Origin of the sequence: Actinotalea alkalitolerans (assembly GCF_023369855.1) — a bacterium.
Classification (GTDB): Bacteria; Actinomycetota; Actinomycetes; order Actinomycetales; family Cellulomonadaceae; genus Actinotalea.
In genome coordinates, this window is the sequence record NZ_JAMBPP010000001.1 from 1 (window position 1) to 113,271 (window position 113,271).

The window sequence follows — 113,271 nt, forward strand, 5'->3', positions numbered from 1 at the left end:
CCGCGGAGCCAACCGGTCCCAGCGTCCCTCGTCGGAGGCCTTCCTGTCCTTCATCGCCGGCCAGTGGGCGCAGGCTGGCCCCCGGGGGGGGGGGGGGGGGGCCCCCCCCCGTCGTCGTGGGTGGGGCAGATCAGCGCCGCAGCGGGTCAGCCCAGGCCGCTGTGGATCGCGGTGATCAGCTCACCGCTGGTGGTGTCTCCCGAGAGCTCCCAGAAGAACGCACCGGCCAGGCCCTGGTCCTGGGCGTAGTCCATCTTGCCCGCGATCGTGGCGGGGGTGTCATAGCTCCACCACTCCCCGTTGCAGAAGGCGTACGCCGTCCCACCGACGGTCCCGGTCGACGGGCACCGGTCCTTGAGGACCTTGTAGTCCTCGATCCCGGGCTCGTAGGTCCCCGGTGCCGGGCCGGTGGCACCGCCACCCGGGGTCGCCTGGCTGACACCCGTCCAACCACGGCCGTAGAAGCCCAGGCCCAGGAGCAGCTTGTCGGACGGGATGCCCAGGCTCCGGAGCTTGGTGATCGCCGTGTCCGAGTCGAAGCCCGGCGTGGGGATCCCCGCGTAGGAGCGCAGCGGCGAGTGCGGCGCCGTCGGACCGGCGGGGGTGAAGGCGCCGAAGAAGTCGTACGTCATCGGCATGTAGAAGTCGACGTGCTGCGCGGCACCCGCGTAGTTCGCCGCGTCGATCTTCCCGCCCGGTGTGCCGTCGGCCGTGATGGCCGCCGTCACGAGGTCCGAGCCGAACTCGGTCCGCAGGGCACCCATCAGCGCCGGGAAGGACTCCCGGCCGCTGGTGTCGCAGCTCGCGCCGCAGGCGTTGGGGTACTCCCAGTCGATGTCGATGCCGTCGAAGACGTCCGCCCAGCGCGGGTCCTCGACCAGGTCGTGGCAGGACCTCGCGAAGGCCTGCGGGTTCTGCGCGGCCTGGCCGAAGCCACCCGACCAGGTCCACCCGCCGAAGGACCAGATGACCTTGAGGTCGGGGTGCATCTCCTTGAGCTTGCGCAGCTGGTTGAAGTTGCCTCGCAGCGGCTGGTCCCAGGTGTCGGCGACACCGTCGACGCTCTCCGCGGCCGTGTAGGCGCGATCGTGGTCGGCGTAGGCGTCACCGATCGTGCACCGGCCGTTCTGCACGTTGCCGAACGCGTAGAGGATGTGGGTCAGCTTGTCGGCCGAGCCCGAGGTCTGGATGTTCTTGACCTGGTAGCTGCGGCCGTAGGTGCCCCAGTTGGTGAAGTAGCCGACGACGTACTCCCCCGGGTCGGCGGGGTCCGTGGGGACCGTCGGGTCGGTCGGGTCCGTGGGGTCCGTGGGGTCGGTCGGATCCGTGGGGTCGGTCGGGTCCGTGGGGTCCGTGGGGTCGGTCGGGTCCGTGGGATCCGTCGTGCCCGAGCACGCCCCGAGGTCACGCCAGACTCCCCACTCACCGCCGGCCCCGGGCGCCTCGCCCTGGGTCCACCACTTGGCCTCCCAGTGACGCCCCGCGTAGGACACCTGGGTACCGCCGAGGTAGACGGTCGACGAGCTCCACGCTGATGCCGTGCAGGTCGCCGGGGTTGAGGGGTCGGTCGGGGTGGGTTCCGTGGGCACCGGCTCGGTCGGGTCCGGCTCTGCGGGATCTGGCTCTGCGGGATCTGGCTCCGTGGGGTCCGGGGTCGCGGGGTCCCCCGGCGCGGAGCATGCGCCCAGGTCACGCCACACGCCCCAGTCGCCACCGCCACCCGGACGGTCGCCCTGGGTCCACCACCGGGCCTCGTAGTGCCGCCCCGCGAAGCTGACCCGCTGGCCACCGGTGTAGACCGCGGTGGCCGACCACGCCGCCGAGGCGCACGTGGCGGGAGGTGCGGGATCGGTCGGAGCCGGGTCCGTGGGGGTCGAGGTCCCGCCGACGTTGACGTCGACACAGCTGTAGAACGCCATCTCCGTGTTCGAGACGTTCCAGCGGGCCAGGATGGTGTGCTGCCCGCTCGGCAGGCCGGTCAGGGTGTGCGAGACGTCCGACGGGGGCTGCTGCCCACGCTGGTCGTAGGTCTCGTGGAGCTGCCCGTCGACGAAGTACTCCCACAGCCCGGTGTTGTGCGCAGCGGTGAGCTTCCACCGCAGGGTCAGCGTGCTGTCCACCTCGGTGACCGGCCACGGCTTGCTGCTGTCGTCCAGCACCGCGAAGGCCTGGTTGCCGCCGCTGCACTGCAACGAGCCCTTGGGGGCCTCGACGCTCTGGGGCTCGTAGGTGATCTGACCGCAGTCGAACGGGGTCGCCCCCGTCGCACAGTGGTCCTGCCGGCTGGGTGGTGAGGTCACCCAGCCGTGTGCCTCTGCGCTCGGCGCACCGGCGACCGGGACGATCGTCATCGCGCCGAGGGCGACAGCCAGTGCTGCCGCGCGGAATCGCTTCATCGAGACGCTCACTCTCCTGAGGGTGGGACACGGATCCGGCACCCCGAGCGGCGCCCCGTGAGGGCGTCAGGGGTGTCGGCTGCCGCGGGCCCGGTCACACCGGCCCGCACCTGCGCACCTCTCCCGGCGGGACGTCCACCGGGGGTGCCCTGTCACCGTAGGCGCGCCGCCCCGTGGCGGTAAGTGTGGATTCCTCGTACATGGACGCCCGACCACGTACGGGAACGCGCCCGCGCGACTCCGGTCAGAGCACGCGCGGGCAGGTCGACGACCACCCGGTCAGCCCCCCGCGCGGTTGACCAGGACGGCCAGCTCGAGGCGCGAGCAGGTGCCGAGCTTGCGGAACACGCGCGTCAGGTGGACCTCGATCGTGCGCACCGAGACGGACAGCGCCGCGGCCGCCTCACGGTTGGAGGCACCCGCGGCGACCACCTGCGCGACCTCCCGCTCACGCGGCGTCAGGCAGGCCGACCACACCAGACCGGGCGCACCCGTGTCACCAGGGTCACGACCGTGCCCCGCCAGCCCGGCACGCCGGCGGTCCTCACCCCTGCGGACGGGCACCCGATCGTGGGCCGTCCGCTCACCGAGCCCTCGAGCGAGCTCGGCCAGCGCACCCGCCCCCGCCTCCTCGAAGAGCTGACCGGCGGCGCGGAGATGGTCCCCGGCCGCCCGGCCGTGGCCCGGACCGTCGGTCAGGAGGGCCCGGGCCACGGCCAGGCGGGTCCTGCCCTGCTCGAGCGGGCTCCGCAGGGAACGCCCCAGGGCCAGGACCTCGCCCGCCAGCGCGTGCCGGTCACCGGCCGCCGCGCTCGTGACCTCGGCACGCGCGCGAGTCGCCGCCGCCGCGGAGGTCCACCGCGCCTCAGGACGCGCACGCAGCCTGGCCAGGGCCGCCCGGGCGGCGTCGGGACGTCCCGCGAGCGTCCACACCTCGACCGCCTCGAACCCGGGCAGCGGGAGACCCGCGGCCCCCGCCGGCTGCTCGTCGGCGAGGTCCAGGAGGGTCGCGGCGAGCTCGTGCTCGCCTGCGAAGCAGGAGGCGATCGCGCGGTTGACGAGCAGGCCGGTCCGCACCGGGTGACAAGGGGTCAGGGGAAGGAGCCGTTCGAGGCTCGCGGCCAGCTCGCCGGGTGCGCCCTGGGTGAAGAGCTCCAGGCGTCCGGCGAGCACGACTGCCAGGCCCGACAGCGGCAGTGCGACAGGGAGCCGCCCCGCGGCGTCGAGCAGGTCCTGGTTCGCCGTGCCCACCGTCCCGGCCCAGGTCTCCACGAGCACCCCGGCGACCCTCAGGTAGGCCTCGACCAGCGGGGTCACGGCCTGCCGGGTGCAGGCCGGCGAGGCCCAGGCACGTTCGTGCCGTGTGTCCTCGCGCAGCGGGGCGAGCTCCGCCGCGGCCCGCGTCAGCACGCTGCGTGCGTCCTCGAAGCGGTCGGCCCCGGCCAGGCTCAGGGCCCGGCACGCCTGGGCCAGGGCGGCCGTCGTGCCGTGCTCGGCAGGGCGGGTGTCGAGCAGGTCGAGGCTCTCGTCCACGCTGCCCGCCAAGAGGTGCACGGCAGCCTGGACCAGGCTCTGCCACGGGTCCTCGCGCAGCACGCCCGAGGTCACGTCCAGGAGTCGTTGAGCCGCTCCCACGTCGGACCGCTCGGCGTGCAGCACCGCGGTGAGCAGCGCCTCCCGCGAGGAGCCGGCGGCAGCGGTGAGGTCGTCGGGCACCTGACCCGTGGCAAGGGTCACCGCGACCAGCAGCGGACCCAGCAGACCCTGGCGCGAACCCGCCGTGCGGACGGCCTCACCGAGCAGGTCGACCGCATCGACCACGTGCCCGGCGTGCAGGGCGGCGACCCCGGCGACTCCGAGCGCCTCGCCCCGCTGGGCCCCCCTGGCGTGGGCGGTGGCCTCGCGGGCCACGCGCTGGGCCCACACCGCTTCCCCTCGGGCCACCATCCGCCGGGCCACCCGCAGCAGGTCGGCCGCCAGACCGGGGTCACCCGCGAGGGTCGACAACGCGGTGTGCCAGGTCGCCGCATCACGGTTGCCGTCCTGCGTGTGCACCGCCGCCAGCCGGCGGTGGGCGGCCGTGCGCTCGGTCATCGACGCCCCGGCATGGATCACCGAGCGCACCCTCGGGTCGACGATCCGCACGTGACCGGCGACCATCTCGAGGTGGTCCGCGGACCGGCTCGCCACGAGGGAGTCGATGTCCGTCCCGACCGCACGCAGCAGCACGTCGGTGCGGTCGACCACCGAGACCGACGCGACCAGGAGGATCTCCCTGTCGGTCGGCGTGAGGATGTCCACCGACCCGGCCAGGTCGTCGTGCACGCCGGACGCCGCGGGCAGCGGGTCGGCGATCAGGGAGCCTCCGGCGAGCTCCGAGGGACTCAGCAGCCGGGCCGTCTCGACGACGTCCGCGGGACGCACGCCGACGGATCGCACCAGGTGGGCGGCGACGTGCGGTGCGACCGGGACCGGCAGGGCCTCCCGGAGCTCGCGGAGTGCGTCGAGCAGTCCGGCCGGCGGGATCGCTGGGCCCACGGCGGACACCCCCCTGCCGTGCATCTCCACCCCCGCGAGCCCCGCTGCCCATGCCCTGCGAGCCGGACGCTAGCAGCACCGGGCGGACGCTGCGAGGATGGCCGGATGACCACTGCAGCGGTGACCGGCGCGTACGGCAAGGCAGGACGAGGGGTCGTCGCCGACCTCTCGTACGGCAAGGCAGGACGAGGGGTCGTCGCCGACCTCCTCGAGCACGGGTACGAGGTGCTGGCCACCGACCTGGCAGGTCCACCCGGGGCCGACGCCGGTCTGGGCGCCGACCTGGTCGTCGCGGACCTGACCGACTACGGACAGGTCGTCGAGGTGCTGGCCGGGGCCGACGTCGTCGTGCACCTGGGCAACATCCCCGCACCGGGCCGGGCCACCGCGCCCGAGACGATCAACCGGAACACGGCGATGAACACCAACGTCTTCCTCGCCGCCGCGCGGCTGGGCCTGCGCAAGGTCGTGTGGGCCTCGAGCGAGACGACGCTCGGCCTGCCCTTCGACACCCCGCCGCGCTACGCACCGGTCGACGAGGCGCACTTCCCGCTGCCGACCACCACCTACGCGCTGTCCAAGGTGCTCGGTGAGGAGACCGCCCGCCACGTGTCCGCGTGGTCGGGGATGCCGTTCGTGGGGCTGAGGCTGTCCAACATCCACCGTCCGCAGGACTACGCAGCGGTCCCCGGGTACTGGTCCGACGCACGGTCACGGCTGTGGAACCTGTGGGGCTACGTCGACGTGCGTGACGTCGCGACAGCCTGCCGGCTCGCGCTCGAGACCGAGACGACGGGCTCGCACAACGTCATCATCGCCGCGGCCGACACGATCATGGACCGTCCCTCGCGCGACCTGCTCGCCGAGGTCTTCCCGGGCGTCGCGCTGACCCGCGAGATCGGCGAGTTCGAGACGCTCCTGGCGATCGACGTGGCACGCGAGCTGTTCGGGTACGAGCCCGCGCACTCGTGGCGCGACCACGTGGGCTGAGCCCGGTCCCGCCGCCCTGATCCCGAGCCGCCGCCCCCGTCGTGACGGCCCGGGGTGCGCGCGGTCAGTGGAACCAGGTGCCGCCGTTGACGTCCAGGACCGTCCCGGTGGTGAACGACGCGGCCGGTGAGGCCAGGAACAGCACCGCGGCAGCGACGTCTGCAGGCAGCCCGGCCCGGCCGAGCGGGGTCCCCGCCACCGCGGCGCGCTGGCCGGCCTCGGGGGTGAACGTCGCGTGGAACGGGGTCTCGCCGATGAAGCCCGGGGCGATCGAGTTGACCGTGATCCCCCGTGGCCCCAGCTCCTTGGCCAGGCCGCGGGTGAACCCGTCCAGCGCCGACTTGGCCGCGGCGTAGGCCACCGCACCGCCGCCGCCACCGTTCTGCCCGGCCTGAGAGCCGATCGAGACGATGCGACCGCCGTCGGGCATCGTCGCGAGCACTGCGCGGGTCACGAAGAAGGTGCTGGTGAGGTTGACGTCCAGGACCGCGCGCCAGTGCTCGTCGGTCATCTCGGCGAGCGGGTGCCGACCGACCAGGCCTCCGGCGTTGTTGACCAGCACGTCGAACCCGCCACCCAGCGCCTGGGCGGCCTGCGCGACGACGTCGTCCACCTGGTCGCTCCGGGTCGCGTCCAGGGGCAGCGCGAGCGAGGTGCGTCCGAGCGAGGTGATCTCCGCAGCGACCTCGGCCCCGTCGTGCGAGCGGTAGGTCAGGGCGACGTCGGCCCCCGCCCGCGCGAGCTCGAGGGCGACCGCGCGGCCGATGCCGGTGCCTCCGCCGGTGACGAGAGCACGCTTGCCGGTCAGGTCGAGCACGGGGTCTCCTCGGTCGAGCGGTCGGTCGTGGCGTGCAGGGAGCGGGTCAGCGGTCGACGCGGGCGCTGCCGCCGCCGGCCAGCTTGAGGACCTCGGCCTTGGTGACCATGGTCGTGTCGCCGGGGGTGGTCATCGCCAGGGCCCCGTGCGCGGCGCCGTACTCGACGGCCGTCTGCAGGTCCTGGCCGTCGAGCAGGCCGTAGATCAGGCCCGACGCGAACGAGTCGCCACCGCCGACGCGGTCCATGATCTCGAGCTTCTCGCGGTGCGTGGACTGCACGACCCCGGTCTGCGGGGACCAGGCCAGAGCGCCCCAGTCGTTGACGCTCGCCGAGTGCACGGTCCGCATGGTGGTGCCGATGACCTGGAAGTTCGGGTACGCGGCAGCGGCGGTCTCGATCATCGCGGCGAACTTGTCCACCTCGAGGGCCGAGAGGTTGTCGTCCACGCCCTCGACCTCGAAGCCGAGGCTCGCGGTGAAGTCCTCCTCGTTGCCGATCATCACGTCGATCGACTTGGCGATCTCCTGGTTGACCTCCTGGGCCTTGGCGTGGCCGCCGATCGCCTTCCACAGGCTCGGCCGGTAGTTGAGGTCGTAGGAGACGACGGTGCCGTGCTTCTTGGCCGCGGTCACGGCCTCGATCACGACCTCGGCGGAGGACTCGCTGAGCGCCGCGAAGATGCCACCGGTGTGCAGCCAGCGCACCCCCAGCTCACCGAAGAGGTGGTCCCAGTCGACGTCGCCGGGCTTCATCTGCGACGCAGCGGTCAGGCCGCGGTCGGAGACACCGACCGCGCCGCGCACGCCGAAACCGCGCTCGGTGAAGTTCAGACCGTTGCGCACCCCGCGGCCGATGCCGTCGTAGGGCACCCACTGGATGAACTGCGTGTCGAGCCCACCGGTGAGGATGAAGTCCTCGACCAGGCGCCCGATCTCGTTGTCGGCCAGGGCCGTCACGATCGCGCCGCGCAGCCCGAAGGCGCGACGCAGGCCGCGGGCGACGTTGTACTCCCCGCCACCCTCCCAGGCGCGGAAGGAGCGAGCGGTACGGATGCGCCCCTCGCCCGGGTCCAGGCGCAGCATGACCTCGCCCAGGGACACCGCGTCGTAGCGGCACTCGGAGGCGGGGCGGAGGGTGAGGTCGGCCATGGTCAGGCTCCTTCGTCTGGGTCCGGCGGTCGGCGGGAGGGGTCGGGCGGGTCGGCGGGTGAGGCGGGTGGCTCAGCCCTTGGTCAGGGCCACCGCGTCGGCGGTGAGCTGGGTGATCCCGGCGAAGTCGCCGGCGCGCACGCGGTCCCGGGGGACCATCCAGGAGCCGCCGACGGCAGCGACCGACGCGATGCTGAGGTAGTCCTGGAGGTTCTTGGGGCCGATCCCGCCGGTGGGCACGAAGCTCACGCCGCCGAAGGGCGCCGCGAGCGCGGCGATGGCCGGTGCGCCGCCCGAGGTGCCCGCCGGGAAGAACTTCACGGTGGTGAGCCCGAGCTCGAGGGCTGCCTGGATCTCGGTCGCGGTGACCGCGCCGGGCAGGGCCAGCACACCATGCTCCTGGCAGCGCTCGACGACCGCGCGGCTCAGACCGGGCGAGACGACGTAGCTCGCCCCGGCGGCCACGGCCTGGTCGACCTGGGCGGGGGTCAGGACGGTGCCGGCGCCGACGAGGATGTCGCCGCGGTCGGCCATGGCGCGGATCGAGTCCTGCGCGGCGGCCGTGCGGAAGGTGACCTCGGCGACGGGCAGGCCGCCGTCGACCAGGGCACCGGCCAGGGCGTGGGCGTCGGCGGCGTCGTCGAGGACGACCACCGGGACGAGGCGGGCCGCGCTGAGGGCTGCAAGGGTGTCCATCGTGGGTTCCGTTCCGCTAGGCGAAATGCATGTATCGCTCTCCGGAATCAAGGATGCCACAGGGACCCGGGGAACTCAACAGGTCTCGCCCGCCGGGTCGCCAGGGCGCGTGGCCGGGACGGTCGGCCACGCGCCCCTCACGGTCGGGGCAGCGTCAGACCGGGGGGCAGCAGCCCGGGGAGCGTGCGGCAGATCTCCTGGTGCAGGGCGGTCAGCCGTTCCGGGGTCATCCGCTCGGCCGGGGCCGTGACGCTGACTGCCGCGATCGCCGCCCCCGAGCGCAGCAGGGGCACCGCCAGGCAGCTGATCCCCGGCTCGTTCTCCTGCTCCTCGGTCGCGAAGCCGGTCGCCCGCGCGCTCTCCAGCACCGTCCAGACCCGATCGAGGTCCACCGCACCCCGCTCACCCGCGGCCTGCACGTACCCCGCGAGCATCGTCCGGTCGGTCCCGCGGTAGGCCAGCAGCGCGCGCCCCAGCGCCGTGGTGACCGCCGGGCTGCGCCGCCCGACAGCCGACCACACCCGCACCGAGCGCTGCGGTTCGACCTTGTCCAGGTAGACCACGTGCGTCCCGCTGAGCACCCCCAGGTGCACCAGCTCGTCAGCCACCCCGCACAGGGCGACCAGCGCCGGGTGCAGCAGCACCGGCAGGTTCTCGTCGCTGAAGAAGTCCTCGGCGAGCTGGGTCGCCGAGGGCCCCAGCAGGTACGCCCCCGACGTCGGGTCCTGGGTCACGAAGCCGCGGAAGCGCAGTGCCGCCAGGGCGCGGTGCACGGTGGTCTTGTTCAGCCCCAGGGCCGACGCGAGCTCGGCCAGGCTGCGTCCGTGCGCGCCGGCGCGCGCCAGCTCCTCGAGGGTGAGCAGAGCGCGGTCCACGCTCTCCACGGGTGAGGTCTCGGTCATGTCGCTCCTCGCATCAGACCCCAGTGTGCCGCCCGTCGCCCCCGTCGAGGTCCGCGAACCTCTAGCCTGGGTCCGTGCGCGCATCCGTGACGTTGAGCCAGGTCGCCCGCGAGGCGGGGGTGTCGCTGGCCACCGCGTCACGCGCGATCAACGGCAGCGCCAACCGCACCGTGCGCCCCGACCTGCGCGACCGCGTGCTCGAGGCCGCGGAGCGACTGCGCTACTCCCCCGACGCCAACGCCCAGGCCATGGCCCGCGGTCGCACCACCTCGCTCGGGCTCATCGTCCACGACATCGCCGACCCCTACTTCTCCTCGATCGCGGCCGGGGTCGGCCTCGCTGCCGAGCGGGCCGACCTCGCAGTGACCCTGGCCAGCACCCAGCACGACCCCTCGCGCGAGCCCCGGTTCGTCGAGCTGCTCACCCGCCAGCGAGCCCGCGCGATCATCGTCGCGGGCGGACGACGGGACGACGACGAGGCCAACGGTCGCATGCGCGAGGCCCTCGAGGACTTCCGTCACTCCGGAGGCACGGTCGCGCTCATCGGCCAGCCCCTGCTCGACGTCGACACCGTCGTGATCAGCAACCGGAGCAGCTCGGCCGACCTCGCCCGCGCCCTGCACGAGCACGGCTACCGGCGGTTCGGTGTCCTGGCCGGCCCGACCGACCACCTCACCGCCTGCGACCGGCTCGCCGGCTTCACCGAGGCCCTCGACGAGCTCGGTACCCCGCCGCCCGAGGGCGCCGTCGTGCACTCGGCCTTCACCCGCGACGGGGGGTACGAGGCGATGAGCACCCTGCTGCGCCAGGGCCCACCGGTCGAGCTGGTCTTCGCGGTCAACGACGTCATGGCCGTCGGCGCGATCGCCGCGGCCCGCGACCGCGGGACGGCCGTGCCGCAGGACGTCGCAGTGGCCGGGTTCGACGACATCGTGACGCTGCGCGACATCACCCCGGCGCTGACCACCGTGCGGGTGCCGCTCATCGAGGTGGGGATCGCCGCGACCGAGCTGGCGCTGGCCGCGCCCGGGGACGAACCACGCCTGGTCCACGTCGGTGGCACCGTGGTGCTCCGCGAGTCCACCCCGCCGCGCGGCTGACCTCAGCTCAGCGCGAGACGCAGATCGGCCGTCCGCACCGGCAGGCCCGTCTCGAGCGAGGTGTTCCCGGCGATCCCGACGACCACCGAGCGCACCCCGTCCAGCAGACCCGCGGCACGTCCCAGAGGGTCCTGCCCGGCACCGCGGAACAGGTCGGCGAGCATGCGGTCGTCCCCTCCGCCGTGCGCGCCGTCGCCCTGCGGGATCTCGACCTCACGGGCCAGTCCCCAGTGCGGCTGGACCAGGAGTCGCTGACCGTGCGGCCGGACCGCGGGCACCGTGCCCCGAGCCGTCTCGACCGCTGCGTCCACCACGCTCGGGTCGAGCTCGATACGCCCGTCGCGGCCCACCACGACGGCCCCGCGCTCGACGACCTCGAGCTCGGCGCGGCCCGCGGTGCCGTTGACCGCGACCCGGTAGCCCTCCCACGGGCTGTGCGCGTTGAGCGAGTACGTCAGGGTCGCCCCCCGGGCGTAGTCGACGATCACCGCCAGGTTGTCCTCGATGGTGATCCCCGCCGAGAAGACGTCACGGTCACGCAGGTAGCCGTCGTGGTGCTCGGCGTCGAGGTAGAGGCTCTTGAGCCGCGGGTCGTCGCGCAGGTCCAGCAGGAACGGGTCGTTGCGCGTGGTCCGCGTCGAGCCACGGGCGGGCCGGCGGATCACCCCGCGCCGCCGGGCGTTCGAGGCCCCGTAGAAGCGCAGCGCGCCGCTCGAGTAGACCCGGGACGGCAGGTCGGCCAGCCACCAGTTGACCAGGTCGAAGTGGTGCGAGGCCTTGTGCACCAGCAGTCCGCCCGAGTGCTCCTTGCGGCGGTGCCAGCGGCGGAAGTAGTCGGCGCCGTGCATGGTGTCCAGCACCCACTCGAAGTGCACCGAGGTCACCTCACCGATCTCCCCCGAGGCGATGACCTCCTTCAGGGCGCTGTTGCGCGGCGAGTAGCGGTAGTTGAACGTCAGGACCAACGAACGGCCCGTGGTCTCGACCGCCTCGATGATGCGGCGGCACCCGGCCAGGTCGGTGGTCATCGGCTTCTCGAGCACGACGTCCGCGCCGGCTCGCATCGCGCACGCGACGACCTCGGCGTGGGTGTGGTCCGGGCTGGTCACCACCACGGTGTCGACCCGTTCGACGTCGATCATCTTCTCGATCTGGTCCGGTGCGTAGCGGGCCGGGACGCTGGCGCCGGCCGTCCGGCGCACCAGCTCGTCGTAGTAGTCCATCCGGGTCGGGTTGGGCTCGCACCAGGCGACGATCTCCCCGACGTCGGCGTGCGGACCGAGCAGCGCCTCGACGTACATCTGCGAACGGTGTCCGGTCCCGACGACGGCGTACCGGCGGCGGTCCTGCGCACTGGCACCCACACGCACTCCTCGGTGCTCGGGACCGCTGGTCCGGGCCTGCACGTGGCAGGCCCGGACCAGCGAGCGGATCGGTGACGGCCTGGGTCAGTTCCCGGTGGCCGTCGAGACCTCGGCGATGAACTGCTCGGCCCCCTGCTGGGGGGTCAGCCGGTCGAAGAGCACCTCGGCGTTGATGCGGCGGGTGATCTCGGCGACCTCACCGGCGCCCACCGGGGGGACCGGCAGACCGTCGACGATGTGCGTCTCGAGGTCGGAGAGGAACTCGGCAGCGTACTGGTCGACCTCCGAGAACTGGTCACGAACCGCCTCGCGGACCTCGGTGTTGGCCGGCAGGCCGCGGTCCGACAGCAGGATCTCGGTCGCCTCGGGGTCGTTGAGCATGTAGTCGATCAGCGTGGCGGCCGCCTCGGGGTACTGCGAGCGGGCCGACATCGACAGGAACATGGCCGGCTTGAAGTACATGCCCGTGCGCTCGAACTGCGACTCACCGGGGTGGCGCAGCAGCACGAGGTCGCGGCCGGCGGCGTTGGTCACGGCGCCGAGCTGGTTGGTCCAGAAGAAGGCCATCGCGCCCGAGTTGGTGCCGACGAGCGACTGCTCGGGGCCACCGGCGTCGATCTCGACCGTGGTCGAGGCGGGCGGGGTACCGCCCTGGTCGCGCAGCTCGAGCGAGATCTCCCACCACTCGGCCAGCGTCTCGGCGGTGAAGCCGAGCGAGCCGTCCTCGTTGTAGAGGGCCTCGCCGCGCTGCCGGGCGAAGATCGCGAAGCCGGGCTCGTTGAAGCCGTAGTCCTGGGCACCGTAGACACCGTCAGGGGTGTTGGCCGTGATCTCCGCGGCGATCTCGACGTAGTCCTCCCACGTCCAGGTCGTGTCGTCCGGCATCTCGACGCCGGCCTCCTCGAAGATCTGCGGGTCGGCCAGGATCGAGTACGCGTTGACGCCGGTGGGGATGCCGTACTGGCCGTCCTCCATCTGCCCGGCGGCGATGATCGAGTCGTCGATGCTGTCCAGGCTGATGATGTCGCTGTACTCGTTGAGGTCGGCCAGGACACCGCGGGTCGCGTAGTCGCGCAGGTAGCGCTCCTCGTGGGTGATGACGTCCGGGGCATCGCCCGCCGCGACGGTGGTCGCCAGCTTGTCCCAGTAGCCGCCCCAGTCGGTGAAGTCGCTCACGACCGTGATGTTCGGGTGCTTGACCATGAAGTTGTCGATGACCTGCTGGGTCAGCTCGTGACGGGTGTCCGAGCCCCACCAGGAGAACTTGATCGTGGCCTCGGCGTCAGGGTCCGCAGTCGCGACACCGCCGTCACCGGCGTCGGCATCGGTGCCCGTCCCGTCGTCACCGCCGGCGCAGGCGGTCAGGGCGAGTCCGGCAGCCATCGCGACGGCCGCGAGGCGGAAGCCACGTCGGCTGGTCTTGGTGCGGGTGAGGTGAGACATCGTGCTCCTTGGTGGTGTGGGGTCGATGCTTCTTGTGTGGGTCGAGGTGCAGGCGTCGGTGCCTGCTCCTCACTTGATGCCCGTCGTGGCGATGCCCTTGACGAGGTACTTCTGGCCGAAGAGGAAGACGAGGAACACCGGGATCAGGGACACGATCGACATCGCGAACAGCGGTCCCCAGGAGCTCTCCCCGGTGGAGTCGACGAACGTCCGCAGGGCCACGGGAACCGTGTACATGTTCGGGTTCGTCAGGAAGATCAGCTGGCTGAAGAAGTCGTTCCAGGTCCAGATGAACGTGAAGATCGCCGTGGTGGCGAGGGCGGGGGTGGCCAGCGGCATCATGATCCGGAAGAAGATCCGGGCGTGGCCCGCGCCGTCGATGCGGGCGGCCTCGTCCAGCTCCTTGGGGATCCCTCGGAAGAACTGGACCATCAGGAAGATGAAGAAGGCATCCGTGGCCAGCAGCTTGGGCACGACCAGCGGCAGGTAGGTGTTGATCCACCCGAGCTGGGAGAACAGGATGTACTGCGGCACGATGATCACGTGGATCGGCAGCATGATCGACATGAGCATGATCGCGAACCACACCCGGCGGCCCTTGAAGTTGAGCCGCGCGAAGGCGTAGGCCGCGAGCGAGCACGAGACCAGGTTCCCGAGCACCGCGCCGGCCACGATGATGAACGAATTCATCAGGTAGTGGCTGAAGGGGTGCAGCAGCGCGTCCCAGCCCAAGGTGTAGTTCGTCAGGTCGATCTCGGTGGGGATCAGCGCGGGGTCGCGGAAGATCAGCGCTGTGGGCTTGAACGAGCTCGAGAGCATCCACAGCAGCGGGTAGAGCATCACGAACCCGGCGACCAGGAGCGCGCCGTGCTTGAGCACGCTGCGGGTGCGCGAGGGCCACGCCGACGGCGTCACCCGCCCGCCGGGGCGTGCCGTGCGGTCGTCCCGCGGCGGCCCGTCCCCGACGGGTGCCACGGTGAGCGCACCGGCCGGCTGGTTGGCTGCCGCCTGGGCCTGCGGCCCCGGGGGGAGAGCGGCGTTGACGGAGGTGCTGCGGTCACGGGAGGAGGCCGTCCCGGCGGCGTCGCGGTCAGTCATTGTAGAAGACCCAGTACTTGGAGAGGAGGAAGTTGACGGCTGTCAGCCCCGCGACGATCACCACGAGGAGCCAGGCCATGGCCGAGGCGTACCCCATGTCCAGGGCGGTGAAGCCCCGCTGGTAGAGGTAGAGCGTGTAGAACATCGTCGAGTCGGCCGGACCGCCGGTCCCGCCGCTGACCACGAAGGCCTGGGTGAAGGCCTGGAAGGCGCCGATCACCTGGAGCACGAGGTTGAAGAAGATGATCGGGGTCAGCAGGGGGATCGTGATGTTCATGAACTGCCGGATCCGCCCCGCGCCGTCGATCGAGGCCGCCTCGTAGTACATCTCGGGGATCTGCCGCAGCCCGGCCAGGAAGATGATCATCGGGGCCCCGAAGGTCCAGACGTTGAGGATCATCAGCGTCCCGAGCGCGTAGTCCGGGTGGGACACCCAGCCCTGGCCCTGGATGCCGAAGAAGGCGAGCACCTGGTTGATCAGGCCGTTGGTGCCGAAGATCTGGCGCCACAGGATGGCGATCGCGACGCTCCCGCCGAGCAGCGAGGGCAGGTAGAACACCGAGCGGTACAGCGCCAGGCCGCGCAGGCCCCGGTCCAGGAAGAGCGCCAGGGCCAGCGCCGCGGCGAGCTGCAGGGGCACCGAGACGAAGACGTAGGTGAAGGTGACCCGCAACGAGTTGTGCAGGCGCACGTCGCTGATCATCCGCTCGTAGTTCTCGAGCGCGATCCAGTTCGGCGGCTGGAGCAGGCTGTAGTCCGTGAAGGACAGGAAGAGCGAGGCGACCATCGGGCCGATGGTGATCAGCCCGAGGCCGACGAACCACGGAGCGAGGAAGAAGATGGCTGCCTTGTTGTCCCCGCGCTCGGACGGGGCCATGGTGACCTTGCCCTTGGGACCCTTGCGGCGCAGGGTCGCGAGCTCACCGAGCGCTGACATGTCTCACCCCCGTCACACTGGAGGTGGAGACCGGTGCGGCAGCTGCCGCACGGGTTCGGACGTCGGTCATGCGCACTCCTCGGTGATCGCCCTTGATGGACCGAGCTGAAGAAAAACCGGACGAAGGTGGAAAGCGCTATCCACTTTCTGATAGACAAGAGTTACCAGGGCCCGTCGGGTGATGTCAACCACATCGGGCCCGGCCGGCCCCCTCCCGGGCACCGGAACGACGAGTGGAGATGCGATGACGCAGAGCCCCCGAACGCCCCCCTCGGTCGCCCTCGTCGGCATCCACGGGCACGGGACCTCCCACCTGCGCACCCTGCTGGCCATGCAGGCCACCGGGGAGGCGCGGATCGCCGCCCTCGTCGACCCCGCACCACCCACCGCGCCGCCCCGTCTCGACGGGCACACGCAGAGGGTCGCGCCCGAGCACGACCTCTCCTCGCTCCCCTGGTACCCCGACCTCGCCGACCTGCTCGCCCGGGCGCCCGCCCCCGACGTCGTCATCGTCTGCACCCCCATCCACACCCACGCCGCAGTCACCGCCCAGGCCCTGCGGGCAGGCAGCGACGTGCTGCTCGAGAAGCCGCCGACCGGCTCCCTGACCGAGCTGACCGAGCTGCTGGCCGTGGTCCAGGAGACCGGACGCAGCGTCCAGGTCGGGTTCCAGACCTTCGGCTCCGCAGCCCTGCCCGCCCTGCACCGGATCGTCGCGAGCGGCGAGATCGGCGAGGTCACCGGCATCGGCGGGGTCGGCACCTGGGTGCGACCCCGCAGCTACTGGACCCGATCGGCCTGGACCGGGCGGCGCACCCTGGCCGGGCGCCCCGTCGTGGACGGCGTGGTCACCAACCCCCTCGCCCACGCCGTGGCCACCGCCCTGCACCTCGCCGGGGCCCGGACCGTCCACGACGTCACCCGCGTCGAGCTCGACCAGTACCGCGCCAACGACATCGAGGTCGACGACACCTCGGCCGTCCGCATCACCACCAGCACCGGGGTGGTCGTGAGCCTCGGCCTCACGCTGTGCGCCGCGACCCACTCGGTCCCCACGATCACGATCCAGGGCACCCTGGGACAGGCGAGCCTGGACTACTACACCGACACCGTCGAGGTCACCACGGCCGCCGGCTCACGCACCTTCACCAGCCCACGGACCCACCTGCTCACCGACCTGCTCAGCCACCGCGTCGACCGCACCTCCCCGCTGCTGTCCCCCCTGGAGGGGACCGGCGCGTTCCAGCGCGTCCTCGACGCCGTCCGCACCGCCCCTGACCCCACGCCCGTCCCCGCCGAGCACGTCCGCGAGGTCACCGACGACCTCGGCACCCACCTCGTGGTCGACGACGTCGAGGACTGGTGCACCCGCGTCGCCACCGAGCACGCCACCTTCGCCGAGCTGGGTGCGCCCTGGGCGCGCACCCGCACGGCCCGACCCACCGGAGCCAGCCGATGACCGCCACGACGCCGCCCCTCAAGACCCCGCCCTGGGACCCCGCGCCGCACCGCGGGCGGCACCAGGTGCTGCTCATCGTCCAGGCCGGGCGCACCGAGGTGCTGCGGTACGTCGACGGCACCGGCAGCCCCGCCTTCGACAGCCCCCGACCCCACCTGCACCCCGTACGGACCCGCGGCGGGGTGGTGGTCACCGACGCCGCCCCCGCCGACCACACCTGGCACCACGGCGTGAGCATCGGCGTGCAGGACGTCGAGGGCAACAACCTGTGGGGCGGGCGCACCTACCTGCCGCAGGAGGGGTACACCTGGCGCCACGACCACGGCACCGTCCAGCACGACGAGTGGCTGCGCCGGGTCCCGGGCACCGTCAGCCACCGGCTCGTGTGGTCCGACGCCCAGGGCACCGCGCTGCTGGAGGAGGTACGTGACCTCACCTGGACCATGCTCGACGACAGCACCTGGCAGCTCGACCTCTCCTTCGAGCTGACCCTGCCGGCCGACCGCACCGAACCGGTCACCCTGGGCAGCCCGGGCTCGCACGGCCGGGCCCTCGGCGGCTACGGCGGCATGTTCTGGAGGGTCGCCGCCTGCCACGACGTCGACCTGCGCACCCCGCTGGCCCGCGGCGAGGAGGCCGTGCACGGCAGCCGACCGGCCGACGGCGCGACCTGGCTCGCCTGGAGCGCGACGGCCGACGAGCAGGACGGCCCGGGTGGCGACTTCACCGTGGCCGTCGCCCCCGCCGACGAGGCGACCGCGGGCGACCCGTGGTTCACCCGCGTGGACTCCTACCCGGGGATCGGCTCGGCGCTCGCCTGGTCCAGCCCGGCCCGCGTCACCACGGACGCGCCCCTGCGCCGCAGCTTCACCTGGGTGGTGGCCGACGGGCGGCTCGACGACGACGCGGTCACCCGGCTCCTCACCCCCTCGTCCGCGGCACCTGCCGACCCGGCCCCGACCTCCGCCGACCGGAAGGACCCCTCATGACCACCACCTCGGCCGGGCCCGTGCCCGCGGGCGCCGCCCTCGCCGACTGCACCCTGCTGCTGCGCGCCGAGGACGACGTCGCGGTCGCCACCCGCGACCTGCAGTCCGGCACGGTGCTGTCCCGGTCCGACGGGACCCCGCTCACCGTGACCCAGAGCGTCCCGCGGGGTCACAAGCTCGCGGTGCGCGACGTCGCCCTCGGGCAGCCGGTCCACAAGTACGGGCAGCAGATCGGCCGGGCGACCGTGGACATCGCCGTCGGCGACCACGTGCACAGCCACAACCTGGGCATGGGCGAGGTCCACCAGGAGTACGAGTTCGGCACCGCCCGCACCGTCCCGACCGCCCCGGACGGCCCGCGTCCGACCTTCCGCGGCTACCGACGGGCCGACGGGCGTGTGGGCACCCGCAACTACGTGGCGATCCTGACCTCGGTGAACTGCTCGGCGAGCTCGGCCAAGCTCATCGCCGACCAGTTCCGCGGTCCGGTGCTCGAGGACTACCCGCACGTGGACGGCGTCGTCGCGCTGACCCACACCAGCGGTTGCGGCATGGTGCCGACCAGCGAGGGCGGGCAGATGCTGCTGCGCACCCTGCGCGGCTACGCGAACCACCCCAACGTCGTGGGGCTGCTCGTGCTCGGGCTGGGCTGCGAGATGCTCCAGGTCGACCACCTCCTGGACGGCCTCGACCTGCCGGCGGACAAGATCGTCCGGCAGCTGACCATCCAGGAGACCGGAGGGATCCGGCGCACGGTGCGGGCCGGGGTCGAGGAGATCACCGCGATGCTGCCGCAGATCGAGACGCTGCGCCGCGAGGACTGCGACGTCAGCGAGCTCGTGCTGGGGCTCAACTGCGGCGGCTCCGACGGCTACTCAGGGATCACCGCCAACCCGGCCCTGGGCCACGCCTCGGACCTGCTCGTGGCCTACGGCGCGAGATCGGTGCTGGCCGAGACCCCCGAGGTCTTCGGCGCCGAGCACCTGCTGACCCGGCGCGCGGTGAGCCGCGAGGTCGGCCAGCGTCTGCTCGACCGGATCGAGTGGTGGCGCGGATACGCCGAGCAGGGCGGCGGCACCCTGGACAACAACCCCTCGCCCGGCAACAAGGCCGGCGGCCTGACCACCATCCTGGAGAAGTCGCTGGGCGCGGTCGCCAAGGGTGGCAGCGCCGAGCTGGCCGCCGTCTACCAGTACGCAGAGCCCATCTCCGCACCCGGGTTCGGGTTCATGGACACCCCCGGCTACGACCCGGTCTCGGTGACCGGGCTGGTCGCGGGGGGCGCCAACGTCGTGGTCTTCACCACCGGTCGGGGGTCTGTGCTGGGGTGCAAGCCCAGCCCCTCGATCAAGGTCGCGACCAACACCCAGATGTACCTGCGGATGGCCGAGGACATGGACCTCAACGCGGGGCGGATCGTCGACGGCACGGCGACCCTCGAGGAGGTCGGCCAGGAGATCTTCGACAAGATCCTCGCGGTCGCCTCGGGCGAGACCACCGTGAGCGAGGAGCTCGACCTCGGCCAGGACGAGTTCATCCCCTGGCAGCTGGGGACGGTGACCTGACCCGGTCCTCGCGCGTGACCCCCGGGCACGACGCCGGACGGCCAGCAGATCCCCGAGCGGTCAGCCGCCCTCGGCGAGACGCTTGACGGCCACGAGCCGCTCGTCCCAGTCGCGCGCGAGGCTGTCCATCCACCGGGCGGTGGCCGTGAGCCGCGCGGGGCGCACCTGGTAGCGCACCTCCCGGCCGAGCCGGCTGCCGCTCACCAGGCCGGCGGCCTCGAGCACGACCAGGTGCTTGACGACGGCCTGGCGGCTGACCGGCAGCCCGGCGGCCAGCACGGTCGCGCTCGCCGGGCCGCTCACGGCGAGGGCATCGAGCACCGCTCGTCGGGTCGGGTCCGCGAGCGCGACCAGGACGCCGTCGACGTCGCCGTCGCGCGTCCCGGTCACGTCGGGCTCCGGTCTCACGCCGTGCCGGTCGCGCCGCCGATGCGCGCGAGGTGGTCGCGCAGCTCGCCCAGCTCGTGCGCCCAGCCCTCCACGTTCTCCTGGCGGGCAGCGAGCTGGTCGGCCTCGCTCCGGGCCAACGTGTCGAAGCCGCTCTCGACCACGGACAGGCGGGTGCCGTCGCCCTGCGGGGTGAGGGTGAGCTCGACACGGGTGTGGTTGCCCGGGGCGATCTCGGTGTCGGGTGAGGTGGTCCAGCGGAAGGCGAAGCACCGGTTCGGCTCGACCACGTCGATCCGCGCACGGTAGGTCCCGTGCTCACGCCAGCGGAGCGTGAGCGTGCCGCCGACCCGCAGGTCGATCTCGGCCCCGTCGTCGGCGAACCAGGTACCCAGGTGATCGGCCTGGGTCACCACCTGCCAGACCTTCTCGACGGGGGCGTCGATCAGGATCTCGGTCTCGATCTGCGGTGTGGTCATCGGATCCTCCTCGGGTGCGGACGTGCTACCGAAGAGTTGCACACTCCCGTCGCGAGGCGCAACCCTGTGGTTGCACTACGGGTCGGTGCCGCTGCCTCACCGCGTCACCGCAGCGGCGGATAGGCCTGCGTCGGCAGCGTGTACGCGAGGTCGACAGCCGTCTCGGACGCCTCGTCCAGGGACAGCCGGTGCTCGGCGACCAGACGGCCCAGGAACCCGGCGTCGATCCGTCGCGCGAGGTCGTGCCGCGCCGGGATCGAGAAGAACGCGCGCGTGTCGTCCACGAATCCGGTGGTGTTGTAGAAGCCGGCCGTGTCGGTGACCTGCTCGCGGAAGCGTCGCATCCCGTCGGGGGTGTCCAGGAACCACCACGGCGCGCCGAGCTTCATCGCCGGGTACACCCCGGCGAGCGGGGCGAGCTCACGGGCGAAGACCGTCTCGTCGACCGTGAACACGATCAGCCGCAGACCCGGTGCGTGCCCGAACACCTCGAGGAGCGGGCGCAGGCTCCGCGTGAACTCGGCGGCGACCGGGACGTCGTACCCGACATCAGCGCCGCGCGCGGTGAACACGTCGGCGCTGTGGTTGCGCAGCACCCCCGGGTGCAGCTGCATCGTCAGGCCGTCCTGGGTCGACATCCGCGCCATCTCGAAGAGCATGTGCCCGCTGAACGCCTCCGCCTCGCCCGCACCGACCTCGCCGCGCAGCGCCGCGCCGTAGATCCGGCTCGCCTCCGCCTCGCTCAGCGGGGTCGTGTCGGCACCCAGGTGACCGTGGTCGGTGGCCCGCGCGCCCGCCTCGACGAACACCCGCCGACGCTGCTCCAGGGCACGCAGGAAGCCGTCGTAGGAGTCGACCGCGACATCCGAGCGCTCGGCCAGCAGGGCGACGTCGTCCGCCCAGCCGGGCCGGTCCAGGTGCAGCAGCGAGTCGGGCCGGAAGGTCGGGACGATCCGCTCACCCCAACCTCGCTCGGCGAGGGCCGCGTGGTCGGCCAGCGTCGCGGTCGCCGCATCGGTCGTGGCCAGGATCTGCAGGTCGAACCGGTCGGTCAGCGCCAACGGACGGTACGCGTCGGTGGCCAGGTGTGCGGAGATCTCGTCGTAGAGCCGGTCGGCGGACTCGGCCGAGGGCGGCTCGCCCAGACCGAACACCTCGACGAAGACGTGCTCGAGCCAGTACCGGGTCGGCGTGCCGCGGTACAGGTGCCAGTGCTCGCAGAACGTGCGCCAGATCGCCCGCGGGTCGGTCTCGACCGGCTCGCCGTCGTGGCGCGGCACGCCCAGCGCGTCGTGCGGGACCCCCTGGGACACGATCATCCGGACCAGGTAGTGGTCCGGGATCACGAAGACCTCGGCCGGGTTGCCGAACGGCTGGTCCGCGTTGAGCATCGCGGCGTCGACGTGGCCGTGCATCGAGACGATCGGCAGATCCCGGGTCCCGGCGTAGATGGCCCGCGCGAGCTCGCGCGTGGTCGGGTCAGCCGGGAGCGCGCGGTCCGGGTGCAGGGACCAGCGGGTCGATGGAGCGGTCACAGCGTCCTCCAGTTGAGACGGTTTGAAACACCATGCACACGCCGTTTCTCACCGGGTACGGCTCAGCGACGACGACGACGCGGCCCACGTTACCCCCGAGGACCGGCACGGGCGATCCTCTTGTGAACAGAGATAAGACGTGATGAGATCACTGTTCATCAGATTCATCCCCCGACCGAGGACGGACCATGGTCACGCTCCGTGACGTCGCACGTGCCGCTGGCGTCTCCCCGGCGACCGCCTCCCGAGCCCTCGCCCAACCCGCGCGCGTCTCGCCCGACCGGCGCGACCGGGTCGCCCGCGCCGCAGCCGACCTCGGCTACCGGACCGCCCGCGAGGAGCCCGGCACCGAGCGCCGCCGCCTCGGCCTGATCGTCCCCGACATGCAGAGCCCCTTCTTCTCCGGCATCGCCAAGGGGGTGCACCACCGCGCCCGCGCCGCCGGGTACGTGGTCCAGGTCGGCGACGCCGACGAGGACCCGCGCCTCGAGGTCGAGCTGGTGCACCAGATGGCCTCCCAGGTGGACGGCATCGTGCTGTGCTCGCCGCGGATGTCCGACCAGGCGCTGGCCGCCCTGCCGCAGACCCCCGAGATCATCCTGGTCAACCGCGAGTCCGAGCACCTGCGGTCGGTGGTCATCGACAACGAGGACGGCATCCGCCAGGCCGTCCGGCACCTGCACGCCCTCGGCCACCGGCGGATCGCCTACGCGGGCGGCCAGTGGGGGTCGTGGTCGGACCGTGAACGTCGCCGCGGCCTCGAGCTCGCCGCCCACCAGCTCTCCGAGGTCGAGATCATCCAGCTCGGCCACTTCCCGACGGTGTTCTCGGGCGGGGTCGCCGCCGCCGACCTGGTCGCCGCGAGCGGCGCGACCGCCGTCATCGCCCACAACGACCTCATCGCGCTGGGCATCCTGGACCGGTTGCGCTCCCGCGGGACTGCCGTTCCCGGGCGCGTCTCGGTCGTGGGCTTCGACGACGTGCCCGCTGCGACCCAGGTCTCGCCGACCCTCACCACCGTGGCCGTCCCGCTCCAGCTGCTCGGACGCACCGCCGTCGACCTGCTGCTCGACCCCTCGCAGGACGACCTCCCGGCACCCCTCGACGCCGAGGGCGAGGTCGAGGGCCTCGACCCCCGCACCCGGCTGACCGCGGTCTCGCTCGTCGTCCGGACATCGAGCGGACCCGCACCGGACGAGGCCCCCGGCCAACGCCCCGGCACCGCGACCGCCCCGACCCCGACCCCGACCCCGACCCCAGGTGACCCCACGTGACTGCACCGCGCCTCTCCCTGACCACCCTCGACGAGCGCGTCGGCCGGTCGCCCGACGGCGCCGCTCGTGAGAGCACCGTGGGTGAGGACGCCGTGGGTGAGGACGCCGTGCGCGGTCCTGCCGTGGACCCCCGCGCGACCAGCGTCGGGATCGTCCACCTGGGCGTCGGCGCGTTCCACCGAGCCCACCAGGCGGTCTTCACCGAGGACGCCGCCGCGGCCGCGGGCGAGGACCACTGGGGCACCCTCGGCGTCACCCAGCGCAGCCCGCGCGTCGCCGAGCAGCTGCTCCCCCAGGACGGGCTGTACAGCGTGCTCACCAAGGGTCGCACCCACACCTCGCTGCGCGTCATCGGCTCGATGCGGGACGCGGCGTTCCTCGGCGACCGCTCCGAGCACGTGCTCGACACCATCGCCGCGCCCGGGACCCACGTGGTCTCCTCGACCGTCTCCGAGAAGGGCTACCGGCGCACGCCGTCGGGCGCTCCCGACCTGGCCGACGTCGACCTCGCCGCGGACGTCGCGGCGCTCACCGCCGAGCTCGGCGGGACGTCCGTCAGGGCGGGCGTGGTCGACGCACCCGCACGTACACCCGTCGGCGCCCTGGTGCGGGGGCTGGCCCGCCGGCACGCCCGTCATGGCGCACCGCTCACGGTCGTCTGCTGCGACAACATGGTCGACAACGGGCACGTGGTCGCCGCCCTCGTGCGCGGCGTCGTCGACGCCGTGCCCGGTCCCCGTGCGCAGTCGCTGCTGACCTGGATCGAGGGGTCGGTGCGCTTCCCCGTGACCATGGTCGACCGGATCACCCCGGCGACCACCGACGCGCACCGTCGTGAGGCGACCGACCTGCTCGGACTGCGCGACGAGGCGCTCGTGGTCGCCGAGCCGTTCATGCAGTGGGTGATCGAGGACTCCTTCGCCGGACCCCGTCCGTGGTGGGAGCTCGCCGGAGCGAGCCTGGTCGACGACGTCGCACCCTTCGAGCGGGCCAAGCTGCGGATGCTCAACGGCGCGCACTCGACCATCGCGTACCTCGGCGCCCTGCACGGGTACCGGATGATCGACGAGGCGATGGGCGACCCCGCGGTGGTCGAGGTCGCGCGGCGCCTGATGGCCGAGGAGGTCACCCCGACGCTGACCCCGCCGCAGGGCCTGGACCTGGCCCTGTACCGCGAGGAGATCCTCGAGCGGTTCGCCAACCCCGCGACCGGCTACACGACCCAGCAGGTCGCCGGGGACGGCTCGCAGAAGATGCCGATCCGGGTGCTCGGAACGATCTCGGACCGGCTCGCCGCCGGCGTCGTGCCGGGTGCGGCGACCCGCGCCACAGCGGCCTGGATCGTGTTCGTCGCCCGCGGGGTCGACCGGACCGGTCACCCGTTGCCGCTCGACGACCCGTGGGCCGACCGCCTGCGCGCGGCGGCCGCCGGGGACGAGCAGGGTCTCGCGGACCGGATGCTCGCGCTGGACGCCGTCTTCCCCGCCGAGGTGAGCCGCCACGACGGCTTCCGCGCCGCGCTGCGTGCCGAGGTCGCCGACCTGCTCCGCCTCGTCCCGGCCGGCTGAGGCCGCCCAGGGCAGACGCCGGGCACCGGGCGGAGGCGGGCGCCGGACGCCGGTGCGGGTTGCCGGGACCACTCGTCCCTTGACGGGAGCGAGGCCGGTGCCTACGCTTGGAAAGCGCTTCCCGCACGGCTTCGGCACTGCCCCGGGCCACCACCGACCTGAACTCGGAGACACACCATGGCGTCGTCAGTCCTTCGCATCGCGATGAACGGGATCACCGGGCGGATGGGCTACCGACAGCACCTGCTGCGGTCGATCCTCCCGATCCGCGAGGCCGGAGGGGTCGAGCTCGCCGACGGGAGCCGGGTGCAGGTCGAGCCGATCCTGGTCGGTCGCAACGAGACGAAGATCCGCGAGATCGCCGAGCGCCACGGCATCGAGCAGTGGAGCACCGACGTGGAGTCCGTGCTCGACGAGGTCGACATCTACTTCGACGCCCAGGTCACCTCACGCCGCGCCGCCGCCCTCACCGCAGCCATGAAGGCCGGCAAGCACATCTACACCGAGAAGCCGACCGCCGAGACCCTCGACGAGGCCGTCGAGCTCGCCCGCCTCGCGCGGGACTCGGGCATCACCGCGGGCGTCGTGCACGACAAGCTCTACCTGCCGGGTCTGGTCAAGCTGCGCCGGCTGGTCGACGAGGGCTTCTTCGGCCGCATCCTGTCCCTGCGTGGGGAGTTCGGCTACTGGGTGTTCGAGGGCGACGTGCAGCCCGCCCAGCGGCCCAGCTGGAACTACCGCAGCGAGGACGGCGGCGGCATGACCGTCGACATGTTCTGCCACTGGAACTACGTGCTCGAGGGCATCCTCGGCTCGGTCAAGACCGTGACCGCCAAGACCGCCACGCACATCCCGACCCGCTGGGACGAGCAGGGCAAGCCCTACACCGCGACCGCCGACGACGCGTCGTACGGCATCTTCGACGTCGAGACCCCTCAGGGTGACGCGGTCGTCGCGCAGATCAACTCCTCGTGGGCCGTGCGCGTCTACCGCGACGAGCTCGTCGAGTTCCAGGTGGACGGCACGCACGGCTCGGCCGTCGCCGGCCTGACCAAGTGCGTCGCCCAGCAGCGCGCCCACACCCCGATGCCGGTGTGGAACCCGGACCTGCCGGTCACCGAGTCCTTCCGCGACCAGTGGCTCGACGTCCCGGCCAACGCGGTGCTCGACAACGGCTTCAAGCTGCAGTGGGAGGAGTTCCTGCGCGACGTCGTCGCGGGGCGGGAGCACCGTTTCGGCCTGCTCTCGGCCGCGCGTGGCGTCCAGCTCGCCGAGCTCGGCCTGCGGTCCTCCGAGCAGGGACGGCGCCTCGACATCCCCGAGATCACCCTGTGAGCGCGGGCCTGGACCTCGCCCCGGCGTCGCAGGGGGACGCCGGGACCGACCTCGGCCGTCTCTCGCTCAACACGGCGACCACCAAGTCCTGGACCCTGCAGCAGGCCGTGGACGGCGCTGTCGCGGCAGGGCTGCCCGCCGTCGGCCTGTGGCGCGACCGCGTCGCCGAGGTCGGCCTGGAACGAGCCGCGCAGATCGTCACCGAGGCCGGTCTGCGCGTCTCCTCGCTGTGCCGCGGAGGCTTCCTCACCGCGTCCGACGACGCCGGGATCGCCGCCGCCCTTCAGGACAACCGAGCGGCCATCGTCGAGGCCGCCACCCTGGGCACCCGCGAGCTCGTGTTCGTGGTCGGCGGGCTGCCGTCGTCCCCGACGCCGGGTGCTGCGGCGCGGTCCTACCCTGCTGCCGGCGACGGCAGGCCGACCAGCGCCGACCCCGATCGAGACCTCGTCGCGACCCGGCAGCGGGTGGCCGACCGGATCGCCGACCTGGTGCCCTTCGCCGCCGAGCACGACGTGCGGATCGTCCTCGAGCCGTTGCACCCGATGTTCGTAGCCGACCGCGCCGTCGTCTCGACCCTGGGCCAGGCCCTCGACCTGGCCGAGCCGTTCCCGGCCGAGACGGTGGGCGTCGTGATCGACACCTACCACGTGTGGTGGGACCCCGACCTCGAGCAGCAGATCGCCCGAGCAGGCGCGCAGGGCCGCATCGCGGGCTACCAGGTGTGCGACTGGTTGCTGCCCCTGGCCGCCGACCCGCTGCTCTCGCGTGGTCACGTCGGCGACGGCTACGTCGACTTCGCGACCATCACCCGCTGGGTCACCGCCGCCGGCTACACGGGCGACATCGAGGTCGAGATCTTCAACCAGCAGATCTGGGACACCCCCGGCGACCAGACCCTCGCGACCATGGCCGCACGCCACCGCACCTTCGTCCTGCCCTACCTGGGCCCGCCCACCCCCTGACCCCCGCGCGCTCGGGTCACGCAGCTCGAGATCGGGCTTTCCGTCGCTTACCGCTGGTGGATAGCGACGGAAAGCCCGATCTCGGCCGGGGCTGACGTGCGGTCAGGGGCGCAGGGCGGTCTTGAGAAGGTCGATGTCCTGGGACTGGCCCTCCGACGGGGTCTCGACGATCGCGTCGCAGCCGGCCTCGCGGACCACGTGGGCGATGAGCTCGGCCGGGATGGTCCCGGAGGCGAACCCTGCATGCCGGTCGCGGCTCGAGCCTGCGGGGTCGCGCGAGCTGTTCGCGTGGACCAGGTCGATGCGACCGGTGATCGCCCGGACGCGCTCGACGATCGTCTCGAGGTCCTCGCCCGCCGCCCACGCGTGGCAGGTGTCGAGGCAGAAGCCGACGTCGTAGCCGCCGATCACGTCCCAGAGCATCGCGATGCGGTCCAGGGTCCGCGCGCAGGCGTTCTCCCCGCCCGCGGTGTTCTCCACCAGGACCGGGACGGGGAAGGTGGCGCGCTCGAACGTCTTGCGCCAGCTGTCGAAGCCGAGGGCGATGTCGTCACCGTCGCCCACGTGGCCACCGTGCACGATCAGCCCCCGCCCGCCCAGTGCAGCTGCGGCCTCGGCGTGCTGGGCGATCATCTTCCGGCTCGGGATGCGGATCTTGTTGTTCGTCGAGGCCACGTTGACCAGGTACGGCGCGTGGGCGTAGATCCCCAGGCCGGACGCGACGAGGGCTGCGGAGTCCTCCCGCGGCACCGGCTTCTTCCACCCCTGCGGATCGGCCAGGAAGATCTGGACCGCCTCGGCCCCGACCGCACGGGCTGCGGCCACCGGGTCGTCGTCGCGGACATGCGCTCCGATCAGTGCCATGACCCCACGCTACTCGGCGGAGCCCCGGTCGAGATCGGGCTTTCCGTCGCTTGCCGCTGCTGGACAACGACGGAAAGCCCGATCTCGGCAGGCCTCACGCGCAGCGCGTGCGAAGCGCGTGGCGGACGCGGGCGACGAACGGGTCGGGGTGGCGCAGGACATCGTCCGCGGTCACCGTCATCACGAGCCAACCGGTGCTCTGCAGGAGCTCGCGACGGCGGATGTCACGCATCCAGACCGCGCGGTCGCTGCGGTGGACGTCACCGTCGTACTCGATGACCACCCTTCCCTCCCGGTAGAGCATGTCGGGCATCGCCAGGAACTGGCCGCGCGAGTCCCGCACCGGCTCGTTCACCGCGGGGCACGGCAGGCCGGAACGCACCAGACGCAGCCGCGTCCGGGTCTCCATCAGCGAGTCCGTGCCCTCGCGAAGGTCCACGAACGACGTGCGCGCCCGCGCGAGCCCACGCGTCCCCGGCGGCGTCCGCCCGACGAGCGCCTCCAGGTCGCCCAGACCCAGGAGTGGTCGCCGCCGTCGGACCAACGCATCGCCGAGCACGACGAGCGAGTCGACCGTCGACCGCGCGGCACAGTCGATCCACGCCTCCTGCGGCAGCACCACGGGCACGCCCCCGACGACCGTCGTCACGACCCTCCGGGCCGAGGTCCGGACGACGAGGCCGTGACGTTGGGGGCGCGGGCTCGCGCGTGTCACCCGCACGTGCAGGTCGGGTCCGTCGAGCTCGCCAGGCACCTGCGCACCCAGGAGCCGCAGCGCCGTGACATCGGTGAAAGCGCTGCCCGGCGGGAGCACGCTGAGTGCGGCACGGCACCGGTCCTGGATGGTCAAGGGCCCAGAGCACACCATCCGGACCCCGCGCAGCGGGCTGACCAGGTCGCTGCGGCGGACGCGGCTCTCACCCACCGCGTACCGCCGAGCCTCAGCGACCGTGAACGCGCCGTGCACGAGCTCGGGAGGGAGGGGACGCGGTCGTCGAGCCATCCCGCCACCCCACCGCGCACCGCCCATCGCGACACGAGCGGACCGCCCGACCTGTGGACCAGCCACACCGGCACCGACCGCCCCTCAGCAGCCCCGCGCCCTCCGTCCCGCGTGCGACCAGCCGAGGTGGGGCTTTCCGTCGCTTTCCGCGTGCGGAAAGCGACGGAAAGCCCGATCTGGGGCGTCGGGCACTCGCGCGCAGGTCAGGACAGGAGCGTGGGGAGGAGCTGGGCGAACCGTTCGCCCATGTGGCGGTGGCCACGGGCCTCGGGGTGGAGGAGGTCGGGCATGGGCAGGCGCTCCCACTCGGGCCAGCCGTAGAGCTCGCGGCCGTCGAGATACCGCAGGCTCCCGTCGCCCGCTGCCCGACGGCGTCGGACCACGGCGTCGAGCACCTCTCGGATCACGCCCAGGCTCAGCTTGTCCGCGACGTGCTCCTCGGGGCGTCCGAGGGTGCGGAAGACGGGGGCGTCGACCGGGGACGACGGGTCGATCTCGGTGGGTCCGGGGCAGTCCTCGACCATGGGGCACAGGATCGGGGAGATGACCACGACCGGCGTCGTCGGGTGCCCCTCACGGATCGTGTCGAGAAATCCTTCTACCGCCGGCACGAAGGCCCGCCGTCGCAGGCAGTCGCGGTTCACCACGTTGATGCCCAGCTTGAGGGTGATGAGGTCTGCAGGCTGGTCGCGGATGCTCCGGGCGACGAACGGGTCGAGCACCGCGTTGCCCGAGAACCCGAGACTCACCAGGTCCAGCCCCGCGGTGCGGGCAGCGACCACGGGCCAGGTGCCGGTCGGGGAGTCCGCGTTCCCGCCGTGGCTGATCGAGCTTCCGTGGTGCACCCAACGTGATGCCCCCCGCTCCCCCGCCGACGGCGTCACGGGGGCGTCGGCTCGCAGCGCCACCAGGCAGGTGATCTCGCCGTAGGGCAGCCAGATCTCGACCTCGGCGTCACGGCCGGGCAGCTGGTCGAGGACCACGGTCGCGACCGGCCCCTCCTGGACGACAGCAGTGCCGCCCCGGAAGTCGAGACGGTAGGTGCCGTGCTCGTCAGCAGTGGACTGACCCATGAGCAGCCCGTCGACGAGCAGGTCGTAGCGCCCGGCGGGAGGGACGGGCCCGTCGAGGCCGTCGGGAGGGCGGTTGGCCGAGACCGTGCGCAGCGCCCGGACATCGAGCTCCATCCGACGTGCCGCAGTCCGGAGCACGAGCCGTACCCCCGCGGGTTGGCGCTCGCACATGGCCATGAAGTCGTCGGGCACCTGCGACCGCGCGGCCGCCGGCAGCCGGTGCAGCACGAGGCCCTGCGCCGTCGGCTCGACCTCGACCGCTCCCACGATCCTCACCGGCCCGCCCACCAGCGCGACATCCACAAGGCCCATCACGTACTCCTCGGTCTGTGGCTCACGTCGAGATCGGGCTTTCCGTCGCTATCCCACCAGGGAAAGCGGCGGAAAGCCCGAACTGGGCGCGGAAGGCTGAGCGGGCGGACGGGGCGGGCTGGGCGGAGGTGGCGGGGGGGGACTGGGCGGAGGGGGCGGGGCGGACTGGGCGGGGCTGGGGGGTCAGTAGATGTTGCCGTGCTCGCGGAACTCGCGCCAGACGTTCTCGAAGAAGTCGTCGTCCTGCGGGATGGGGCGGCGGGGACGCCAGGTGAAGGTGGCCCGTCCGGCCCGGTCGGCGTCGGCGTCGGGGCTGTCGGACGGCGGCTGCCACGCGGCCTCCTGGATCTCGCCGTCCAGGGCCCCGCGGTCGAGGCTGAAGCGGAAGATCTCGGGCAGGTCGAGCTCGCTCTCGGCATCGGGGCCGTAGCCGACGCGGGGCAGCGAGCCCTCGGGGTCGGTGTAGAGCACCGAGCCGCGGGACCGGCCGCCGTGGGCCACGTAGTCGGCCATCGCCGAGAGGTACACGTAGGCCGTGGTGAGGATGTCGCGGACCAGGAAGGTGCGGTTCACAGCCCGGCGGGAGCCGCCGTCGGCGGTGACGAGGTCGTCGTACCCGGCGAGCCAGGCCTGCACCTGGACGAGCGCCTCGTGGATCGACTGGGCCGAGCGCACCGGCCCGGCCTTGGCGCTCATCAGCTCACCGACGTCGCGCAGCAGTTCACCGGTGTTGTCCGGCTCGCCGGCTGCGGCCCGCGAGGTCGCCCGACCCACGAGGTCCAGGGCCCCGGCCAGCACGGGCTCGGCGGCCGCGGCGAACTCCTCCTCGGTCACCGGCGAGGCGCCCCGGCGTGCCGCGATGAACTGCGCGGCACGCGTCGCACCGACCTGCCCGCTGTTGAGGGCTGCGCCACCGGGCCGGTACACGCCGTGCGCCCCGCCGGCCTCGCCCACCGGGAAGAAGCCGGCGACGTTGGAGTGCCACCACGAGTCGACGAGCAGGCCACCGTTGTTGTGCTGGGCGCACACGTCGACCTCGAGCATCTCCTGCTCGAGGTCCACGTAGGGGTTCTTGTCGAGGTAGAACTGGTAGGCGGGCTCGTTCATGCGACGCAGCCGCTGGATCGGGGTGCCGAACAGCACGCCCGCGCGCTCGAGGTACTCGTGGGACTCGGGGGACAGCTGGCCGGCGTCGAGCTCGGGCCGCACCGGGTTGCTGCGGAAGTCCAGGAAGACCCGTCGTCCGCGCAGCACGGTCTCGCGGTAGACGAGCAGGTCGATCAGCGAGGACCCGTCGAGCGCCTTGCGGATGTCGAAGGGCCACTGGTAGCCCTTGAGGAAGACCAGCGACAGCATGCGCCCGTAGTCGGGGATCGACTCGGTGAGGAACTCCCGCTCGTCGCCGCCGTCGGCGTCGGTCGACACGAAGCGCGGCAGCACCTGCATGTAGGTGCCCGAGACGTTCCAGCGGGGCTTGATGGAGGCCAGGCCGAACTGCCACTCGGTGAGGTTCTTGCCGTGGACGCCCGCGCGGTACGCCGCACCCGAGGCCCCCCACTGCCCGTGGGGGAACACCCGGGTCGCGTAGATGCCTGCCGGGCCGCCGGTGGCGTAGACGAGGTTGGTGCAGCGCAGCAGCAGGAAGGGTGACTGCTCGCCGTCGTGCGGGATGTCGGTGCGCAGCACGAGCAGACCCGCGATCTCGGGGCCGTCGGCCCCCGGTCGCGTGATCAGGTCGACCACACGGCAGTTGTCGTGGACCGCTGTGCCGTTGCGGGCGACCTTCTTCTCGAGCTGCTCGACCATGCTGCGGCTGGTGTACGGGCCGACCGAGGTGGCCCGACGGCGGGGGTCGTGGTCGGTCTTGTAGCCGATGAACTCGCCGTAGCGGTTCTGCGGGAAGGGCACCCCCAGGTCGCACAGGTGCAGGAAGGTGCGGGCTGACAGCGCGGCCTCGGCGAGGGCGTTGTCCCCGTCCATCGCGCCGCCCGCGTAGAGGGTCTCGGCCATCTCGCGCACCGAGTCGCCGTCACCGCCCGAGAGGGTCAGCTTGTAGTACGTCTGCTTGTCCGAGCCCGCGTTGCGGCTGGCCCCCGCGCCGATCTTGTCGGCCACCATGACGACGTCGTCCTGGCCGAACTCCCAGAGCCGGTCGGCGGCGCAGAAGCCGGCCGAGCCGGTGCCGACCACCACGGTGTTGGCGGTGATCACCGGGACGGCGAGCCCCGCGATCTGCAGCGTCTGGGGCTCGTCGGTCATCGGGATCTCCTTGGTGTGCGTCGGGGGCGGGGCCGGCGGCGCGCCCTGGTGGGCTCCAGCAGCCGCGTCCCCGGCGGAGGGGGTCAGAGGGTCGGGATGTGCATGCCGCCGTCGACGTGGAAGACCTCGCCGGTGGAGTAGGGGGTCTGGCCCGAGGCCAGGACGGCGACCGCGCCGGCGACGTCGGAGGGTCGGCCCCAGCGAGCGATCGGGGCCAGTCCGTCGGCGAGCAGGGCGTCGTACTTGGCGGTGACGCCCGCGGTCATGTCGGTGGCGATCACGCCGGGGCGCACCTCGTAGACGACGATGCCCTCGGGGGCCAACCGGACCGCGAAGAGCTGGGTGGCCATCGCGACCCCCGCCTTGGACAAGCAGTAGTCGCCGCGGTTGGTCGAGACGGTCGTGGCCGAGATGGACGAGACGTTGACGATCGTCGCGACGGGGGCCTCGAGGGGCTCGGCGATCTCCCCGCGCAGTGCGATCACCCGGTTGGCGAAGGCCTGGGTCAGGAAGTACGGCCCGCGCAGGTTGATCCCCAGCACCCGGTCGAAGCTCTCGGTGCCGGCCTCGAGGAGGTCCGCGCGGACGCTGGGTGCCACGCCGGCGTTGTTGACCAGGAGGTCGAGACGGCCCCAGGCGTCGACGGCGTCCTGGACGTAGCGCTCGTGGTCGGCGGGCTCGGCGACCGACCCGCGGACGTAGCGCACGCGGTCGTCCGACCCGGCGATCTCGCGCAGATCGGCGAGGACCTCGGTGGGCTCCTCCCGGGTGGCCAGGATGGAGACGGCGTAACCGTCGGCGAGCAGGCGCCGGGTGATGCCCAGGCCGATCCCGCGGTTGCCTCCGGTGACCAGTGCCACTGCGGGCATCGTTGCCGTCCTCTGCGTCGAGCGGGTGGGGCGGGGCCCCTCGGGTGGTGGCGCCTGCTCGATCTTTCCACGGCGGAGGCGATTCGGGCAAGCGCTTTCCGGGCGCGTCCGACCGACGGCCGACCCCTCGCGGACGATCCTTGACCGTGACCCCGTCCCCGCACCGCACCCGCGCGGTCCCCCGACGCCGAGGGTCGGCCTCCCACCGCACCGGGATCCTCCGGCTCCTCGCGCTCGTCGGCCTCGCCGGCCTGCTGCTGCTCGGCGCCGCCACGGGCCTGACCACCACGAGCCCGACGACGGCCCCCGCTCCGACGGGCGCCCCGCAGTCCGCCCTGGCCACCGTGCCGCTGCTCGAGGTCAAGGGTCGTGCACCCAAGACCGGCTACTCGAGGGACCTGTTCGGCAACGGGTGGGTCGACGTCGACCGCAACGGATGCGACACCCGCAACGACGTCCTGGGTCGGGACCTCACCGACCGCACCTACAAGCCGGGCACGGGTGACTGCCTCGTCCTGTCCGGGACCCTCGTCGACCCGTACAGCGCGAGCACCATCTCCTTCGTCCGCGGCCAGGCGACGAGCGCGGCGGTGCAGGTCGACCACGTCGTCGCGCTCTCGGACGCCTGGCAGAAGGGCGCCCAGGCCTGGGACGAGCCCACACGGGTGGCCTTCGCGAACGACCCGATGAACCTGCTCGCGGTCGACGGGCCGCTCAACGCGCAGAAGGGCGACGCGGACACCGCGACGTGGCTGCCGCCGCACCGACCGTACCGATGCGCCTACGTGGCTCGCCAGGTAGCGGTCAAGCACACCTACGGGCTGTGGGTCACCGATGCCGAGCGCGCGGCGATGGTCCGGGTGCTCACGACCTGCCCCGACCAGGCGCTGCCCGACGGCTCAGACCTGCCGCCGCGCTGATCCACCGCTGATCGCCCCTCGCATCCCACCGGCTCGGCGAAGGGCGCGGTGCTCGTCACGAGCACCGCGGACGGGTCGGGGCTCAGGGTCGCGCGGCGTCCGACCCCGGGTGCATGTGGGCCCGCTCGCCGTCGTGGTTGAAGATCGACAGGATCTCCACCGGGCCGTCGTGAGCACTGATGACGTGCGGCACCATGGTCGAGAACTCGGCCGCGTCGCCGGCCTCGACCACGATCGACCGGTCGCCGAGCTGCAGGTGGGCCGTCCCGGACAGGACTGTGAACCAGTCCCGCCCCGGGTGCACCCGGGCGTCCCCGTCAGGAACCTGCTGGTCGGCGGTGATCCGCATCTTGACGACGGTCACCCCGTGCACCGCGCCCTCGCGCGACAGCAGCCACGTGGTCCGCCCCGGGGTGTGGTCCGGCTCGGGCCGGATCACGACGTCCTCGTCCTGGGCGGACTCGACGAGCTCGTCGATGGTCGTCCCCAGGGCGCGGGCGATCGGGACCAGCTGGTCGAGGGCGATGCGACGGTGGCCCGTCTCGATCCGGCTCAAGGTGGACGGGCTGAGGAAGCACCGGGCGGCCAGGGCGTCCAGCGACCACCCGCGAGCCAGGCGGAGACCACGGATCCGCTGACGGATCAGGGAGTCGAGCGCACGTTCTTGCGTCATAGGCAAGAGTGTATGCCTTGCACGCATCGACGTTCTACGGTGGTGCCATGGATCGCACAGCCCACCCCCGCACCGCGCAGCACCACGCCGAGCAGCACGCCGGCCACGACGAGGCCGGCCTGGCCGACCTGCTCGACCTGGATGCCCAGGCCCTCGGGACAGCCTTGGACGAGCTGGTCGACTGGGTCGCGACGCTCGCCCCCGACGCCCCGCGCACCGTCCTGGACCTGGGTGCGGGGACCGGCACCGGGACCCTCGCGCTCACCCGCCGGTTCGAGCACGCCTCGGTGGTGGCGATCGACTCGTCAGCCCTGATGCTCACGCGGGTCGAGGCAGCAGCGCGCCGGGACGGCGTCCGCGAGCGGGTCCGCACCGTCCTGGCCGACCTCGACGAGACCCTCCCGCCGACCGACGAGGTGCAGGTGGCCTGGGCCTCCTCCTCGCTGCACCACGTCGCCGACCCCGACCGCCTGCTGCGACGCGTGCACGACGCCCTGGTCCCGGGAGGCGTGCTGGCTGTCCTGGAGATCGAGTCGATGCCGCGCTTCCTGCCCCACGACATCGGGTTCGGCCGCCCCGGCCTGGAGGACCGGTGCCACGCCGCCGTGGAGGCGTCGGGGTGGAACGCGTACCCGGACTGGCGCCCGTACCTCGAGCGGGCCGGGCTCGAGGTCGTCGGCCGGTACCGCGTCGACACCGGGACCCGGCCCGTGCCGTCGAGCACCCCGCGCTACGCCCACTCCTGGCTCGGCCGTCTCCGTTCCGCCCTGGGCGACCTCCTGGACGCCGACGACCGCACCACGCTGGACCGCCTGCTCGCGCAGGACGACCCCGCAGCCCTGCTGCACCGCCCGGACCTGACCTCACGGGGCAGCCGGATCGCCTGGGCGGCCCGCCGCCCCCTGACCGAGGAGTCCTCATGAGCACCTCCCTCACGCACGACGTCGCCGTGATCGGCGGTGGCGCCGCAGGCCTCAGCGCGGCCGTGACCCTGGCCAGGTCGTTGCGGTCGGTGGTCGTCGTGGACGCCGGGGAGCCGCGCAACGCCCCGGCTGCGGGGGCGCACAACGTCCTGGGCCGGGAGGGGGTCGCCCCTCTCGAGCTCCTCGCGACCGGGCGGGCGGAGGCTCGGCACTACGGGGCCGAGATCCGGGCCGACGGGGCGGTCGCGGCACGCCACCTCGACACCGGGTTCGAGGTCGACCTCGCGGGCGGCGACACGCTCCGGGTGCGTCGGCTGATCCTGGCCACCGGACTTGTCGACGAGCTGCCCGCCATCCCGGGCGTGCGTGAGCTGTGGGGACGCAGCGTGCTGCACTGCCCGTACTGCCACGGCTGGGAGGTGCGTGGCACCCGCATCGGCGTGGTCGGCACCAGCCCGATGAGCGTGCACCAGACGCTGCTCTTCCGACAGCTCTCCGACCAGGTCACGCTCTTCCTGCACACGATGCCCGACCCCGACGACGAGGCGTGGGCCCAGCTGGCCGCGTTGGACGTGCAGGTGGTCACCGGGGAGGTCAGCGAGCTCCGTGCGCAGGACGGCGAGCTGCGCTCGGTCGCGCTCGCCGACGGGCAGGTCGTCGACGTCGACTCGGTCGTGGTGGCGCCCCGCTTCCACGCCCGGGGGGACCTCTACGCCCAGCTCGGCGGGACCCTCGTCGACCACCCGTTCGGCGAGATGGTCCCCGCGGACCCCTCGGGCCGTACCGAGGTGACCGGGGTGTGGGCCGCCGGCAACGCGCACGACCTCGCCGCGACGGTCGCCGGTGCCGCAGCCGCGGGGGTCGTGGCCGGCGGCGCGGTCAACGCCGACCTGGTGACCGCAGACGCCCAGGCCGCGGTCCGCAGCCGGAGGTCTGTGGGGCGCTGAGGGTGCGGTGGACGGCTGCGATCTCGACCGCCGGCCTCGTAGGGTGACCCGGTGACCTCTGCCAGGCCCGACGCCGTCCCGCCGCACGACGAACCACCCCTCGACGACGAGCCGCCCTACGACCCCGCGTACGACGAGGCCCCACCCGTCGACATCTCCTTCGACGACGCACCCGGGGCGACCCGCCCCGCACCTGTCGCCGTGGCCCGGCACCGGTCGGCGCCGTCCGCCACCCCGTCCGTCGCCCCGTCCGCCAGGCCGTCGCTCCCGGCCGGCCCGGCCCCGACCCCGCTCGAGGTGCTCGGACGCGTCTTCGGCTACGACTCCTTCCGGGGTGAGCAGGCGGAGATCATCGACACGGTGGTGGGCGGTGGCGACGCCCTCGTCCTGATGCCCACGGGCAGCGGCAAGTCGCTGTGCTACCAGGTCCCTGCGCTGGTCCGGTCGGGCACCGGGGTGGTGGTCTCCCCACTGATCGCCCTCATGCAGGACCAGGTCGACGCCCTCTCGGCGCTGGGCGTGCGGGCCGGCTTCCTCAACTCGACCCAGGACTGGTCGCAGCGGCGCGAGGTCGAGCAGGCCTTCGTCGACGGCGCCCTGGACCTGCTCTACCTCGCGCCCGAGCGGCTCCGGGTGCCCGAGACCCTCGACCTCCTCGATCGCGGCCAGGTCGCGCTGTTCGCGATCGACGAGGCGCACTGCGTGTCCCAGTGGGGGCACGACTTCCGCCCCGACTACCTCCAGCTGTCCGTGCTGCACGACCGCTGGCCGTCGGTGCCCCGCATCGCGCTGACGGCGACGGCCACCGAGGCGACCCACACCGAGATCGCCCAGCGGCTGCAGCTGACCGACGCACGACACTTCGTGGCGAGCTTCGACCGTCCCAACATCCAGTACCGCATCGTGGCGAAGGACAGCCCGCGCACCCAGCTCCTGGACCTGCTGCGGACCGAGCACGCCGGCGACGCGGGGATCGTGTACTGCCTGTCCCGCAAGTCGGTCGAGCAGACCGCGGACTTCCTCACCGCCCAGGGCATCACCGCGCTGCCGTACCACGCAGGCCTGGACCGTCGGGTGCGCAGCACCAACCAGTCGCGCTTCCTGCGCGAGGACGGGCTGGTGATGGTCGCCACGATCGCCTTCGGCATGGGCATCGACAAGCCCGACGTGCGGTTCGTGGCGCACCTGGACCTGCCCAAGTCCGTCGAGGGCTACTACCAGGAGACCGGTCGGGCCGGCCGCGACGGCCTGCCCTCGACCGCGTGGCTCGCCTACGGCCTGCAGGACGTCGTGCAGCAGCGCCGCATGATCGACACCTCCGAGGGCGACGCTGCGCACCGTCGCCGGCTCGGGGCGCACCTGGACGCGATGCTCGCGCTGTGCGAGACCGTCGGCTGCCGGCGCGTCCAGCTGCTCGGCTACTTCGGCCAGAGCAGCACGCCGTGCGGCAACTGCGACACCTGCCTGGTGCCACCCGAGTCGTGGGACGGGACGGTCCCCGCTCAGAAGCTGCTCTCGGCGGTGGTGCGCCTGGACCGCGAGCGCAACCAGCGCTACGGGGCGGGGCACCTGGTCGACATCCTGCTGGGGAAGGTGACCCCACGCATCGAGCAGCTGGGTCACACGTCGCTGAGCGTCTTCGGGATCGGCACCGAGCTGTCCGAGGCCGAGTGGCGCGGGGTCGTGCGGCAGATGCTCGCCCAGGGGCTGCTCGCGGTCGACGCCGACGGCTACGGGACGCTCCGGATCACCGAGGCCAGCGCCGACGTGCTGACCGGGTCCCGCAGCGTGCTGCTGCGCCGGGAGGCTCCTCGGGCGGCACGGACCCGCACCCCACGGGCGTCGCGGAAGGGCGCCGCCGTCGCGGTGGATCTCGACCAGGACGCGACCGCCGTGTTCGAGCGGCTCCGGTCGTGGCGGGCCGCGACGGCCAAGGAGCAGGGTGTGCCGGCCTACGTCGTCTTCCACGACGCGACGCTGCGGGAGATCGCGACCCGGGTGCCGACCACCCTCGAGGAGCTCGGGACGGTCACCGGCGTCGGCGTGGCCAAGCAGGAGAGGTACGGTCCGCACCTCCTCGAGGCACTGCACCCCTGAGCGCCGGGACGGCCGGCGCGGTAGGCCTGCGAGAATCCGGTCCCGCTCTGGGAGGATCGACCCATGTCCCCCCTCCGGCACGAACCCGACCTGCAGGCGGGGGCATGGGTCGCCGAGCGCCTGGGCACCTTCGGCGCAGTCGTCGGCTCCCTGGTCCCCCAAGGGTTCGAGGCCTACGCCCGGGTGCTGCACCCGCTCGAGGACGAGAACGGTGAGCCGGCCCGCTGGGCCGACGTCGCCGCGGTCACCGGGCAGACGCTGCACCCGTTGGCGCAGTTCTGGCGCCTGGCGAGACGGCCCGGACCGCTGGTCTACGAGCCCGGCTTCCCGCACGGCACCGTCTCGCCCGAGCACGCCTCGGCGCGTGAGGCGGGACGGCGCGAGTGGGCGGGCACCAACCCCGAGACCGGCAGCCTCGCCCCGGCCGACCTGGCCCGGCTGACCGATCTGCTGCGCGTGGCCACGACCACCCCGCAGGACTGCGTGATGGCGCTGTGGGAGGGGTGGGCCGGCGCCCATCACCGGCCGCGCTTCGTGCTCCCAGGACGCCAGTACCTGCTGTACCACGGCCGGCTCGAGCACGCCGGGACGCTGCGCGACGGCGGGCTGGCCGACGACGGTCCGCGCCGCTCGCCGAGCCTGTTCTGGCCGCACGACCGGGCCTGGTGCGTGGCCTCGGAGATCGACCTGGACTCCACGGTGGTCGGAGGCAGCCGCGAGCTGGTCGACGCGATCGTGACCGATCCTGGCCTCGAGGCCTTCGCGGTCGACGTGGGCGACTCGCTCATGGCTGACGCCGACCTGGTGAACGGCGGCGGCCCGACCGTTGCCTGAGGCGACCGGCTCCACCGGTCCTGGACTGCGGCACCCGCCCGAGACGCGCCTCTGGGAGAATCGTCGGATGACCCGGACCCTGCGCCCGACCCGCTGATGGGAGCCGTCACCGCCGCCCTGGGGACGATGGCGGCGATCGCCGTCGTCGGCTGGCTGCTCGGGCGGTACCGGCTGCTGGGCCCCGGGGCCGAGCAGGTGCTCGCCCGGGCGGTCTTCGCGATCGCCGCCCCCTCGCTGCTGCTGGTCACGATCGCCGAGGCGGACCTCCACCTGCTGGTCTCGCGCACGGCCCTGGTCATCGCGATCACCACCGCGGCGGTCGCCCTGGTCGCGGCCGTCGTGGTGCGTGTGCTGTGGCGGCGCCCGACCGGTGAGGCCACGGTCGTCACGCTGGCCGCGTCCTACGTCAACGCGGGCAACCTGGGCCTGCCGCTCGCGGTCTACCTGCTGGGCGACGCCGTCGCCGTCGTGCCGACGCTGCTGTTCCAGCTGCTGGTCCTGGCGCCCATCGCCTTCACGATCTTGGACTCGCGCGGTTCCCGCGAAGGGGGTCGCACGCCAGGGCTCTCGGTCGGACCCGACGCGTCCACCGACACGGACGCTCTGGCCGACGACGGCGCGCAACCCGCTGCGTCGGTCCCCGCCGGGCTGCGCGGTGTGCTCGGTCGCACCCTGCGCAACCCGATCATCATCGGCACGCTCACGGGCCTGCTGCTCGCAGCACTGCCGTGGACCGTGCCGACCGTGGTCCTGGAGCCCTTCCGGCTGATCGGCGCCGCAGCGGCACCGCTCGCGCTGATCACCTTCGGCATGTCGCTGGCCCTGCCACGCGGGAGCGGCGAGCGGCGGTTCACCCGCGAGCTCACGCTGGTGGTCGTGCTCCGCTCCGTGGTGCACCCGTTGCTGGCCGTCGGGGTGGGTCTGCTGCTCGGGCTCGAGGGGCCGGCCCTGCTCGCGGTGGTCACCATGGCGGCCCTCCCGACCGCGCAGAACGTGCTCGTCTACGCCCTGCAGTACGGCCGTGGGCAGGCCGTGGCGCGGGACGCCGGGCTGGTGACGACCCTGCTCGCGATGCCGGTCATGCTCGTGATCGCGGCGGTGCTCGGCTAGCCACGCTCCACTAATAATGCGCATCATCCCTTTGACCCCCGCACACCCGGCTCAGAAGACTGCCTGAGCCGGGCACGCCCGGTGTCCGGCGACGACGACGTCCCGGACCGCCACCGACGGAGGTCACCGTGATCCCTCGACGCCGAGGACGACGCACCGCCCGCCTCAGCACCGCCCTGACCATGCTGCTGGTCGCCCCGCTCGCCGCAGCGGCCACCGCTGCGGCGGCGACCGACCCGGCCCCGCCGTCGACCGCTGTGCCGTCGACCGCCGCGCAGCAGTCGTCCACGCTCCCGACGTTCGCCTTCGCGGGGCAGGTCATCGACAAGGAGTCGATGCTCTACAACCCGACCGACGAGTTCATCTTCCCGAGCATCTTCCACGCCGGTGAGCACCTGACCGACCCCCTGGGCGAGTGGTACCTGTACTACGCCCCGCACGACGCCCCGGGTGGCATCTCCCTGATGTACGCCGACTCCCTGGACGGCCCCTGGACCGAGTACGAGGCCAACCCGCTGATCAGCAACGAGTGGCCACCGCACTACACCCGGGTCTCGCACGTGTCCTCACCCGACGCGGTCTGGGACGAGGCGACCGGGCAGGTGCTGCTCTACTTCCACGGCGAGAACTCGACCACCCGCTGGGCGACGTCGTCCGACGGCCTCGCCTTCGACGACTCGGGGGTGGCCCTGACCAACGCGGACAGCGGGCCGGGCACCACCGAGACCTCCTACGCACGGGTCTTCACGCACCCGGACGTCGACTCCCCGTACCGGTGGGCCATGTTCTACATGCAGAACCGCACCGACGACATCCGGCGTATCAAGATGGCCGAGTCGGTCGACGGCAAGGACTGGGACGTGCGGGCCGAGCCCGTGGTCGTGCCGGACTCCGAGACCGGACGCAACGTCTCGGGGGGCAACCTGCTGACCTGGGAGGGTCAGAGCTACGTCATCTACCACGCCTCCTCAGGTGTCTCCTACGCCCGCACGGTCGACCCGACGGTCACCGAGATCGGCCCCCAGCAGGTGCTGCACCGCGCCTCAGGGATCGGGGACGACGTCGGCCGGGTGGCAGCCCCCGAGGTGGTCACCGACGGCGACCAGACCTACCTGTTCTACGAGTCGGGTGACCGGCTCGGCGCGACCATCGCCTACGCCACCCGGGTCGAGCCCACCCCACCCGACCCCGACCCGCTGCGTGAGCGGTGCAGCGGTGCGTCCTCCGACGAGCTGGTCGGCACCGGGCTCGACGCCGACCTGTGGCGCGTGGTCAACCCCACCACCGCACGGCACGAGGTCACCGACGGCGTCCTGACCATCCCCACCTACGGCACCGGCGTGGCCGGCGCCGCGTTCCCCGTGCAGGACGTGCCCGAGGGGCCGTGGGAGGTCACCACCCAGGTCGACGTCGAACCCACGGCGCGGTTCCAGCAGGCCGGGCTCATCCTGCACCGGACCGGGAGCACCTACGCCAAGCTCGACTACGGCTACGGCACCAACGGCCTGCGGTTCTCCTACATCTGGCGGCAGGCAGGGTCGGAGCGCAACGCCTCGATCGACACCCCACCTGTGCCGCAGGGCACCGGCACCACCGTGTGGCTGCGGCTGACGAGCGACGGCACCGACGTGCGCGCCGCGGCGTCGGTCGACGGGCGGGAGTTCGCGACCATCGGCCGACCGGTCCCGCTCGCCGAGCTCGCACCGACCGGGATCGGCGTCTCGGCGCTGCGGGGGGCGACCGCGGCACCCGAGATCACGGCGACCTTCGACTGGTTCCGGTGGACTCCTACGCCCGCCGAGGCGCAGGAGTGCGCCGCTCCGCAGGTCGCCGACTGGGGGGCCGGAGCGACCTACGACACCGGCGACCAGGTGCAGCACGACGGCAGCACCTGGACAGCGTTGTGGTGGACGCGAGGTCAGCAGCCCGGCTCGAGCGCCTACGGCCCCTGGGCCGAGGCCGGAGCGACGACCTCCTGCGGCAGCACCTGGACCGCGAGCGCCATCTACGAGGCCGAGGACGTCGTCGTGCACGACGGGCACCGTTGGCAGGCAGCCTGGTGGACCAGGAACCAGGAGCCGGGGGCATCACCCTGGGGTCCGTGGCAGGACCTCGGGGCCTGCGCCTGACGACCGACCCACGAGCGCGTGCAACTACGGTGACGGGCATGGGAACCACCTCCAGGGCCATCTCTGGCTGTGCGGCGGGCGTCGTCGTGGTGCTGGCTGCTGCTGGGTGCACCGCATCCGAGACGCCCAGCCTCGCGGCCCTCGAGCGTCCCGCGACCGCCCAGGACACGACCCCCGAAGGCGTGTCCATCGGGCGGGGCATGAGCGACACCCGGTACGTGGGCCAGGCGGGGGACGGGCTCGTCTACGCGGCGCGGGGCACGGCCGAGGAACCGTGGTGCGTCGTCGTCGTGCTGGCCCCCGTGGAAGGTCCGGGCTGGGTGGCGGGCTCCTCCTGCACCGAGGACGTGCGCTTCGCGCGTGACGGGGTCCTGATCTCAGTGACCGGTGGTGACGGACGGACCGCCACCGCCCTGCTGCTGCCCGACGACACCGGCGAGCTGGACGAGGGCGAGTGGCGGAGGGTGGAGCCCAACCTCGCTGTCCCCGCTGACGCATAGCTGTCCTCCCGGGTGACCGGTCGTCACACCGGCCGGATCAGCTGAGCACGGCCAGCCATCTGTAGGGTCTGGCCACATGGCCATCCTGCACTCTGCGACGATCCGGCCGACCAAGCTCGAGCTGCTCGAGACGGTGCTCGGCGGTCCGGTCGAGGTGCTCGGCAGCTACCGGTTCGACGACCCCGCGGGCGAGGTCGGCGTCGAGGCGTTCGTGGTGCGTCGTGGCGCGCAGCTGCACCACGTGGTGCTCACGTACCGCGACGCTCCGCTCGACGTCCACGGGGCGCGGCTGGTGGGCACGATGGAGCACTCCGTGCTGGGCCAGCGCTGGGTGTACGACGGCACCACCGACCCGGTCGCGGGCGACTGCTTCCGCCGGGCGCTCCGGGGCGAGCAGGGCCAGGCGGTCCTCGAGCTGTGGGAGGACGGCCGGGTGGTCGGGACCCGGGAGCCGACGGTGCGTCTGGTGGCGCACGCACAGGCGTCGTCGGACAGCAGGACCGTGCGGATCCTGCGCGACCTGGACGACGGGACTGCTCCTGGTCCAGCGCTCGTGGCGAGCTGGACGGGTGGGCAGGCGGACGTCGCCCGCCTCGACGACTGACGATCGAACCTTCGTAGCATTCCGTCGTGCCGAGCACGACCCCAGATCAGTCAGACCTGACCGGTGCTCCCGCTCGACGTCTCGTGGTTCATCCCCTGCGCACGACCCCGCCGGCTCGGCCGGATCATCCCGGCAGATGCAGGTACAGAGCGGTGCGATGGGTCGCGGGGTCGCCGCCGGGCGTGGGCTCGGTGAGATAGACCTCCCAGTACCCGGGTGCTGGACTCAGCCCTTGCTGCGCCACCCACTCCAGCAACCGCAGCCACGACTGACCCAGGCCCTCGTAGCCACCCTGATGGACTGCCGTGGCGACCCGGCCGCCCGGCAGCCGCGACGCCACGACGTCACCGCCCTGCTCGCCCCCTTCGACTCGCCCGTCGACCGGGAAGCCCACCTCAAGGTGAGTGACGGTCCCCGGCGCGCTCGAGTAGTAGGCGAACGCCGGACCGGTCGGCGTCACACCCAGGTGCGCCATCTGCGCACCGAGCGCGGCGAAGGACCGGTCGAAGAAGGACGGCAGATCGCTCGTCGGCACGACACCGCGCACCACCGCAGTGTCCACCGCCGTGATCGTCGTCAGCTCGGGCCGGGTCATCGCCCCAGCGTCGCTCATGGTCCCGCCTCCCGTCCTCGGCACGTCGCCCCATCATCACTCAGACCGCAGGAGCGGTCAGAACTCATCGCACGCCCGTCCACCGTCGTCTCGCGACGAGATGCCGCGGTCAGCGCGCGTTCGGGTCGTTCCCCTGAAGGCGCACGAGACCAAGGTCGTCGCCGGGAACACTCGCGTGGATCGAGGGCGGCTCCGTTCGCCCAGGGCCGGCCGGGCCCGTCTCCGTCAGCGGTGTGACGATGGAGCGATGGTCCTGCGACTCAACGACCCGTCCGCCTGACTCGCGCTCGGATAATGCGTACGAGACGAGCCTCTCCCCACAGATCACGCGGTGCAAGGCCCTCCTGAGGCCGCGATAATAATGCGCATAATGGTCTTGTTCTCGTGCTCAGCACCCGGGCAGACTCGCGGTCACGTCGACGACGACGGACCGAGGAGGATCACATGCCCAGGCGCCGCATCACCCAGGCTGACGTCGCCGCGATGGCCGGGGTCAGCCAGGCGACGGTCTCCTTCGTCCTGAACGACCGGCTGCCCGCAGGCGTGCACATCTCCGCCGACACCCGCCAGCGCGTGCTCGACGCCATCCGGATCACCGGGTACTCCGCCAACCCCGCCGCGCAGCGGCTCGCGGGCGGCCGCAACCAGATCATCGGGGTCTTTACCTACGAGGCGACCTTCCCCGGCGGGGGCCGCGACTTCTACGGCCCGTTCCTGGTGGGCATCGAGCACGCCGCCGAGCAGCTCGGCATCGACATCCTGCTGTTCACCAGCGCCCGGGTGGTCGACGGCCGCCGCCGGCTCACCCGCGACGGGTGGCAGCGTCTGGGCATCGCCGACGGGTGCCTGCTGCTGGGCCAGCACGAGGACCGCAGCGAGCTCCAGCACCTGCTCGACACCAACTACCCGTTCGCCTTCATCGGCAAGCGCACGAGCGAGGGCGGCCGCCTGCCCTACGTCGGTGCGGACTACGTGGCCGCGACCCGATGCGCGGTCGAACGGCTGATCGCCGTCGGGCACCGGCGCATCGGCTACGTCGGCGAGCTCGGCACCGACCAGCCCACCCTCGACCGCCTCGAGGGCTACCGCAGCACCATGCAGGGGACCACGCTCGCCGCACGCCTGGTCACCGAGGAGGACCCGGCCGCCACGGCCTCCGCCGTCGTCGACCAGGGGCTCACGGCTCTGGTCGTCGCCCCCGAGCGGGATGCCGAGGAGCTGTACGACGCGCTCCTCCTGCGCGGGCTCGCCGTCCCGACCGACGTCTCGCTGCTCCTGCTCGGCCAGCCGCAGCGTCGCCTGCGCCGACCGCACGAGTGGTCGGGTTTCGCGATCCCGCGCGAGGAGATGGGGGCACGCGCCCTGCAGCTGCTCTCACGCCTGATCGCGAACCAGGACCTGCCCGAGGCAGATCTGCACCAGCTCCTGGACTGCACCGAGGTCGAGGGCCGCACGGTCGCCCCACCGCGCGCGGTGGGGACGTCCGCGACGACGACCCAGGCCCCGGCCGGGCTCACCCAGATCACCCCCTGACCACCCACGACCGACAGGACGGACAGCAACCGTGCCCAGCACCCCCACCGACGTCACCACCGACGTCCTCGTCGTCGGCGCAGGCCTCGGCGGCATCGCCGCGGCGCTCGCCGCAGCCGACCGCGGCGCCCGCGTCGTCCTGACCGAGGAGTTCGCGTGGATCGGCGGCCAGCTCACCTCGCAGGCCGTGCCGCCCGACGAGCACCCGTGGGTCGAGGAGTTCGGCGTCACCGCCCGGTACCGCGCGCTGCGCGAGGGCATACGAGACGTGTACCGCCGCCGCTACCCGCTGACCGAGCAGGCGCGGGCCCGCACCGACCTCAACCCCGGGGCCGGCTGGGTGTCCAAGCTGTGCCACGAGCCCCGGGTCGCCGTCGGCGTGCTCGAGGAGATGCTCGCGCCGTGGCGGGCCGCGGGGCGCATCACCCTGCTCGAGCGGGTGCGTCCCGTCACGGCCAGCACCGAGGGCGATGTCGTCCGCTCGGTCACCCTCGAGTCGGTCCTGGACGGCAGCCGCACCACGGTCACAGCCGCCTACGTGCTGGACGCGACCGAGACCGGGGAGCTGCTGCCCCTGACCGGCACCGAGTACGTCACCGGCTTCGAGTCGGCGGCGACCACCGGGGAGCCCAGCGCCCCCGAGACCGCCCAGCCGGACAACGTCCAAGCGCTGAGCGTGTGCTTCGTCCTGGAGCACACCGACGGTGACCACACCATCGACCGGCCCGAGCGGTACGACTTCTGGCGGTCCTTCACCCCGGGCCCCTGGAACGGCAGCCCGATGCTCTCGTGGCACGCCCCCAACCCCCGCACCCTGGCGATGGACGTCCGCTCCTTCACCCCCAACCCCGGCGACGACGCGCTGGCGGTCGAGGCGGACCAGTCCCGCAGCCCCGGGGACGGCAACCTGTGGACCTTCCGTCGCATCCTCGCGCGGGACCTCTACGCCCCCGGCACGTTCCCGAGCGACCTGTGCCTGGTCAACTGGCCGAGCATCGACTACTTCCTCGAGCACGTGCTCGACGTCCCACGCGAGGTCGAGCTCGAGCGGATCGCCGACGCCAAGCAGCTCAGCCTCTCGATGCTCTACTGGATGCAGACCGAGGCCCCCCGGGCCGACGGCGGCACGGGGTTCCCCGGTCTGCGACTACGGCCCGACGTCATGGGGACCGACGACGGCCTCGCCCAGGCGCCCTACCACCGCGAGTCGCGCCGCATCCGTGCGCTGACCACGATCACCGAGAACGACGTCTCGTACGCGGTGCGCGGCGACCGTGGCGCGACCCGCTACGAGGACAGCGTCGGCATCGGCATGTACCGCATCGACCTGCACCCCTCGACCGGGGGTGACACGTACATCGACGTCGCGTCGACCCCCTTCGAGATCCCGCTCGGGGCGCTCATCCCCGAGCGCACCACCAACCTGCTCGCCGCGAACAAGAACATCGGCACCACGCACATCACCAACGGCTGCTACCGCCTGCACCCGGTCGAGTGGAACATCGGCGAGGCTGCCGGCCACCTCGCCGCCTTCTGCCTCGAGCGGGGCGCACAGCCCCGCGACGTCCGGGCCAAGCCCGAGCTGCTCACCGAGCTGCAGGAGGAGCTCACCACCGCCGGGGTCGAGCTGCACTGGCCCGCCGGGGCCCACCCGTACTGACTCGCACCGACCCGCACCGCCCTCCGACCACCCGGACCGGCCACCGGTCGATCCGCACGACCACATCACAGTCCGAAGGAGCACTGATGATCCCCCTCACCCGACGCCGCGGCCTTGCCGCTGGGCTCGTCGCCGCCACCGCGGTCGGCCTGACGGCCTGCGGGTCCGCCGACCAGCAGGTCGCGGGCGAGCCCGAGGCCCCGGCCGAGCCGGTCTCGCTCACCATGACGGTCTGGACCGCGAACGAGGACCAGCTGGCCATGTTCCAGCAGATCGCCGACGCGTACGTCACCGCCCACCCCGACCTCGTCGCGGACGTGTCCTTCGAGGCCATCCCCTTCGAGGACTACACGACCTCCCTGACCACCCGCCTGGCAGGAGGCAACCCACCCGACCTGGCCTGGATCCTGGAGAGCTACGCCCCCGAGTTCGTGCAGAGCGGCGCCCTCGTGGACGTCGCGCCCACCCTGCAGGCCGCCGAGGGGTACGACTACGACGACCTGGTCGAGAGCTCCCTGTCCCTGTGGGAGCAGGACGGCGGCCTGTTCGCCTACCCGTTCTCCAACAGCCCGTTCGCGATGTTCGTCAACACCGACCAGATCGAGGCGGCCGGGCAGCCCTCACCCGCCGAGCTGGTCGCCTCCGAGAGCTGGACCTACGACGCCGCACGCGAGATCGCCACGGCGGCGGCCGCGGAGTCCGGCAAGCAGGGGCTGGTCGTGCGTGACTTCGAGTACCAGGTGTGGGAGAACCTCTCGACCGTCTGGGAGGGCTGGGACGCCGCACCGTGGAGCGAGGACGGCACGCAGTGCACCTTCACCGACCCCGAGATGGTCGCGGCGATGAGCTGGATCCACGAGGCGACCTTCGTCGACGGCGCCCTGCCGGGTCCGGGCACGACGGCCGACTTCTTCGCCGGGGACGCCGCCATGACCATCACGCAGATCTCCCGGGCCTCCGCGCTGGACGACAGCTTCGCCTGGGACCTCCTCCCGCTGCCCGCCGGACCGGAGGGCCGCCAGAACGTCATCGGCCAGGCCGGGATCGGCGTCTTCGCTCAGGGAGCCAATCCCGAGGTGGCCGCGGACTTCCTGGCCTGGTTCACCAACCCCGAGAACGCCGAGCAGCTCGCGACGTACTTCCCGCCGCCGCGGGAGTCCCTGCTGACCGCCGAGGTCCTCGGTGCGGCGAACCCGTTGCTCAGCGAGGAGCAGCTGCAGGCCGTGGTGGTCGAGGGCATCCAGGACGCCGTGACCAAGCCGGCTCACCCGCGCTTCGCCCGGCTGCAGGAGACGGTCCGGATCGGCCTCGACGACCTGTGGTCGGCGGGCGCTGACGTCGAGTCCGTGCTGGCCGAGGTCTGCGCGTCGATCGACCCGATCCTCGCGGACTGATGTCGACCCCGCTCGCGACGGCCGCCCCGGGGCAGCGCACCACGCGCCGCCCGGGGGCGGCCACCCGCCGCGACTGGCTGGTCGGGTACACGATGATCGCGCCGCAGGTCCTGGGTGCGGTGGCGTTCGTGCTCGTCCCGCTGGTCACCGTCGCCTGGTACTCGTTGCACGAGTGGAACGTCCTGGCGAACACCTTCGTCTTCGCCGGGGTCGACAACTACGACCGCATGCTGGCCGACCCGGGACTTCGCGACTCGCTCATGGCGAGCCTGTACTTCTCGATCGGCCTGGTCCTGCTGAACGTGTCGCTCGCGCTGCTGCTCGCGGTGCTGCTCAACCAGAAGCTCCCCGGCACGACGACGTTCCGCACCTTCTTCTTCTCCCCGGTTGTCGCGTCACTGGTCGCCTGGACGATCGTGTGGAGCTTCCTGCTCCAGGACGACGGCGGGATCAACGGCTTCCTGGCGACCCTCGGGATCCAGGGCCCCAACTGGCTGCGCGGCGAGGGGACCGCGATGCTCGCGGTGATCGTCGTCCAGGTGTTCAAGAACGTTGGCCTGAACATGATCCTGTTCCTCGCGGCCCTGCAGAGCGTGCCCGAGGAGATCCAGGAGGCTGCGCGCATCGACGGCGCCGGGGCGTGGCGGCGGTTCCGTTCGATCACGCTGCCGCTGATCAGCCCGACCATCCTGCTGGTCTCGATCCTGACGATCGTGGGCTCCCTCGAGGTCTTCGCCCAGATCGCCGTCCTGACCGGCGGCGGGCCGGGCAACTCGACCACGGTGCTCGTCTACTACCTGTACCAGCAGGCGTTCCGGTTCAACGAGTTCGGGTACGCCAGCGCCGTGTCGGTGCTCCTGTTCGTCATCGTGCTGGTCCTGACGCTGATCCAGTGGCAGACGCGGAAGAGGTGGGTCTTCGATGAGGTCTGACGTGCATCCCGCCCCCGTCGTGGCGCCCACCGCGGGCGACGCACTCCCGGGTGACGGGGACGCCCCCACCCCCTCCGCCGGCTTGCCGGGCCCGGGCAGCGCCCGACGTCGCCGCCGCCTGACGCGTGGCCTGCTCGTGGCGCTGCTGATCGTGCTCTCGGTGCCGTTCGTCTTCCCGACGTGGTGGATGGTGAGCTCGAGCCTCAAGCCGATGAGCGAGATCCTGCGGATCCCGCCGACGGTCGTCCCGCAGGACGTCTCGTGGGCCGCCTACGCGGACGTCTTCCGTCTGCAGCCCTTTGCGCAGCAGTACTGGAACAGCCTGTACATCGCGGTGGCGGTGACCCTCGGGACGATCCTCGTGGCGTCGATGGCCGGCTACGCCTTCGCCCGGATCCGCTTCCCCGGGGCCAACGCCCTGTTCGTGCTCGTGCTCGTCGGGCTGCTCGTGCCCTCCGAGGTGACGATCGTCCCGCTGTTCCGGATGGTGAACTCGCTGGGACTGATCGACACGCACTGGCCGCTGGTCGTGATCCCGATCTTCGGGGCACCCAGCGTGCTGGCGACCTTCATCATGCGGCAGTTCTTCCTCGGCCTGCCCCGTGAGCTCGAGGAGGCCGGTCGGATGGACGGCCTGGGCCGGTGGGGCATCTTCTGGCGCATCGCCTTCCCCCTGGCGAGCCCCGCCGTCGCGGCCGTGGCGATCTTCACGTTCCTCAAGTCGTGGAACCTGTACCTCGAGCCGATCGTGTACCTGTCGAGCCGGGAGAACTTCACGCTCCCCCAGGCCCTGACCCAGTACGTCGACGCCTACGGCGGACCGATGTGGAACGTCCAGCTCGCGGCCACGACGCTCACCGTGCTGCCGGTGCTGGTGGTGTTCCTGCTGGCCCAGCGGCAGTTCGTCCAGGGTCTGGCCCACTCGGGGCTCAAGGGCTGAGCCCCTCACCAGGGGGGCGAGGGGCTCAGCGCAGGGTTCGGGTCGGCGCAGGTTCGGATCGGCGCGGCTCAGCGCAGCGGCAGCCCGAGGTCGGCCATGAGCACCCGCTCGCCGGTGACCATCGAGGTGTTCGCGGCGATCCCCACGACCACCGAGCGCAGCCCGTCGCGGTACCCGGCCTGCCGGCCGAGCGGGTCGGCGGCCGTCCCGCGGAAGACGTCGTCGAGCAGCAGCCGGTCCCCGCCGCCGTGCCCGCCCGCGGTGGTCACGATCGGGACGACCTTCGCGGTCTCCCAGTGCTTCTGCACGGTCAGCCGCTCACCGCGTCGGCGCACGTCGGCGTCGTCACCGAGGCCGTCCTCGACCGAGCTCGCGTCCAGGACGAGGCGACCGTCGGCCCCGCGCAGCACCGCGGCGCGCTCGACCACGTCGAGCTCGGCCCGGCCCAGGGTGCCGTTGACGCTCACCCGGTAGCCCTCCCAGGGGCTGTGCGCGTTGAGCGAGTAGGTCATCACCGGGCCACCCTCGTACCCGACCATCAGGGACAGGTTGTCCTCGATGGTGATGCCCGGGGCGAAGACGTCACGGTCGCGCAGGTAGCCGTCGTGGTGCTCGGCGTCCCAGTACAGGGCCTTGAGCTTGGGGTCCTGTCGGAGGTCCAGGGCGAACGGGTCGTCGCTCGGCGGGTCGACGGTGCCTCGCTCCGGACGCGGGCCCAGCCCCCGGGCGCGGGCGTTCTGGTCTCCGTAGAAGCGCAGCGCCCCGCTCGCGTAGACCCAGGAGGGGACGTCGTCGAGCCACCAGTTGACCAGGTCGAAGTGGTGCGAGGCCTTGTGCACCGCGAGCCCGGCCGACCGGTCCTTCTCCCGGTGCCAGCGGCGGAAGTAGTCGGCGCCGTGCATGGTGTCCAGCACCCACTCGAAGTGCACCGAGGTCACCTCACCGATCTCCCCCGAGGCGATGACCTCCTTCAGGGCGCTGTTGCGCGGCGAGTAGCGGTAGTTGAACGTCAGCACCAACGAGCGGCCGGTCTGCTCGATGGTCTCGACGATCGCCCGGCACCCGGCCAGGTCGGTGGTCAGCGGCTTCTCGACCACGACGTCCGCGCCAGCACGCATGGCCCGGGTGGTGAGGTCGGCGTGGGTCCAGTCGGGGCTGGTGACCAGCACCACGTCGAGGGACTGCTCGGCGATCATGCGCTCGAGGTCGTCAGGCCCGTAGCGCGTGGGCACGGGCCCCTCGGGGCGCCCGGCGGTCACCAGGGAGTCGGCGTAGTCGGCGCGGGTCGGGTTGGGCTCGCACCAGGCGACGAGCTCGCCGTCCGCCGCGTGGTCGCCGACCAAGGCCTCGATGTACATCTGCGAGCGAGCTCCGGTCCCGACCACGCCGTAGCGGCGCGCCATCAGCCGATCACCGCCCCGACCTCGGCGATGAACTGCTCGGCGGCCTGTGCCGGCGTCACCTGGTCGAAGAGCACCTGCTCGTTCATCCGCGCCATGATGCCGGCGACCTCACCCGCACCGATCGGGGGGGTGTTGAGGCTGTCGAGGATCTCGGGGGCGACGTCCTCGAGGAAGGCCGCCGATCGGCGGTCCGCGTCGGTGAAGTCACCCTCGAGCGCTGCGCGGACGTCGGTGTTGGCGGGCAGCCCCCGGTCGGAGAGGATCAGCCGACCGGCCTCGACGTCGTTGAGCAGGAAGTCGACGAGCAGCGCGGCCTCCTCGGGATGGGCGCTGGTCGAGGCGATCGAGTAGTACATCGACGGCTTGAAGTACATGCCGGTCCGCTCTCCTACGCTCTCGCCCGGGAGGCGCAGGAGCTCGAGCTCGTTGCCCGAGGCGTCCTCGGTAGGCCCGAGCTGGCTGGTCCACCACAGACCCATCCCACCTCGCCCGGTGGCCATGAGGGACTGCGTGGTGTCGGCGTTCATCTCGACGGTCTCCGCAGCGGGCGGGTTGCCGCCCGCCTCACGCATGTCGACCGCCATCTGCCACCAGGCCTCGAGGGTCTCGGGCCGGAAGCCGAGGCTGCCGTCCTCGGCGTACAGCTCCTCGCCCTGCTGCCGGGCGTAGATCGCGAAGCCGACCTCGGTGAAGCCGTAGTCCTGGGCCCCGAACACGCCGTCGTCGGTCCCGGCGGTGACCGCGTTGGCGATCTCGACGTAGTCCTCCCACGACCACGTCGTGTCGTCCGGCATCTCGACACCCGCGTCGGCGAAGACCTGCGGGTCCGCGACGATCGCGGCCGAGAGGATCCCGGTGGGGATCCCGTAGAGCGCCCCCTCGAACTCCCCGGCCTGAGCGACGCTCGGGTCGATCTGGTCGAGGTCGATGGTGCCGGCGTGCTCGTTCAGGTCGACCAGCGCACCGCGGACGCCGTACTCACGGAGGTAGCGCTCCTCCTGCGTGATGACGTCGGGGGCGTCACCCGCCGCGACGGTGGTGGCGAGCTTGTCCCAGTACCCGCCCCAGTCGGTGTAGTCGGGTACGACGTCGATGTGCGGGTACTCGGCCTCGAAGAGGTCGATCACCTGCTGGGTGGTCTCGTGCCGGTTGTCGTTGCCCCACCAGGAGAACCGGATCTGCACCTGCTCGCCGTCGGCCCCGCTGCCCTCGGCCGGACCCGCGGTCCCGGCCGCGTCCGTGCCGGCGTCCCCGCTGCCGCAGGCCACCAGGGCCGTGGCGCAGGCCAGCGCGGTGATCGTCAGTGGCAGCCGCCTGCGCGCGGTGGTGCGGTGGTGTCGAACGGTCATCGTGGCTCCTTCGCCTCATGCGTCGTGCTCGTGGTCGTGCCGGTCCTCGTGCTGGTCGTGGTCCCGTGGACGCGAGCGGGTGCCGGGACGAACCCCTCGTGCCGGACCCGCCACCCCTCGCCGAACCCCGGTGTGACGGGTCCGCCCTTCCAGCCACCTGCCATCAGCGCCACCGCGGCGAGCAGGCCGCCGTTGCCGGGCAGGTACACCGGCAGGTGGTCGGTCTGGCGGTTGTGGCCGTTGGGCAGGTACTGGTTCTTGGTCACCTCGAGGAGCAGGACGTCGACGGCGGTCGCGGGCTCGCCGAGGCGCGTCGCGGTCATCGCCAGCGCGGGGTAGTCCCAGCCCCAGGTGCTCTCCCAGTCCCAGTCCTCGAGGACCCCGTGCAGGGTCGCTCGGACCACCTCGGGGTCCATCACCTCGGTGGGCGGGATGACGCCGAGCCCGTAGACCATCGACGGGTGGTCGGTGCGGATCGTGAACGGCTCGACGCCGATGGCCTCGTAGCGGCCGTCACGGACCAGGGGCTTCACCATCGCGTGGCCGACGGCGTCCCACTGCGGCTCCCGCGCCGTCCCGGCACGCACGCGCCACTGCTGGGCGACCTCCAGGGCCCACGACCAGGCGGCGAGCTCGAACGGCGGGTCGGTCGCGCGGTCACGGATCGAGGCGTAGGACTCCTGCGCGGGCACGAGGGGCGGGCCCAGGCCGTAGCCGTCCTGCCGGGGCTGGGCGACGTCGGCCATGAACCGGGCCGTGGCGTCCACGACCTCGGCGTAGCGCTCGACGGCTCCGGGCGACCCCGCGCGGCGCAGCAGCTCGGCGAGGTGGATCACGTGGGGCTGCTGCCACAGCAGGAACGGCCCGATGTCGCTGGGGCTCTCGCGGGCGTCGGGGCCGACCTGCTTGGGCCACCGGGCGCCGTCGTACCCCTGGGTCCGCGCGGTCCGGCGGGCGGCGGGCAGCGCCTCGAGGTACCACGCCATGCTGCGCTCGAGCAGGTCGGGGCGCCCCCACAGGGCGAAGTGCGCCGCGTGCCACCAGTGCATCTCGAGGTGGAAGCGACCGCGCCAGCTGTTGCAGAGCAGGCCGGTCTCCTGGGGAGGCGTGGACCCGGCGCACTGGATCGCGGTGAGGTACTGGGAGAGCACCACGCGGCGTTCGAGCTCGGGGGCCCTCGGGTCGGTGCTGCCCGCGAGGTCGATGGCGGCACCTCGCCCCCAGAAGGTGGGCCAGTGCGCGCTCGAGGCCTGCACGACCACGTCGACGCCGGTCGCAGCGGGCGGCTGCGCGCCCGGGCCCAGGCCGACGGCCAGGTCCAGGACGGGTCCGGCGGGGACCATCAGCAGCTCGTGCGCACCAGAGCGCTCGAGGCGGGCGCCCGGGGAGGCCACCAGCCGGGCGGTCCAGGTCGGCTCGACGGCACCGTCGAAGTGCCGGTGCACCAGGGCGCCGTCCTGCGTCGGCGTCAGGTCGGTGCGGTGCCGGTCCGGGCGGGACCAGTCCGCGGCGTTGCTCCACGACTCCGAGCCGTAGGGGAACGTCAGCCGGACCGCGAGGTCGGAGGTCCGCTCGTCGTCGGGGGCGAGGTCGAGCCGTTCGACCCGGACCGCCAGGACGTCACGGTCGGGGTGGCACGCGGTGGTGACCCGCAGCCGCCTCCCGGCGAGCACCAGGTCGCTCACCACGACACCGGTCCACAGGTCCAGGACCTGGGTGGACTCGCCCAGCTCCGACGGCGAGGGCGGGCGGTACGCGCCCGGCCCACTTCCGGGCTGCGCACCGCCGCCCTCGTCGTCGGCGTCCCTCCTGCCCGGGGGCGCGTCGCGCACGACGAGCGCGATCCGCACGAGGTCCAGGCGGTGAGGGTTCGCACGCAGCCAGCGGTGGGACACGTCGAGCGCCGTGTCGTCCGAGCCGGACAACGGCGGTGCGTCGACGTAGAGCACCTCACCCCGGGCCGAGCGGTAGGGCCGTCGCGTCGCCGCGAGGTCCGCGCCGTCGGGCCGTGGGGTGCTGTGCCAGCCCCACTGCGACTGCGTTCCGAGCAACGTCCCCGGGGCACCACCCCCTGGGTCCGTCACCGGGTACTGGTCGGGGAAGGTCTGCAGACCCGTGGGGTCCACGGCCAGGCAGAGCTCCCCGTTGCCGACCTGGAGCGGTGAGGCGGGGTCGATACCGGTGACTCGCACGGCGTGCCGCCCGACGACGGCTCTGCGGTCCAGCACGGTCGTCCCCCTTCTGCTGCGCTCGGTCCGGCTCCTGGCCGGGGCGCTGCGCCGTCGTGGCCGCAGCGCCCCGGGGGTTCAGGAGATCGCGGCGTTCATCTCGCTGACCAGCTGCTCGGCGGCCTGCTCAGGGGTGAGCTGACCGAAGAGCACGCCGTCGTTGAGGCGGGTCAGGATGATCGGCGTCTCGGTCGAGCCTGTCGGGCCGATCACGAAGTCGCCGTCGATGTGCCCGCTGACCCGCTCGATGAAGGCGAACTCCGTCTCGCGGACCGGCTCGAGGCCCTGGTCGATCAGGTGCTCACGCACCGCGGAGTTCGCCGGGATGCCCCGGTCGGCGCCGATGAAGTCGGCCGCCTCGGTCGAGGAGACCAGGAAGTCGACCAGCCGGGCCGCCTGCTCGGGGTGGTCGCTGTTGGCGCTGATCGTGTAGAGCTGCGAGGCCTGGAGCCACATGCCCGGCCCCTCCTCGGTGGTCTCACCCGGCGGCAGCATCATCACCATGTCGGTACCGGCCGCGGTGCTGTAGGCCGCGAGCAGGTTGGACCAGCCCGGCATCATCGCGGCCAGGCCCTGCCCGATGAGCGACTGCTCGGGGGCCGGCTGGCCGGCGAGCTCGGCCGTGATGGTGGCCGACGGTGTCGCGCCGCTCTCCATCAGCCCGGAGGTCATCTCCCACCACTGCTGCACGATGGGCGGCTCGACGGCGATGCCTCCCTCGGGCGAGTACAGCCCCGTGCCGGTGTGCTGGTTGACGTAGAGGTCGAGCATGTCGGCGCCGGTGGTGAGGTCCGCCGAGCCGTAGGTGCCCTCGGGGGTGTTGGCCGAGATCTCGGTCGCGATCTGGACGAAGTCCTCCCAGCTCCACGACTCGTCGTCGGGCAGCTCGACGCCGGCCGCCTCGAAGATGGCCGGGTTGACGATGAGACCGAAGGTGTTGACGCCGGTCGGCACGCCGTACTGGGTGTCGCTGAAGTACCCGTTGGCCAGGGCACCCTCGTCGAGCGCGGTCAGGTCGAGGTGGTCCGAGACGGTCTCGAGGTCGAGCAGCACCCCACGGTCGCCGTACTCGCGCGGGTACGCCCCGCCCATGGTGATGACGTCGGGCTCGTCGCCTGCCGCGACCGAGGTCGCCAGCCGGTCGAAGTAGGAGTTGAAGTCCACCGCCTCGGTCTCGACCACGACGTCGGGGTTGGCGGCCATGAACGCGTCGACCGCCTGGTTGGTGATCTCGTCACGGACCTCGTTGCCCCACCAGCTGAAGCGGATGGTCACCTGGTCGCCGTCGGCGGCGTCGGCCCCGGGCTCGGGGGTGGCCCCGGAGTCGTCGGTGTCACCGCCGCAGGCTGCGGTGGCCAGCAGGGCGGCCCCGAGCAGCCCGGCGGTGGCGAGCCGGCCGGCCCTCCGTCCGCGTGACGGAGCGGTCATGTCTCGTGTGGATCGCATCGCAGTCCTTCCGCGCCGCGTCGTTGCGGCTGTCGAGAGCGGTATCGGTCGACACCTGGTCCGTGGGTATGAATCGATTCAGGAGCACTGCGTCCGTGCCCGCCGTCTCGATCCGGCACCCGGGTGGGCGCCTCTTTACACCGGTGTAAGTGGAACACACGCGGGGCACCGGGTCAATGTTTCGGGTGTCCTGGCTGGTCAGCGGGCCGGCGTCGGCAGCGCGGTCGACTCGCGGACCTCGAGCCGGAACTCCGCGACGACCTCCTGGCCCGGACCCTGCGCCGCAGACTCCCCCGCGGTGAGCCGCTCGACCAGCATCTCCACGGCGGTGCGGGCGATCTGCGGGCGACCGGGCTCGACGGTGGTCAGGCTCGGCCTGGAGAAGCGCGACTCCTCGATGTCGTCGAACCCCACCACGGCGACGTCCTGGGGGACCGACAGCCCGTGCTCGAAGAGCTCGCGCATGGCCCCGAGCGCGAGCACGTCGTTGAGGGCCAGGACGGCGTCGATCTCGACCCCCCGGGAGAGCACCTGGCGCATCGCCGCCGCACCGGTGGCGCGGTTCCACTCGACCCCGGAGCCCGTCCGCGCCGGGTCGTGCTCCAGGCCGGCCGCGGCCAGCGCGTCGAGGAAGCCCTGAGTGCGCAGCGAGCCGGCCCCCACCCCCTCGGCGTCGAAGGAGCCGATCAGCGCGATTCGTCGCCGACCGGTGGCCAGCAGGTGCTCGGTGGCCGCCCGCGCGCCTGCGACGTTGGCCATCGCGACGTGCGGCACCCGGCTGTGCAGCGAGCGCTCACCCAGCAGCACCATCGGGAACGACACCTCCAGGAGCGGGGCGTCGCCGGCACGCAGGGCCACCGGCGAGAAGATCAGCCCGTCGGTCATCCGGCGCCGCTCGCTGGCCAGCACCTCGAGCTCGCGCTCGCGCACGCCGCCGGTCTGCTCGATCAGCACCGTGTAGCCGCGGTCCTGCGCGGCGGCGATCACCTCGTCCGAGAGCTCGCTGAAGTACGGCAGCCGCAGCTCGGGGACCGCGAGCGCGAGCATGCCGGTGCGCCCCAGGCTCAGGCTCCGGGCCGCGTGGTTCATCTGGTAGCCGAGCTGGTCGATCGCGGTGAGCACCTTGGTGCGGGTGGTCGGGCTGACGTGCGGGAAGTGGTTGACCACGTTCGAGACGGTCTTGACCGACACACCCGCGAGCCGTGCGACGTCACGCATGGTCGACGACACCGCTGCACCTCCACCCGGGACCCGACAGTGCCGCCACTATCCCACTGACGCGCGAACCACGGTGGACACTCCTCGCCGACCCACCTAGGGTCGTCGGTAACCGGTTACCCGACGGTCGAGGCCCCGAGCGGCCCGCACGCCGTCCGGCTCGCACCGGCCGACCCTCACCGTGGAGGACGCTGATGACCACCACCCACAACCTGCTCCGTGTCTCGGGCACCAGCATCGTCGACCCGGAGGGCACCCCCGTGCTGCTGCGCGGCGTCGGGCTCGGCGGGTGGATGACGATGGAGAACTTCATCACCGGCTACCCCGGCACCGAGTCCCAGATGCGCCGCGCCGTCGGACGGGTCCTGGGGGCCGAGACGGCCGAGGTCTTCTTCGACCGCTTCCTCACCGACTTCTTCACCGGCGCCGACGCCGCCCACCTCGCCTCCCTGGGGATGAGCTGCGTGCGCGTCCCCTTCAGCTACCACCACTTCGAGGACGACTCGGCCCCCTTCGTGCTCAAGGAGGAGGGGTTCCGTCGGCTCGACCAGGTCGTCGACGCGTGCGCCGCCCACGGGATCCGCACGATCCTGGACCTGCACGCGGTCCCGGGTCACCAGAACCAGAACTGGCACTCCGACAACCCCTCGCACTGGGCGCACCTCTGGACCCACCCGCACTTCCAGGACCGGGTGGTCCACCTGTGGGAGGCACTGGCCGACAGGTACAAGGACAACCCCTGGGTGGCCGGGTACAACCCGCTCAACGAGCCCGCCGACCCGAGCGGCGAGGTCATCGGCCCGTTCTACACCCGCCTGGAAAGGGCGATCCGCGCGGTCGACCCGCACCACATCCTCTTCCTGGACGGCAACCGGTACTCGACCGACTTCTCGATGTTCGACGAGCCGGTCGACCAGGCCGTCTACACCGCGCACGACTACGCCCTGCCCGGGATCGCCACCCCCAGCCGGTACCCGGGCGAGACGCGCGGCAAGCACTTCGACCGCGACGTCGTCGAGCAGACGTTCCTGCGGCGCACCGAGTTCATGCGACGCACCGGGACACCGATCTGGGTCGGCGAGTTCGGCCCGCTGTACACCGGCGACCCCGAGCGCGACGCCGGCTGCCTGCGCCTGCTCCAGGACCAGCTCGAGATCTACCGCGAGCACGGTGCGAGCTGGAGCCTGTGGACCTACAAGGACATCGGCACCCAGGGGCTGGTGCACACCGCACCCGACAGCCCCTACCTTCGGCTGATCGAGCCGGCCCTGGCCAAGAAGCGGCGCCTGGGCACCGACTCCTGGGGTGGCAGCGAGGCCGGCACCCGGCACGTCCTGGAACCGATCGAAGAGCTGTTCCGCACCGAGTTCCCCGACTTCGACCCCTTCCCCTGGGGACCCAAGCCGTGGATCAACCTGCTGGTGCGGCACATCCTGCTCGCCGAGCCCATGGTCGACGAGTACGCCCGCTGCTTCGAGGGCGTGGGCGCGGACGACGTGGCCGAGCTCGCCGGGTCCTTCGCCCTGGACCGCTGCGTCGAGCGCACCGGCCTCACCGACCTGCTGCGGTCACACCTCGCCGACGGCGCGGGCGTCCACCCCGAGGTGCAGCCGGGCTGAGCGCACCAAGGCGTCCTCGACAGCGTCGAGGAACCGCAGCGGCGCCTCGTAGCGGATGCAGTGCCCGACGTGGGGAACCGGAACGTGCACCAGGTTCCCGTCCGGGAAGGCCCCGAGCAGCTCGACCACCCGGGAGACCTGAGCGGGACGGACGATCGCCCCCTGGGCCGGGTCACCGGTCAGCAGGGTCACCGGCATCGCCAGACCTGCCATCGCCTCGACCCAGTCGCGGCCGTCCCAGGCGTGAGGCACGTCGGCCAGCCCCTGGTCGACGACGACCTTGGCCTCCGCCCACGCCACGTGCACCTCGGGCGCCCAGGTCGGGTGCTCGACCCGCGACCGCTCCTCGAGCTCCTCCGCGGTGACGTCCCGGTAGGAGGCCAGCGTCTGCCTCATCCACAGCGGCACCCCCGAGGTGTCGACCTCACGGACGGTGACCCAGGCGGGGTCCTCGAGCACGAGGCCCGCCACCAGGTCGGGCTCGGTCAGCGCGAGCTCCTGCGCCGTGACACCACCCATCGAGTGCCCGACCACGAGGGCCGGTCGGCCGATCACCTCGCGCAGCACGCGGGCGGCGTCGGCGGCCAGGGCCGCGATGGTGAACGGCTCCTGCAGCAGGGGCGAGTCACCGTGCCCGCGGGCGTCCTGCGCGACCACATGGCTGCCCCGCGCGAGCTGCTCGGCCGGGCCCGCCCAGCACCCCGAGGAATCCGTCACCCCGTGCAGCAGCAGCACCGGCATGGCCGTGGCCTCCGGAGATCCCCACGACTGCCACGCCACCGTCCCGACCCGTCCCGACCCGCGCACGTCCGCTCCTTCGCCGCCGTCCGATCATGCCGTCCTCCGCCGAGCGTAGGCGTCCGCCGCGGGTGGCGTGACCGCCCTGCGGTGTCGATGTCAGTGAGCGAGAAGCCCCGCGCGACGACGGGACCCGTCGGGCGACCACCCGCGGCTAGGGTGGGTCGCCGTGCCCATCACCCTCACGCGTCTCGATCCGACCGGCATGGACCACGACGACCTCGTCGACTTCATGACCCGCAACGAGTTCGGCTTCCACGTGCGGCCGCGCCTCACGCGCGAGGAGGTCGAGGCCGCCATCGCCCGAGGTGCCTACCGGGACGAGGACAACGACTCGTGCTGGGTCGAGCACACCGAGCTCGGGCGCATCGGCTTCCTGCGGTTCGAGGACCTCAGCGAGGGCACCCCGCTGTTCGACCTCCGGCTCGACACCCCGCTGCGAGGACGCGGCCTGGCCGCCGACGTGCTGAGAGCGGCCACCGACCACGTCTTCACGACCATGGACACGCACCGGTTCGAGGGGCAGACCCGCGAGGACAACATCGCGATGCGCAAGACCTTCCTCCGCTGCGGCTGGCTCAAGGAGGCTCACTACCGGGAGGCCTGGCCGGTCGGGGGAGGAGCGCCGGTCGCCTCCGTGGCGTACGCGATCCTTCGACGCGACTGGGAGACCGGGCGGACCACGCCCTTGCTGTGGGAGGACCTGACTCTCTGAGCAGCCGGCGCTCGCACCGGTCGGCGGTCGGGATGCCGACCGTCCACGGACGTGGTGACACTGGGGCATGGGAGCACTCAGCAGATCCGCCGTCCTGGGCCTGGCCACCGGGGGCCGTGCCACGCTCGCCCTGGCGGTGCCCGTCCTGGCCGCGACCCGTGACCGGCGCGGCGTCGGCCCGTGGTTGGTGCGCGCCGCCGTCCGCGCCGCCGTGGTGGGTGAGCTCGTCGGCGACAAGCTGCCGACCACCCCCAGCCGCCTGGAGCGCCCGGTGCTCGTGGCCCGGGTGGGCGCCGGAGCGGCCGGTGCCCTCGGGCTGGCCCTGACCGAGGGACGTCCGGTGGGCCGCACGATCGCCGCGACCCTGACCGGGGCGGCGGGGGCGTTCGTCGGTTCGCACGCCGGCCACGCGTGGCGGGGCTGGGCTGCGCAGGACGGACCGGAGTGGCTCCGGCCCGACCTGCGTGCGGCCCTGGCCGAGGACGCCCTCGTGCTCTCGGCGGCTGCCCGGCTCACCCGGGGCTGACCCGCGCCTGCCGTGCCCGACCCGCGCGTCAGTAGGCGGTCCGGTACAGCGCGAGGATCTCCTCGACCGTTGCGGGCCGCGGGTTCCCGCCGGCGCAGACGTCGTCGTGGGCCGCCTGGGCGAGGGCTGGCAGGTCTACCTCGCGCACCCCGATCTCCCGCAGCTGCGCGGGCACGTCGAGCCTCGCGGCGAGCTCGGCCACGGCACGGACCGCCGCCTCGCGGGCCTCGTCCAGGGTCAGGCCGCCGACACCGGCCACGCCCATCGCCCGGGCCACGGCGCGCAGCTTCTCACCGGTGTGCGTGGCGTTGAAGGCCATCACGTGGGGCAGCAGCACCCCGTTGGCGATGCCGTGCGGGGTGTCGTAGAACGCGCCGAGCGGGTGGGCCATCGCGTGGACCAGTCCGAGCCCGACGTTGGAGAAGCCCATGCCCGCCATGTACTGCCCCAGCGCCATCCGCTCGACGCCGTCGGCCTCGCCGCGTGCCGCGGAGGGCAGCGCGGAGGCGATCATCTCGATCGCGGTCAGGTGCAGGGCGTCGGTCAGCTCCCAGGCGCCCAGGGTCGTGTACCCCTCGAGCGCGTGGGTCAGCGCGTCCATGCCGGTCGCGACGCACAGGCTGCGCGGCATACCGTCCATCAGGTCGGCGTCCACGACCGCGACCAAGGGGATGTCGTGCGGGTCGACGCACACGAACTTGCGCCGGTTCTGCACGTCGGTGATGACGTAGTTGATCGTCACCTCGGCCGCGGTGCCCGCGGTGGTCGGCACCGCGATGATCGGGACGCTGGGTCGCGTGGTGGCGGCGACACCCTCGAGGCTGCGGACGTCGGCGAACTCGGGGTTGGCGATGATGATGCCCACGGCCTTGCAGGTGTCCTGCGGCGAGCCGCCGCCGATCGCGACCAGGCAGTCCGCCTCGGCGGCCTGGAAGGCCTTGACCCCTTGCTGGACGGCCTCGATGGTCGGGTTGGGCATCACACCGTCGAACAGCTCGTAGTCGATCCCGGCCTCGTCGAGCCTGCTGGTGACCCGGGCAGCGACCCCGTTGGCCACGAGCACCGCGTCGGTCACCACGAGCGCCTTGCGATAGCCCTTGGTGGTGATCTCGAGCGGGACGTTCGCGACCGCGCCCCGGCCGAAGTACGCGGTCTGGTTGAGGATCATGCGGTGAACCATGGTGGTGCCTCCTGGGTGACGGGACCGCGGTGCGCCTCGTCACGCACAACGGCGGGTGGATTGATGCGGTGCTCAGGGAAGGCGGGCGCCCTCGGGGATGTCGATGTCGCCGTAGACCAGCACGGTCGGAGCCCCCGCACGCTCGGCGTGGAACAGCACCTCGGCGTTCTCCTCGACCGCGACGGCGACCTTGAAGGCGAGCTTGAGCGACACGCCGACGGCCAGCAGCCCGTGGTTGCCCCAGACGACGGCGTTGACGGCGTCACCCATGAGCTCGGCGCTGCGGCGACCGAAGTCGGCGTTGGTCGAGAACTCGAAGGGCATGATCTGCACCGGACCCTTGGCGTACAGGACCATGTTGAGCAGCACGGGGTCGATGGTGCGGCCCAGGGCGCCGAGCACGTTCACGAAGGTCGACTCGGTGTGCACGATCGCCTGCGCGTCGGGCCGACGGCGGTAGTGCGCCAGGTGCACGGGCAGCTCGGTCGAGGGCAGCAGGTCGCCCTCGAGGACGTTCCCGTCCATGTCGACCACGAGCATGTCTGCGGGCTCCATGGCGTCGTAGCGCACGTCGCTCGGGGTGATGACCACGGCGTCCTGGCCGTCGAGCACTCCGGGGAGGCGCACGCTGATGTTGCCCTGGGTGTTGAAGTTCAGGCCGCAGCGCACCGACTCGCGGCAGTAGTAGAGGATCTCCTCGCGGAGCGTCGGGCTGGCGAGGCTGGGACGGGTGGTCGTCTGCTGGCTCATGCTCTCTCCCGGAGTTCTGAATCGTTTCACCCAGGATGTCGCGAGAAGGCCAGAGGAACCAGGGACGTCGGTCCCACTGGTGGTGACCTTCGGAACGGGACGACAGGTGCTCGCCCTGGTCCAGGAGGGCGGTGTGGTTCGGTTCCGGCGGTCCGGTCGTGACCCAGGGCTGGCAGTCGAGACGGGTCAGAGGGAAGCGATCGTGGACAAGGACGCACCGGCCAGGGTGACGCCCGAAGGGCTGGCGTCGTGAGCCGATTCCCGCGGCGACCCGTAGGCACGGCAGGTGGCCTGGGCCTCGGCGACGATCTCGTCCCGCAGGCTGGTCGGCTCGACGACGAGGACATCGGGTCCGAAGCGGCGGAGCACCTCGACGGCGTGCGACCTGTCCGAGAACGAGAGCAGCACGCGGACGTACCCGGGCGGAAGGTCCGCGTCGGTGGGCAGGGCGTGCGCGGCCGGGAGCTGGAGGTTCTCGACGAGGCTGAGGAGCTCGCCGATCCGGCTCGAACGGGCGAAGGTGTCGACCGTCTCTGGGATGAACCGTGCACGGAACCTGCTGCGTGAGTCCTCCCACAGCTGACGCAGGTTCAGATCCCCGGGTCGGTCTGCCTGCTCGTCGAGGAGCTCGACCGATGAGATGCGGGCGAGGTGGTAGAACCGCGGCCGACCCTCGCACGCCGCTGCCAGGTACCAGGTGCCCGCCGAGCAGATGAGGCCGTACGTGTCCAGGCAGCGTTCCTGGTTGCCGACGGTACCCCTGCTGCGGTAGCCGATCCGGACGCGGCGGTCCGCCATGACGGCGTGCTGCAGGGTGTCGAGGTGGGCCGACCGTCGAGCGGGTAGCCAGTCGCCGGCATCGATGACGACGCGCGCCGTGACCACGTCGACGGTGTCGCGCACGCCGGCCGGAAGCGCTGCAGTGAGCTTGCGCCGCGCGGAGGCGAGAGCGTCGTGCAGGCCGAGGTCGTAGGCCCCGCTGGTCGCTGCAGCAGTGAACAGGGCCTGCGACTCGTGTGGCGTCAGACCCGTGACGTCAGTGCGGAACCCCGGGTCGAGGTGGATCCCGCCGCCCCTGCCAGGCAGGCAGTACACAGGCACGCCCGCTGTCGACAGGCTCTCGACGTCCCTGAGGATGGTACGGGTCGAGACGCCGAGCTCGAGCGCGGCGGCCGAGGCGGTGATGGATCCTCTGGCTCTGAGTATCCAGAGCAACGAGAGCAACCGGTCCGCTCGCATGGCAGCAAGCCTGCCAGGAACCATGACCAGAGATGTCATGTTTGGGTGCCAGGCTCACGCACGGGGCCGATGGTCGGTTCCCGGAAGGAGTTCACCGTGAAAGCCGACCTCAGCCCGTACATCGCGTTCGAAGGCGTCGCGGGCGAGGTGCTGCGCTTCTACGCACGTGTCCTCGGTGGCGAGCCCTTGCTCGAGACCTACGGTGCCTACAACGCCAGCGACGACCCGCGCGACCAGGACAGGGTCCTGTACGGCGTCCTGCGCAGCCCCGACGGGTTCGTGGTCCGTGTCACCGACACCAAGGCGGACGAGAGCCTCACCCCGGGCGACAACCACTACCTGTGCCTGAACGGCGACGGTGAAGACCTGCTCCAGCGGTGCTGGGACGGACTCCGCGAGGGCGCAACGATCGTCACACCGCTGGAGAAGTCTCCGTGGGGTGACACCTACGGACAGCTCGTCGACCGTTTCGGGGTCACGTGGCAGGTCAACATCGGCAGCTCGGAGTAGCTGCACTCGGCGTCCTTGCGGTGACAGCCGGCCGCGAAGGCAGGGCCCGACGGGCGACCGGACGCGCCGTCAGTCCCGGTCCGACGAGGGACGCCGTCGGGCGACGGCGGACCGGCGCGCCCGCACGACAGCGTCCAGCAGCGTGCCGATCACCAGACCCGCCACGACACCGACCCCGGCCCGCGCCATCGGGGGTACCTCGACGAGCTGGGCCACACCGAGCCCGAGCCCCACGACGTAGATGGACCACACCGCCGAGGTGCCCGCCGTGACCAGCATGAAGCGGCGTCGCGGGAAGGACGCCGCCCCGGCGACCACGTTGACCGCGACCCGCACCACCGGCAGGAAGCGGGCCGTCACCAGCGCGGTGACCCCCCGCTCGTGCAGCGCCGCGCCCGCCCGCTCGAGCACCATCGCCGCACGCGGTCCACGCATCCCCGGCACCGAGCGGCGCGCCCGGAGGCTCAGCACACCCAGGGAGTACGCCACCTGGTCGCCGACCCACGCCCCGGTCGCCGCCACGAACCAGAGCACGGCCGGCTGCGGGCCGTCCTCCACGTGGATCAGCGCTGCCAGTCCCGTGACCACGGCCTCGGAGGGCACCGCCGGGAAGACGCCGTCGAGCACCACCAGCACGAAGACCACCGGGTAGGCCCACAACGACCACTCGACCCACAGGTCAGGGGACACGCGGGGGCACCCCGACGTCGATGCCTCGGCAGGTCACCGGGACAGCATGGCGTACCGGGCTGTCGGCGGTCAGCCCCGGATCCGCCCCTCGGCGGCCGCCCAGCGGTCGGGCGGCCCCGACGGCTCGTGCACGCGCCGTACCTCGTCGGGCACCGTGGTGCGGCGCAGGTCGGCCAGGCTGCCCGCGAGCGCACCGGTCGCCCGGGCCTGCACCAGGACGTTGCCGAGCGCTGCGGCCTCGACGGGACCGGCGACCACGCGCAGCCCGGTCGCGTCGGCGGTCAGCTGGCACAGCAGCTCGTTGCGCACCCCACCACCGACCAGGTGGATCACGTCGACGTGGCTGCCCGAGAGCTCCTGGGCGGTCCGCACCGCGCGACGGTAGGCCAGCGCCAGCGAGTCCAGGATGCAGCGCACCGTCTCGGCCTGGGACTGGGGCGGCACCTGACCGGTGGCCGCGACCGCGGCGGCGATCCGGCCGGGCATGTCCCCCGGGGGCAGGAACTGCGGGTCGTCCACGTCGAAGACGGCGCTCAGCACCGGCACACGCGAGGCGTCGGCGAGCAGGGTCGGCAGATCGGTCGGCAGACCCTGGTCGGCCCAGGTGCGCATCGACTCCTGCAGCAGCCACAGCCCCATGACGTTGCGCAGGTAGCGCACGGTGCCGTCCACCCCGAGCTCGTTGGTGAAGTTCGCGGCGCTGCTGGCCGGGGTGAGCACCGGGGCGGGCAGCTCGAGTCCCACGAGCGACCAGGTACCGCACGAGATGTACGCGAAGTGCTCACCCTCGGCGGCCGGCACCCCGACCACCGCCGAGGCGGTGTCGTGCGAGCCGACCGCGAGCACAGGGACCGGACCGCCCAGCCCGAGGGCCGCGGCGACGTCGGGCGAGATCTCGCCGATGCGCGTTCCCGGCTCGACCAGCCGCGGCAGGGTCAGCGCGTCGAGCCCCAGCCGCTCGACCAGCTCGGTGGCCCACGCCCGCCGCCGGACGTCGAGCAGCTGCGTGGTCGAGGCGTTGGTGACCTCTCCGACCTCCTGGCCGGTGAGCCAGTAGGCCAGCAGGTCGGGGATCATCAGCATCCGCCGCTGCGGACCGCTCAGGACCGCCCGTTCGGCCTCGAGCTGGAAGATCGTGTTGAACGGCTGCGTCTGCGCGCCGGTGACCCCGTACAGCTCGGCGGGCGGCACCAGGGCGTGCACGCGCTCGACCATCCCGGCGGTGCGGGCGTCCCGGTAGTGCACCGGGTTGCCGACCAGCTCGCCCGCCTGGTCCAGCAGGCCGTAGTCGACCGCCCACGAGTCGATGCCGATGCCCGCGGGGACCCCGTGCGAGCGCGCCGCCGCGCGGATGCCCTCGAGGATCCCGGCGTACAGGCGCAGGACGTCCCAGTGCAGCTTCCCGCGGACCGTGACCGGACCGTTGGGGAAGCGGTTGACCTCGTGCAGGGTCACCGACGCAGCGGCCGACCCCGCGGCAGGGTGCACCGTGCCGGCGATGACCCGACCGCTCGACGCCCCGAGGTCGACCGCGACGTGCGTGACCCCTTCGCCGGGCTGTGTGCGCTCCATCAGACTCCCCTTCCTGCGGTCGTCAGCGCAGGAAAGCCGCCGCGACACCCGAGTCGACGGGGACGTGCAGACCCGTGGTCTGCACCAGGTCCGGGCCGGTGAGGGCGAACACCGCGGCCGCGACGTGCTCGGGGAGCACCTCGCGCTTGAGCAACGTCCGCTGCGCGTAGTAGGCGCCCAGCTCCTCCTCGGGCACGCCGTACACCGCGGCCCGCTTGGCACCCCAGCCCCCGGCGAAGATGCCCGACCCGCGCACCACCCCGTCGGGGTTGACGCCGTTGACCCGGATGCCGTGCTCGCCGAGCTCGGCCGCGAGCAGCCGCACCTGGTGGGCCTGGTCGGCCTTGGTCGCCGAGTAGGCGATGTTGTTGGGGCCGGCGAACAGCGAGTTCTTCGAGGCGATGTAGACGATGTCCCCACCCATCTGCTGGGCGATCATCGCCCGGGCGGCCTCGCGCGCCACCAGGAACGACCCCCGGGCCATCACGTCGTGCTGCAGGTCCCAGTCCCTCGTGGTGGTCTCGAGCAGCGGCTTGGAGATCGACAGCCCGGCGTTGTTGACCACCAGGTCGACCCCGCCGAAGGCCAGTGCGGTCGCGTCGACCAGGGCGCGGACGTCGTCCTCGGAGGTCACGTCGGCCCGCACGGCGATCGCGACGTCGTCCCCACCGAGCGAGGCAGCGACCTCCTGGGCGCCCTCGAGGTTGAGGTCGGCGATCACCACGCACGCGCCCTCGGCGGCGAGCCGCTCGGCGATGGCCCGGCCGATGCCCGAGCCGGCCCCGGTGACCAGCGCGACCCGGGTCGCGAGCGGCTTGGGTGCGGGCATCCGCGCGAGCTTGGCCTCCTCGAGCGCCCAGTACTCGATCCGGAACTTCTCGGCCTCGTCGATCGGCGTGTAGGTGCTGATCGCCTCGGCGCCGCGCATCACGTTGATCGCGTTGACGTAGAACTCCGACGCGACCCGCGCGGTCTGCTTGTCCTTGCCGAAGGAGAACATGCCGACCCCGGGCACCAGCACGATCGCCGGGTCCGCGCCCCGCATGGCCGGGCTCTCGGGGGTCGCGTTGCGGTCGTAGTAGCCCGCGTAGTCCTCGCGGTAGGCCGTGTGCAGCTCGCCGAGCCGCGTGACGACGTCGGCCACGTCCGCATCGGCCGGCAGGTCCACGACCAGGGGCTTGACCTTGGTCCGCAGGAAGTGGTCGGGGCACGAGGTGCCCAGCTCGGCCAGCGCGGTGAGCTTCTCGCGGGCCAGGAGGTCCAGCACGACGTCGGCGTCGGTGAAGTGGCCGACCTGCGGACGGTCCGCGCTGGCCAGACCACGGATCGTCGGGGCAAGCGCCGCGGCCTTGGCCCGGCGCTCCCCCGGGCTCAGGGCCTCGCGGCCCGGGACGACGGCGCCGAAGGGGTGCGTCCCCTGCGCGGCGAGGGCCTGGGTGCGCTCGGCGACGAAGGCCTCGGCGGCGGCGATGATCTCGAGCGAGCGGGCCTCGGCCTCCTCGCTCGTGTCCCCCCACGCGGTGATGCCGTGACCGCCGAGGATGCAGCCGATAGCCTGCGGGTTGGCCTTCTTGACCTCGGCGATGTCCAGCCCGAGCTGGAAGCCGGGCCGACGCCAGGGCACCCACACGACCCGCTCGCCGAAGCACTCGGCGGTCAGCGCCTCGCCGTCGGCCGCGGTCGCGATCGCGATGCCCGAGTCGGGGTGCAGGTGGTCCACGTGCGCGGCGTCGACCAGGGCGTGCATCGCGGTGTCGATCGACGGCGCGGCACCGCCCTTGCCGTGCAGGCAGTAGTCGAAGGCCGCGACCATCTCGTCCTCGCGGTCCACGCCGGGGTAGACGTCGACCAGGGCCTGGAGCCGGTCCAGGCGCAGCACCGCGAGGTTCTTCTCGGTCAGCGTGCCCAGGTCGCCGCCCGAGCCCTTGACCCAGAGCAGCTCGACCGGTCGGCCCGTCACCGGGTCGGTCTCGGTGCCCTTGGCCGAGGTGTTGCCCCCGGCGTAGTTGGTGTTGCGCGGGTCGGCTCCCAGCCGGTTGGACCGGCCGATCAGGTCCGCTGCGGTACTGCTCGGCGAGGTCGCGCTCGTCGGGTTAGGCATCTGATCAGGCTCCCCATCCGGCCTGCGCGCCACCGACGCGCTCGGCCACGATCGTGTCGGTGTACCCCGAGGCCGCGAACGCGCGCATCGGGTCAGGGTCCAGACCCTGGGACTCGCGCAGCTGGGCCAGCAGCGGGCGCACGTCGGTGTTGTAGGCGTCCATCAGCACGCCGTTGGACGCCAGCACGTCGCCGGCCTGCTGGGCGGCGACCAGGGCGTCACGGTCGACCAGGAGGGCCTTGGCAGTGGCCTCCTGGATGTTCATGACCGAGCGGATCTGCGCGGGGATCTTGGGCTCGATGTTGTGGCACTGGTCGAGCATGAAGTTGACCCCCGAGTCGGGGCGCAGGGCGTCGGCGCCGACGATCTCGTGCATGATCCGGAACAGCTGGAACGGGTCGGCCGCCCCAACCATGAGGTCGTCGTCGGCGTAGAAGCGCGAGTTGAAGTCGAAGGCCCCCAGGCGTCCGACCCGCAACAGCTGCGCGACGATGAACTCGATGTTGGTGCCCGGGGCGTGGTGGCCCGTGTCGAGCACGACCATGGCCTGCTCGCCGAGGGCGAGGCAGTGCAGCAGCGAGGTGCCCCAGTCGGGGACGTCCATCGAGTAGAAGGCCGGCTCGAAGAACTTGTACTCCAGGATGATCCGGTGGTCGGGGTCCAGGCCTGCGTAGACCTGGGCCAGGCCCTCGGCGAGGCGGTCCTGACGGGCACGCAGGTCGTCCTGACCGGGGTAGTTGAGGCCGTCGGGCAGCCAGATCTTGAGGTCCTTCGAGCCGGTGGCCCGCATGATGTCGAGGCACTCGAGGTGGTGGGCCACGGCCTTGGCCCGCACCCGGGCATCGGGGTGGGTCAGGGAGCCGAGCATGTAGTCGTCGTCCTGGAACAGGTTGGAGTTGATCGCGCCGATGGTCACGCCGTGGTCCTTGGCGTGGGCGGCCAGCGCCGCGTAGTCCTCGACCTTGTCCCAGGGGATGTGCAGCGAGACGCGGGGGGCCACGCCGGTGTGGCGGTGCACCTGCGCGGCGTCGGCGATCTTCTCGAAGGGGTCGCGCGGCACCCCGGCCTGCGCGAAGACCTTGAAGCGGGTCCCGGAGTTGCCGAACGCCCAGCTGGGCAGCTCGATGGTCTGTGCCGACAGGGCGGCCAGCGCTGCGTCGCGCCGGGCATCGCTGGTCGACGTCGTCGTCCCCGTGCTCACGTTGTGTCCCTCTGATCGCCGATGGTCTGCCGTCCCACCTCGTTGTGAAACGTTTCAGGGACACGCTACCCCCGCCTCGGGGGGCGGTCAACCGGCCCTGAGGGGGTCGCCGAGGCATCGACCGCGAGACGTCAGCCGGTGAGCCCGACCGCGGCCCGCTGCGCATCAAGGTCGAAGACGCACTCGAGCGTCACGAACCCCTCGTCCGGCGGGCCGTCGCTGCCGAAGAGCACGGCCATCTCGGCCTGCCACCGGGCGTTGACCTCCCGGGCGGCCATCGCCTCGCGGGCCGCGTCGAAGTCGTCGACGTCGACCACGCCGACCAGCAGGCCGTCCGGCGCGAGGTGCAGCGTGTAGTCCCGCCAGCCCGTCTCGTGCAGGGCCTGGAGCATCTCGGGCCAGACCTCGGCGTGGCGACGCCGGTAGGTCTCGGCCTGGTCGGGACGGATGCGGGAGATGAAGCAGACGCGGGCCACGGGTTCCTCCTGAGCGGTCCGCACGGGGCATCGGTGACCCTGCGTGAGCGCGCCTTCTCGTCAGTGAATCGCTTCACAGGCAGAATGACCGTACGAGGCGGCCCGATCAGCGTCAACTGTCCCGCCCCGCAGCCGAGAGGAACCCGTGACCACCACCTCGGGGCGCAAGCGTGCCCCCCGCACCAGCATCAGCGACGTCGCCCGGCACGCCGGCGTCTCCCTGGGCACGGTCTCCAACGTCCTGAACCGCCCCGAGCGCGTCTCCCCCGTCACCCGCGACAAGGTGCTGGCCGCGATCGAGGAGCTCGCCTTCGTCCCCAACGGCTCGGCGCGGCAGCTGCGCGCCGGGACGATCACCACGGTCGGTGCGGTGCTGCTCGACATCGCCAACCCGTTCTTCACCGAGGTGGCCCGCGGCATCGAGGACCGCCTCGCCGAGGACGACTACACCCTCATGCTCGCGAGCTCGGACGAGGACCCGACCCGCGAGGCCCGCTACCTGCGTCTCTTCGAGGAGCACGGGGTGCACGGCATGCTGGTCACCCCTGCCGGGCCCGACGTCGACCACCTCCTGGCGCTGCGCGAACGCGGGGTCGAGGTCGTGCTGCTCGACCGCACCTCACCCTCCCCCGACCTGTCCTCGGTCGCGGTCGACGACGTCGCGGGTGCCGCCATGGCCGTGCGGCACCTCATCGGGCTGGGTCACCGCCGGGTCGGGCTGATCAACGGCCCGACCACCATCAAGCAGTGCGTGGACCGTCGCGCAGGCACCGTGCGCGCCCTGACCGAGGCCGGGCTCGACCCCGACGAGGCGATGATCGAGGTCACCGTCTCCTCGCTGAACGCCGAGGGCGGCGAGGCCGGAGCGACCGAGCTGCTGGCCCTGGGGGAACCTCCCACTGCCCTGTTCTGCGTCAACGACCTCACCGCGCTGGGCGCGATGCAGGCGTTGCGCGCGCACGGCATGACCATCGGCCAGGACATGGCCGTGGTGGGCTACGACGACGTCAACTTCGCCTCGATGCTGATGACCCCGCTCACCTCGGTGCGCCAGCCGACCCGGCGCCTGGGCCACGTCGCGGCCGACCTGCTGCTCGGCCGCGCGGGCAAGGATGTCGGGGCCCAGCAGGTCGAGTTCCAGCCCGAGCTCGTGGTGCGGGCGTCCTCGGGCCCGCACCGTTGAGGCCCCCGAGGTGATCGACGCCCCGCTGTTCCGTGACCCGGTGCACGACGGCGCGACCGACCCGGTCCTGGTACCCCACCCCGACGGCTCGTGGTGGCTCTTCTACACCCAGCGTCGGGCCACCGCCCCCGGGCCAGGGGTCGCCTGGGTGCACGGCACCGACATCGGGGTCGCGGTCTCGCACGACGGCGGCGCGAGCTTCCTGTACCGCGGCACCCTGGACCTGGCGACCGGCTGGGGGCGGGACACGTTCTGGGCCCCCGAGATCCTGTGGGCAGCCGGCGAGGCACACATGTTCGTCTCGGTGATCACGGGGGTCCCGGTCCGGTGGGCCGGGCACGACCGGCGGATCGTGCACTACGTCAGCGACGACCTGGTGCACTGGCGCCACGTCGGTCCCGTGCCGCTCAGCAGCGACCGGGTGATCGACGCGTGCGTCGCCGCGCTGCCCTCGCACGCCGACGGCACGACCGGCGGGTGGCGCATGTGGTTCAAGGACGAGGCCCACGGCTCCCTGACCTGGGCCGCCGACTCGCCCGACCTGCACCGGTGGGACGTCGTGGGACCGGTGGTCACCGGGCGTCCGCACGAGGGCCCCAAGGTGTTCAGCCTGGGCGGGTGGCACTGGATGATCGTCGACGAGTGGCGCGGGCAGGGCGTCTACCGCTCGACCGACCTGACCACCTGGGAGCGGGACGGACTGATCCTCGACCGCGGGGGCACCCGGCCCGACGACGGCGCGATCGGGCTGCACGCCGACGTCGTCGTCGGCGACGGAGCCGACGGGTCGGGCCGCGGCGACAGCGCCCACGTCGTGTACTTCACGCACCCCGGCCGGACCGAGGAGTGGCAGGCGGGGCCGGACGGTCCCGAGATGACCCCGGGCCCGATGGAGACGCCGGCCGACCGTCGTTCGTCCATCCAGCTCGCGCTGCTCCGGGTGGTGGACGACCACCTGGTCTGCGACCGCGACGAGCCGGTGCCCCCGCTGCCCCCAGCTGTCGTTTGAAACGTTTTACGGATGGCTGTCCCACGCGCTACCGTGCGCTCCAGGAACGACGACGACGCCATCGGCCCGCTGCGGGTCGCCGGCCCCACCCCGAGCGAAGGAGCTCCCGTGACCCTCAGAGCAGCGATCGTCGGCACGGGCGCGGTCGCGCACCTGCACGCCCAGGCCCTCGTCGCCGACCCGCGCGTCGACCTGGTCGCGGTGAGCAACCGCAGCGCCGAGCGCCGCGAGGCCTTCGCCGACCGCTACGGCGTCCCGGGACGCCACGCGACGCACACCGAGCTCCTCGCCGCCGAGCAGCTCGACGTGGTCATCCTGTGCACCCCGCCCGACCTGCACCGCGAGCAGACCCTCGACGCCTTCGCCGCAGGCGTCCACGTCATCTGCGAGAAGCCACCGGCCCTGTCGCTGGCCGAGCTCGACGACATGCAGCACGCGGCCGACACCGCCGGGCTGGCCTTCGCGATCGTCTTCCAGCAGCGCACCGGGACCGCCGCGGCCCACGTCAAGGGCCTGCTCGACGACGGCGCCCTGGGCCGCCCCCTGCTCGCCCAGTGCCAGACGCTGTGGCTGCGTCAGGACGACTACTACGACGTCGACTGGCGCGGCACCTGGGACGGCGAGGGTGGCGGCACGACCCTGGGTCACGGCATCCATCAGATGGACCTGCTCGCCCACCTGATGGGCGACTGGGCCGAGGTCGACGCCAGGCTGTGGCGCCTGGCCCGCGACATCGAGATGGAGGACGTCTCGACCGCGACCATCCGCTTCGCCAACGGCGTGGTCGCGACCGCGGTGTCGAGCGTGCTCAGCCCTCGCGAGACCAGCTACGTGCGGATCGACACCGAACTCGCGACCGTGGAGGTCGAGCACCTGTACGGGCACAGCGGCGACTCGTGGCGCATCACCCCGGCCCGTGGGGTCAGCGACGAGCTCGCCGCGTCGTGGGCCTTCCCCGAGGTCGACGAGCCGAGCGGTCACGAGCCACTGGTCCGCGCCGTGATCGACGCCCTGGTCGCCGGCGAGCCCCTGCCGGACCTGGTGACCTTCGCCCGTCGTCCGCTCGAGCTGGTCACGGCGATCTACGCCTCGGCGACCCACGGCCGCCCGGTCACCCACGCCTCCCTCGACGCCGACGACCGCTTCCGCACCGCGCTGCGCGCCGAGGTGACCGACCTCAGGCCGAGGTGACGTGCTGAGGTTCGCGCTCTGCCGCACGGGTGCACGCCGAGGTCCGCGGCCCTGAACACTCGGTCCGGGCTCGCTTCACCGGCCCGGGCGCGGCAGGATCGCAGCCATGCCCGACGCCACGCGTGAGCTAGCGATGTTCCCGCTCGGCTCCGTGCTGTTCCCCGGCATGCCCTTGCCTCTGCGCGTCTTCGAGCCCCGCTACGTCGCGATGCTCTCGTCGGTGCTCGCAGACACCGAGCGCGAGTTCGGCGTGGTGCTGATCGAACGGGGCTGGGAGGTGGGCGGTGGTGACGTCCGGTTCGGGGTGGGAACGGTGGCCCACATCGCCTCGGTCGACATCAGCGAGGGGTTGATCGTGCTGCTCGCCACCGGCACCGAGCGGTTCGAGGTGGTGCGATGGCTCCAGGACGACCCCTTCCCCCGCGCCGAGGTGCGGGTGCTCGACGCGCTGGAGATCGACGCACCGACCCTCTCCGCCCTGGACACCGCAGAGGCCCTGGTGCGTGCGACCCTGAGGCGCGCGAGCGAGTTCGTCGAGCTGCCGTGGTCCCCTGACATCGAGCTGTCGCCCGAGCCCGCGAAGCGCCTCTGGCAGGTCGCCGGCATCGCGCCCCTCGGTGCTCTCGACCAGTTCACCCTGCTGCGCTCACAGACCGCCACCGAGCTGCTCGCCACGCTCGTGGAGGAGACGCAGGCGGCCGAGCTCCATCTCACCGCCGACTGGGGCGACGACCAGCCGGACTGACGACGGCGTCGCGCGGCGCCCCTGGCAGATCCGCGGACCGGTAGCCTCCCGGTTCAACGGTGAGCGCGAGGTGCTGAACGTGTTCCTACCCGTCTGGTACGACGTCCTCTGGAGCCTGGTGGTCCTGGCTCAGGTTGGTCTGCTCGCTGCGGCGCTGACCCTGTGGTTCCGGAGGCGGCACGATCACGCCGGTGGGCTGCTCGACCTCGTCGTCATCCTCGTCGTCCCCCTCATCGGGCCTGCCGCGTACCTGGCGGGCAGCGCACCCTTCCGCACCGCGGTCAGGTCGAGAGCAGAGTCCGGTTCGGTGTGAAGGACGACCAGGCAGCTTGCCGCGGCCGCGATCAGCCGGGGCAGCTGCGGTCGGTCGACGTCTGTAGCGTCACCGGGCTGGGGAGAAGCGGCAGCTCGAGGCGGCGCGTGATCCCCAACGTCGTCACGTCGACGAGGACATGGTCGGCCACCACGCCGCTGCCGGCGGTGAGGTCGACACACGGGAAGCCCAGGGTCTGCCACACGGCGACGGAGCCACCCCGCGGAACGGTCACTCGAGGTGCCGCATGCTCCGGCCGGAGGACGTCACGTTCGTCGACAACACTGACCCCCGAGTGCAGGACCATCGCCTGGTCGAGCACGGTGGACACGCTGACGGGAACCAGTCCGGTGCTGCGGTAGGACACCATGATCCGCGCCTCACCCGGCGCGGGATCGACAGCCGTCCACCCCAGGTCGACGTCGCTCTGGTCGATCACCTCGGACGCCCAGGCGACGCTGCCCTGCTCCAGCTGAGGGCTGAGCCCCACCGCGAGCCACGCTCCGCCCAGCGCCGCGAGCGCGCCCGTGATGGTCAAGGCGTACGTCCGGCGTCTGACCATCGCCTGCTCCCCTGGGTTCACCGCCGGCGTGACGGCGCGGGAGGCACGATACGCATGCGGATCTCGCCATGCGATCCTGGCGCGAAGGACAGCGATGGGCGACGGACATGAGCGAGCGGTGGCAGGGATGGGCGACACGGCTGGACGACCCGGCCCTGCCCCCGTTGATCGCAGCGGGCGTGGCCAGCCGAGGGACCCTCGAGGAACGTCATGCCCTCACGGCGAACCGTGCCCTGCCCCACGACGTCCTGCTCACCATCATCACCACGAACGAGCCTGAGGTCGCGGGCGGGCTCCTGCTCAACTACGACCTCCCCTCGGAGATGGTCGACCTCCTTGCCGAGCGCCTGTCGCTTCCCGACGCGCTCGCCTCGGGCCATCCGAACGCCTCGCTGGTGCGCAAGATGCGTCACCCGGTGGGTGAGCTGACCGGGTTGGCGTTGCACCGCTTCTTCCTGGCGGTCCGCGCGACCGACGACGAGCAGCAGCACCTCCACACGGTGATCGACGAGGAGCCTCGGGCGAGGCTCGCAGCAGCGTGGGAGAAGGTGCGTCCGACGTAGGGCGCGCCCACCGGCCCGGTCGAGCCGGCCCAGCCGCCTGAGGTGTCCCTCAGCCCTGGACCGTCGCGGGGGCGGGGTCGGTGTCGAGGAACGTCGTCACGGCGTCGGCGACCATCGTCGTGCGGCTCAGGCCGAAGAAGTGGGTCGTGCCGGGGAAGACGGCGAGCTGCGAGGACGGCACGCCCTCGAAGTCCCCGTTGACGTCCCCGCCGCGCAGCTGGAGGAAGCGGACCGCGTGCTCGAGCCGGACCATGTCGCAGTCGCCGACGGTGATCAGCGTGGGTGCGGCGATCCCGCGGATGTCGTCGTCCGACCACCCCGGGAAGCCCTCGTCGAAGTGGCTGAGCTTGGTCAGCAGGTCCTGCAGCCTGTCGGGGTGCGGGGACTTCGCTCGGTACGCCTCCTCCATCGGCGTCCCGGCGATCATGTCGACCGTCATCTCGGCGACGGCCTCGGCGTTCTCACCGCGGTCTCCGTCCGGGTGGAACGAGACCGAGGAGACCACGAGCCGCCGCACGAGCTCGGGGTGATCGATGGCCAGCCGGAGGGCGACCGCGCCACCCACGCTGAAGCCGAACACGTCGACCTGGGCGAGATCCAGGTGCTCGAGCAGACCGATCACGTCCGACGCCAGTCCTTCGGCGGTCAGGGGGCGGTCGACGTCGTTGGTCCGTCCGTGACCCTGGAGGTCCACCGCGAGAACCTTCCGGTCCCGCGACAGGTGCGGCAGCAGCGCGCCGAACTGCTGGTCGATGTCGAACAGACCACCGTGGAGCAGGAGCAGCGGGATGCCGCCCGCGCCGTGGATCTCGTAGTACATCTGCATGCCGTTCACGGGGGCGTACCCGGTGGTCGGCAACTGCTCGGCGATCGCGCTGGTCTGCTGGGTCACTGCGTCCTCCTCGCTCGGCTGGTGCATCAGGTCAGACCATCGCCCGCGCGTGAACTCATCGGCCTGGTCGCAACCTCCCGGGCTGCGGGCCACCGAACGTCTCGCCGCTCAACGGGGCGTAGGCCGTCCACTCCTGAGCACCGGGCAGGGGCCGGTCGGGTGCGGTCGGCGCGTCACCGTCTCCGCCGGGCGGGTAGACGACGTCGATGCCCAGCTCCCGACGCAACTCTTCGGCGAGCTCTGAACCTGTTGCGATGAAGGCGGACTCGGCGGTGCGGTTCGGCCACTCGTAGCTGTTGGCGCTCAACGTCACGTCAGCGAACTCGTTCCACGCGACGAGGCGTTCACGGAGGTGGCTCGAGATGGGCAGCGACGCCAGGTCCACCCAGCCGGAGTCACCGGGGGTGCGATACCACACGGGAGACTCGGTCCATCCGTGGAAGAGCGCCACACGGGCAGGCACTTCTGCTCTGGGTCCCATCAGGTCATCGTGCCGCCAGGCCCCGTCGTTGGCGACTCTTCGCAGCCTCCGACCAACAGGCAGGGCGCGCGACGCGTCAGGCGGTCCGCAGCACCAGCAGGAACTGGCCGCCGCCCGGCTCGACCTGCGTCGTGACGGCCAGGTCGGGAGCGAAACGGGACAACCGGTCGACCAGCCAGGTGGCGGCCTGGTCGGCGTCCGCACGGCTCGGGCAGCGCGCGACCACCTCGCGCCCTCCCTTGCGCCCGAGGCGCTCCACGGTTGCGGCGATCGGTGCCGGGTCGACGACGAAGAGCTCTGGGGACCACGCCACCACCGGCTTGACCGCGCCCTTGCGCGTGTTGCAGGCACGGTGGGCAAGCCTCTCGGTACCTGCCGCCGCCTTCTTGGACTTCGCGATGCCGAGGTCGACGCTGGGGCCGCGGTCGGAGTTGACCGAGCCCTCGGGGTCGACCGGCTCGTCGCAGAGCCAGCAGCGCCACGCGTCCCGGTCGCCCACTTCGTTGAGGTTGCTCATGCGCGCACCGTAGCCCGCAAAGGGGCCGGCCTCGTCGTCGGCCCAGACCAGGAGGCGACAAGGACGCTTGACACTCCCGATCGGGCGGCCTACCTTGCATGTCAAGGGTACTTGTCATGTCGTCACCATGCAGAGACCGGAGGCGCGGGTGCGCAACGACGTCAGACAGCGGCGGGTGGCCGCCGGGCTCTCGCAGCGAGAGCTGGGTGAGCAGCTGTCCGTGTCGCGCCAGACCGTCAACTCGATCGAGACCGGTCGCTACGACCCGTCCCTGCCGCTGGCCATCGCCATCGCGCGTCGCTTCCAGACCACCGTCGAGGAGATCTTCCATGTGGACCCGTGACCTGACCTCCCGCCAGAAGGCCGCCGCCCTGTTGGCGACCATGCTCCTGCTCGCCGCTGTCGTCGGCGTGGGCCTGCTGCTCCAGGAGCACGGGCCGGGCAACATGGGCACCGGCTTCCTCCAGGGTGCCGCCGTCGGTCTCGCGGCGGCCACGGTGATGCTCTGGCGGTCCGCACGCACACCGCAGCGAGCCACCACCTTCGAGCGCGCCTTCACCCTCACCGGGGACGAGCGAGACGACCGGGTGCTGACCCGAGCACTCGCGGTGCTCGGCCTGGCCGCCCTCCCGCTCACCGGCGCCGCGGCCATCGCGATCGGCCTGGGTGCCGACGTGCCGATGCTGCTGTTCTTCCTGCTCGTAGCTCAGCTGGCGGTGGGGGCGACCGCCTTCGCCGTGATCGCCCGACGCAGCTGACCAGTGGTGCCTGGCATGTCCGTGTGTCCGGGAGCCGTGCCGGACGTAGGTTCTTCCGTGTGCGCTGGATCGTGTCGGTGAAGGGTGTCATCCAGGACGAGGGCCGTGTTCTGCTCGCCCGCAACGACCGTGACGAGTGGGAGCTACCCGGCGGTCAGCTGGAAGCCGGCGAGTCCCCCGAAGCGTGCCTGGTCCGCGAGATCCTGGAGGAGTCGGGTCTGGCGGTGAGGGTCGGGCCCCTGATCGACTGCTACGTCTTCGATGTCGTCCCCGGTCGGTCGGTGCTCATCCTGGCTTATGGCTGCGACCTGATCTCCGCCGCCGCTGAGGCGCGGTTGTCCGAGGAGCACGTCGACCTGCGCTTCATCGCTCAAGCGGAGCTGGCGAGCCTGTCCTTGCCGATCGGCTACCGAGCCGCGATCGCCCAGTGGGCGCAGCGTCAGGTGCACACCGAGAACCCCTGACTGCCTCAGCGCAGGAGAGCGAGGTCCCGTCGGACGTAGCGCAGGTGCGCCCACTCTTCCTCGAGGATCACGCGCACGCAGTCACCGACGCTCGGATGCCAGTCGTCACCGCCACCCCACGGGTTGTCGCGTTCCTCCGCGAGGAGCTCCGCCGTGGCCGTGGCCAGGAAGTCGGTCACCATCCGCTGGCGCTCGGCACGCACCGCGAGGATCTCCTCGTAGGTCGGTGGGTCGACGCGGAAGATCGACATGTCGAAGCCCATCTCCTCCGCGCCGGTGAAGATCTGGCCGATCTCGTGGAGCGGCTGCTCCATCCGCAGGATCCCGCCCCGGAGCCAGGCGTCGGTCGCCAGGACGAGGTGCCGCAGGGTCTGGGCCAAGGACCACTCGTCCTCGACGTGGGCGTCCACCAGCTCGGGCGGCGTCCCAGCCACAGTCGTCTGCCACGCGGCCTGCACCGCGACCCAACCCTCGCGCAGGCCCTCTGGGGTCTCCGCCTTCTGCAGCTCGCGTCCAGGGAACTGCCGGTTGAGCTCGGCGTCCACGAGCGGCACCACGTCGACCCCGTTGACGAGAAGGCTGCCGAAGAACAGGTCATGGCTGTCGATGTCGAGCCCGTTCACATCGACGCCGCGCATGGTCACACCGCTGACATCGGAGAATCGCAGGGTCGCGCCCTTGAAGCTCGCCCTGACGAAGGTCGCGCCCTCGAACTCCTTCGTGCGGGAGTAGGTCGTCATCGCCCCATCATCACACCGCGGCCTGACACGGCCCCTGACCAGCGGGGTCGTCCGACCTTGCCAGTGCCTCCGTCACGCTGCACGCTGTAGCCCTCGTCCTGGCGGAGGCACTCATGGGCAAGCTCATCTACGCAGCCAACGCCTCGCTCGACGGCTACCTCGAGGACGAGACCGGCTCCTTCGACTGGTCCGTGCCTGACGACGAGGTGCACGCGTTCTGGAACGAGCACGAGCGCGCCATCGGCACGTCGCTCTACGGCCGCCGCATGTACGAGACGATGCGGGTCTGGGAGAGCGACGACTGGTTGACGGACGAGCCCCCCGTTGTCCGCGAGTACGCGGAGATCTGGCGCGACGCCGACAAGGTCGTCTACTCCTCGACGCTCGACGAGGTGTCGACGGCACGCACGAGGATCGAGCGTCAGTTCGAGCCCGAGGCGGTACGACAGCTCAAGGAGACGTCCAGCTCGGACCTGAGCATCGGCGGCGCGACCATCGGAGCTGAGGCGTTCCGGCACGGGCTGGTCGACGAGTGCGTGCTGCTCCTGTGTCCCGTGACGGTGGGCGGCGGCAAGCCCGCACTGCCGCGGGGCGTCCGACTCGACCTCGAGCTGCTGGACAGCCGACGGTTCGACAACGGTGTGATCTACGTGCGCCACGCGGTTCTAGGCGCCACCTGACTGGTGGCGCGACCATCGCGCTCGCCGCCGAGAGAGGGCAGCCAGGCTCGGGACCTGACGACCCCGTCCGGACTCGGTAGCGTGCAACGCATGCCCATCACGCTGGAGAACGTCGGCATCGCCGTCCGCGACCTCGAGGCGACGATCGCCTTCTTCACCGACCTGGGGATGACCGTCCTGGGCCGCGACACGGTCAGCGGGGAGTGGGCCGACACCGCGGTCGGCCTCGACGGCAACCACGTCAGGATCGCCATGCTCCAGACGCCCGACGGCAACGGACGCCTCGAGCTCTTCGAGTACATCCACCCCGACGCCATCGAGACCGAGCCCACCCGACCGAACGAGATCGGCATGCACCGCGTCGCCTTCTCGGTCGACGACATCGAGGAGTCCCTCAAGATCGCCGCAGCCCACGGCTGCCATCCGCTACGCGGCGTCGCGACCTACGGGGACGTCTACAAGCTGACCTACGTCCGCGGACCCAGCGGCATCATCGTGATGCTCGCGGAGGCGCTCAACCAGAGCTGATCGCGGAAGATCGGGCCACGGGAAGCACGACACGGCTGGCCGAGGTGTTCACATGCCCAGGAGGGAGACTGCGGATGCACACGGCGCTCGAGCAGCTTCCCTTCAAGGTCCGCATGGAGTGGGGTCTCGACGGCGCGGAGGCGATCGGTCGCACCGACGTCGCGATCGTGGTCGATGTCCTGTCATTCTCCACCTGCGTCTCGGTCGCGGCGGATGCGGGCATCAGCGTGCTGCCCTACCGGTGGGCCGCCGACGGCGCTGCCGCCTACGCCACGAAGCACGGGGCTGTCCTGGCGGTGGGACGGTCGCAGGCCGGGCCGGGGCAGATCAGCCTGTCACCCGGTTCGATCCGAGCCGCCGAGGGTGTCACCCGGCTGGTCCTCCCGTCCCCCAACGGGTCGACCATCGCCGCCCACCTGTTCGAGCGAGGCTCAAGAGTCCTGGCCGGGTCACTACGAAACGCAGGCGCTCTGGCCGAGTGGCTGACCGAAGCTCACGGGCCCGACGGCGCAACGGTCGCGGTCATCGCCGCCGGTGAGCGCTGGCCAGGCGGGGGGATGCGGCCCGCCGTCGAAGACCTCTGGGGAGCCGGGGCCGTGGTGTCGGCGCTGCACGCCGCAGGCTGGACGAGCGCATCCCCCGAAGCCACCACCGCCGCCGGCGCCTTCCACGACGTCCGGTCGGACCTGGTGGCACGGCTCGTGGCCTGCGCCAGCGGTGCAGAGCTCCTCGCCATGGGTTACCCCGACGACATCGCCGTCGCCGCCGAGCTCGGCACGAGCCGCTCCGTCCCGCTGCTCGACGAGACCGGGTTCCGGCCCTCGGCTCCGTAACCGCCCGCGCCGCACGGACCTCTCGCTAGGGTCCGACAGTGCCTGCCGAACCGTTCCGCCTTGCCGCTGCCGTGTACGGCATCCTCCACGACGGCGAGCGGATCCTCATGATCCGACGGGCGCGCACGGGCTACCGCGACGGGCAACTGAGTCTGCCCGCTGGGCACCTGGACGGTGACGAGGACGCCGTCACCGGGTTGGTTCGGGAACTGCGCGAGGAGGTAGGGGTCGAGGCCGACCCGGACAGCTGTCGGCTGGCGTTGCTGATGCACGCCGCGCCCGAGCACGCCGCCGACCGTGAGTATCTGCACTTGTTCTTCACGGTCGGCAGGTGGCATGGCAAGCCAACCGTTGCCGAGCCGGACAAGTGTGACGATCTCCTGTGGACGTCACGAACCACCATGCCGAACGACGTCGTCGACTACGTCGCAGAGGCCCTGGATGCCATCGCCCGTGGCGAGCAGCTGGCCCTGCGCGGCTGGTAAGCCCGCTTGCGGGCGGCGATCTCGTCGGACTTCTGCGGGATGACGACGGTGATCCCGCAGGCGCGCAGCGCGCGCCGATAGGTCCCGGCCGAATACGCCTTGTCCGCGATCACGGCGTCGGGATGGGTGCGCGGGGGTTCCGCTTCCGGGCCGTCTGCCAGGGCCGACCTCCTCGCGCGGCAGGTCACGCCGCGCGATCCCCGTGCAGTACTGGTAGGCGATCGCCTCGACCGACCGGCGGTTGTCGCCGAGAAGACGTCCTCCCGTCACACTGCCGCGAGCCTCACCCCAGCTATGGGTGACACGCCCTGGTCACGGACGAGGAGCGACATCCCGGTTCGTTGACGCGATGGCGGCTCCCACTGCTTGCGCGTCGCTGTCACGCAGTGACTTCTCGCGTTCGTGAGTCTCGACCTTGAAGGGTTCTCCCAAGCCATCTCCTGGGTAGCGAGGGATGACGTGCAGGTGAAAATGGAAGACCGTCTGCAAGGCGGCTTCACCGTCGCAGACGACGAAGTTGATCCCCCGGCAGTCCAGGCTCGAGCGCCGCAGGGCCCTTGCCATGTCCTGACCAACCGACCACACGTGAGCGCTCGTGACTGCATCAAGGTCTTCGAGACCGGCAGCATGCCTACGTGGCACAACGAGAAGGTGCCCGTGTGTGACGGGGTTCAGGTCCATCCAGACCACAACGGTCTCGTCCTCGAAGACCATGCTGGCTTCCGCACGGCGCGCCACGATGGCGCAGAAGACACACTCCTTGGCCACCACTTCCTCGGTCATGTGCGGTGATGCTTCCAGCGCGCCCAGACGGCGTGCCACCACGTTCCATCCCGAGGACCGATCATCCACGCTCACCGATTGATCAGGCCACGCACGCCGTCGACACACTGGTCCTGTGGACGCCACGTAGAGCAGCCCTTCCGCCCGTGGTGGTTGCGGCGATGTCCTGCTGCGCCAAGCCCAGCACCGAGCCGCCCGGCCCGACGCCTTGGACAGGCAAGACGGACGTGGGTCGGGGACGTGGTCGAGGTGTGGATCGAAGACGGATGCGGTGAGTCCTATCCCGTGCAGTGCGAGGTAGTCGCGATCCGCGTTGCGGTACGAGCCAGCTGAGACGTCCCCCGGCCGCTGCTGCCGCTGCTCCGGCCGACCGCACGCGACGCGAGCGTCGGGTCCGTTCCTATGCTGAGCACATGCCCACCCGGCCCGTCACCCGCTCGGTCGGTCTTGCAGTCCTCGCGTTCCTCTTCGCAGGGTGCAGCGCGACCCATGGCGACGGCAGGCCGCCGACGACGGTCGAGGTCGACGTGTTCTCGGGACGGGAGAACCCTCGCTGGACGATGACCGATCCGGAGATCGACGAGCTGGTCGAGGCGATCCAGCGGCTGGGCGAGCCATCGGCTGGCGCCCTGCCGGACGACGCCGGCCTGGGTTTCCGAGGATTCCTGGTGCACGACGTGGTGCTCACCGACGCAGCAGGCCCGGTGGAGCTGACAGTGGTCGACGGTGCGGTGATCCGAACGTCGGGAGAACCGGAGACCTGGTCCGACCCGGGCTCGAGCGTCCACTCCCTCCTCCTCGACGATGCGAGGGACCACCTCGACGCGGCCGGCCTGCGTGCCGTCGAGGAAGGCATCGCGCGCTGAGGGGCGCCGTGCTGGGCCTCGAGCCGCCGGGGAGGCGCCCGGCCCGCTCCCGGAGCACCATGGGCACCATGCGCTACCTCGACCTCCCCGACACCCCCCGCATCAGCCGTCTCGGGCTGGGCACCTGGCAGTTCGGCTCCCGTGAGTGGGGCTACGGCGGCGAGTACGCCGACTCGCGTGCGGCGCAGATCGTGCACCGGGCGCTCGACCTGGGCGTGACGACCATCGACACCGCCGAGGCCTACGGCATGGGCCGCTCCGAGCGGATCCTGGGGAAGGCACTCGTCGGCCGACGCGACGAGGCGTACGTGGCGACCAAGTACCTGCCGCTGCTGCCCGTCCAGGGTCTGGTGGAGCGTCAGGGCCGAGCGAGCCGGGACCGACTGGGCATCGACCGCATCGACCTGTACCAGGTGCACCAGGCCAACCCGGTGACACCGGACACCGTGCTGATGACGGGGATGGAGGCCCTGCAGGACGCCGGGGTGATCCGGGACGTGGGGGTGAGCAACTACGACCTGCGCCGCTGGCGGGTCGCCGAGGCCGCGCTGGGCCGACGGGTCCTGAGCAACCAGGTGCGCTACAGCCTCGTCGACCGCCAGCCGGAGACCGACCTGCTGCCCTACGCCCAGCAGAACGACCGCGTGATCATCGCGTACAGCCCGCTGGCGATGGGCTTCCTGTCGACCCGCTACGACGAGTCGAACCGTCCCTCGGGACCCGTGCGCAAGGCGAACCCGCTGTTCCTGCCGGACAACCTGCGCGCCGCCCGGCCGCTCTTCGCGACCCTGCGGGATGTCGCGTCACGGCACGACGCCCAGCCCGCGCAGGTGGCCCTGGCGTGGCTGCTGCACCAGCCGAACGTCGTCGTGATCCCTGGGGCGTCGAGCGTCGAGCAGCTCGAGCGCAACGTCGAGGCGGCCGAGCTGGACCTCACCCTCGACGAGGTCGTCGAGCTGCGGGCGGCCGCCGAGGCCTTCCACCCGGTCACCGGGGCGGCGGCGGTCCCCGAGGTGCTGCGGAACCTGCGCGGCTGACGGCTCCCCGATCCGCTGCGCCCGGCCGTCGACGTCGGAGACGTCGATGTCCCGTCGATGTCCGGAAACGGAGTGCCCCGCACCCCCGGGGCTCCGTAGCCTCATCCCCATGACCACCGACACGACCACGACACCTGGCCTCGACCGTGTGGTCCGCGCCTGCCGCGCCATGATCGAGGCCGGCGGTCCGGTGCCCGCGGCCGACCTGGCCACCCTGACGGGATGCGGCCAGCGTCAGCTCGCGCGCCTCTTCGCCACCCACGCGGGCACCACCCCGCGGGCGTTCGGTCACGCGGTCCGTGCCGGTGAGGTGCGTCGCCTGCTCCGCGAGCACGAGCAGGTCACCGACGCGGTCTTCGCAGCGGGCTTCGGCTCGGTCCGCTCCTTCTACGAGACCGCGAGCCCCACCCTGGGCATGAACCCCCACCAGTACGCCACCGGTGCCGCGGGCCAGACCCTGCGGTGGACGACCGTGACCACCGACCTCGGCCCGGTGCTGGCCGTCGCAGGGGACCTCGGCCTCGCGGCGGTCCGCATCGGGCCCGACGTCGACCTCCTCCTCGAGCAGGTGCGGCGGGAGTTCCCGGCCGCGCACCTCGAGCGCGACGACACCGGGCTCGCCGAGCTCGCCGACGGCCTGCGCGCGTTGGCGCGCGGTGATCGGCCGCGCACCGACCTGCCCGTCGACCTGCACGGCACGGCGTTCCAGGCCCGGGTGTGGGACGCCCTGCGTCGCATCCCCGCCGGCCAGACGCGCTCGTACACCGAGGTCGCCGAGGCCATCGGGGCACCGGCGGCGGTGCGGGCGGTCGCGAGCGCCTGCGGTGCGAACCCGGTGGCCCTGGTGATCCCCTGCCACCGGGTGGTGCGCAGCGACGGGAGCCTTGGCGGCTACCGCTGGGGCCTGGAGGTCAAGCGGCGGCTGCTCGAGACCGAGCAGGCCGAGCACGCCACCGAAGACGCCGTCGAGCAGTCGATGCACCTCGCCGAGCAGCCCGCGTGAGCCGCCGTCCGCCCACCTGGGTGCTGGCCTACCTCGTGCTCGCCGTGGTGTGGGGCTGCTCGTTCGCCTTCGTCCAGGTGGGTCTGCGGTCGCTGACCCCGGTGCAGGTCGCCTTCGGTCGGTTGTTCCTCGGCGCCCTGGCCCTGCTCGTGCTCTCGGCGGTGCTGCGCTCCCCGCTCCCCCGACGGCGGCGCACCTGGGGTCACCTCCTGGTGGTCGGGGCGATCCTCAACGCGGTGCCGTTCACGCTGTTCGCGGTGGGTCAGCAGCACGTGTCCTCGATCCTCGCGGGGATCATCAACGCCGCGACCCCGTTGACCACCCTCGCGGTGATCCTGGTGGCCTACCCCGAGGAGCAGCCCACGCGACGCCGGGTGATGGGGCTGCTGCTCGGCTTCCTGGGTGTGGCCGTCGTCCTCGGTGTCTGGGAGGGCTTCGCGGCGGGCCAGTGGACCGGTGTCCTGGCCTGCCTGGGGGCGGTGACCTGCTACGGCATCGGCCTGCCCTACTCGAGGCGTCACCTGACCGGGTCCGGTGAGGGGCCGGTGGCGCTCGCGACGGGTCAGGTCAGCCTGGGCTGCCTGCTCATGGTCCCCGTCCTGCTCGTCTCAGGGGTCACCCCGCATGCCCCGGTCACCGCCGTGGTGGTGTGGGCGATGGTCGCCCTCGGCGCGCTCGGATCGGGGTTCGCCTTCGTCCTGAACTACCACGTGATCAAGCACGCCGGCGCGAGCACCGCCAGCACCGTCACCTACCTCACACCGCTGGTCGCGACGGTCGTCGGCATCGCGGTGCTGGGTGAGGGCATCACCTGGCACGAGCCCGTGGGCGGGCTTGTGGTGCTGGCCGGTGTGGCCCTCGCCCAGGGCCGGGGTCGACGACGCGGCGTCGAACCCGAGGTCCCGGTCGCGGCGGACGGCGTACCGGTCACAGCTGCCATGTCTGAAGCCGACCGCACATCCCGTACCTGAGCGGGCCGGGCCGGGCCGACGTCGAGTCGACGCTCGCCCCGGCCAGGTGGGTCCCCTCACCGCGCGCGAGGCCCGCGAGCGCCCCGAGGGTCTCGGCGGTGGACCGCTCGACACCCTCGTGCACGATCCTCTGCCACTGGGGGACGCGGTCGGAGACGAGCCGGGCGGCAGCCGCGTGCAGGGCGGTCAGCCCCGCGCCACCGTCGCGCTCCACCCGATCTCGCAGCTCGGCGTACCCCGCCAGGGCCAGGTCGCGCCGGGTCCGGGCGGCCGCGGCGACCCGCTCGTCGTCGGGGGCGTCGTCGTCCTGGACGGGCAGGGTCACCGCCTCGCGGTAGCGCTCAGGGTCGGCCAGGACCTCCGCCGGGAAGGTCAGCACGGCGTCCCCGGCCTCGGGCAGCCCCGCGTTGGACATGATCACCACGAGGTCCAGCCCGCCGTCGTTGACCAGGCGGTGCACCACCCCGGGACTGAACCACACCACGACCCCGGGCGACAGGGGCGTCTCGGTGAAGCCCTCGGCGCTCAGCGTCTGCACCGACCCGCTGCCGCCGAGCACCACGTACCCCTCGGCCGAGGCCGTGTGCAGGTGCGGGGTGCCGCTGCCGACCAGCCCGGCGCCGTCGGGCGAGGGCCAGTCGTAGACCCGCAGCCGGCTCACCGAGGTGCCGCCGGGGAACGGCGTGCGGCTCACCGGGTCACCCGGTGCACCCACGCCGATCAGCCCTCACGTCCCGCGGACCAGGCCGCGAGCGCCTGCCGACCCCACGCCGCGAGCTCCTCGCCCCGGGCGGGGTCCGCGGCGCCGTCGGCGATCACCACGGCGTAGCGGAAGGTCAGCGACTCCCCTGGGCCGAAGGGCACCTCCTCGCTGAAGAACGGTGCCGGGTTGACCCCTGCGAACCACTCGTTGCGCATGAACCACTGCGGGGGGTGCTGCGGGTTCGTGGTGTCGTCGACCATCACCAGGGTCGAGTGACGCGCCGTCTGGTCGTGCTGGCCGGTGAAGCCCATCCACTCGGCCCGGGTGCCCCGGACCTCCTCGCCGCCGGCCGTCCCGGGCGCCAGGATCGTGCCCCCGGTGAAGGACCGCGGGCCGCGCCAGAACAGCCCGCCGTACCCGGCGTTCTCGCGGCCCTTCGTGGTGGGCGAGCCGATGTCGAGCTGCTCGTCGCTGACGTTGGTGATCGTCGAGGAGAAGGTCAGCACCCACACGTCGTCGGCGGGCACCGTGACCGCGAAGGCGCGCGCCTCGTGCACCACCTCCGTGCCGGTCTCCTGGCCCTCGGCGGGCTGGGTGCGCCACACCAGGTCGTGGGCGACGTGCACGCGGTCGTCGGTCACGTCCATCGCGGTGAACCGCTCGTGGTCCATCGAGCCGTCGTTGTCGAGCTGGACGTAGCCCTGCCCGTGGACGTAGTTGGGCCCGCCCCAGAAGTTGTGCGGCCCCACGTTGGGCAGCGACCACGCGATGCCCTTGTGCCACACGTGGTCGTGCGGACGGAACAGGCTCACCAGGTCACCACCCACGGTGTGCAGGGGGTGGAAGTAGGGCCGCGGCGACTCGAGCTGCACGTCGTCGGGTGCGTAGACGTAGGTGAGCAGGTCCTGCCCCTGGTGGGCGACCTGCACCGACCAGCCGACGTCGTGCCGCACGGTCAGGGCGGTGCGCTCGCGCCGCGGCGCGGGGGTGGTGCTCATGCGTGGTCCTCCTCGGTGGGTGCGGCCCAGGGTGCCCCGGTGCCGTCCATGCGCGGGTAGAAGGGGTGCCCGGGGCCGATGTCGCCGCGGCGCACCACCTGCCCGGTGAACGCCGAGGCGTAGATCGCCGCGACCAGCTCCAGGGTGTCGCGCGCCTCGGCCAGGGTGACCGGGAGCGGGGCGTCGTCGTCCATCGCGTCGAGCAGCGCACCGACCTGGCTCGAGTGGCTGCTGCGCGGGGCCGCAGGGTCGGTGATCCACAGCGCGGCGAGGTCCTCGTGGCCGGGGGCAGGGGTGAAGGTCCAGTCCTCGTCGCCGTAGCCGTACAGGTGCTCGACCTCGAGGGTCGCGCGCTCGGTGTCGATCCGCAGCGAGGAGGTCTGACGCGGTGAGACCACCGAGTTGACCACGGTGGCGAGCGCTCCCCCGGCGAACCGCACCACGGCCATCGACACGTCCTCGGTGGCGGTGTCACGGGCCTGGCGCCCGGCCATCGCGGTGACCTCCGCCCACGGACCGAGCAGCGCGAGCAGCAGGTCGAACTGGTGGATGCCGTGGCCCATCGTCGGACCGCCACCCTCGATCTCCCAGCGCCCGCGCCACGGCACCGCGAAGTAGTCGGCGTCGCGGTACCAGAGCGTGTGGCAGGTCGCGACGAGCGGTCGGCCGATCCCCGTGGGCACCCCGGGCTCCTCGCCCAGCCCACGGGTTCCGGCCGCCTCGAGCAGCGCACGGGCGCGCAGGGCCCCCGAGCCGAAGCGGTGCTGGAAGACCACGGCGACGTCCACCCCGGTGCGCTGCGAGACGGCGAGCAGCTCGTCGACCTCGGCGAGGCTGAGCGCGGGAGGCTTCTCGAGCAGCACAGGGACGCCCGCCTCGAGGCACTGGACGGCCAGCGGGACGTGCGAGCCGGGCGGGGTGCAGATGTGCGCGAGGTCCGGGCGGGGGTCGACGGGGGTCGACGGTGCGTCGTCGGTCCCGGTGGTGCTCGCGGTCCAGGTCCCCTGCAGTGCCGCGGCGAGGTCGGTGCTCCACCCCGCCAGGCCGTGCTGCACCGCGAAGGCCTCGGCGCGCGCGGGGTCCAGGTCGACCCCGCACACGACGTCGGCCCGCCCGGCGTGCGCGGCCACGGCCGCTGCGTGGGCACCGGCGATGCCGCCCGTGCCGACCACGAGGGTGCGGCGGCGCGGGAGGGTGGGTGTCCGGCTCACAGCTCGATCCCCAGGTCCAGGTCGGCGATGGCGACGGCCTGCCGGGTCGCCATCGATCGGTTCGCGGCGATCCCGACCGCGACCGCCCGCACCCCGTCGACGTAGCCCGCCGGGCGTCCCAGGGGGTCGGGGCCTGCGCCGCGGAAGACGTCCGCGAGCAGGATGGCGTCGCCACCACCGTGACCGCCGATGCCGTCGGGGATGGGGTGCTCGGTGGCCCGCTCCCAGTGCTTCTGCACCAGCAGCCGGTCCCCGATCGGGCGAAGGGTGTCGCCCGCGAAGGCCTCGGGGGTGGCGCTGGGGTCCAGGATCGCGCGGCCGTGCTCGTCGAGCTCGACCGAGCCCCGTTCGACGACCTCGAGCTCGGCTCGGCCCGCGGTGCCGTTGACGGTGACCCGGTAGCCCTCCCAGGGGGAGTGCGCGTTGAGGGAGTAGGTCAGGGTCGCGCCGCCGCGGTAGTCCACGAGCACGGCCATGGTGTCCTCGATGGTGATGCCGGGGCCGAAGACGTCCTGGTCGCGCAGGTAGCCGTCGTGGTGCTCGGTGTCCAGGTAGAGGGCCTTGAGCCGGGGGTCGGCGTTGAGGTCGAGGCACCACGGGTCCTCGGGGGCGTCGGTGCCGCGCGCGGGCCTGGGGCCCATGCCCCGCTCGGCAGCCGCCTCGGCGCCGTAGAACCGCAGCGCACCGCTCGCGTAGACCCGCTCGGGGGTGTCGCCGAGCCACCAGTTGACCAGGTCGAAGTGGTGCGAGGACTTGTGGATCAGCAGGCCGCCGGACCTGTCCTTGAGCCGGTGCCAGCGGCGGAAGTAGTCGGCCCCGTGCACGGTGTCCAGCGCCCACTCGAAGTGCACCGAGGTCACGGTGCCGATCTGGCCCGAGGCGATGACCTCCTTGAGCGAGCTGTTGCGCGGGGCGTAGCGGTAGTTGAACGTCATGACGACGTCACGGCCGGTGGACGAGACCGCACCGGTGATGGTGCGGCACCCCTCGGCGTCGATGGTCAGCGGCTTCTCGACCACGGCGTCGGCCCCGGCGGCGAGCGTGCGCGAGACCATCTCGGCGTGGGTGTCGTCGGGGCTCGTGACCACCACGACGTCGACCCGGTGGTCGCCGATCATCTGCTCGAGCCCGTCGGGGGCGTAGCGGGGCAGGGTCCGCTCCGCCCGCCCTGCTGCGGCGTCTGCGAGGGCCACCTGGGCGTCGTAGTGGTCGATGCGACCGGGGTTGGGCTCGCACCAGGCGACCAGCTCGGCGACGTCGGCGTGCTCGCCGAGGATCGCGTCGATGTACATCTGTGCCCGGTGGCCGGTGCCGGCCACCGCGTACCTGCGTCGTCGGTGAGTCACGCGCGTCCTTGGTCGTGAGGGGTGGGTGGGCTCGGCGGCTGGGAAAGCGCCTTCCCGCGGAGTCTCACCCTACAGGTGCCCACCGTTTGACATCGATGTAAACGAATCGATTGAATCGAGGTCCACCGACCGGTCGCACCGAACGAGGCCCCGATGACGAACGCCCGCGCCACCGTCCTGCTGCATCCCGGGTACACGGTGGGCGAGGTCGACCGACGGCTCTTCGGCTCGTTCGTCGAGCACCTCGGTCGGGCGGTGTACACCGGCATCTACGAACCGGGCCACCCCACCGCCGAGGAGCACGGCTTCCGGCGCGACGTGGCCGACCTGACCCGCGAGCTGGGCGTCACGATGGTCCGCTACCCGGGCGGCAACTTCGTCTCCAACTACGTCTGGGAGGACGGCGTCGGCCCGCGCGCGGAGCGCAAGCCGTTCATCGACCTCGCCTGGCGCACCATCGAGCCCAACGAGGTCGGCACCGACGAGTTCCTGCAGTGGGCCGAGCGCGAGGGCATCGAGCCGATGATGGCGGTCAACCTCGGCACCCGCGGGGTCGCCGCTGCCGCAGCCCTGGTCGAGTACTGCAACGGCGAGGCCGGGTCACGCTGGGCCGACCTGCGCATCGCCAACGGCCGCACCGAGCCCTACGGTGTGCGGCTCTGGTGCCTGGGCAACGAGATGGACGGCCCCTGGCAGATCGGCCACAAGGACGCCCACGAGTACGGCAAGCTCGCCGCCGAGGCCGGCAAGGCCATGAAGCTCGTCGACCCGAGCATCGAGCTCGTGGCCTGCGGCTCGTCCTCGATGGAGATGGACACCTTCGGCGACTGGGAGCGGGTCGTGCTGTCCCACACCTGGGACGTCGTGGACCACCTCTCGATGCACGCCTACTACGAGGAGCACGACGGCGACCGCGCGAGCTTCCTGGCCTCGGGCACGTCGATGGACCGGTTCATCCGACGCGTGGTGGCGTCGGCCGACGCCGTGGCCGCCCAACGCCGCTCCGACAAGCAGATCACCCTCTCGTTCGACGAGTGGAACGTCTGGTACCTCCAGTCGCGCTTCGTCGGCGAGAAGAACCTGCCCCTGCAGCGGGACGCCCCGCGCATCATCGAGGACGTCTACTCGGCCCTGGACGGCGTGGTCGTCGGCGACCTGCTGGTCACGCTGCTCAACCACGCCGACCGCGTCCCGGTGGCCTGCCTGGCCCAGCTGGTCAACGTCATCGCCCCGATCATGACCGAGCCCGGCGGCCCGGCCTGGCGCCAGCCGACCTTCCACCCCTTCGCGGTCACCGCCCGGCACGCGCGTGGCCGGGCCATGGACCTGCGGGTCCAGGCACCCACCGTGACCACCGCCCGGCACGGCGAGGTACCGCTCGTCACCGCCGCCGCGACCTGGGACGGGCCGCGCGAGGGTGCGGCTGGTCACCAGGACGCCGATCAGGAGGCGAGCGGAGCGTTCGCCCTCTTCCTGGTCAACCGCTCGGCCGAGCCCGTCGAGGTCACCGTCGAGCACCCCGGCCTGGTCGTCGAGCTCGAGGGCGGCACCGAGCTCCTCGCCGACCACGAGCCCGCGGTCGAGGGACCCGAGCACGCCGCCAAGGTCGCGGTCGCGTGCCTGGGCGAGCCGGCCGAGCCGTCGGCCCGGACCGACGGATCGACCACCCTGGTGCTGGCCGCCGAGTCCTGGACCGCCTGGCACGGGACCGCGACCCGCACCCCCTGACCCGCCCGGTCAGCGCCCGGCGAGGCGGGCGAGGGCCCCGACCAGGGTCTCCGCGAACCCAGGCCCGCCGTGCCCGGCGTCCTCGATCACGTGCAGCTCGCTGCCCGTCCACGCCCGGTGCAGGTGCCAGGCGACGTCGAGCGGGCCGGAGATGTCGTGGCGGCCATGGATGAGGACCCCGGGGATGCCGGCCAGACGGTGAGCCTCGCGCAGCAGCTGACCCTCACGCAGGAAGGCCCCGTGGCTCCAGTAGTGGGTCACGAGCCGCGCGAACAGCAGCCGGAACTCGGCGTCGTCGAACCGTGGGTCGGGTCCCGCACCGGGGGCCAACGAGACGTGCACGTCCTCCCAGTCGCACCAGGCCCGGGCCGCGCTCTCGCGGACGGCACGGTCCGGGTGGGCCAGCCGGCGGGAGTAGGCGCCCGCCAGGTCGCCGTCGCGGTCGCCCTCGGGCAGCTCGGTCACGAACCGCTCCCACGCCTCGGGGAAGATCCTGCCCATCGAGCGGGTGATCCACTCGACCTCGGCGCGCGTCGTGGTGGTCACCGCCGCGAGCACCAGCTCACTGACCCGGTCGGGGTGCTGCTGCGCGTACGCCAGGGCGAGCGTCGAGCCCCAGGAGACCCCGATCACGAGCCAGCGCTCGATGCCGAGGTGCACGCGGAGCGCCTCGAGGTCGGCGATCAGGTGGGCCGTGGTCTGCGTGGAGAGGTCGACGTCGTCCGCACCGGCCGACGGCCGGCTGCGCCCGCTCCCCCGCTGGTCCAGGACGACCATCCGGTAGACGGTCGGGTCGGTGTTGCGGTGCGCCCCGGCCGAGCTACCCGTGCCGGGTCCGCCGTGCAGGAAGACCGCGGGCTTGCCCGACGGGTTGCCCGAGACCTCCCAGTGGATCTCGTGCCCGTCCCCGACGGGGAGCATCCCGGTGTCGTAAGGCTCGATCGGAGGGAAGCGGGTGATCATCAGCCCATCCTCACCCCGTGCGCGGAGGGCTGCTAGCGCGCGACCCCCGGGGCCTGAGCTGCTTCTCGAAGCGCATCACCGGCAGCAGCCCGACCGCAGGAGCAGCCCGGTCAGCAGTGGTCCGGTCAGGGGGGGGTGAGTGCCCAGCGGTTCTCGACGGCCAGCACCGCCAGGACGAGCAGCCCGCCGACGACGAGCAGCAACGGCGTGAGCATCCAGACCAGGACCCCGCACATGCCCATCGCGACCACGAGCAGCAGCGATCCGACCGGGTCGCGCACCGTGCGACGCGCAGCGGCCCGCACCGTGGGGATCACCTTCTGCCCGGGCGCCCACGCCCCGGCGGTCCGCAGCGCGACGACGGTCACGGCGGTCGCCACCACCGCGTTCACCGTGGCGACGGCTGACCCGCCCGGCAGCACGCCCGTCCCGGCGAGCCACAGGTTGTAGCCCAGCAGCAGCAGGACACCGGGCAGCAGCACGCCCACCGGCCACAGGTCGCGCACGGCCTTGACCAGGTCGCCCGCGAGGTCACCCAGCGAGTCGGCGCCACCGAGCAGGTGCCGGCGCAGGTGCACGACCCCGGCAGCGACCGCCGGCACCGCCGTGACCAGCGGCAGCGATGCCAGGAGCACCACGACCCCCACGAGCAGCACCTCGCCGAAGAGCGCGAAGCGTGCTCCGCGCCCCACGAGTGCGCCCTGGGGCGCGGACGGCTCGGTCACCCCTTCAGGCCCTGGGTGGCGACGCCGCCGACGAGGTAGCGCTGGAAGACCAGGAAGAACAGCAGGACGGGGATCAGGGCGAGCACGGCCATGGCCATCTGCGCACCGTAGTCGGAGGTCGAGGTCTGGTCCACGAAAAGCCGCAGCGCGATGGGCAGCGGGTACAGGGCCGGGTCCTTGAGGTAGAGCAGGGGACCGAAGAAGTCGTTCCACGACCAGATGAACGCGAAGATCGAGGAGGTGACCAGGGCGGGCTTCATCAGGGGCAGCATGATCGCGGTGAAGATGCGGATGTGCCCCGCGCCGTCGATGCGTGCGGCCTCGTCGAGCTCGCGGGGCAGGTTGCGCATGAACTGGACCATGAGGAAGACGAAGAACGCCTCGGCGGCCAGGAACTTGCCGATCAGCAGCGGCACGAAGGTGTTCACCAGGCCGAGATTGTTGAAGATGATGTACTGCGGAATGATCACGACGTGGAAGGGCAGCAGGAGCGTGGCGATCATCAGTGAGAACCACACCTTGCGCCCGGGGAACTCGATGCGTGCGAAGGCGTAGGCGCTGACCGAGGCCGAGAGCGTGATCCCGATGACCGAGGCCACGGCCAGGATCATCGAGTTCTTGAAGAAGGTCCAGAACGAGACCCCCCCGATGCCTTCGAGGGCCTTGGCGAAGTTGGCCAGGGACGCGTTGTCGGGGATGAGGCTGACGTTGCCGACGATGTCCGACGTGGGCTTGAGCGAGGACATGAACATCCACAGCGCCGGGTAGAGCACCACCGCGGTGACCGCCAGGACGCCGATGTGGAACAGCACGGACTTGGTGCGCTCGGTCGAGCGGTTGCGACGGCGCAGTGCCGCGCTGCGCTCCTCGGACGTCGGCTCGACCGAACCGACCGGGACGTTGGCGATGGTCACTTCGTCTCCCCCGAGTAGTGGACCCACGACTTCGAGGTCTTGAAGAACACGAAGGTGATGATGCCGACCACCAGGACCAGCACCCAGGCCATGGCCGAGGCGTAGCCCATGCGGAAGTCCACGAAGCCGCGCTGGTAGAGGTACAGGGTGTAGAAGAGTGTCGAGCCCGCCGGGCCACCCGTCCCGCCCGAGATGATGAACGCCGAGGCGAAGATCTGGAACGAGTGGATGGTCTCCAGGAGCAGGTTGAAGAAGAGCACCGGGGACAGCATCGGCAGGGTGATCTTGAGGAACTTGCGCACCGGTCCGGCGCCGTCCACCGCGGCGGCCTCGTAGAGCTCTGCCGGGACCTGCTTCAGGCCCGCCAGGAAGATGACCATCGGGGCGCCGAACTGCCACACGGTCAGCAGCACGAACATCGGCATGGTCATGCTGGGGTTGCCCACCCAGCCGCCCCAGCTGATCCCGAGCTGCTGCCCGATGCGGTCCACGATGCCCTGGTCGATGAACATCGCCTTCCACACGATGGCGATCGAGACGCTCGCGCCGATCAGCGAGGGGGCGTAGAACACCGAGCGGTACAGGCCCTGACCCCTGCGGGTGTTGTTGAGCAGCATCGCGACCGCCAGCGCCGCGGCGAGCTTGACCGGGGTGCCGACCAGCACGTAGATGCCGGTGACCTTGGCCGACTGGATGAACCGGGGGTCGTCGAACATCAGCCGGAAGTTGTCCAGGCCGATCCACTCCGGTGAGGAGAACAGGTTGTAGTTGGTGAACGCCAGGTACAGCGAGGCGAGCATGGGGCCGGCCGTCAGGGCGAAGAAGCCCAGCAGCCACGGTGTCAGGAAGGCGTAACCGGCCCGGGTCTCCGCCGCCCGCCGCCGCCGTCGGGTGACGGCGGGCGGCGGGACGGTGGACAGACCTCCGGACCCGGTCACCTCACGTGTGAGGCTCACGGTGATGTCCGATCAGTGGTGGTGGCAGGTGCTCGGAGGTAGGTGCTACTGCGTCATCATGGCGGCCTCGGCGAACCACGAGTCGACGAACTGCTCGATCGTGACGGTGCCGTAGGCGAGCTCCTCGGCGAGGCGCTTGTACTCGGCCTCGATCGAGCCGAAGCCCTTGACCGGGACCGGGACGGGCTCGGTCACGTGCTCGGCGACAGCGTCCTCGTACTCCACGACGGTGGCGTCGATGCTGCCCTCCTCGAGGACCATCGCGTCGCGCTGGGCCTGGTCGGCCGGCACGCCCTTGGAGGTGCCGAAGATCGCACCGACCTCGGGGTCGGTCAGCAGGAAGTCGATCAGCGTCGCGGCCGCCTCGGGGTGCTCGGTGTTCGCGCCGCTGGACAGCAGCATCGAGGGCTTGAAGAACATCGCCTTGTCGCCGCCGCTGCCGGTGGGGACGGGCAGCATCTGGATGTCCTCGGTGCCCGAGTCGGCGGTGTAGCCGGCCAGGAAGTTGTCCCAGCTGAACTCCGACGCGGACTCGTTGACCGTGAAGCCGCCCAGGGGGAGCAGCTGGATGCCGCGGTCGACCGGGTAGACCTGGCCGGCCTCGCGCAGGTCGGTGGTCAGCGCGAGGAAGTCGCTCATGTGCGACTCGTCGAAGCCGAAGGTGCCGTCGTCGTTGAACGGGGTGACGCCCTCCTGGACGAGCCACTGCAGGAAGAACCAGAAGGTGTTGGTGTAGTCGGCACCGCCGTAGATGGCCTGCCCGTCGGGCGTGGTCTCACCGGCGTCGGACACCGCGGCGAGGAACTCGTTGTAGTCCTCCCAGGTGTAGTCCTCGGCGGGGGCCTCGACGCCGGTCTGCTCGAGCAGACCGGGGTTGTAGAAGAGCGCGAGGGTGTTGGTGCTGGTCGGGATGCCGACCTGCTGGCCCTCCAGGACGCCGGACTGGACCAGCGCGTCGTCGAAGCCGCTCAGGTCGATCTCGTTGCCGATGTGAGTGCTGAGGTCAGCGAGGTGCCCGTTCTCGCTGTACTCGCGCAGGTAGGACAGGTCGAACTGCATGACGTCGGGCAGGGACCTGCTGGCGGCCTCGGTGGCGCGGGCCGTCCAGTAGTTGGGGAAGTCCTGGAAGCTGGTCTGCACGGTGATGTGGGGGTACTCCTCGGTGAACAGCGCGAGGGACTCCTCGTAGCGCGACGCGCGGTCGTCGTTGCCCCACCAGGTGAAGGTGATGGTGACGGGCGTGGTGTCGTCGCCACCGGTGGTGGGATCGGGCTCGGCGGCGGGGTCGTCGCCACCACCGGCACACGCGGTCAGGGTCAGGGCCGCTGCGGCGGCCAGCCCTACGGCCTTGAGTGTGAATCGATTCATCGTGATGAGCCTCCTTGCTCAGTGGGTGAAAGCGCTTTCCGAAGGTAGGTGCCTGTCGCGGGTGCAGTCAACAGGGGATCTGAAACGTTACAATAACGTTGTGCAGGTCACCTGACCAGCCCCCTGCCCACTCGCCACGTGCCGACGGAGCCACAGATGACCGAGCGACAGATTCCCAAGTGGTCCGACCTCAAGCCGCTGCTGCGGGTCAAGCCCCTCGAGCTCGATCCCACCACCCGGCGCCTGCAGAACGCCCTGTCGATCGCCGACCTGCGCACAGCCGCCCGTCGACGCACCCCCCGGTCGGTCTTCGACTACACCGACGGTGCCGCCGACGCCGAGATCAGCCTGCGCCGCGCCCGCATGCTGTTCCGCAACCTCGAGCTGCGGCCCTCGATCCTGCACGACGTGTCGTCGGTCGACACCACCACGCAGATGCTCGGCAGCCCGGCCGCCGTGCCGTTCTCCTTCGCCCCCACGGGCTTCACCCGGATGATGCACCACGAGGGCGAGGGCGCCGTGGCCCGGGTCGCCGGGCGACGGGGCATCCCCTACGCGCTGTCCACCATGGGCACCACCTCGATCGAAGGGGTCGCCGAGGCCTCCCCCGAGGCCCGCAAGTGGTTCCAGCTCTACGTCTGGAAGGACCGCAGCGCCGGTGAGGACCTCATGGCCCGCGCCAAGGCCGCCGGCTACGAGGCACTCATGCTCACGGTGGACGTGCCGGTCGCCGGAGCCCGCTTGCGCGACGTGCGCAACGGCTTCTCGATCCCCCCGGCCCTGACCCTCAAGACGCTGCTCGACATCGGCACCAAGCCCGCCTGGTGGGTCAACATGCTCACCACCGAGCCGCTGACCTTCGCCTCACTCTCGAGCTGGGAGGGGACCGTCGCCGAGCTGCTCGACCAGCTCTTCGACCCCTCGATGACGCTGGCCGACCTCGAGTGGCTGCGTGCCAGCTGGGACGGACCGCTGATCATCAAGGGGATCCAGACCGTCGAGGACGCCCAGCGCGTGACCGACGCCGGCGCGGACGCGATCGTCCTGTCCAACCACGGCGGACGCCAGCTCGACCGCGCCCCCGTGCCGCTGCGCCTGCTCCCGGACGTCGCCGAGGCCGTCGGCGACCGCACCGAGGTGTGGGTCGACACCGGCATCATGAGCGGGGCCGACATCGTCGCGGCACTGGCCCTGGGCGCCGACGCGACCATGGTCGGGCGCGCCTACCTGTACGGCCTGATGGCCGGCGGCGAGCGCGGCGTGGACCGCGCCGCCGAGATCCTCACCCGTGAGGTGCAGCGGACCATGGCCCTGCTCGGTGTCAGCTCGGTCACCGAGCTCGGACCCCAGCACGTCCGACTCCCCTGACCGGCCGCACCGGCCCACCAGGACCGCACGACCCCCCGGGCCGCGACCTGCCGCTGCTGCGCAGGCGCGGGTTCCGGCTCTACATCTCCGCCCAGCTGCTCGGCAGCAGCGGCATGTGGATGCTGCGCATGGCCAAGGACTGGCTGGTACTGGAGATCACCGGCAGCCCGGCGGCCGTGGGGGTCGTGGTCGCGCTGCAGTTCCTGCCGCTGCTGCTGGTCGGCCCGCTCGGCGGGGTGATCGCCGACCGGCACGACAAGCGCCGGCTGGTCATCGGTGCACAGGCCGCCTCGGTGCTGGTCGCACTGACCCTCGCGGGACTGACCCTCAGCGGCGCCGTCGTCCTGTGGCACCTGTGGGTCATGGCGGTGGTGCTCGGCCTGATCGCGGCCGTCGAGATGCCCGCACGCCAGGTGCTGGTCAACGAGGTGGTCGGCGACTCGCGGCTGCGCTCGGCGATCAGCATGAACAACGCCGTGAACCAGGGCGGCGGGATGATCGGCCCGGCCCTGGCCGGCATCGTCATCGCCGAGGTCGGCCAGGGGTGGGCCTTCGGGGTCAACGCCGCGGTCTGCGTCGCGGTGATCCTGGTGATCTCCTCGATCCGGCCGTCCGAGCTGCACCGGGTACCGACCGTCGTACGGGCCCGCGGCCAGCTGCGCGAGGGCTTCGCGTTCGTCGCGGCCCGCCCGCACCTGCTGTGGGTCGTGGTCCTGGCGGGCCTGATGGGCGCTCTGGGCCTCAACGGACCGGTGGTGCTCGCCGCCTTCGCCGACGGCGTCTGGGAGACCGGCGCACGCGGCTTCGGCCTGTACAACTCGATCGCGGCGGTCGGCGCCCTGGGCGGTGCGCTGGTCGCGGCGCGGCTGCGTCGGTTGCGGATGCGCACCGTCGTGCTCGGCGCGGCGGTCTTCGGGCTCACCGAGATGGTCGCGGCCTGGATGCCGACCCATGCGAGCTTCCTGGTGATGCTCGCCGTCGTCGGCGGGGCGACGCTGTTCTTCCTGACCAGCGCTGCGACCTACGTCCAGCTCGCCGCGGCCCCGGAGGTGCGCGGCCGGGTGCTCGCGATCTACTCGCCCGTGCTGCTCGGCGGGCACGCCTGCGGTGGGCTCCTGCAGGGGTGGCTCGCCGAGGAGCTCGGGGTGCGCGCGGGACTGGCGGTCACCGGGGCGCTGGCCCTGGTCGCGACCGCCGTCGTGGGGGTCTGCCTCGTGGTGCAGGGGCGCCGCCCGCCGCGCGTCACGGCGGGCTGAGCCCGGCCCGACGGCGGGCACGGGGCTCGCCATCGTCCGGGCCGTCTGCTACGACAGGGTGATGAGCACGCACGACGACGTCATCGGCGTCGAGAGGGCCGGATGGAGGGCCTTGGCGACGAGCGGCGCCGCGGCGACCTCCTTCTACGACGAGGTGCTCGACGACGAGGTCGTCATGCTCCTCCCGGGTGGTCTGGTGCTCACCGAACGGTCACAGGTCGTGGCCTCGATGGGGGGTGAGCCATGGGGCTCCTACGAGATCGAGGACCTCGAGGCGCTGGAGGTCGGGCCGGACACCGTGCTGGTCCACTACCGGGTGCGGGCCACGCGCGGCGACGAGCCCGCGTACTCGGCGCTGGTCAGCAGCCTCTACGCGCGACGCGGTGCCGGCTGGCGGCTGGTCGCGCACCAGCAGACCCCGCGCTGAACCCTTTCAACGCCGTCGTCGGCGCCCGTAGGGTGGTGCCGACGTCACCCGCCACCGTCCGCCGGAAGGACCTCCCCACCTCATGACCTCCCCTCGCACCCGCCCGTGGCCCGTCGACCTCGAGGGGCTCGGGTACGGCGGCGACTACAACCCCGAGCAGTGGCCGGTCCAGACCCAGCTCGAGGACGTCGAGCTGATGCAGCAGGCGGGCGTGAACATCGTCAGCGTCGGGATCTTCTCGTGGGCGATGCTCGAGCCCCGCGAGGGCGAGTACGACTTCGACTGGCTCGACGCCGTCCTGGACCGGCTGCACGCCGCCGGGATCCGGGTCGCCCTGGCCACCGCGACCGCCTCGCCCCCGCCGTGGCTGACCCGCTACCACCCCGAGATCCTGCCCGAGCTCGCCGACGGCACCGTGCTGGGCCAGGGCGGCCGCCAGGCGTACTCGGTCTCCTCACCGGTGTTCCGCGACTACGCGCTGCGGATGACCCGCACCATGGCCGAGCGCTACGCCGACCACCCGGCCCTCGCGCTGTGGCACGTCGACAACGAGCTGGGCTGCCACGTGCCGCACGACTTCTCGCAGGACGCCGCGGTCGCGTTCCGTCGCTGGCTCGAGGCCCGCTACGGGACGGTCGAGGCGCTCAACGCGGCCTGGGGCACTGCCTTCTGGTCCCAGCGCTACGACACCTTCGACGAGGTGCTCCCCCCACGCACCGCCCCCACCTACGCCAACCCGACCCAGCAGCTCGACTTCGCGCGGTACTCCTCGGACGAGCTGCTCACCCACTACCGGGCCCTGCGCGACGTGCTGCGCGAGGTCACCCCGCAGGTGCCCACCACGACGAACCTGATGGCCTCCACGGGCACCAAGTGGATGGACTACTTCTCCTGGGCCGATGACCTCGACGTCGTCGCGAACGACCACTACACCCGCGCCCACGACCCGGCCGCCCACATCGAGCTGGCCTTCAGCGCCGACCTCACCCGGGGCATCGCCGGCGGTGACCCGTGGATCCTCATGGAGCACTCGACCTCGGCCGTGAACTGGCAGCCGCGCAACCGCACCAAGGCCCCCGGTGAGATGCTGCGGCACTCGCTGTCCCACGTGGCTCGTGGCGCCGACTCGGTGATGTTCTTCCAGTGGCGGCAGTCGGCCGCGGGGGCCGAGAAGTTCCACTCGGCGATGCTCCCCCACGCCGGCACCGACACCGACGTCTGGCGCAACACCCTCACCCTGGGGCAGGCGCTCAAGGCGCTCGCACCGGTGCGTGGCAGCCGGGTCCAGGCTGACGTCGCGATCCTGTTCGACTACCCGGCGTGGTGGGGCACCGAGCTCGACTCCCACCCGTCCCAGGACGTCACCTACGTCGACCAGGTGACGGCCTGGTACCGCCAGCTGTGGCACCGCGGGGTCACGGCGGACATCGTCTCGCCCCGCGAGGACCTGTCGTCCTACCGACTGGTCATCGTCCCCACCCTCTACCTGGTGACCGACGACGGCGCCGCCCGCGTGGCGGCCGCGGCAGCAGCCGGTGCCACGGTGCTGGTCACCTACTTCAGCGGGATCGTCGACGAGCACGACCGGGTCCGCCTGGGCGGGTACCCGGGGGCCTTCCGTGAGCTGCTCGGGGTGCGCACCGAGGAGTTCTACGCGCTCCAGGCCGGTGAGCGACTCACCCTGGACGACGGCGCGACCGCCGACCTGTGGAGCGAGAAGACCCACCTGGTGGGGGCCGAGGCGATGAGCACCTACACCGACGGGCTGCTCGCCGGATGGCCCGCGGTGACCCGTCACGCCGTCGGCACCGGTCACGCCTGGTACGTGGGAACCCGGCTCGACGAGGTCGGCGCCTCACGGCTGGCCGACACGCTGCTGCTGGAGTCCGGCGTGCAGCCCGTGGTCGACGCCGTCCCCGAGGGTGTCGAGGTGGTGCGGCGACGCGGCGGGGAGGTCGGTGGCGGTGCCGACGCGAGCTTCCTCTTCGTGCTCAACCACACCCCCGAGGAGGCGGTGGTCACCGCCCGCGGTGTCGACCTGCTCACCGGCACCGCGGCCGACGGCGAGGTGCGGGTCGCCCCCCACGGCGTCGCCGTCGTGCAGGAGAGCTGACCCGGCGCGGTGCCGACGTGCGTCGGGGGTGGGGCTGACCCCACCCCCGACGGACACCTCGTCCCGCTAGCGGTCCACGCGCACGTCGACGGACCTCGTCTCGGTGACGCCCGCGGCGTTCTCGAGCTCGGCCGTGTAGGTGTACGTGCCGGGTGACCTGCCCTCGAGCAGGGTCCTGGCCTGCTGCGCGCGCGGGGTCGCCGCGGTCAGCTGCTGGGTGTCGACCAGCCGGCCGTCCTCGAACAGCCGGTACACGGTCGCGTTGGTCCCCCACCACAGGTTCATGGTGACGGTGTAGCGACCGTCGCGGTCCCAGTTGTCGTGGGACAGCACCCCCTGGCCCGGGTTGGCGTCCCGGACCGTCACGGTGTGCGGCTGCGTGGCCGTCGTGCCGGCCGCGTTGACCAGCTCGCCGGTGTACACGTACGTGCCGTTGGTACGGCCGGTCACCGGGACCGCGACCCGCTGGGCCGCGGGCGTGGCGTCGGTGAGCAGCTGGGAGTGGATCAGCGTCCCGTTCTCGTAGAGGCGGTACGTGGTGCCGTTCTGCCCCCACCACAGGTTCGCGGTGACGGTGAAGTCGCCGTCGCGCAACCCGGTGCCGTGGCCGTTGTCGTCGCTCAGGACGGCTCGGCCGGGTGCCGCGGCGGGCACCTGCGGTCCGGCGTGCTCGCCCACGGTGCGGATGCTGGGCGCCGGTGGCGTCTGCATGCCCTCACCGAGGAAGAAGCTGGTGTGCGGCGGCTGGTTGTAGCTGACGTTCTGCCAGGCCACCCCCAGGCGGTAGAGCGGGTCGTGCATCAGCGTGCGGATGCGGTGCTCGGTGACGTCGGTGGTCGTGAAGATGCGCAGGGCCGTGGAGTCGGTCGTGCGGTACATCAGCTCCTCGCGCCAGTCGCCGAAGAGATCGGCCTGCAGGGACGGGTTCCCCTTGGTGGTGTTGTTGGTCAGCACGCCTTCGGGTCGAAGGATCTCGACCTGCTCGGCGTTCTCCCAGTCCCACTTCGAGACCGTCGGGACACCGGTGGCCGTCGTCGCGTCGTAGTCGTGGTCGGCGATCTCCCGCAGGAGGTCCCCGTCCCACCAGGCGAGGTGGTTGGCCGCCGGGATGCTCTCGCCGATCAGCGTGCCGTCCGCCGCCCGGAGCTGCCCGACGGTCGAGTTCCAGGCGTAGTCGCCGCCGATGGCCCACGACTCGGCGCCCTCGTGACGCGGGTCGATGTCCCCCGCGGCGCCGCGGCCGGTGTCACGGCCCCCGGCGATGTCCCAGATGATCTCGCCCGTGGCGAGGTCCCGCATGGCGCCGGCCCGGTTGCCCGAGCAGCTCATGCACTCGAAGACGCTGAAGACCTCCAGGCCCGGACGTGAGGGGATCAGGTCACCCACGTGCATGGCGTCCCCGTGCCCCAGACCCGAGCTGTAGAGGACGCTGCCGTCGTCGTCGATGGTCAGCGCACCGAAGATGATCTCGTCCTTGCCGTCGCCGTCGGCGTCGGCCACCGAGAGCTGGTGGTTGCCCTGGCCCGCGTACTGGCGGCCGGCCACGTCGGAGTCGAAGACCCACCGCTGGACGAGCTTGCTGTCCACGACGTCCCACGCCGCGATGACGGTCCGGGTGTAGTAGCCGCGCGAGAAGATCACGCTCGGGCTCTCGCCGTCGAGGTAGGCCACGCCCGCGAGGAAGCGGTCGACCCGGTTGCCGTAGGTGTCGCCCCACGCCCCCACGTTGCCGCGGCCCGGGACGTAGTCCACGGTGTCCAGGGCCTCACCCGTGAGGCCGTCGAACAGGGTCAGGTACTCGGGTCCGGACAGGATGTACCCGCCGGAGTTCCGGAAGTCCGCGTCGGGGTCGCCGATGACCGTGCCGACACCGTCGACCGTGCCGTCGGCGGTCTTGACGGTGACCTCGGCCCGACCGTCGCCGTCGAGGTCGAAGACCATGAGCTGGGTGTAGTGCGCCCCGGCCCGGATGTTGCGGCCCAGGTCGATGCGCCACAGCTTCTCGCCGGTGAGCGTGTAGGCGTCGATGTAGACGTTCCCGGTGGTTCCGGACTGGGAGTTGTCCCGGGCGTTGCTCGGGTTCCACAGCAGGACGACCTCGTACGTGCCGTCACCGTCGAGGTCACCGACGCTCGCGTCGCTCGCGATGTAGGTGTACTCCTGGCCGCCCGGGGTCACGCCGTCGGCCGGCTTGTCGAGCGGGATGTCGAGGTGCTGCTCGCCCCAGACGCCGAAGTCCTCGGTGGCGTCGACCTCGGTGGCCTCACCGACGACGGTGACCCGGTAGACCGAGTCGCCCGTGCCGGCGGGGTCGTGCAGGTTGGTCGAGCCGGTGAGCGGCTCGGGGGTGACCAGGGTGCCGTCGCGGTAGACGTTGAAGGCGATGGTGTCGGGGTCGGTGCCGAGCTGACGCCAGCCCACGTAGACACCGTCGTCGACGGACACGGCCACCGGGGCGCGGTCGAGGTGCTCGGCCTCGCGGACCAGCGTGGTCACGGCCGGCGTGGTCAGCACCTCGGAGAAGCCGCTCGAGCCGCCTGCGTTGATCGCCGCGACCCGGTAGTGGTACTCGACCGTGGTGAGCACGTCGGTGTCGGTGTAGGTCGGTGCGTCGACCCGGGCCAGCGGGGTGAACGGCCCGTCGGCGCTGCGGGACCGCTCGACGTCGTAGGCCAGAGCGGTCGGGTCACCCTGCCAGGTGAAGGTGAGCTGGTCCTTGGAGATGTCCTCCAGGGTGAGCTCGGTGGGGATCGCCGGGGCGGCGACGCCCTCCTCGACGACCGCGACGGCGACGGCGGCTGACACCGCGCCCTCACGGCCGGTCGCGTCCAGGCCGGTCACGGTGTACTCGTAGCTGCCGGCGAGCAGGACGTCGGTGTCGGTGGCGGTGGTGCCGGTCTGCTCGACGACCAGCACCGGCTCACCACCCGGTGTCGCGCGGTAGAGCCGGTAGGCGGCGAACTGGTCCGAGGCGTCCCACGCGAGAGCGACCGACGGCGCCGCGGTGTCCACACCCGTGACGACCAGGCCGGTCGGGGCGGGCAGAGCCGAGAGGATCTGGATGCCGTTGAGCCGCGGCGAGCTCCCGGCGACGTGGATGGTCATCTGGCCGTCCTCGACCAGGACCGGGTCGAAGACCCGCTCGTTGATGACCCCGCTGCCCGCACCCTGGTCGCCGTAGGCGACCCCCTCGATCGTGTAGGTGGTGCGGCTCGAGGCGATCTGGTCCCCCGACCAGGTGGTGACCTGGTACTCGCCGTCGGGCACGTCGACGACGAACTCGGTCCCGGTCCCGACGGGCGGCAGGACGAAGTCCCGGCGCAGCGCGTCGGTGGCAGATCCGCGGTCGCGGTCGTTGAGCGAGGCGAGGTCGGTGAACCCGAACCCCGCCTCGGGCGAGTAGGCCATGGTGCGGGTGACCTCGGTGAAGCCCTCGGCCACCGGCGCGCCGGCGGGTTGGAAGTCGAAGCGCAGGGCCACGGGTTCGGCGGCGGGCTCGGCCGAGGCGGTCGGAGCGACCAGCGCGGACAGGACCAGCGCCCCGGCCGCGGAGAGTGCGACGGGCAGGGCGCGTGCCCTGCGTCGCGGGATGGAAGGTGACATCAGTAGGGCTCCCAGGGGTTGACCGCTGGGGACGGGCACTGCCGGTGGGGCGGCGCCGTCCCTCCTCGGTGATCGACGGTGATGGACCGAGTGAATCGTTTCAAGAGCATCGGGAAGCGCATTCCCGATGGGTGATGTCTAGCAAGGCCCAGTCACGGCGTCAATGACCGGCGTGGGTCAGTAGCTGTCGACGAGGTGGGTGCGGGCTTCGAGGACGTCGAGGGGCTCGGTGGTGGCGGTGGTGGTGGCGTGGCCGTCGATGGTGAGCCAGGGGCCGGTGGGGGTGGTCTGGTAGGTGCCGGTCCAGGTGGTGGTCAGGGTGATGGGGTACTGGCCGGTGGTGGGGTAGGTGTGGGCCAGGGTGTGGTGGGGCCAGGGCAGGCCGGGGTCGGTGGTGACCAGGGGTGGGGTGCCGTCGCCGAAGTCCCAGGTGTAGGTGGTGGGGGTGGCCACCACGGTGATGGGGGTCTCCAGCACGGTGGTGGTCAGGGTCTGGGGGGTGGGCTGGGTGGAGACGATGGTCTCGATGTTGACCAGGGTCCAGCCGTGGGGTGGTTGGACGGTGATCGGGGAGGGTTCCAGGGGCAGGCGTTGGAAGTCCTCGGCGCTGAGGATGATCGGGGTCTGGGTCTGGTCGCAGTTCTCTCCGCCGTCGCTGAGGCGTTGCCACCCCGACCAGGAGCCGTCGGGTTGCTGGGTGCGTCGGTAGAGCGGGAAGTCGGCCTGCGTCCCGTCGGGGCAGAACCGGATCACCGGGCCGGAGTCCACCCCCTCCACACACCACGTCGTGGTCGGAGCGGTGTCATTCGTCCCGCAGAAGGTATCGGCGGCCCGCCGATACTCAGCCGGTGTGGCCGACGTGGAGGCCGATCGAGCTGAGATCTCCCTGGAGCTGCCCCTGACCAGGACCGCGTCGCCGTCTGCTCCTGCACCCCAACCACCGTCGCCCGGAGGAGAAGGCGCCAGAGCGTTGCCGGCGATCAACGGGCATGCTGTGAGGCTGAGCGCGAGGACGCTGGCGGTCGCTAGGCGACCCACGTCAGTCCTCGCTCGAGTCGGCCAGCGCCACGGCGAGCACATGCCAGCCTGTGCCGTCGTAGTGAAGCATGTCCACCTGCGCGAGGGACGTGGAGTCCTCCGACGTCGCGACGAGGTTCCCCGAGCCGTCGGTCTCGGACGAAGGGAACTGTCGCACCACCAGGTCGACCGGATATCCACCCACGAGATCGTCGAGCGGATGCACGATCGGCTCAGAGAGCTCGAACGCCCCACCCGTGTACGAGCCGCCTGACTGCTGGATCCTCGCGGCGCGGTCCCGCGTGCTGGTGCAGAACCCGCAGGTGGCGGCGGTCATCGCGTCCCACTCGGTGAGGTCGCCGGTCTGCAGCACGTAGGGGTAGAGGGACATGAAGTACTCGGCTGCCGCGGCCGCACCGACCTCGTCGGTGCGGTCCATCTCGGCGGGTCGCTCGGGCTTGGTCACCGGTTCGACGGTGGGTGTCGGCGAGGGGGTGGGGAGGGGGTCGAGGGTGGCGAAGGTCGGTTGTGGTCGCGGCTCCTGGGCGCATCCGGCCAGCAGCACCGCCACCGCCACCGCGGCACCCGTCGCCCGGCAAGCACCACGAATCACCACAAAGCCCCCCGCTCGCATGCGGGGACCCTAGCAACGCGCCACCTCGCGGGTCAGCCGTTCGCGCACCTCTGTGGACAGCGGCTCGTCCGTCTGACCGGACTACGACGCAGGGCGCGCCGTGCGCCGCCACCGCGCGAACACGTCCGGGTTGAGCGGGTGCGCCGGGCGCCGGCCGTGCGCGCCGTCGATGATCGCCTCGATGACGCTGGTCGCGACCTCCCGGGTGAAGTCCGCGGTCCAGCACAGCGCGTGCGGGGTGAGGATGACGCTGTCCAGGGTGAGCAGCGGCTCGTCGGCCGACGGTGGCTCGGGGTCCAGCACGTCGAGCCCCGCCCCCGCGATCCGACCCTCGACCAGCGCTGCTGTGAGGGCCGCCTGGTCGACGAGCCCACCACGCGCGACGTTGATGACGTAGGCGGTGGGCTTCATGGCGGCCAGGAACGCCGCGTCGACCAGGTGGTACGAGGAGTCGGTGAGCGCGGCGGTGAGGATGACGTAGTCGGACTCCGCGGCGAGCTGCTCGAGGCCGAGCACCTCGACGCCGAGAGCGGCAGCGCGCTCGTGCACGCCGGCCCGTTCGTTGGTCACCACCCGGACCCCGAGCGGCGCGACCAGACCGGCGAGGTCTCCCCCGACGCTGCCGAGCCCGACGATCCCTACGGTCCGGCCGGCGAGCCCCAGACCCCGGTGCTGCCCGCGGTCGGACCACCGGCCCGAGGTCGCGGCGCGGTGGTTGTCCATCAGCCGGTGGCTGAGCGCCAGCAGGAGCGTCAGGGCCGAGAGCGCCAGGGGTCGACGGACCGCGACCGGCGTGTTCGTCACGAGCACGCCTGCCCGGGCGAGGCCGTCGAGGTCGATGCCGTCGTGGCCCGCACCGAAGCGGGCCACGTGCGTCAGGCGGGGCGTGGCCTCGACCAGGTCCCGGCTGAAGTGCAGGTGACCGAAGGACAGCACGGCGTCGTACCCGTCGAGGTCCGCGGGCGAGGGGGCGTGCCCGACGGCGGGCGCCATGACCTCCCACTCGAGCCCGGCCGCGGTGAGCCGGTCGATCCCGACGTCACCGAAGATGGTCGAGCCGTCGGGTCGGGCACAGTCGGCGGTCAGGCCAACGCGGTAGGTCATCAGGCGCTCCCATCGGTGAGACATCGGATCTATCCGCAGCCTACCGCCCTCTGGATCGCCGAAGGGCCCATCGGGATCCAGGATTCATCTGATGACTGATACGGTGAGACTCTCATCGTCACGACGGAGGAAACCCATGAAGATCACCAGCGTCGAGATCGAGGACGTCCGCTTCCCCACGTCCCTCACCGCCGACGGCTCGGACGCCATGAACAAGGACGGCGACTACTCCGCGGCCTACGTCGTGCTGCGCACCGACGGCACCGACGCCGCCGGTGCACCCCTCGCGGGCTTCGGCCTGACCTTCACCACAGGTCGTGGCAACGACATCGTCGCCGTCGCGGCCCGCCAGCAGGCCGACCACCTCGTCGGCATGGACGTGCACGAGATGACCGCCGACATGGGCGCCGTCTACCGCTACCTCACCTCGGACGCGCAGATCCGGTGGCTCGGCCCCGAGAAGGGCGTGGTCCACCTGTCGCTGTCCGCGGTGATGAACGCCGCCTGGGACCTGGCCGGCAGGCTCGCGGGCAAGCCCGTGTGGCGCCTGCTCGCCGACATGACCCCCGAGCAGCTGGTCGACGTCGCCGACCTGCGCTACCTGTCCGACGCGTTGACCCGCGACGAGGCGATCGAGCTGCTGCGCGCCAAGGAGCCGGGCAAGGCCGAGCGGATCGCCGAGCTCGAGGCCACCGGCTACCCCTGCTACACCACCTCCGCCGGGTGGCTCGGGTACAGCGACGAGAAGCTGCGTCGGCTGTGCCAGGAGGCCGTCGACGAGGGCTACAACCACATCAAGCTCAAGGTCGGGGCGAACCTCGCCGACGACATCCGCCGCTGCTCGATCGCCCGTGAGGTGATCGGCCCGGACCGCACCCTGATGATCGACGCGAACCAGGTGTGGGACGTGGACCAGGCCATCGAGTGGACCAACGCCCTGGCCCAGTTCGACCTGCTGTGGATCGAGGAGCCCACCAGCCCCGACGACGTGCTCGGGCACGCCGCCATCAAGCGCGGCGTGGCACCCATCGGCGTCGCGACCGGCGAGCACTGCCACAACCGCGTCATGTTCAAGCAGTTCATGCAGGCCGGGGCCCTGGACTTCTGCCAGCTCGACGCCGGCCGCCTGGGCAGCCTCAACGAGATCGTCGCGGTGCTCCTGCTGGCCGCCAAGTTCGACGTCCCGGTGTGCCCGCACGCGGGCGGGGTGGGCCTGTGCGAGATGGTCCAGCACGTCTCGATGCTCGACTTCGTCGCGGTCTCCGGCTCGCGCGAGGGGCGGGTCACCGAGTTCGTCGACCACCTGCACGAGCACTTCACCGACCCGTGCCTGGTCACCGACGCGGCGTACGCGCTGCCCTCCCGCCCGGGGTACTCGACCGAGATGCACGCCGCCTCGATCGAGGAGTTCCGCTTCCCCGACGGCACCTACTGGGCAGGGCGTCTGGCCGCCGACGCCGTCCGGTGACCCTGGCCGACGTCCTCGAGCCGGTCCGGGATACTCCTCGCATGTCACGCACGGACCACGTGGTCGACGGGATCACCCGGATGATCCTCGACGGGGAGCTCTCGCCGGGCGACCGGCTGCCCGTCGAGAAGGACCTCGCGACCCGGCTCGAGGTGTCCCGCGGCTCGTTGCGCGAGGGGGTGCGGGCTCTGTCGGTGCTCGGTGTCGTGGAGTCCCGGCAGGGCGACGGCACCTACGTGACGAGCCTCGACCCGAGCCTGCTCGCGGGTCCGCTCGGCCTGGTCGTCGAGCTCCAGGGTGCGGGCCACGCGCTGCACGTCCATGCCGTGCGACGCATGCTCGAGACCGAGGCCGCAGGTCTGGCCGCCTCCCGCACGCAGGCGGCGGGCCCCAGCCTCGTCCGGGCGCGGGCGGCCCTCGACGACGCCGCCCGCGTCCTGGCCGAGGCCCCCGGCCCCGACGCCGACGCCGGGGTCGACCACCACGAACGGCTGCTCGACGCCGACGTCGCCTTCCACCGCGCGGTCGCCGACGCCGCGGGCAACCCGGTGCTGGCTGCCCTGATCGA

Annotated in this window: 104 protein-coding genes and 1 pseudogene (1 of these 105 only partly in view); 51 read left to right on the forward strand and 54 right to left on the reverse strand. The window is 71.9% G+C overall.

Annotated elements, in window-relative coordinates; translation table 11 throughout:
* Positions 1–146: 146 nt before the first annotated feature.
* Together M1R94_RS20190 and M1R94_RS00025 are read right to left on the reverse strand one after the other, a co-directional pair.
* The gene (locus M1R94_RS20190) at positions 147–2,396 is read right to left on the reverse strand and encodes a glycosyl hydrolase family 18 protein (protein WP_283252711.1); all 2,250 of its coding nucleotides are present in this window, start codon (positions 2,394–2,396) and stop codon (positions 147–149) included.
* A gap of 279 nt (positions 2,397–2,675) precedes the next feature.
* Positions 2,676–4,934: a LuxR C-terminal-related transcriptional regulator gene (locus M1R94_RS00025; protein WP_249379614.1), complete on the reverse strand. Its 2,259-nt coding sequence runs from the start codon at positions 4,932–4,934 to the stop codon at positions 2,676–2,678.
* A gap of 105 nt (positions 4,935–5,039) precedes the next feature.
* Here M1R94_RS00025 and M1R94_RS00030 point away from each other — a divergent pair, with 105 nt between their 5' ends.
* Positions 5,040–5,924 carry an NAD-dependent epimerase/dehydratase family protein gene (locus tag M1R94_RS00030; protein WP_249379615.1) on the forward strand — a complete coding sequence of 295 codons (885 nt, stop codon included), beginning with the start codon at positions 5,040–5,042 and terminating at the stop codon, positions 5,922–5,924.
* Positions 5,925–5,988: 64 nt separating this feature from the next.
* On the opposite strand, the gene M1R94_RS00035 is transcribed toward M1R94_RS00030, so the two are convergent.
* From M1R94_RS00035 to M1R94_RS00050, 4 genes are all read right to left on the reverse strand, one after another.
* Entirely contained in the window at positions 5,989–6,741 is a 753-nt protein-coding gene (locus tag M1R94_RS00035; protein WP_249379616.1) for an SDR family NAD(P)-dependent oxidoreductase, read from the reverse strand.
* Between the two features lie 46 nt (positions 6,742–6,787).
* A complete protein-coding gene (locus M1R94_RS00040) occupies positions 6,788–7,891 on the reverse strand; it encodes a sugar kinase (protein ID WP_249379617.1) in 1,104 nt (367 codons plus the stop codon).
* Between the two features lie 72 nt (positions 7,892–7,963).
* A complete protein-coding gene (eda, locus tag M1R94_RS00045; protein WP_249379618.1) occupies positions 7,964–8,587 on the reverse strand; it encodes a bifunctional 4-hydroxy-2-oxoglutarate aldolase/2-dehydro-3-deoxy-phosphogluconate aldolase in 624 nt (207 codons plus the stop codon).
* A gap of 137 nt (positions 8,588–8,724) precedes the next feature.
* Positions 8,725–9,489, reverse strand: coding sequence for an IclR family transcriptional regulator (locus M1R94_RS00050; RefSeq protein WP_249379619.1), 765 nt, complete (start codon positions 9,487–9,489; stop codon positions 8,725–8,727).
* A gap of 74 nt (positions 9,490–9,563) precedes the next feature.
* Here M1R94_RS00050 and M1R94_RS00055 point away from each other — a divergent pair, with 74 nt between their 5' ends.
* A complete protein-coding gene (locus M1R94_RS00055) occupies positions 9,564–10,589 on the forward strand; it encodes a LacI family DNA-binding transcriptional regulator (RefSeq protein WP_249379620.1) in 1,026 nt (341 codons plus the stop codon).
* A 2-nt stretch (positions 10,590–10,591) separates the two neighbouring features.
* Here M1R94_RS00055 and M1R94_RS00060 read toward each other — a convergent pair whose 3' ends face one another.
* The 4 genes from M1R94_RS00060 to M1R94_RS00075 all read right to left on the reverse strand — a co-directional run bounded on the left by M1R94_RS00060 (position 10,592) and on the right by M1R94_RS00075 (position 15,431).
* Positions 10,592–11,953: a Gfo/Idh/MocA family protein gene (locus tag M1R94_RS00060; protein ID WP_308199853.1), complete on the reverse strand. Its 1,362-nt coding sequence runs from the start codon at positions 11,951–11,953 to the stop codon at positions 10,592–10,594.
* Positions 11,954–12,037: 84 nt separating this feature from the next.
* Entirely contained in the window at positions 12,038–13,396 is a 1,359-nt protein-coding gene (locus tag M1R94_RS00065) for an ABC transporter substrate-binding protein (RefSeq protein ID WP_249379621.1), read from the reverse strand.
* Positions 13,397–13,465: 69 nt separating this feature from the next.
* Positions 13,466–14,494, reverse strand: a complete 1,029-nt coding sequence (locus M1R94_RS00070) for a carbohydrate ABC transporter permease (protein WP_249379622.1) — start codon at positions 14,492–14,494, stop codon at positions 13,466–13,468.
* Positions 14,487–15,431: a carbohydrate ABC transporter permease gene (locus M1R94_RS00075; protein WP_249379623.1), complete on the reverse strand. Its 945-nt coding sequence runs from the start codon at positions 15,429–15,431 to the stop codon at positions 14,487–14,489. The genes M1R94_RS00070 and M1R94_RS00075 overlap by 8 nt, the downstream gene beginning before the upstream one ends.
* 244 nt (positions 15,432–15,675) lie before the next feature.
* Between M1R94_RS00075 and M1R94_RS00080 the strand changes: the two genes are divergently transcribed.
* From M1R94_RS00080 to M1R94_RS00090, 3 genes are read left to right on the forward strand one after another with little or no spacing between them, the layout of a single operon-like run.
* Complete coding sequence (locus M1R94_RS00080; protein ID WP_249379624.1) at positions 15,676–16,890, forward strand: Gfo/Idh/MocA family protein; 1,215 nt, start codon at positions 15,676–15,678, stop codon at positions 16,888–16,890.
* A complete protein-coding gene (locus M1R94_RS00085) occupies positions 16,887–17,879 on the forward strand; it encodes a DUF6807 domain-containing protein (RefSeq protein WP_249379625.1) in 993 nt (330 codons plus the stop codon). Before M1R94_RS00080 ends, M1R94_RS00085 begins: the two co-directional genes overlap by 4 nt.
* The gene (locus M1R94_RS00090) at positions 17,876–19,444 is read left to right on the forward strand and encodes a UxaA family hydrolase (protein WP_249379626.1); all 1,569 of its coding nucleotides are present in this window, start codon (positions 17,876–17,878) and stop codon (positions 19,442–19,444) included. Before M1R94_RS00085 ends, M1R94_RS00090 begins: the two co-directional genes overlap by 4 nt.
* Before the next feature lie 60 nt (positions 19,445–19,504).
* Here M1R94_RS00090 and M1R94_RS00095 read toward each other — a convergent pair whose 3' ends face one another.
* The 3 genes from M1R94_RS00095 to uxaC form a co-directional block, all read right to left on the reverse strand.
* Entirely contained in the window at positions 19,505–19,834 is a 330-nt protein-coding gene (locus tag M1R94_RS00095) for an ArsR/SmtB family transcription factor (protein WP_249379627.1), read from the reverse strand.
* Between the two features lie 14 nt (positions 19,835–19,848).
* Positions 19,849–20,310 (reverse strand): SRPBCC domain-containing protein, encoded by a 462-nt coding sequence (locus M1R94_RS00100; protein WP_249379628.1) that lies wholly within the window; start codon positions 20,308–20,310, stop codon positions 19,849–19,851.
* A 104-nt stretch (positions 20,311–20,414) separates the two neighbouring features.
* On the reverse strand, positions 20,415–21,845 hold the full coding sequence (uxaC, locus tag M1R94_RS00105; RefSeq protein WP_249379629.1) for a glucuronate isomerase: 1,431 nt from the start codon (positions 21,843–21,845) through the stop codon (positions 20,415–20,417).
* Positions 21,846–22,033: 188 nt separating this feature from the next.
* Here uxaC and M1R94_RS00110 point away from each other — a divergent pair, with 188 nt between their 5' ends.
* From M1R94_RS00110 to M1R94_RS00125, 4 genes are all read left to right on the forward strand, one after another.
* Positions 22,034–23,119: a LacI family DNA-binding transcriptional regulator gene (locus M1R94_RS00110; protein WP_249379630.1), complete on the forward strand. Its 1,086-nt coding sequence runs from the start codon at positions 22,034–22,036 to the stop codon at positions 23,117–23,119.
* Positions 23,116–24,687, forward strand: coding sequence for a mannitol dehydrogenase family protein (locus M1R94_RS00115; RefSeq protein ID WP_249379631.1), 1,572 nt, complete (start codon positions 23,116–23,118; stop codon positions 24,685–24,687). The genes M1R94_RS00110 and M1R94_RS00115 overlap by 4 nt, the downstream gene beginning before the upstream one ends.
* A gap of 177 nt (positions 24,688–24,864) precedes the next feature.
* A complete protein-coding gene (locus M1R94_RS00120) occupies positions 24,865–26,022 on the forward strand; it encodes a Gfo/Idh/MocA family protein (protein ID WP_249379632.1) in 1,158 nt (385 codons plus the stop codon).
* On the forward strand, positions 26,019–26,987 hold the full coding sequence (locus M1R94_RS00125; RefSeq protein WP_249379633.1) for a sugar phosphate isomerase/epimerase family protein: 969 nt from the start codon (positions 26,019–26,021) through the stop codon (positions 26,985–26,987). Before M1R94_RS00120 ends, M1R94_RS00125 begins: the two co-directional genes overlap by 4 nt.
* Before the next feature lie 102 nt (positions 26,988–27,089).
* Here the strand turns inward: M1R94_RS00125 and M1R94_RS00130 are convergent, their stop codons facing one another.
* The 5 genes from M1R94_RS00130 to M1R94_RS00150 form a co-directional block, all read right to left on the reverse strand.
* On the reverse strand, positions 27,090–27,851 hold the full coding sequence (locus M1R94_RS00130; RefSeq protein ID WP_249379634.1) for a deoxyribonuclease IV: 762 nt from the start codon (positions 27,849–27,851) through the stop codon (positions 27,090–27,092).
* Positions 27,852–27,945: 94 nt separating this feature from the next.
* Positions 27,946–28,854: an endonuclease domain-containing protein gene (locus tag M1R94_RS00135; RefSeq protein WP_249379635.1), complete on the reverse strand. Its 909-nt coding sequence runs from the start codon at positions 28,852–28,854 to the stop codon at positions 27,946–27,948.
* Positions 28,855–29,057: 203 nt separating this feature from the next.
* Entirely contained in the window at positions 29,058–30,239 is a 1,182-nt protein-coding gene (locus M1R94_RS00140) for a GDSL-type esterase/lipase family protein (RefSeq protein WP_249379636.1), read from the reverse strand.
* Between the two features lie 183 nt (positions 30,240–30,422).
* On the reverse strand, positions 30,423–32,498 hold the full coding sequence (locus M1R94_RS00145; protein WP_249379637.1) for an FAD-dependent oxidoreductase: 2,076 nt from the start codon (positions 32,496–32,498) through the stop codon (positions 30,423–30,425).
* A gap of 83 nt (positions 32,499–32,581) precedes the next feature.
* On the reverse strand, positions 32,582–33,367 hold the full coding sequence (locus M1R94_RS00150) for a 3-ketoacyl-ACP reductase (protein WP_249379638.1): 786 nt from the start codon (positions 33,365–33,367) through the stop codon (positions 32,582–32,584).
* 146 nt (positions 33,368–33,513) lie between these two features.
* Here M1R94_RS00150 and M1R94_RS00155 point away from each other — a divergent pair, with 146 nt between their 5' ends.
* A complete protein-coding gene (locus M1R94_RS00155; RefSeq protein WP_249379639.1) occupies positions 33,514–34,287 on the forward strand; it encodes an HNH endonuclease family protein in 774 nt (257 codons plus the stop codon).
* Positions 34,288–34,369: 82 nt separating this feature from the next.
* On the opposite strand, the gene M1R94_RS00160 is transcribed toward M1R94_RS00155, so the two are convergent.
* Positions 34,370–34,960, reverse strand: coding sequence for a helix-turn-helix domain-containing protein (locus M1R94_RS00160; protein WP_249379640.1), 591 nt, complete (start codon positions 34,958–34,960; stop codon positions 34,370–34,372).
* A gap of 47 nt (positions 34,961–35,007) precedes the next feature.
* Between M1R94_RS00160 and M1R94_RS00165 the strand changes: the two genes are divergently transcribed.
* From M1R94_RS00165 to M1R94_RS00200, 8 genes are all read left to right on the forward strand, one after another.
* Entirely contained in the window at positions 35,008–35,883 is an 876-nt protein-coding gene (locus M1R94_RS00165; protein WP_249379641.1) for a class I SAM-dependent methyltransferase, read from the forward strand.
* Positions 35,880–36,830 carry an NAD(P)/FAD-dependent oxidoreductase gene (locus M1R94_RS00170; protein WP_249379642.1) on the forward strand — a complete coding sequence of 317 codons (951 nt, stop codon included), beginning with the start codon at positions 35,880–35,882 and terminating at the stop codon, positions 36,828–36,830. The genes M1R94_RS00165 and M1R94_RS00170 overlap by 4 nt, the downstream gene beginning before the upstream one ends.
* Before the next feature lie 51 nt (positions 36,831–36,881).
* The gene (gene recQ, locus M1R94_RS00175) at positions 36,882–38,927 is read left to right on the forward strand and encodes a DNA helicase RecQ (protein WP_374109416.1); all 2,046 of its coding nucleotides are present in this window, start codon (positions 36,882–36,884) and stop codon (positions 38,925–38,927) included.
* Positions 38,928–38,990: 63 nt separating this feature from the next.
* Positions 38,991–39,761, forward strand: a complete 771-nt coding sequence (locus tag M1R94_RS00180) for a hypothetical protein (RefSeq protein ID WP_249379643.1) — start codon at positions 38,991–38,993, stop codon at positions 39,759–39,761.
* A gap of 96 nt (positions 39,762–39,857) precedes the next feature.
* The gene (locus tag M1R94_RS00185; RefSeq protein ID WP_249379644.1) at positions 39,858–40,871 is read left to right on the forward strand and encodes an AEC family transporter; all 1,014 of its coding nucleotides are present in this window, start codon (positions 39,858–39,860) and stop codon (positions 40,869–40,871) included.
* A 128-nt stretch (positions 40,872–40,999) separates the two neighbouring features.
* The gene (locus M1R94_RS00190; RefSeq protein ID WP_249379645.1) at positions 41,000–43,000 is read left to right on the forward strand and encodes a carbohydrate-binding protein; all 2,001 of its coding nucleotides are present in this window, start codon (positions 41,000–41,002) and stop codon (positions 42,998–43,000) included.
* 38 nt (positions 43,001–43,038) lie between these two features.
* Complete coding sequence (locus M1R94_RS00195; protein ID WP_249379646.1) at positions 43,039–43,500, forward strand: hypothetical protein; 462 nt, start codon at positions 43,039–43,041, stop codon at positions 43,498–43,500.
* A 76-nt stretch (positions 43,501–43,576) separates the two neighbouring features.
* Positions 43,577–44,104 carry a maltokinase N-terminal cap-like domain-containing protein gene (locus M1R94_RS00200; RefSeq protein WP_249379647.1) on the forward strand — a complete coding sequence of 176 codons (528 nt, stop codon included), beginning with the start codon at positions 43,577–43,579 and terminating at the stop codon, positions 44,102–44,104.
* A gap of 124 nt (positions 44,105–44,228) precedes the next feature.
* Here M1R94_RS00200 and M1R94_RS00205 read toward each other — a convergent pair whose 3' ends face one another.
* Positions 44,229–44,717, reverse strand: coding sequence for a GyrI-like domain-containing protein (locus tag M1R94_RS00205; protein WP_249379648.1), 489 nt, complete (start codon positions 44,715–44,717; stop codon positions 44,229–44,231).
* Positions 44,718–45,161: 444 nt separating this feature from the next.
* On the opposite strand from M1R94_RS00205, the gene M1R94_RS00210 reads away from it, so the two are divergent.
* The 5 genes from M1R94_RS00210 (at position 45,162) to M1R94_RS00230 (ending at position 51,176) form a co-directional block, all read left to right on the forward strand.
* Positions 45,162–46,250, forward strand: a complete 1,089-nt coding sequence (locus M1R94_RS00210; protein WP_249379649.1) for a LacI family DNA-binding transcriptional regulator — start codon at positions 45,162–45,164, stop codon at positions 46,248–46,250.
* Positions 46,251–46,281: 31 nt separating this feature from the next.
* Positions 46,282–47,910 carry an FAD-dependent oxidoreductase gene (locus M1R94_RS00215; protein ID WP_249379650.1) on the forward strand — a complete coding sequence of 543 codons (1,629 nt, stop codon included), beginning with the start codon at positions 46,282–46,284 and terminating at the stop codon, positions 47,908–47,910.
* 86 nt (positions 47,911–47,996) lie between these two features.
* Positions 47,997–49,304 carry an ABC transporter substrate-binding protein gene (locus M1R94_RS00220; RefSeq protein ID WP_249379651.1) on the forward strand — a complete coding sequence of 436 codons (1,308 nt, stop codon included), beginning with the start codon at positions 47,997–47,999 and terminating at the stop codon, positions 49,302–49,304.
* The gene (locus tag M1R94_RS00225) at positions 49,304–50,236 is read left to right on the forward strand and encodes a carbohydrate ABC transporter permease (RefSeq protein WP_249379652.1); all 933 of its coding nucleotides are present in this window, start codon (positions 49,304–49,306) and stop codon (positions 50,234–50,236) included. Before M1R94_RS00220 ends, M1R94_RS00225 begins: the two co-directional genes overlap by 1 nt.
* Positions 50,226–51,176, forward strand: a complete 951-nt coding sequence (locus M1R94_RS00230) for a carbohydrate ABC transporter permease (RefSeq protein ID WP_249379653.1) — start codon at positions 50,226–50,228, stop codon at positions 51,174–51,176. The genes M1R94_RS00225 and M1R94_RS00230 overlap by 11 nt, the downstream gene beginning before the upstream one ends.
* A gap of 68 nt (positions 51,177–51,244) precedes the next feature.
* Here the strand turns inward: M1R94_RS00230 and M1R94_RS00235 are convergent, their stop codons facing one another.
* The 5 genes from M1R94_RS00235 to M1R94_RS00255 all read right to left on the reverse strand — a co-directional run bounded on the left by M1R94_RS00235 (position 51,245) and on the right by M1R94_RS00255 (position 58,832).
* A complete protein-coding gene (locus M1R94_RS00235) occupies positions 51,245–52,579 on the reverse strand; it encodes a Gfo/Idh/MocA family oxidoreductase (protein WP_249379654.1) in 1,335 nt (444 codons plus the stop codon).
* A complete protein-coding gene (locus tag M1R94_RS00240) occupies positions 52,579–53,928 on the reverse strand; it encodes an ABC transporter substrate-binding protein (protein ID WP_249379655.1) in 1,350 nt (449 codons plus the stop codon). Before M1R94_RS00240 ends, M1R94_RS00235 begins: the two co-directional genes overlap by 1 nt.
* Entirely contained in the window at positions 53,925–56,156 is a 2,232-nt protein-coding gene (locus tag M1R94_RS00245; RefSeq protein WP_249379656.1) for a hypothetical protein, read from the reverse strand. Before M1R94_RS00245 ends, M1R94_RS00240 begins: the two co-directional genes overlap by 4 nt.
* A 78-nt stretch (positions 56,157–56,234) precedes the next feature.
* Positions 56,235–57,584 (reverse strand): ABC transporter substrate-binding protein, encoded by a 1,350-nt coding sequence (locus M1R94_RS00250; protein ID WP_249379657.1) that lies wholly within the window; start codon positions 57,582–57,584, stop codon positions 56,235–56,237.
* Positions 57,585–57,800: 216 nt separating this feature from the next.
* A complete protein-coding gene (locus tag M1R94_RS00255; RefSeq protein ID WP_249379658.1) occupies positions 57,801–58,832 on the reverse strand; it encodes a LacI family DNA-binding transcriptional regulator in 1,032 nt (343 codons plus the stop codon).
* 182 nt (positions 58,833–59,014) lie between these two features.
* Between M1R94_RS00255 and M1R94_RS00260 the strand changes: the two genes are divergently transcribed.
* Positions 59,015–60,439: a glycoside hydrolase family 5 protein gene (locus M1R94_RS00260; RefSeq protein WP_249379659.1), complete on the forward strand. Its 1,425-nt coding sequence runs from the start codon at positions 59,015–59,017 to the stop codon at positions 60,437–60,439.
* On the opposite strand, the gene M1R94_RS00265 is transcribed toward M1R94_RS00260, so the two are convergent.
* Positions 60,389–61,246, reverse strand: a complete 858-nt coding sequence (locus tag M1R94_RS00265) for an alpha/beta fold hydrolase (protein ID WP_249379660.1) — start codon at positions 61,244–61,246, stop codon at positions 60,389–60,391. The genes M1R94_RS00260 and M1R94_RS00265 overlap by 51 nt on opposite strands.
* 160 nt (positions 61,247–61,406) lie before the next feature.
* On the opposite strand from M1R94_RS00265, the gene M1R94_RS00270 reads away from it, so the two are divergent.
* Positions 61,407–61,952 carry a GNAT family N-acetyltransferase gene (locus tag M1R94_RS00270; RefSeq protein WP_249379661.1) on the forward strand — a complete coding sequence of 182 codons (546 nt, stop codon included), beginning with the start codon at positions 61,407–61,409 and terminating at the stop codon, positions 61,950–61,952.
* A gap of 67 nt (positions 61,953–62,019) precedes the next feature.
* Positions 62,020–62,478 (forward strand): hypothetical protein, encoded by a 459-nt coding sequence (locus tag M1R94_RS00275; RefSeq protein WP_249379662.1) that lies wholly within the window; start codon positions 62,020–62,022, stop codon positions 62,476–62,478.
* A 28-nt stretch (positions 62,479–62,506) separates the two neighbouring features.
* On the opposite strand, the gene fucO is transcribed toward M1R94_RS00275, so the two are convergent.
* The 3 genes from fucO to M1R94_RS00290 all read right to left on the reverse strand — a co-directional run bounded on the left by fucO (position 62,507) and on the right by M1R94_RS00290 (position 65,647).
* On the reverse strand, positions 62,507–63,658 hold the full coding sequence (gene fucO, locus M1R94_RS00280) for a lactaldehyde reductase (RefSeq protein WP_249379663.1): 1,152 nt from the start codon (positions 63,656–63,658) through the stop codon (positions 62,507–62,509).
* A gap of 72 nt (positions 63,659–63,730) precedes the next feature.
* On the reverse strand, positions 63,731–64,408 hold the full coding sequence (locus tag M1R94_RS00285) for a class II aldolase/adducin family protein (RefSeq protein ID WP_249379664.1): 678 nt from the start codon (positions 64,406–64,408) through the stop codon (positions 63,731–63,733).
* Between the two features lie 186 nt (positions 64,409–64,594).
* Positions 64,595–65,647 (reverse strand): helix-turn-helix transcriptional regulator, encoded by a 1,053-nt coding sequence (locus tag M1R94_RS00290; protein WP_249379665.1) that lies wholly within the window; start codon positions 65,645–65,647, stop codon positions 64,595–64,597.
* Positions 65,648–65,743: 96 nt separating this feature from the next.
* On the opposite strand from M1R94_RS00290, the gene M1R94_RS00295 reads away from it, so the two are divergent.
* Positions 65,744–66,157: a VOC family protein gene (locus tag M1R94_RS00295; protein WP_249379666.1), complete on the forward strand. Its 414-nt coding sequence runs from the start codon at positions 65,744–65,746 to the stop codon at positions 66,155–66,157.
* Between the two features lie 69 nt (positions 66,158–66,226).
* On the opposite strand, the gene M1R94_RS00300 is transcribed toward M1R94_RS00295, so the two are convergent.
* The 5 genes from M1R94_RS00300 to M1R94_RS00320 all read right to left on the reverse strand — a co-directional run bounded on the left by M1R94_RS00300 (position 66,227) and on the right by M1R94_RS00320 (position 72,197).
* Positions 66,227–66,847: a DedA family protein gene (locus M1R94_RS00300; RefSeq protein WP_249379667.1), complete on the reverse strand. Its 621-nt coding sequence runs from the start codon at positions 66,845–66,847 to the stop codon at positions 66,227–66,229.
* Positions 66,848–66,916: 69 nt separating this feature from the next.
* A complete protein-coding gene (locus M1R94_RS00305) occupies positions 66,917–68,419 on the reverse strand; it encodes a rhamnulokinase (protein WP_249379668.1) in 1,503 nt (500 codons plus the stop codon).
* A gap of 22 nt (positions 68,420–68,441) precedes the next feature.
* Positions 68,442–70,520 carry a bifunctional aldolase/short-chain dehydrogenase gene (locus M1R94_RS00310; RefSeq protein ID WP_249379669.1) on the reverse strand — a complete coding sequence of 693 codons (2,079 nt, stop codon included), beginning with the start codon at positions 70,518–70,520 and terminating at the stop codon, positions 68,442–68,444.
* 4 nt (positions 70,521–70,524) lie between these two features.
* Positions 70,525–71,670: an L-rhamnose isomerase gene (rhaI, locus tag M1R94_RS00315; protein ID WP_249379951.1), complete on the reverse strand. Its 1,146-nt coding sequence runs from the start codon at positions 71,668–71,670 to the stop codon at positions 70,525–70,527.
* A 182-nt stretch (positions 71,671–71,852) separates the two neighbouring features.
* On the reverse strand, positions 71,853–72,197 hold the full coding sequence (locus M1R94_RS00320) for an L-rhamnose mutarotase (RefSeq protein WP_249379670.1): 345 nt from the start codon (positions 72,195–72,197) through the stop codon (positions 71,853–71,855).
* Between the two features lie 145 nt (positions 72,198–72,342).
* Here M1R94_RS00320 and M1R94_RS00325 point away from each other — a divergent pair, with 145 nt between their 5' ends.
* From M1R94_RS00325 to M1R94_RS00345, 5 genes are all read left to right on the forward strand, one after another.
* Positions 72,343–73,380: a LacI family DNA-binding transcriptional regulator gene (locus tag M1R94_RS00325; protein WP_249379671.1), complete on the forward strand. Its 1,038-nt coding sequence runs from the start codon at positions 72,343–72,345 to the stop codon at positions 73,378–73,380.
* A gap of 10 nt (positions 73,381–73,390) precedes the next feature.
* Positions 73,391–74,389 (forward strand): glycoside hydrolase family protein, encoded by a 999-nt coding sequence (locus M1R94_RS00330; protein WP_249379672.1) that lies wholly within the window; start codon positions 73,391–73,393, stop codon positions 74,387–74,389.
* A gap of 108 nt (positions 74,390–74,497) precedes the next feature.
* The gene (locus tag M1R94_RS00335) at positions 74,498–75,580 is read left to right on the forward strand and encodes a Gfo/Idh/MocA family protein (RefSeq protein ID WP_249379673.1); all 1,083 of its coding nucleotides are present in this window, start codon (positions 74,498–74,500) and stop codon (positions 75,578–75,580) included.
* Between the two features lie 106 nt (positions 75,581–75,686).
* Positions 75,687–76,325, forward strand: a complete 639-nt coding sequence (locus M1R94_RS00340) for an LON peptidase substrate-binding domain-containing protein (RefSeq protein WP_249379674.1) — start codon at positions 75,687–75,689, stop codon at positions 76,323–76,325.
* Between the two features lie 79 nt (positions 76,326–76,404).
* Positions 76,405–76,638 carry a hypothetical protein gene (locus M1R94_RS00345; protein ID WP_249379675.1) on the forward strand — a complete coding sequence of 78 codons (234 nt, stop codon included), beginning with the start codon at positions 76,405–76,407 and terminating at the stop codon, positions 76,636–76,638.
* Positions 76,639–76,669: 31 nt separating this feature from the next.
* Here the strand turns inward: M1R94_RS00345 and M1R94_RS00350 are convergent, their stop codons facing one another.
* The gene (locus M1R94_RS00350; RefSeq protein WP_249379676.1) at positions 76,670–77,200 is read right to left on the reverse strand and encodes a hypothetical protein; all 531 of its coding nucleotides are present in this window, start codon (positions 77,198–77,200) and stop codon (positions 76,670–76,672) included.
* Between the two features lie 107 nt (positions 77,201–77,307).
* On the opposite strand from M1R94_RS00350, the gene M1R94_RS00355 reads away from it, so the two are divergent.
* Positions 77,308–77,763: a hypothetical protein gene (locus M1R94_RS00355; RefSeq protein WP_249379677.1), complete on the forward strand. Its 456-nt coding sequence runs from the start codon at positions 77,308–77,310 to the stop codon at positions 77,761–77,763.
* 49 nt (positions 77,764–77,812) lie between these two features.
* Here the strand turns inward: M1R94_RS00355 and M1R94_RS00360 are convergent, their stop codons facing one another.
* From M1R94_RS00360 to M1R94_RS00370, 3 genes are all read right to left on the reverse strand, one after another.
* Positions 77,813–78,655: an alpha/beta fold hydrolase gene (locus M1R94_RS00360; protein WP_249379678.1), complete on the reverse strand. Its 843-nt coding sequence runs from the start codon at positions 78,653–78,655 to the stop codon at positions 77,813–77,815.
* 55 nt (positions 78,656–78,710) lie between these two features.
* Positions 78,711–79,136, reverse strand: a complete 426-nt coding sequence (locus M1R94_RS00365; RefSeq protein ID WP_249379679.1) for a hypothetical protein — start codon at positions 79,134–79,136, stop codon at positions 78,711–78,713.
* 76 nt (positions 79,137–79,212) lie between these two features.
* A complete protein-coding gene (locus M1R94_RS00370) occupies positions 79,213–79,653 on the reverse strand; it encodes a hypothetical protein (RefSeq protein ID WP_249379680.1) in 441 nt (146 codons plus the stop codon).
* Positions 79,654–79,780: 127 nt separating this feature from the next.
* On the opposite strand from M1R94_RS00370, the gene M1R94_RS00375 reads away from it, so the two are divergent.
* The 3 genes from M1R94_RS00375 to M1R94_RS00385 are packed head-to-tail and all read left to right on the forward strand — an operon-like array spanning position 79,781 to position 80,875.
* On the forward strand, positions 79,781–79,996 hold the full coding sequence (locus M1R94_RS00375) for a helix-turn-helix transcriptional regulator (RefSeq protein ID WP_283252713.1): 216 nt from the start codon (positions 79,781–79,783) through the stop codon (positions 79,994–79,996).
* Positions 79,983–80,411, forward strand: a complete 429-nt coding sequence (locus tag M1R94_RS00380; protein WP_249379681.1) for a hypothetical protein — start codon at positions 79,983–79,985, stop codon at positions 80,409–80,411. Before M1R94_RS00375 ends, M1R94_RS00380 begins: the two co-directional genes overlap by 14 nt.
* A gap of 59 nt (positions 80,412–80,470) precedes the next feature.
* Positions 80,471–80,875, forward strand: a complete 405-nt coding sequence (locus M1R94_RS00385) for an NUDIX hydrolase (protein WP_249379682.1) — start codon at positions 80,471–80,473, stop codon at positions 80,873–80,875.
* 5 nt (positions 80,876–80,880) lie between these two features.
* Here the strand turns inward: M1R94_RS00385 and M1R94_RS00390 are convergent, their stop codons facing one another.
* Complete coding sequence (locus tag M1R94_RS00390; RefSeq protein ID WP_249379683.1) at positions 80,881–81,615, reverse strand: DinB family protein; 735 nt, start codon at positions 81,613–81,615, stop codon at positions 80,881–80,883.
* 113 nt (positions 81,616–81,728) lie between these two features.
* Here M1R94_RS00390 and M1R94_RS00395 point away from each other — a divergent pair, with 113 nt between their 5' ends.
* From M1R94_RS00395 to M1R94_RS00410, 4 genes are all read left to right on the forward strand, one after another.
* Complete coding sequence (locus M1R94_RS00395) at positions 81,729–82,295, forward strand: dihydrofolate reductase family protein (protein WP_249379684.1); 567 nt, start codon at positions 81,729–81,731, stop codon at positions 82,293–82,295.
* 90 nt (positions 82,296–82,385) lie between these two features.
* Positions 82,386–82,823 (forward strand): VOC family protein, encoded by a 438-nt coding sequence (locus M1R94_RS00400; protein WP_249379685.1) that lies wholly within the window; start codon positions 82,386–82,388, stop codon positions 82,821–82,823.
* A gap of 74 nt (positions 82,824–82,897) precedes the next feature.
* Entirely contained in the window at positions 82,898–83,656 is a 759-nt protein-coding gene (locus tag M1R94_RS00405) for a 2-phosphosulfolactate phosphatase (RefSeq protein WP_249379686.1), read from the forward strand.
* A 38-nt stretch (positions 83,657–83,694) separates the two neighbouring features.
* A complete protein-coding gene (locus M1R94_RS00410; RefSeq protein ID WP_249379687.1) occupies positions 83,695–84,141 on the forward strand; it encodes an NUDIX domain-containing protein in 447 nt (148 codons plus the stop codon).
* 2 nt (positions 84,142–84,143) lie between these two features.
* On the opposite strand, the pseudogene M1R94_RS00415 reads toward M1R94_RS00410, so the two are convergent.
* Positions 84,144–84,275, reverse strand: a pseudogene (locus M1R94_RS00415) (IS5/IS1182 family transposase); the annotation flags it as partial.
* A gap of 178 nt (positions 84,276–84,453) precedes the next feature.
* Positions 84,454–84,999: an HIT family protein gene (locus M1R94_RS00420; RefSeq protein WP_249379688.1), complete on the reverse strand. Its 546-nt coding sequence runs from the start codon at positions 84,997–84,999 to the stop codon at positions 84,454–84,456.
* 338 nt (positions 85,000–85,337) lie between these two features.
* Between M1R94_RS00420 and M1R94_RS00425 the strand changes: the two genes are divergently transcribed.
* From M1R94_RS00425 to M1R94_RS00440, 4 genes are all read left to right on the forward strand, one after another.
* A complete protein-coding gene (locus M1R94_RS00425; protein WP_249379689.1) occupies positions 85,338–85,790 on the forward strand; it encodes a hypothetical protein in 453 nt (150 codons plus the stop codon).
* Between the two features lie 68 nt (positions 85,791–85,858).
* Positions 85,859–86,827 (forward strand): aldo/keto reductase, encoded by a 969-nt coding sequence (locus M1R94_RS00430; RefSeq protein WP_249379690.1) that lies wholly within the window; start codon positions 85,859–85,861, stop codon positions 86,825–86,827.
* 109 nt (positions 86,828–86,936) lie between these two features.
* A complete protein-coding gene (locus M1R94_RS00435) occupies positions 86,937–87,830 on the forward strand; it encodes a methylated-DNA--[protein]-cysteine S-methyltransferase (RefSeq protein WP_249379691.1) in 894 nt (297 codons plus the stop codon).
* Positions 87,827–88,801 carry a DMT family transporter gene (locus M1R94_RS00440; protein ID WP_249379692.1) on the forward strand — a complete coding sequence of 325 codons (975 nt, stop codon included), beginning with the start codon at positions 87,827–87,829 and terminating at the stop codon, positions 88,799–88,801. The genes M1R94_RS00435 and M1R94_RS00440 overlap by 4 nt, the downstream gene beginning before the upstream one ends.
* Here the strand turns inward: M1R94_RS00440 and M1R94_RS00445 are convergent.
* Genes M1R94_RS00445 through M1R94_RS00460 form a run of 4 tightly spaced genes read right to left on the reverse strand, consistent with a single transcriptional unit; the run spans position 88,758 to position 93,059 of the window.
* Positions 88,758–89,495 (reverse strand): cupin domain-containing protein, encoded by a 738-nt coding sequence (locus M1R94_RS00445; RefSeq protein ID WP_249379693.1) that lies wholly within the window; start codon positions 89,493–89,495, stop codon positions 88,758–88,760. The genes M1R94_RS00440 and M1R94_RS00445 overlap by 44 nt on opposite strands.
* A 26-nt stretch (positions 89,496–89,521) precedes the next feature.
* A complete protein-coding gene (locus M1R94_RS00450; RefSeq protein ID WP_249379694.1) occupies positions 89,522–90,502 on the reverse strand; it encodes a DUF6807 domain-containing protein in 981 nt (326 codons plus the stop codon).
* Positions 90,499–91,713 carry a Gfo/Idh/MocA family protein gene (locus M1R94_RS00455; protein WP_249379695.1) on the reverse strand — a complete coding sequence of 405 codons (1,215 nt, stop codon included), beginning with the start codon at positions 91,711–91,713 and terminating at the stop codon, positions 90,499–90,501. The genes M1R94_RS00450 and M1R94_RS00455 overlap by 4 nt, the downstream gene beginning before the upstream one ends.
* Positions 91,710–93,059 (reverse strand): Gfo/Idh/MocA family protein, encoded by a 1,350-nt coding sequence (locus M1R94_RS00460; protein ID WP_308199854.1) that lies wholly within the window; start codon positions 93,057–93,059, stop codon positions 91,710–91,712. The genes M1R94_RS00455 and M1R94_RS00460 overlap by 4 nt, the downstream gene beginning before the upstream one ends.
* A 153-nt stretch (positions 93,060–93,212) precedes the next feature.
* Between M1R94_RS00460 and arfA the strand changes: the two genes are divergently transcribed.
* The gene (arfA, locus tag M1R94_RS00465) at positions 93,213–94,787 is read left to right on the forward strand and encodes an arabinosylfuranosidase ArfA (protein ID WP_249379696.1); all 1,575 of its coding nucleotides are present in this window, start codon (positions 93,213–93,215) and stop codon (positions 94,785–94,787) included.
* 9 nt (positions 94,788–94,796) lie between these two features.
* Here arfA and pip read toward each other — a convergent pair whose 3' ends face one another.
* From pip to M1R94_RS00490, 5 genes are all read right to left on the reverse strand, one after another.
* Complete coding sequence (gene pip, locus M1R94_RS00470; RefSeq protein WP_249379697.1) at positions 94,797–95,750, reverse strand: prolyl aminopeptidase; 954 nt, start codon at positions 95,748–95,750, stop codon at positions 94,797–94,799.
* Positions 95,751–95,875: 125 nt separating this feature from the next.
* Positions 95,876–96,475: a hypothetical protein gene (locus M1R94_RS00475; RefSeq protein ID WP_249379698.1), complete on the reverse strand. Its 600-nt coding sequence runs from the start codon at positions 96,473–96,475 to the stop codon at positions 95,876–95,878.
* Positions 96,472–97,326, reverse strand: a complete 855-nt coding sequence (locus M1R94_RS00480) for a carbohydrate ABC transporter permease (RefSeq protein ID WP_249379954.1) — start codon at positions 97,324–97,326, stop codon at positions 96,472–96,474. Before M1R94_RS00480 ends, M1R94_RS00475 begins: the two co-directional genes overlap by 4 nt.
* A gap of 59 nt (positions 97,327–97,385) precedes the next feature.
* Positions 97,386–98,309, reverse strand: a complete 924-nt coding sequence (locus tag M1R94_RS00485) for a carbohydrate ABC transporter permease (RefSeq protein WP_249379955.1) — start codon at positions 98,307–98,309, stop codon at positions 97,386–97,388.
* 81 nt (positions 98,310–98,390) lie between these two features.
* Complete coding sequence (locus tag M1R94_RS00490) at positions 98,391–99,713, reverse strand: ABC transporter substrate-binding protein (RefSeq protein WP_249379699.1); 1,323 nt, start codon at positions 99,711–99,713, stop codon at positions 98,391–98,393.
* A gap of 156 nt (positions 99,714–99,869) precedes the next feature.
* Here M1R94_RS00490 and M1R94_RS00495 point away from each other — a divergent pair, with 156 nt between their 5' ends.
* The 4 genes from M1R94_RS00495 (at position 99,870) to M1R94_RS00510 (ending at position 104,877) form a co-directional block, all read left to right on the forward strand.
* The gene (locus M1R94_RS00495; protein ID WP_249379700.1) at positions 99,870–101,081 is read left to right on the forward strand and encodes an alpha-hydroxy acid oxidase; all 1,212 of its coding nucleotides are present in this window, start codon (positions 99,870–99,872) and stop codon (positions 101,079–101,081) included.
* Between the two features lie 113 nt (positions 101,082–101,194).
* On the forward strand, positions 101,195–102,337 hold the full coding sequence (locus M1R94_RS00500; RefSeq protein WP_249379701.1) for an MFS transporter: 1,143 nt from the start codon (positions 101,195–101,197) through the stop codon (positions 102,335–102,337).
* Positions 102,338–102,398: 61 nt separating this feature from the next.
* Positions 102,399–102,764 carry a nuclear transport factor 2 family protein gene (locus tag M1R94_RS00505; protein WP_249379702.1) on the forward strand — a complete coding sequence of 122 codons (366 nt, stop codon included), beginning with the start codon at positions 102,399–102,401 and terminating at the stop codon, positions 102,762–102,764.
* 82 nt (positions 102,765–102,846) lie between these two features.
* Positions 102,847–104,877: a beta-galactosidase gene (locus M1R94_RS00510; RefSeq protein ID WP_249379703.1), complete on the forward strand. Its 2,031-nt coding sequence runs from the start codon at positions 102,847–102,849 to the stop codon at positions 104,875–104,877.
* A gap of 66 nt (positions 104,878–104,943) precedes the next feature.
* On the opposite strand, the gene M1R94_RS20195 is transcribed toward M1R94_RS00510, so the two are convergent.
* The 4 genes from M1R94_RS20195 to M1R94_RS00530 form a co-directional block, all read right to left on the reverse strand.
* Complete coding sequence (locus M1R94_RS20195) at positions 104,944–108,480, reverse strand: rhamnogalacturonan lyase family protein (protein WP_283252714.1); 3,537 nt, start codon at positions 108,478–108,480, stop codon at positions 104,944–104,946.
* A gap of 177 nt (positions 108,481–108,657) precedes the next feature.
* A complete protein-coding gene (locus tag M1R94_RS00520) occupies positions 108,658–109,248 on the reverse strand; it encodes a PKD domain-containing protein (protein ID WP_249379704.1) in 591 nt (196 codons plus the stop codon).
* A gap of 271 nt (positions 109,249–109,519) precedes the next feature.
* The gene (locus M1R94_RS00525) at positions 109,520–110,131 is read right to left on the reverse strand and encodes a DUF6318 family protein (protein ID WP_249379705.1); all 612 of its coding nucleotides are present in this window, start codon (positions 110,129–110,131) and stop codon (positions 109,520–109,522) included.
* A gap of 81 nt (positions 110,132–110,212) precedes the next feature.
* Entirely contained in the window at positions 110,213–111,235 is a 1,023-nt protein-coding gene (locus M1R94_RS00530; protein ID WP_249379706.1) for a 2-hydroxyacid dehydrogenase, read from the reverse strand.
* Between the two features lie 136 nt (positions 111,236–111,371).
* On the opposite strand from M1R94_RS00530, the gene M1R94_RS00535 reads away from it, so the two are divergent.
* Both M1R94_RS00535 and M1R94_RS00540 read left to right on the forward strand, forming a co-directional pair.
* Positions 111,372–112,703, forward strand: coding sequence for an L-fuconate dehydratase (locus M1R94_RS00535; RefSeq protein ID WP_249379707.1), 1,332 nt, complete (start codon positions 111,372–111,374; stop codon positions 112,701–112,703).
* Between the two features lie 41 nt (positions 112,704–112,744).
* Positions 112,745–113,271: the 5' portion of a FadR/GntR family transcriptional regulator gene (locus M1R94_RS00540; protein ID WP_249379708.1), read on the forward strand. The gene runs 205 nt beyond the window's last position; only the first 527 of its 732 coding nucleotides appear in the window; the start codon lies at positions 112,745–112,747; its stop codon lies off the right edge, out of view.

What these genes read in the sequence shown, in the direction of transcription:
- M1R94_RS20190 (WP_283252711.1), bottom strand. Translation starts at nt 2,396, where the DNA reads ATGAAGCGATTCCGCGCGGCAGCACTGGCTGTCGCCCTCGGCGCGATG.
- M1R94_RS00030 (WP_249379615.1), top strand. Translation starts at nt 5,040, where the DNA reads ATGACCACTGCAGCGGTGACCGGCGCGTACGGCAAGGCAGGACGAGGG.
- M1R94_RS00040 (WP_249379617.1), bottom strand. Translation starts at nt 7,891, where the DNA reads ATGGCCGACCTCACCCTCCGCCCCGCCTCCGAGTGCCGCTACGACGCG.
- eda (WP_249379618.1), bottom strand. Translation starts at nt 8,587, where the DNA reads ATGGACACCCTTGCAGCCCTCAGCGCGGCCCGCCTCGTCCCGGTGGTC.
- M1R94_RS00050 (WP_249379619.1), bottom strand. Translation starts at nt 9,489, where the DNA reads ATGACCGAGACCTCACCCGTGGAGAGCGTGGACCGCGCTCTGCTCACC.
- M1R94_RS00065 (WP_249379621.1), bottom strand. Translation starts at nt 13,396, where the DNA reads ATGTCTCACCTCACCCGCACCAAGACCAGCCGACGTGGCTTCCGCCTC.
- M1R94_RS00070 (WP_249379622.1), bottom strand. Translation starts at nt 14,494, where the DNA reads ATGACTGACCGCGACGCCGCCGGGACGGCCTCCTCCCGTGACCGCAGC.
- M1R94_RS00075 (WP_249379623.1), bottom strand. Translation starts at nt 15,431, where the DNA reads ATGTCAGCGCTCGGTGAGCTCGCGACCCTGCGCCGCAAGGGTCCCAAG.
- M1R94_RS00080 (WP_249379624.1), top strand. Translation starts at nt 15,676, where the DNA reads ATGACGCAGAGCCCCCGAACGCCCCCCTCGGTCGCCCTCGTCGGCATC.
- M1R94_RS00085 (WP_249379625.1), top strand. Translation starts at nt 16,887, where the DNA reads ATGACCGCCACGACGCCGCCCCTCAAGACCCCGCCCTGGGACCCCGCG.
- M1R94_RS00090 (WP_249379626.1), top strand. Translation starts at nt 17,876, where the DNA reads ATGACCACCACCTCGGCCGGGCCCGTGCCCGCGGGCGCCGCCCTCGCC.
- M1R94_RS00100 (WP_249379628.1), bottom strand. Translation starts at nt 20,310, where the DNA reads ATGACCACACCGCAGATCGAGACCGAGATCCTGATCGACGCCCCCGTC.
- M1R94_RS00110 (WP_249379630.1), top strand. Translation starts at nt 22,034, where the DNA reads ATGGTCACGCTCCGTGACGTCGCACGTGCCGCTGGCGTCTCCCCGGCG.
- M1R94_RS00120 (WP_249379632.1), top strand. Translation starts at nt 24,865, where the DNA reads ATGGCGTCGTCAGTCCTTCGCATCGCGATGAACGGGATCACCGGGCGG.
- M1R94_RS00130 (WP_249379634.1), bottom strand. Translation starts at nt 27,851, where the DNA reads ATGGCACTGATCGGAGCGCATGTCCGCGACGACGACCCGGTGGCCGCA.
- M1R94_RS00135 (WP_249379635.1), bottom strand. Translation starts at nt 28,854, where the DNA reads ATGGCTCGACGACCGCGTCCCCTCCCTCCCGAGCTCGTGCACGGCGCG.
- M1R94_RS00140 (WP_249379636.1), bottom strand. Translation starts at nt 30,239, where the DNA reads ATGGGCCTTGTGGATGTCGCGCTGGTGGGCGGGCCGGTGAGGATCGTG.
- M1R94_RS00145 (WP_249379637.1), bottom strand. Translation starts at nt 32,498, where the DNA reads ATGACCGACGAGCCCCAGACGCTGCAGATCGCGGGGCTCGCCGTCCCG.
- M1R94_RS00150 (WP_249379638.1), bottom strand. Translation starts at nt 33,367, where the DNA reads ATGCCCGCAGTGGCACTGGTCACCGGAGGCAACCGCGGGATCGGCCTG.
- M1R94_RS00160 (WP_249379640.1), bottom strand. Translation starts at nt 34,960, where the DNA reads ATGACGCAAGAACGTGCGCTCGACTCCCTGATCCGTCAGCGGATCCGT.
- M1R94_RS00165 (WP_249379641.1), top strand. Translation starts at nt 35,008, where the DNA reads ATGGATCGCACAGCCCACCCCCGCACCGCGCAGCACCACGCCGAGCAG.
- M1R94_RS00170 (WP_249379642.1), top strand. Translation starts at nt 35,880, where the DNA reads ATGAGCACCTCCCTCACGCACGACGTCGCCGTGATCGGCGGTGGCGCC.
- M1R94_RS00180 (WP_249379643.1), top strand. Translation starts at nt 38,991, where the DNA reads ATGTCCCCCCTCCGGCACGAACCCGACCTGCAGGCGGGGGCATGGGTC.
- M1R94_RS00185 (WP_249379644.1), top strand. Translation starts at nt 39,858, where the DNA reads ATGGGAGCCGTCACCGCCGCCCTGGGGACGATGGCGGCGATCGCCGTC.
- M1R94_RS00195 (WP_249379646.1), top strand. Translation starts at nt 43,039, where the DNA reads ATGGGAACCACCTCCAGGGCCATCTCTGGCTGTGCGGCGGGCGTCGTC.
- M1R94_RS00200 (WP_249379647.1), top strand. Translation starts at nt 43,577, where the DNA reads ATGGCCATCCTGCACTCTGCGACGATCCGGCCGACCAAGCTCGAGCTG.
- M1R94_RS00205 (WP_249379648.1), bottom strand. Translation starts at nt 44,717, where the DNA reads ATGAGCGACGCTGGGGCGATGACCCGGCCCGAGCTGACGACGATCACG.
- M1R94_RS00210 (WP_249379649.1), top strand. Translation starts at nt 45,162, where the DNA reads ATGCCCAGGCGCCGCATCACCCAGGCTGACGTCGCCGCGATGGCCGGG.
- M1R94_RS00220 (WP_249379651.1), top strand. Translation starts at nt 47,997, where the DNA reads ATGATCCCCCTCACCCGACGCCGCGGCCTTGCCGCTGGGCTCGTCGCC.
- M1R94_RS00225 (WP_249379652.1), top strand. Translation starts at nt 49,304, where the DNA reads ATGTCGACCCCGCTCGCGACGGCCGCCCCGGGGCAGCGCACCACGCGC.
- M1R94_RS00230 (WP_249379653.1), top strand. Translation starts at nt 50,226, where the DNA reads ATGAGGTCTGACGTGCATCCCGCCCCCGTCGTGGCGCCCACCGCGGGC.
- M1R94_RS00235 (WP_249379654.1), bottom strand. Translation starts at nt 52,579, where the DNA reads ATGGCGCGCCGCTACGGCGTGGTCGGGACCGGAGCTCGCTCGCAGATG.
- M1R94_RS00240 (WP_249379655.1), bottom strand. Translation starts at nt 53,928, where the DNA reads ATGACCGTTCGACACCACCGCACCACCGCGCGCAGGCGGCTGCCACTG.
- M1R94_RS00250 (WP_249379657.1), bottom strand. Translation starts at nt 57,584, where the DNA reads ATGACCGCTCCGTCACGCGGACGGAGGGCCGGCCGGCTCGCCACCGCC.
- M1R94_RS00260 (WP_249379659.1), top strand. Translation starts at nt 59,015, where the DNA reads ATGACCACCACCCACAACCTGCTCCGTGTCTCGGGCACCAGCATCGTC.
- M1R94_RS00275 (WP_249379662.1), top strand. Translation starts at nt 62,020, where the DNA reads ATGGGAGCACTCAGCAGATCCGCCGTCCTGGGCCTGGCCACCGGGGGC.
- fucO (WP_249379663.1), bottom strand. Translation starts at nt 63,658, where the DNA reads ATGGTTCACCGCATGATCCTCAACCAGACCGCGTACTTCGGCCGGGGC.
- M1R94_RS00285 (WP_249379664.1), bottom strand. Translation starts at nt 64,408, where the DNA reads ATGAGCCAGCAGACGACCACCCGTCCCAGCCTCGCCAGCCCGACGCTC.
- M1R94_RS00290 (WP_249379665.1), bottom strand. Translation starts at nt 65,647, where the DNA reads ATGCGAGCGGACCGGTTGCTCTCGTTGCTCTGGATACTCAGAGCCAGA.
- M1R94_RS00305 (WP_249379668.1), bottom strand. Translation starts at nt 68,419, where the DNA reads ATGGAGCGCACACAGCCCGGCGAAGGGGTCACGCACGTCGCGGTCGAC.
- M1R94_RS00310 (WP_249379669.1), bottom strand. Translation starts at nt 70,520, where the DNA reads ATGCCTAACCCGACGAGCGCGACCTCGCCGAGCAGTACCGCAGCGGAC.
- M1R94_RS00340 (WP_249379674.1), top strand. Translation starts at nt 75,687, where the DNA reads ATGCCCGACGCCACGCGTGAGCTAGCGATGTTCCCGCTCGGCTCCGTG.
- M1R94_RS00350 (WP_249379676.1), bottom strand. Translation starts at nt 77,200, where the DNA reads ATGGTCAGACGCCGGACGTACGCCTTGACCATCACGGGCGCGCTCGCG.
- M1R94_RS00355 (WP_249379677.1), top strand. Translation starts at nt 77,308, where the DNA reads ATGAGCGAGCGGTGGCAGGGATGGGCGACACGGCTGGACGACCCGGCC.
- M1R94_RS00365 (WP_249379679.1), bottom strand. Translation starts at nt 79,136, where the DNA reads ATGGGACCCAGAGCAGAAGTGCCTGCCCGTGTGGCGCTCTTCCACGGA.
- M1R94_RS00370 (WP_249379680.1), bottom strand. Translation starts at nt 79,653, where the DNA reads ATGAGCAACCTCAACGAAGTGGGCGACCGGGACGCGTGGCGCTGCTGG.
- M1R94_RS00375 (WP_283252713.1), top strand. Translation starts at nt 79,781, where the DNA reads ATGCAGAGACCGGAGGCGCGGGTGCGCAACGACGTCAGACAGCGGCGG.
- M1R94_RS00380 (WP_249379681.1), top strand. Translation starts at nt 79,983, where the DNA reads ATGTGGACCCGTGACCTGACCTCCCGCCAGAAGGCCGCCGCCCTGTTG.
- M1R94_RS00390 (WP_249379683.1), bottom strand. Translation starts at nt 81,615, where the DNA reads ATGACGACCTACTCCCGCACGAAGGAGTTCGAGGGCGCGACCTTCGTC.
- M1R94_RS00395 (WP_249379684.1), top strand. Translation starts at nt 81,729, where the DNA reads ATGGGCAAGCTCATCTACGCAGCCAACGCCTCGCTCGACGGCTACCTC.
- M1R94_RS00400 (WP_249379685.1), top strand. Translation starts at nt 82,386, where the DNA reads ATGCCCATCACGCTGGAGAACGTCGGCATCGCCGTCCGCGACCTCGAG.
- M1R94_RS00405 (WP_249379686.1), top strand. Translation starts at nt 82,898, where the DNA reads ATGCACACGGCGCTCGAGCAGCTTCCCTTCAAGGTCCGCATGGAGTGG.
- M1R94_RS00425 (WP_249379689.1), top strand. Translation starts at nt 85,338, where the DNA reads ATGCCCACCCGGCCCGTCACCCGCTCGGTCGGTCTTGCAGTCCTCGCG.
- M1R94_RS00430 (WP_249379690.1), top strand. Translation starts at nt 85,859, where the DNA reads ATGCGCTACCTCGACCTCCCCGACACCCCCCGCATCAGCCGTCTCGGG.
- M1R94_RS00435 (WP_249379691.1), top strand. Translation starts at nt 86,937, where the DNA reads ATGACCACCGACACGACCACGACACCTGGCCTCGACCGTGTGGTCCGC.
- M1R94_RS00450 (WP_249379694.1), bottom strand. Translation starts at nt 90,502, where the DNA reads ATGAGCACCACCCCCGCGCCGCGGCGCGAGCGCACCGCCCTGACCGTG.
- arfA (WP_249379696.1), top strand. Translation starts at nt 93,213, where the DNA reads ATGACGAACGCCCGCGCCACCGTCCTGCTGCATCCCGGGTACACGGTG.
- pip (WP_249379697.1), bottom strand. Translation starts at nt 95,750, where the DNA reads ATGATCACCCGCTTCCCTCCGATCGAGCCTTACGACACCGGGATGCTC.
- M1R94_RS00490 (WP_249379699.1), bottom strand. Translation starts at nt 99,713, where the DNA reads ATGAATCGATTCACACTCAAGGCCGTAGGGCTGGCCGCCGCAGCGGCC.
- M1R94_RS00495 (WP_249379700.1), top strand. Translation starts at nt 99,870, where the DNA reads ATGACCGAGCGACAGATTCCCAAGTGGTCCGACCTCAAGCCGCTGCTG.
- M1R94_RS00500 (WP_249379701.1), top strand. Translation starts at nt 101,195, where the DNA reads ATGTGGATGCTGCGCATGGCCAAGGACTGGCTGGTACTGGAGATCACC.
- M1R94_RS00505 (WP_249379702.1), top strand. Translation starts at nt 102,399, where the DNA reads ATGAGCACGCACGACGACGTCATCGGCGTCGAGAGGGCCGGATGGAGG.
- M1R94_RS00510 (WP_249379703.1), top strand. Translation starts at nt 102,847, where the DNA reads ATGACCTCCCCTCGCACCCGCCCGTGGCCCGTCGACCTCGAGGGGCTC.
- M1R94_RS20195 (WP_283252714.1), bottom strand. Translation starts at nt 108,480, where the DNA reads ATGTCACCTTCCATCCCGCGACGCAGGGCACGCGCCCTGCCCGTCGCA.
- M1R94_RS00525 (WP_249379705.1), bottom strand. Translation starts at nt 110,131, where the DNA reads ATGCGAGCGGGGGGCTTTGTGGTGATTCGTGGTGCTTGCCGGGCGACG.
- M1R94_RS00530 (WP_249379706.1), bottom strand. Translation starts at nt 111,235, where the DNA reads ATGACCTACCGCGTTGGCCTGACCGCCGACTGTGCCCGACCCGACGGC.
- M1R94_RS00535 (WP_249379707.1), top strand. Translation starts at nt 111,372, where the DNA reads ATGAAGATCACCAGCGTCGAGATCGAGGACGTCCGCTTCCCCACGTCC.